This is a genomic window from Oleiphilus sp. HI0043, assembly GCF_001634935.1.
The window spans coordinates 1-92,194 of the sequence record NZ_LWEY01001533.1 but is presented as its reverse complement, the minus strand read 5'-3'; the positions used below and the strand labels follow the sequence as shown (position 1 = coordinate 92,194).

Genomic DNA, 92,194 nt, shown 5'->3' with positions numbered 1-92,194 from the left:
AAACCGAAAACCAAAACCTTTAACAAGCGAAGATAAATTACTGATTTTAATCACTTAATTTATCCTCTATCTCCTTCAAACTTCGCCGCTTTCGAAGCGGTTCGCCTTAAGGAGGTGCGCATTATATAGAGCTGATTCTTTAGGTCAACACCTTTATCAAACTTTCTTTACATTTTTATGTTAGCGAATGTAATTAAGACTTTTCAGTCACTTTATTGCGACCAAGTAACGCATTAAATGGCCCAGATAAAGTATATAAAGCAAAGACCCCAAGCAGTACTAGCGACGGCTCTAACGCAATGACCGCAAAAACCAGAACTATAATAAGCAAGGTAGTAAACGGAACCCTTCTTTTCATATCAAACTCTTTAAAGGAGTGATACTTAACATTACTCACCATCAACACCCCTGCACCCGCAACTATCACCATCGTTAACGCAGTTAACCAGCCCGACTGCTCGTAATGATGCGCCGCCCATACAAAGCCAGCCACAATTGCCGCCGCCGAAGGGCTTGGAAGCCCTATAAAGTAGCGCTTATCCACCTCATCAATTTGTGTATTAAAGCGCGCTAGACGCAACGCAGCACCCGCCACATAGATAAAGGTCGCAATCCACCCCAAATTACCCAAAGTATGCAAATTCATAGTAAACGCGACAAGAGCGGGTGCCACACCAAAAGCAACCATATCGACCAAACTATCGTACTCTGCACCAAAAGCGCTCTGCGTATTCGTCATACGCGCCACACGACCATCTAAGCCATCCAGAATCATTGATATAAAGATGGCAATTGCTGCATTATCAAAATGACCATTCATAGCAGCGACGATCGCATAGAATCCAGAAAACAACGAAGCTGTTGTAAACAGGTTCGGCAACAGATAGATCCCTCGCCCCAGCTTTGAACGATGAGCCGGCGACTCGCTCACCTCTTCCTTTTCTACATCACCCTGCTTTTCTGAATTCATATCACTCATCATCAACTCTCATCATTAAACATAAAAAAACGGCTCTCTGGAAAAACCAGAGAGCCGCCTTATCTTACCTGCAAAAACAACTAATGTTTAGTTTTTGCTCTTATCAACAATCTTGTTAATCCATGGCATCATCTTACGAAGCTCACCACCAACCTGCTCGATTGGGTGCGCAGCATTGTTACGACGGTACGCAGTCATTGAAGGATAGTTTGTTGCACCCTCTGAAATGAACATTTTCGCATACTCACCATTCTGAATACGCTTAAGCGCATTACGCATCGCTGCACGAGACTCTTCGTTAATAACTTCTGGGCCCGTTACATACTCGCCGTATTCAGCATTGTTTGAGATTGAGTAGTTCATATTGGCGATACCGCCTTCATACATAAGGTCTACGATCAACTTCAATTCATGCAAACATTCGAAGTAAGCCATTTCAGGCGCATAACCCGCTTCAGTAAGCGTTTCAAAACCCATCTTAACCAACTCAACAGCACCACCACAAAGAACAGCCTGCTCACCGAACAAGTCAGTTTCAGTTTCATCTTTGAAAGTTGTTTCGATAATGCCCGTACGACCACCACCTACACCTGAAGCGTAAGATAGCGCAACATCTTTAGCCTTACCCGTTGCATCCTGATAGATAGCGATTAAGTCTGGAATACCACCGCCCTTCACAAATTCTGAACGAACCGTGTGGCCCGGCGCTTTTGGAGCGATCATGATAACATCAAGATCGGCACGAGGCACAACCTGGTTATAATGAATAGCAAAACCATGAGCAAATGCTAGAGTAGCACCCTGCTTAATGTTTGGCTCAATTTCTTCTTTGTACAAAACAGACTGAAACTCATCTGGAGTCAAAATCATTACTACATCAGCACCAGAGACAGCCTCAGCAACCGGCTTAACAGTCAAACCATGCGCTTCCGCTTTCGCTACAGAAGAAGAATTTGCACGTAGACCAACCGTTACATCAACACCAGAATCTTTCAAGTTACAGGCATGAGCATGACCTTGCGAACCATAACCAATAATTGAAACTTTCTTACCTTTAATGATCGATAGATCACAATCTTTATCGTAATAAACCTGCATGACAATCCTCTACTTTTCTCTTGTCGAAATAAATCGACGCTTAATTAAAATTTTACTAAACAACACGCTATAGACTTAGCACTTTCTCGCCACGCGCAATACCTGAAACACCCGAACGAACCACCTCGAGCACACTTCCTTCAGCTATCGAAGCAATAAATGCATCCAACTTGTCGCTATTACCTGTGATCTGTACCGTATAGGCAGAACTAGTAACATCCACTATCTGACCACGAAAGATATCAACACAACGCTTAATCTCTGCTCTTTGAGAGCCCGCTGCCTTAATCTTAACCAACATCAACTCGCGCTCTATATGAGCACCTTCCGTCAGATCAACCAGCTTCACCACTTCAACCAACTTGTTTAGCTGCTTGGTAATCTGCTCAATGACCTTGTCGGAGCCTGAAGTTGTAACCGTTAAACGAGACAGCGTACCATCATCCGTCGGCGCAACAGTTAATGTCTCGATATTATAATTTCGCTGTGAAAACAGCCCTACAACACGCGACAGAGCTCCCGGCTCATTCTCTAACAAAACTGAAATTATTCGACGCATGGCTTAAGTCCTCTCCGTTTTGCTTAACCACATGTCATTCATAGATCCGCGCGCAATTTGCATCGGATAAACATGCTCTTTCGGATCAACATAAACGTTGATGAAAACCAAACGATCTTTCATCGCAAAAGCCTTCTCCATCGTCGTATCCAGCTCGCTAAGTTTAGTGACAGTCAAACCAACATGACCATATGATTCCACCAACTTAGTAAAATCTGGCAAGGACTCCATATACGAATGAGAGTGGCGCGATTCATAATTCATATCCTGCCACTGCTTAACCATCCCTAAAGCCTGATTGTTCAGTATTAAAACCTTCACCGGCAAGTCATATTGCTTACAGGTCGACAGTTCCTGAATATTCATCTGAATACTGCCTTCACCCGTTACGCAGACAACCTCCTCATTAGGATAATGAAGCTTTATCCCCATTGCCGCTGGCAAACCAAAACCCATCGTCCCTAAACCACCAGAGTTAATCCAACGATTTGGCTTATCAAATTTATAGTACTGAGCTGCAAACATCTGGTGCTGCCCGACGTCAGAACAAACGTAAGCATCACCTTTCGTCGCTCTATACATCGCCTCGATCGCTTGTTGCGGTTTAATGCTTTCCTCGGTCGAAGGGTCGTAGCGACCACCGTGACGAGCACGCCAGCCATCTATACTCTTCCACCAAGAAGCCAAAGCCTCTTGATCTGGCGTTTCCTCTGCATCCTCCAGAATCGCCAACATATCATTAAGCACTGATCCCACCGGCCCAACGATTGGCACATCAACCTTAACTGTTTTTGCAATATTTGCCGGATCAATATCGATATGAACAATTCTTGCCCCCGGGCAAAACTTGTCAGTGCCATTCGTCACTCGATCATCAAATCGAGCACCAACCGCTAAAACCAAGTCGGAATTATGCATTGCCTCATTGGCTTCGTAGGTACCATGCATCCCCAGCATTCCCAGAGAATGCTCACCAGTACCAGGATATGCACCCAAACCCATTAGCGTTGTGGTTACTGGATAATTCAAGCGCTCAACCAACTCTACCAACTGCTTGGATGCTTGCCCCAGAATAACACCACCACCCGCATAGATTACCGGACGCTTAGCTGCCAATAACATATCGACCGCTTTCTTAATCTGACCAGAATGCCCTCTTACCGGCGGCGTATAAGAACGCAACTTCACCTTTTTGGGGTAAACGTATTCAAAACGTTCATTTGGCGCCGTCATATCCTTAGGAATATCCACAACAACCGGCCCCGGACGACCCGACTGCGCAATATAGAAAGCCTTTTTCAAGACCTCTGGTATTTCTGAGGCATGCCTTACAGCCATATTATGCTTAACAACAGGACGAGATACGCCCATCATATCGGTTTCCTGAAAAGCATCTTCACCAATTAAGGTTGAAGGCACCTGCCCGCAAAGCACAACCATTGGAATAGAATCCATAAAGGCTGTAGCAATACCTGTAATTGTATTCGTCGCACCAGGTCCAGACGTAACGAGCACGACACCCGCCTTACCAGACGCTCGCGCGTAACCATCCGCCATATGAACAGCTGCCTGCTCATGACGAACCAAAATATGTTCAACTTTATCCTGTCTGAAAAGCGCATCATAAATATGCAGCGCTGCACCACCAGGATAACCGTATATGTACTCGACACCCTCGTCTTGTAAAAAACGAGCAATCATATCGGCGCCAGATAATAGCTCCACGATAATTACCTTCTGTTAAATAGTTTATGGAAGCTTAATCCGAGTTAACTCTCACTTCTTTTGGAAGTGCACTGGATGCAATCTAGCGTTACTTTGATGGTAAATTTGGCGTAGAGTTTCGCCATAAAGTCCAGCACTTTTATGTCATGCTAGACTCCTGTTTTACCACTGCCTCTTACATTTTCTATCAAGCAAAGTAAGAAGCTCAAATACGCTGGGGGATACTATTACCGTCAAACGATTAACGTTGAAAAACGACACTTGTAAAACCCTAGAAAAAGCAACCCGTAATTCTGACACTTAAATCATTAGAGTCAATATAATTTGCATTTTTTTGACCCAGTTTTGTATTTTTTCGGCTTTTCTCGTCCAAAAAACCGTCTATGGTTTATAGTTAGAATGTCAATTGACCAAAATTCTATGATCTGACAGGAAATCGAAACCATGACGCTCACACTGAACAGCGCATTATTCACAACCACTTTAAAGCTTTGCGCTTTTCTTTTAATTAGCTGTGCTACAACCATAGCAACTTCGGCTGAAGTCTATAAATGGGTCGATAGTAACGGCAACACTCACTATACGGACAAGAAACCAAACCATACCGAGTCGACCAGTATTCAAATTAAAACTAGCACTGCATCACAGCGCACCAGCGCACAAAACCAAGCAAAAGCTATCGATGAAAAAACAGCCAAAGAAATGCAAGTTCGACAAGGGATCGCTCAAGAAGAAGCTAGAAAAATTGAGATTGAAGAAAAATGTAAAGCAATCAGAGAAAACCTTAGAGTTATTGCTGAAACTAGCCGCATAACAGTTGTTGAAGAAGGCGTCACCCGCTTCCTAAGCCCTGAAGAGATCAACGAAAAGAAGGCAAACTTCCAAAAACAAATTGAAGACTACTGCCAATAATACAATACGGAGGACACCGAGCCTTTAGACCATACCAAAAGCTCGGTGCCTTACTACCTTTTTTCAAACACTATTTCATCTGCTTCAGCTCTCGCTACTATAGTGTCACCCGACACATAATCACCTGCCAACAAATTCTGAGCCAATGGATTCTCAACCCAACGCTGTATAGCTCGCTTTAGAGGCCTTGCCCCATAAACCGGATCAAACCCGGCTTCGGCCAACTTAGCCATAGCATCCGCCTCAAACTCCAAGGTAATATCCTGCTCTAACAAACGCTTACTTAAGCCTTTCAATTGAATCTGCGCTATACCCTGAATTTGCTGGGCTCCCAAAGCATGGAAGACCACCACTTCATCAATACGGTTGATAAACTCCGGCCTAAAATGAGCCGATACAGAATCCATGACAGCATTCTTTATCTGATCATAACCCGCGCCTTCCATTCCCATAGCCTGGATAACATCAGAACCCAAATTAGACGTCATGATAATAACCGTATTCCTGAAATCGACAGTACGACCTTGACCATCAGTTAAACGACCATCTTCCAATACCTGAAGCAAGATATTGAACACATCCGGGTGTGCCTTCTCCACCTCATCCAATAGCAATACCGAATAGGGTCTCCTGCGGACAGACTCTGTCAAATAGCCACCTTCTTCATAGCCTACATATCCAGGAGGAGCGCCAATTAGGCGAGCCACCGAATGCTTTTCCATAAATTCGGACATATCGATACGAACCATCGCATCTTCAGTATCGAAGAGGAAACTCGCCAAGGCTTTACAAAGTTCGGTTTTACCGACACCTGTTGGCCCCAAAAATAGAAAGGAGCCATTTGGACGATTAGGGTCAGCCAAACCCGCACGAGAACGACGTACTGCATCGGATACCGCTTGCACTGCTTCAGATTGACCAATTACCCGCTCATGCAGAGAACCTTCCATTCTCAACAACTTATCCTTTTCGCCCTCCAGCATTTTTGAGACCGGAATACCCGTCCACTTCGATACTGTTTCTGCTATCTCTTCTTCGGTCACTCGATTACGTAATAAGGTCATACCCATCATTTCAGCCTGGCTCGCCATATCCAACTGGCGCTCCAATTCGGGAATCTTCCCGTACTGCAATTCCGACATCAATGCCAAGTCACCCTCTCGACGAGCACTCTCCAATTCGACCCTAGCCTGCTCTAACTGACTCTTAACTTTCTGGGAACCATGCAGAGCTGCCTTTTCTGCCAACCAGACTTCTTCCAGATCTGAAAATTCCTTTTCAAGTTCAGAAATTTGCTCATTCAGCTCTACAAGGCTCTTTTTAGATGAAGAATCCTGCTCCTTCTTAAGCGCCTCCCGCTCGATTTTCATTTGAATCAAACGGCGCTCCAAGCGATCTAAAGCTTCTGGCTTTGAGTCCATCTCCATTCGAATTTGGCTTGCTGCCTCGTCAACCAAATCTATCGCCTTATCCGGTAATTGGCGATCAGCTATATAGCGATGAGAAAGCTTGGCTGCAGCGATAATTGCACTATTGGTAATTTCTACCCCATGATGGACTTCGTAACGCTCTTTCAAACCGCGCAGAATAGCAATGGTATCTTCAACAACCGGCTCCTCTACTAGAACTTTCTGGAAACGCCTTTCCAAGGCAGCATCTTTCTCTATATATTCACGATATTCATCAAGCGTAGTAGCGCCAACACAATGCAGCTCACCTCGAGAAAGTGCAGGCTTCAACATATTCCCCGCATCCATTGAGCCCTCTGCCTTACCAGCACCAACCATGGTATGAATTTCATCGATAAAGAGGATTATCTGCCCTTCTTGCTTACTCAGCTCATTAAGCACACCTTTCAAGCGCTCCTCAAATTCACCTCGAAACTTAGCCCCGGCAATCAATGCCCCCATATCCAAGGACAAGACTCTCTTATCTTTTAAGCCGTCAGGTACTTCACCGTTTACAATTCGTTGAGCTAAACCTTCGACAATAGCTGTTTTACCGACACCCGGCTCACCTATCAAAACGGGGTTATTCTTACGTCGACGTTGAAGAACCTGCACCGTGCGACGAATCTCATCATCACGACCAATAACCGGGTCCAGTTTTCCTTCTACGGCTCTAGCCGTCAAATCAACCGTAAATTTATCTAATGCCTCTCTATTTTCCTCAGCCCCTTGATCATTCACGCCATCACCTCCTCTCACCTGGTCAATCGCTTCTTCTAAAGCAGCTTTTTCTACCTTATAAGATTTCATCAAAGCGCCTAAAGCACCTTTATCACCAGTCGCAGCAAGTAAGACCATCTCACTTGAAATAAACTGATCGCCTTTTTTCTGCGCTAACTTATCAGCAATGTTCAGCATTCGCCCCAGGTCGTTGGACATATGCACATCACCGTCTGCACCTTCGACGGTCGGTAATTCATCAACCAGACGACCAAGCTCAGTTCTAAATTGTTTTACATCTACAGAAAGCTGTCTCAATAAGGCGGATACGCTGCCATTTTGGTCAATTAGAACCTGGATCAAATGCACCGGCTCTATAAACTGATGATCCTTTCCCAAGGCTATAGATTGCGCATCTGATATCGCAACCTGCAAACGGCTCGTCAAACGATCAATTCTCATAAGTTATCCCCCCGAAGGAATCAATAGTATCTAAGTTCAGTAAACTTCGTTATGACATAGATAAGGCTCGCCTGGACATTTTCAAGGCCCAACACATAAATTGCGCCAATTTATTGACACAAATCAATAAAAATACTCCCACTTCTACAGAAACTAACCGAGTGGTAATCAATTTTTTATGGTCAAGATCACACCAAACTCGTACAGTAATTGCAGAGCCTTTGCTTAACGATTAATATGGCCGGATTATATCGGCGTCCAATTTCACCAGCCGACCCACTACCTACTCACGCGAATACCCTTAGATGCCTAGCGACAACAACCCTGTTTTTATTGACTTCGAAGCTTCCAGCCTAGACCTCCTATCCAGCTACCCTATTGAAGTAGGTGTTTGCCTGGCTGATGGCAGCACCAGAAGCTGGCTGATCAAACCGCACGTATTATGGAAAGACTGGTCAGAAAAAGCCGCGCGAATACATGGAATCAGTAAAGACCAACTTCAACAAGAAGGCGCTGAGATTAGCCAGGTTGTTCGCGAACTTAATGATCTACTTAGTGGGGATGTATATTGCGATGCCTGGGCCTTCGATAGTTTTTGGCTTCATCGCCTATTTAAAGCGGCAAAATGCAAACCCAACTTCCATCTAGACTCCCTCTCATCAATTCTCGATGAAGAGCAAATCGATAGATGGCAGGACATCAGAGCTGGCGTTATAGATGAGCTACAGCTTGTTCGGCACCGCGCTGCAAATGATGCTTACATACTTCATAAAACCTGGCAGAAATTAGGAGCCCAGCTTAAATGAAATTATTAAGAAATACGCTCGCAGGCCTTTCTGCACTATCAGTACTCGCGGCCTGTACACCGACCTTCCAAACAACCGAGCAGCTATGCCAAGCCCATCTGCCAACAAGGCAGATAGTTCAAAACCAAAGCTACGAAGTACTCGCAAATGAAGAAAATAGCGAATACAAACTTTACCTTGAGGACTTCATTAATAGCTTTAAAGGCCTGCAATCTAAATCTATTGACGCTAGTGGTAACCCAATTTTATCTGACCTTTCAGCTGACGAGGAAGCCGTCCGCGACTTTATATTGCAACAGATCAGCGCAGATATGAACTACACACTAGATGACGAGGGAACCGTAGAATCAGCAAACAACCCCCTAGATTTTATGGAAAACCTTATTGCTGCCATCGACAGCGAAAAACTTGTTCAAACATTCGTCGAAGCTAAGGAGCAAATGTCCTCCGCAATCAGCAGCGATGACGGACACTGCACCTACAGCAATGATCAGATAGAGTTTCTCCGTGAAGATGACTCATTCAATATTCTAGATCAGTTTAGCGCCTCATTGGACCTGACTTACATCCCTTCAGCCTTTGTCGAAATAGATAATAAGGTTGATCAAACCGTTCTAATAGCTTTCGACCAAGATCCGACTGTGGAAACAGATGATGAAATTCAATTTGCCGCTCTAGACCGGATCGCGCCTGAAAATTTCAAAGAGTCCGGATTCAGTGAAGCGAAAGTAAGGCAGATCAAGGTAATCCATCAAGAACCACCCCAAATTCTTACTGTCGACGAAGACTACCTGGAGTCAAAATATGGCACTCTGGGGTACGCCCTATTAAATCAAACATGCCTCGATGATGATGAAGAAAATGTCGTCACATGCCCTGACGGCTCGATTACCAAAGAAATCGAGCACCCTGCTTGCTTCGACCTTATTGACGATGATGGTGACTCACTAACAGAGCACGATGAAGCCGACGAGCGAAATACTGTCATCTCCAACTCATTCACAATTGGCGATGGCAGTAATGATGCGCTGACAGACTTGCAGCGCTTAAAAGTAGAGGTAGACTACCCTAATGCAGAAATTCGCGTCTATGTATCGAAGTTCAGTACTGCCATCTACAAAGCTTTAGAAGATGATAGAGAAACAGAAATACCTCAGGGCGACGACAACCCCAACCCGACACGCGAGCAACTCATCTACAATCCAACGAGCTGTGAAAGTTACAATGTTTCGAAAGACCTTTTTGAGCTGCAAAGTGAAGAAGATCAGGAAAATAACGTCGCTGTCCCCGCTAACAGTTATGAAGACCCTGGCTATGAGTATATTGCCCAGACAGATGAAGATGGAGAGCCACTCTTAGACGAGGATGACAACGTCATTTACACATCGCCCACACCGCTGTTTATCTTTCAGGGAACGGCTATTCCTGAGCGACAGTAATTGTTTTTGTGAATCAGGGTAAGTTTTACACTTACCCTAAATCACCTTCGCTTTCAGCTTAGAGATTCTTGCGGGTCGATGCTGATCAATCATTGAAATAAGTTGCATATTTCGCTCAATAGAATCTCTCAATTGCTTAACTAAACCCAGGTCAGGAAACGCGCCCTCATTAGCTGCTACAATCTTTTTCTTCGTTTCTATTATTTCCCGCTCTAAACGCTGACGCTGATTATCAAGCGTGGTCAAACGTAATGTTCTCATAGTCAGAGTCTCTATATTCCCGAAAGAACTATCAGTATAGGCAGCTAAGGTTTAAGCAATATGAAGGACTTAACATTATCGGGTAAGCTTGCGTAATCGTTTGTTTCAATGAACAGAAGTGCTCGCATAGCTTTTCACTATGTAAGCGAGAGTATCATTGGTCGAGAAAACTGGGCACTTATGAAACAGTGACCGACAAATTTATTACTGCCTGCCTTACCTTTACAGCCTCTTCTGCTAGGCTTTCTTATATACAAATATGTCAAAACTGATGTTCTCAGGAGCCAAAGGTCATGCCTAAACCTGCCATTTCAAATGTTATGAATGAGTTTCTCGCGTTTCACGAGCTATTGGATGCGGCTTACTGGGAGGCGTCCTCACTCGAACACAAAGACATTATCTATGACATTATTAGCCAGTTTTCCCAGGAAATTGCCGAGCTTAATAAGCTCAGCATACAAGACCACCATTATCCCTATGAATTTATTACCGAAGGCATTCGACGTATCCCTCCGAAATTAACTAATTTGGAAGATCAGCTTCCTACCATTATCAAACGCACACAAACTATGGCTGATATGAGGGAAGCCTTATCCAATATAATCGCTATATTAGAGGGACAATCTGAAGTTTAGTGGCCTAGCTCAAGCGAACAATTACTTCGGCTTAAGCTCAACAATCTGGACTATCTGAGCCTGCTCGTCATCAGGGCCTGAGGGGATATGATTAACCCGCGTATCAAGCTCTGACATTTCAACTTGTGCTATTTGCTTCTCAGTAAAGTCGCAGGCGACACACTCTTTAAAGGTGCCTTCATCAGATGAATACGTCACTAACTTGTCCATCTCACCGCAACGAGGGCATACGGCACCTGCGATAAAGCGCTTGGTTATCTTCTGCGTCATACCTTGATTCCCGCCTGCTTAAGCAATGGCTCAACACTTGGCTTACGACCGCGGAAGCTGGTAAACATATCAATCGCTTCAATTGAACCACCTACTTCGAGCACTTTTTCTTTATAGTCTTTACCCGTTTGCACGTTAAAGACACCTTCTTCCTCAAAGCGGGAAAACGCATCTGCTGCTAAGACTTCTGCCCACTTATAACTGTAATAACCCGCCGAATAGCCACCAGCAAATATATGGCTAAAGGAGTGGCTAAAACGCGTATATTCTGGCGAATCAATTACCGCAACTCGCTCTCGAACAGACTCCAGCACTGCTTGCACATCGGTGTTATCTGCTTCTGAGTAATCTCTATGCAAGAGGAAGTCAAACAAGGCAAACTCAAGCTGGCGCATCATCATCATGCCACTTTGAAAGTGTTTCGCTGCTAGCATCTTATCCAACATATCCTTCGGCAGCGCTTCTCCTGTTTGGTAGTGACGACTGATCATAGCTATCGATTCTTCCTGCCAGCACCAGTTTTCCAAAAACTGACTTGGCAGTTCAACCACATCCCAAGGCACCCCAGAAATACCTGATACCCCAGCAACATCGACTTTGGTTAACATATGGTGCAAACCATGTCCGAACTCATGGAACAGTGTCGTCACTTCATTGTGAGTTAACAAGCTATCTGCCAGATTACCGCTCTCATCCGCAACAGGCGGTGTAAAGTTACACGCCAAGAAAGCTACCGGCATTTGCACAGAGCCATCGGCCAAACGTCTGCGTGCACGACAGTCTGCCATCCAGGCGCCACCACGTTTGTCTTTTCGGGCATAGATATCCAGATAGAAACCAGCTACTTCTTCACCCTCGCTATAAATGCTGTAATAGCGAGCATCTTGGTGGAAGGTTTTCACCTCAGGGCGCTCTTTGACTTCAATGCCAAACAGTTTCTGAACCACATCAAACATGCCTTGCAGAACCACTGGTGCTGGGAAGTATGGCTTTAACGCTTCTTGCGAAATATCAAAACGAGCCTGTCGAAGCTTTTCGGAATAATAGCCCACATCCCAGGGATTCAGTTCAGCCACACCGAACTCTTCTTTCATATAGGCTTTAAGCTCTTCTACTTCATTTTTTGCGTAATCAATAGCCTTGCCTGCAAGCTGCTCTAAAAACTCAATCACTTCATCTGGCGTGTCTGCCATTTTAGTCGCTAAGGAGCGCTCGGCATGATTGTCAAACGACAGCAACTTAGCAAGCGCCTGACGGCAACTGAGTATGCGTTGGATATTATTACTATTATCCCACTTACCCGCATCAGGTCCTTGGTCGGAAGCGCGAGTCAAATAAGCCTGATATAGCTGCTCACGGATATTGGCATCATCGCAGTAAGTCATAACCGGCAAATAACTAGGAATATCCAGGGTAATCAGATAACCCTTTTCATGTCCCTTGGCTTTTGCCTGGCTTTCGAGCAGTTGTAGTGCACTTTCTGGCAGACCTGCAAGTGAATCAACGTCTTCAAAATAGAGCGTCCAAGACTGTGTCGCATCCAAGACATTTTCCGAAAAGCTGTTGGTCAGCTCTGACATCTCCTTCTTCAATGCCGAGTAGGCTTCTTTTTCATCATCTTCCAACGCCACTCCCGACAACTTGAAGCCACGAAGAGTATGTTTGATTGACTGCTTTTGAGCTTGGCTCAGCCCAGCGTATTCATCGCTATCAGCCAAGGCCTGATAAGCTAAAAACAAGTCCTTATTCTGCCCCATTTCTGTACCGTATTCTGTCAATTTAGCGATAAGGCGCTTGTAGATTTCTCTCAACTCATCGGAATTTAGCACTGAGTTATAATGGGAAATAACCGACCAAACATTATTCAAGCGATCGTCAGCACTTTCTAAAGGATACGCAAAATCTTGCCAAGAATATTGTTTATCAGTTACAAGCTTTTCGACTAAAGCTCTGTTGTCTGCAAGCACCTTATCTAATGCGGGCTCAAAGTGCTCTAATGTAATCTGCTCAAACAGTGGCAGTGGCGAATCAGCTAACAATGGGTTCATTAATTTTAACTCTATCTATTTGGTATATTTTTAAGGCAAGCGAGCTAAGCAGCTTGGAACAATTTATTCTTTATGGGGGCATTGATGATTTTTTAAAGCCCTTAGTCTCACTATAGCAACTTGCTCGCATAGCGCTAGATACTGGTGAAGATCACTAATTTTCGGTATTCTCTGCCCTCAAGTTGAACCGAAAAAACACTTAGGTCGCAACGACGTCAATAACACCGCCAGATGTATCACAAGAGGATCAGCCTATGAGCTGCGTGAGAAACTATCTCGACTTTTCCCCCAAACTAGACTCATCAGTTTTCGTCGACCCAACAGCCATTGTTATTGGTGATGTTGAAATCGGAGCCGATAGCTCTATCTGGCCTTTAGTCGCGATTCGCGGTGATATGCACAAAATTCGAATTGGTGAACGCAGCAGTATTCAGGATGGCTCTGTGTTACACATCACACATGCTGGCCCCTATAATCCAGACGGTTTTCCACTCACCATTGGCTCTGACGTTACCGTTGGTCATAAAGCTCTGCTACACGGCTGCACAGTAAAAGATCGAGTATTAGTAGGCATGGGGGCGATTGTTATGGACGGCGCGGTGATAGAAGAAGAGGTCATTCTCGCTGCAGGTAGCGTTGTCCCGCCAGGCAAGGTTCTGGAGTCCGGCCATATGTATCGTGGCAGCCCAGCAAAAAAGATCCGCCCCATTAGTGACAAGGAAAAAACCTTTTTCAAGTACACTGCAAGCAATTACGTCAAACTGAAAAACCAGCATATGGATGACCTTTCAAAACAAGGTTTGGATACTCGTCCAGACTCTCTTAAGAATCAGGATAAGTAGATGGCAATTCAGTGGTTCCCGGGTCATATGCACAAGGCCCGCAAAGAAATTAAGAAAGTCATGTCTCAAATAGATGTGGTGATAGAAATACTGGACGCTCGGATTCCATTCAGCAGCTCCAACCCAATGATTCGCCAGCTTAAGGAAGATAAACCCTGCATTAAGATTCTCAACAAGTCTGATTTAGCTGATCCAGACGTAGTCAAAGCTTGGCAAGAACACTTCGAAAAAGATGCACAAGTTAAAACCTTGGCAATTAGTGCTAATACCCTTAGCAATAAAGGCGCTATCGCCAACTTATGTCGAAAACTCGCACCACATCGTCAAGATTCAGATAAGCCCATAAATGCCATGATTATGGGCATTCCCAATGTCGGTAAATCTACCCTGATTAATTCCATCGCCGGCCGAGCTATTGCAAAAGTTGGCAACGAACCTGCGGTGACAAAGCGCCAGCAAAAGATAAACCTTGATAACGGCATCGTTCTCTCGGACACCCCTGGCGTACTCTGGCCAAAACTCGAACCCGAAACCTGTGGTTATCGTTTAGCGGCAACAGGCGCGGTTAAAGACACCGCAATGGAATATGAATCCGTCGCTATTTTTGCCCTGGAGCATTTGGCAAACCATTACCCAGAAGCCTTGGCAACTCGCTTCAAGCTCGACTTCTCTACCTTTGATCTTCAGCAAGATAAGCTGGAGTTATTAAAACTTATCGGTAGTAAACGGGGCTGCCTAAGGGCGGGTGGTATTGTCGACTTATATCAAGCCGCAACTATTGTTCTAAATGAATTACGTTCAGGCAAGCTAGGCCAGATTTGCCTCGAGACTCCAGAAATGATGGAACGAGAACTTGCTGAGTTCCGCGCCATGATTGAAGCCAAGCGCCAGGCTGAAGAAGAGGCAAAGGAAAAACGTAATCAGGACGCTGATTAAAGATAATGTCAGAACTTAGCCTTGTTCAGTGTGCATTAATCGCTCTCACCTTTATTTGGAGTGGATTTGTGCGTTCAGGCTTAGGCTTTGGGGGAGCAGTACTATCACTGCCCTTCCTACTGTTAATTCACAATGACCCTTTGCTTTACCTGCCAATCATTTCGCTTCAGTTGCTATTCTTTTCGGGCTTAATATTTTTTGAAAATCACAAGATTCGCAAGAAATATGCACACCAGGGCGCACAAGACGAATCAGCTATTGATTGGCCCTATCTAAAGCGTGCGCTTCTAATTATGCTGATTCCTAAGATTATTGGCGTATTTGGGCTCATAACCTTGCCTGCTACCGTAATGGGTTTAATAATATTTTCTATCGTCGCGGTTTATTCCGTCACTTATATTTTTAACAAGCCCTTTAAGAGCCGTTTTAAGTCGCTGGATATCACTTTTTTAATGCTCGGTGGTTACGTCAGTGGTACCTCACTCATCGGGGCTCCTTTATTAACAGCTGTTTTCGCCTCACATGTTAAGAAGGAGCAGCTGCGAGACACCTTATTTGCCCTATGGTTTATTTTGGTGTCGATCAAAGTCGCAGCTTTTATTTATCTGAATGTCGACTTCCAGCTAACCCACCAACTATGGCTGCTACCCTGCGCGGCTCTTGGCCACCTGTTAGGTTTAAAGTTTCACCGAAAACTACAAGAAACCGACTCAGTCGTATTCTATCGCGTAATGGGTAGCGTCTTACTGCTCGTCAGTTTTATTGGTTTGTTGCGCGCTTTGCAATAAGCCACCGTATTGAAAGTGAGGACCAATGCAAACCTTTCTTAGAAGATTAGAAATACTCAACTATTTGAAGTCGCAGCACCTCGCCATCGGCACGGATGAAATTATTCAGCATTTGAGTGATGCAGGCTATCTGGATACTCAGGCCTCCAAAGCAAAAAGCCAGTTTAGACTCGTACAACGTGACTTGAAGTTCCTACTCGGTGACGAAATAGACGATAATGACTACCATAACGAGTTTGGCCTAAGCACTGAAAAAGGCCTGGGAAAGAGCCGGCTCTGGCGTCTCGACCCTTATTCTCTTATTGGCTACAGTTTTGAGAAAATGCCTGACTACATGGCATTGGCACTCTCCATAAGCCAAAAGCATCTGAAGCAAGTCTTACCTGTTGATACTCAGAATGTCCTTAAATCTATTTTTCAGGAAGCTCAAGACAAGCTTCTAAAACAAGAGAAGTCGATTTCCCCCAAGCATTATCAACGCCTGACTAGCGCCGTAGAATTTTTCCAACGCGGGCAACAGTTAAAGGCTGCCGATTTTGACCTGGAAATGCTAAACCGGATATACAGCGCTATCCTTCATCGCAAACGCCTGATACTAAGCTATCAAAGCCAAGGAAAACTCAAAGATTATGAGGTTCATCCTTTCGGCGTTGCGATTATGCTGCCGAAAATATATTTAGTCGCCAAGAAGGAAGGTGACATGCAAAAGGGCGATGAGGCTTTTCGAAGTTTCTTGATTCATAAGATAAGTGACTTAAGTGTTAGCAGTCACGCAAATGCGGTGCCTGAAGATTTCGAGCTAAAAAGCTATCTAGATCAAGGAAATATGGATGTCTTAATCGACTTTCAAGACGCTCAGACTTACACCCTGGAGCTGAGTATTACGACGGGAAAACACAGCAATTTAATACAAGACTTACACGACAACCCTATCAGTCACGATCAGGAGCTACATCACGCTCACGATGATGACTGGAGCTTAAGTGCTACAACTAAGCGCACGGTTCAACTCAGAAACTGGTTAATGTCATTAGGCCCTCAGGCCAAAGTGATATCGCCCGACATCATCAAACAGGACCTTATCGATAACATCGACTTGATACGGGCGAACTATATAAAGCGTCAACACTGACATTAAGTTTAAACGAGATAAGCATGAAACTATTGGCTCTAGCGTCAATACATACTTCCTCTATTAAACTGGCTCAACCAGTACCAAACGCATATCCTGACCTTCAAAAATCTCTTTTAAAGTGTCACGAACATTATGAATGTTGTCGCTTTTGATGCGGAAACGAAACTTAGTGCCTTTTTGAGTGAATGCGTTAATTCTGAACATATTAGATCTCCTGATGATATAGGTCAGCAGCATTTAATGTGTGCTGCTAAGTAAGTACAGGATCTATAATATGGAGCGGAGCGACATATTTTGTCGCTAAATAGGAGTTTTCTTTAATTTCCTTTATTTTTCTTAAGAAAATCTCGATGCCATTGCTCAAGACGCTCAGCAACCCCTAATAATACATAGTCGCTGCGTAGCGAAGAGAATACATCAAAGGCGTGTTGCGCCCCCGCGATCTCGGCAAACTCCACACTTTGCTTAGACACTTCATCTAGCCGACTGGCAAAGTATTGCGCTTCCCCTAGAGACGTCAGCGAATCTTTATCGCCATGAATGATGAGGAAAGGAGGTGCCGCTTCATTAATGTGATTGATCGGCGACATATGACGATATATCTCGGTATTTTCTTGTTTTGTCTGTTTGATAATATTCTTGCGCATGATGATATCCAGGCCAACCGTCAGTTGCAGATTCTGCTCATTCATCAAGTCGTAAATACCATAATAGGGAATACAACCTTGCACACTGGTATCTACATCTTCGAAGCCAGGTTGTAGACTTTCATCATTGGCGCTCAGACTGAGCAAAGAACATAAATGGCCACCGGCAGAGCCCCCTGTTGTTACGATGAAGTCAGGATTACCACCATACTCCTTAATATGCTCCTTCACCCAAGCCAAGGCTCTTTTGCAGTCGATTATATGCTCTGGCATGGTCGCCTTCGGACTTAGCCGATAGTCAATGGCTACGCAAATCCAACCCCGTTTAGCCATTTCCACCATAAGCGGAATACCTTGCTCCTTTTTGCTGCCATAACCATGAGTCCAGGCACCGCCGTGAATCTGAAATAGTACCGGCGCAAAATTGGCGGTCGTTCTTGCTCGGCGAATATCGAGCTTCAGATTCATACCATCAACTTTATGGTAAACGACGTCTTTAATATTTTGCACACCGGGATCTGTCCAACTGTAGAAGGGATAAAGCAGCCGAAAAGTATCAAGCTCTTCATGACGGCTCCAGGAGCTATTATCTTCCTTACGACGATGAGGAATAACGATCTGATCCATCAGACCTTTGGCTTTGTAACCAGAAAAATAGTGGTAACTTAGAAACAGCCAGGAAAGCACACATATCACTAATGACACGGCTGGAATAAAACTGTCGACCGCACCAAAAACAACAAAGAGGAAGACAACTATCAACTGAAATGCAATAACGTGCAAAGCCAGCTCTCCGGTCAGCCAGCCCAGCAAAAAGCTAAGAACTATCCATTTCGGATGAGAGTAATGGGGACGCAATACATTAACAGCCATTGCCAAACACAAGAGACTGAATACAAAGAATACAAACGTCGCCATATTTACCACCTCAACTTAGGGATAGCTTTGCCGCAAAATCACACTATAAAAGACTTTCGCTAAAGAAACGTAACGTACCTAGAAAAGCGGCACGCCAAACAATTGCATATGGTGCATCGCGACAGCACCATAGGCGATCACGCCGACACCTATAACAACAAATGTCATATAGGCTGGCTTAGGTTCCGGCTTGACCCATTCTGACCGTTTGTTCGCACGAATCATATCTATTACAGCATAGGCAAGAAAACCACCAAATAACAGAATTGAAGCCGCATCACCATTGATTAACAGGTGCCCCAAAGCCCACAATTTTACGCCAGCTAACATTGGGTGACGAACTCTACGTTTAATGTTGGAAGGGATATAGGCCGCAACAAGCAAAATAAATGCAGGCAGCATCAGAAGCTTGGTCAGGTGTGACAAAAACTGTGGTGGTTGCCAAATAGAAATAAACGGAGCATCGGCCTTACCCATAATAATCAGAGCAAAACCTGCTATAGAAATCACCGCAAATATGCCTTTGTAGGGCAGTTCTCCAAGTTTATCGATATATTTTTGTCGCAATTCGGGCAAGGTAGGTAAAAGATGAATACCGATAAAAATAATCAGTCCAATAAGTAGTGTGGTCACGAATCTGTCTCCCAGGGCGTTTATTCAGGTCATCATTTTGTTTGTATTATTTTCCAGTGCAGAGGATAAGAGATCATCACTATTAAATGCTAGCCCTATACTGATGAATTCAGCATCTAAAACACAGTTTGCCAAATATGGAAGTTAAAGCAGCGCCCTTTAAGGAAGCCTCAGATCGGCAACAATTACGGTTAAAACCTACATAGCCTTACATTAAATAACAAGACTTAACACACTAAAAATTATAGTTAACTATAATTCGCCGCGAGTTTTTAGCCCTATCAACCTGCTTCGGAGATCTGAATGATTCGTACCTTAACCAGCTCGTTAAGTGCTTCACATGTTTTTCTATGCACCACTATCGCTATCACTCTTTTTTCGCCCAATAGCTTCGCCAACCCGCTCATGAGCAAAGAACAGTACGCCGACTATAGCGTACGCTATCAATGCGCCGAGATACTGTTTCATAATGATCTACAAAAGAAAGAAGCTGAACTCATTAAAATTGAAGACCAGTACGGCTTAACCGACGATAACTTTGATGCCTTTGACGAACTCATCACCGAATACGAGCGTGACGACACTTTGCTCGATACTGTCCGAGAACGCATCACTAAAGAATGCTCAAGCTAACAAAAAGTAAGAGGGCTCTATTCAATGAGCCCTTTCCTGTCACAATTTCTAATGGTAGAAACTGTCTTTCCCAAGCACTGTATATTCCAAACATATTCCCTGAGTTACTATAAGACACCTAATCAGAGGAATACTAAATGACTAACGTAGCCGACTATTTATTACTTACCGCAGCGTTTTCCTTACTGCTGTCTCTTGCCTTGGCTTGGTTAGCCTCCTTTATCCTTTACGCTGATATAAAAGCACTTAAGCGTCTATTTCCTGCTAGCCACCAGCTTATCCGAGCGCATATTGATTACATCTTGATGTGCCTATTGCTGGTAGCCTGCTATTATTTGAATGAAAAGCTTAGCCTAGAACTACCCGGCTGGGTCATTTACACCACGTGCTTTGGAGCACTGTACAACCCTTTCGGCTTCATTGTGCTAGCTATAAAACCTCACATGGCTAAGCCTAAGTCGACTAGCGATAAAGCCCGCATTCTTCTAGGCTTCTTACCCGCGACAATTGGCTACGGTTACATTATGTGGCTTACCTTGATCACATTATTGTAAGCCCAGTAATCAAACCGCTTCTTCGAGATGGTAAGTCTGTGGTTATTAGCTATGCTAAGGGGTAGAAACAAGCTTATTCAGCTCCATTACAATACAAAGACCACAAATGAAAGCATTCTCAGCACACAACTGCCTGGTTATCTTACCGGCAACTCTTCTCTTTCCTTTAAGTTATTGGTTTGTAGGCGCTAGCACCGAAAACAGCTTACTAGCGTATATCTTGACTACCCTGATATGCTGCACATTGTCTTTGGTTTGGTATCAAAAAATAGTTATTTCACCCATAAACGCAGGAATCTCTGCATTAAAAGCGAACCTCGAAGAGAAGTTTTCTTACTCGACGCAATTAAATACCCAAAACATGTCTGGCGCGCCCAAAGAGTTATTTGAAATTTTGAATCAGCGCCTGAGCAATGCTGAGCAGGCTATACAGGGGATTCACCTTAGAGCCTCCCGCTTGCTCCCTATGAGCGCAGAATTAACCGAAACCTACAGTGCCATGAGCCAGAATACGATGATGCAATCTCATCACGGCGGCGTGTTGAGTGGAGCAATAAATAATATGGTCATGGCGACCGAAAACATCGAACATGACATTGGAGATATCAATAATCATATTCTCGAAATGAATAGCGAGCTCAATAGCTTTGGCGAGCACCTACATGCAACAACTTCCTCAATTGATACCATTGAAAAGCGCATATCTGAGTCGAATGAAGTATTAGATAAATTGCGTAACGATAGCGACCAGATCAACCAGATTATCACCGAGATCACCAGCATCGCAGAGCAAACTAACCTACTGGCACTCAACGCAGCAATCGAAGCAGCCCGTGCAGGCGAACAAGGTCGGGGTTTTGCCGTCGTTGCCGACGAAGTACGTTCACTGGCCGAGAGGACTCAAAGTTCAGCCGAACAGGTAAAAAGTATCGTCGATAGCATCCACACGAGCACACATGATGCCTCCAGTGTTATGCAGTCCAGCCAGAAAGACATTCAAATAACCGTTCGAAGTGCCCAATCCTCGAAAGAAGGCTTAAGTAAGACGGAGCGGGCTATCAAAGACATTATTTTATTGGCACAAAAGATCAAAGACGCCATGGCCTTACAGTGTGAAACAGAAGAAAAGTCAAAACGCTCTGCTGATGCGATCAGCAAATTGAATAGCGAAGCTTTGCAGCATAACTCCCTTCAGGCGATTACCAGCGAAGACCTTAAGAAGTTATCCGACAGCATCAGTGCTAATTTATCTTCAATTCATATCGACGAGGTTCTCAGCTCTACAGACCGTAGAACCAAAATCCGTCAAGAGAGAAAAGAAGTTAGCCAGTCAGATACAGATGAATCTGTTCTATTCTAAGGCCTAAGGCTTAGTCGTAGATACTAGGAATAGGCTGGCGCTTGTGTTGGGTGCTTTGATAAATCTTCATCAAGCGCTCTTCAGCCCATTCTTCGATTTCTTTTCCTTCCAAAAAATCATCGATTTGATCATAGCTGATACCCAATGCGTCTTCATCTTTCTTGCCCGGTTCGTTGGACTCAAGATCTGCAGTTGGGGCCTTGGATATAATAGCCTCTGGCGCGCCAAGAAAGCTTGCGCAAGCACGCACCTGACGCTTATTCAAACCAAACAAAGGGATCAAATCCACTGCACCATCACCGTATTTGGTGAAAAAGCCGGTTATATTTTCTGCAGAGTGATCCGTTCCCAATACCAAGCCACCCAAAATACCGGCGATATGATATTGGGCAACCATCCGCTCTCTCGCTTTGACGTTACCTTTTGAAAAGTCCAAACGTTGATCGGAAGCATGTAACTGGTCTACCGAGTCCAGTGCTGCAGTCACCTCTTGATGGATTGCATCGGAAGCTGACTTTACGTTTACCGCAACTGCGTGACTTGGTTGAATAAAGTCAATTGATAGCTGCGCATCATGCTCATCAGCCTGCTCGCCATAAGGTAGCCGTACTGCAACGAACTGGAAGCTATGAGGGTGAGCATTTTCCTGGTTAAGCTGATCAACGGCCATTTGCGCCAACTTTCCACAGGTGCAAGAGTCGATGCCACCACTAATGCCAAGCACCAAAGTTTTCAAACCTGAATCTTTCAATTTCCGCTTGATAAATGCAACACGCGTATTGATTTCCTGCTCAACATCTATCTCAGGCTTAACTTTCATTTCTTGCAATATTTGCTGACGTAGACTCATTCTCTTAACCAACCTTTCTATAAAAACAGTGCCCTTGTAAGAGCCTTTCAATTAAAGAAAATCCTTACTCAAATAAACCAAACGATATGACGCTCAATAGACTGCGGCTATGTTCAAGCTTATGCATCGCCACAAACTCGCCGCCATCATCAAAGCCTTTACCTTTTGGAAAGTTTTCTCTTAACACAGCCAAAGCATCATCTGCCTGTGAAGGAAGATCCAAATACCGATAAAGCGAAACCATCATAATTAAGGCCTCTTCGACACTTGGCGACGCGGGGTAATCTTTAACAACATAGGCCGCCCGGTTTGCCGCTGCCAGATAGGCTTGGCGTTTAATATAATATCGTGCAGCATGCAGTTCATAAGCCGCAAGACGATTTCTGATTTGTATCATTCTCTTTTGCGCATCTGCAGCATAGCTACTATCGGGGAAGCGAATTAACAGTTCAGAAAAATCTTTAAAGGCCAAACGCATATGCCCCGGGTCACGCGAGGTAATATCAACCGACGAAAAGTACTGACTGGAAACACCGATATCCAAATGATAGTTCGCTACTCCTCGTACATAATACGCGTAATCCACGCTCGGGCTTTGAGGGTGTAAACGAATAAAACGATCGGAAGCGAGAATCGCGCCTTCTAGATCTAGCCCACTATAACGCGCATAGATTAAATCTAACTGAGCTTGCTCAGCATATTGCCCAAAGGGGAAACGGGACTCCAACTCTTCTAGAGCGATCGTTGCTTGAGGAAAGTTCCTTAACTTGATCGCTCGTTTAGCATCATCATACAACTCTTGTTCTGTCGATTCTTTTTTCGGAGTGGAACTACAAGCAGAAAGAAACAGGACTGCTACCAGAGAAATCACGAGTGCAAAGTGTGAACGCATAATTGGATAAGACTTCTTGAGAATAATTGGAAAATGGTATTCGTTTTCTACACATTTTAATAAATGCTCACCAGAGATGCTCTCGGTGAGGTTATAATAGCCGACATTATTTCATATTTTACATTTTGCGTGTATGACAAATAATCAAACTTGAGGTTTCAACTCCCTTATAAGTCATAATTATTCAGTCTATCCCGTGATTTCTTTACATATCGAGACCTTATGAGCCAAATTATTGAAGCTGACTTTGTTGTTCCATTAGAACTATCTGGCATGCGTTTAGATCAGGTCATTGCTGATTTTATGCCTGAGTATTCTCGCTCACGCCTGCAACAATGGATTAAACAAGGCCATATTCGCGTAAACGAAGAAATCGCGCGGTCCAAAGACAAAGTCAAAATAAATGATCTCATTGAAGTGAAAGCCGAGCTTGAAAGTCAGGGAGAGTGGCTTGCTGAAGACATCCCGCTTGATATCGTTTATCAAGATGAAGACATTCTGATCATCAACAAACCAGCTGGAATGGTAGTTCACCCCGCCGCCGGTAACCACTCAGGCACTTTAGTTAACGCCTTGCTGCATCACTTTCCTGATATCAAAGCCGTTCCCAGGGCCGGTATCGTTCACCGCCTGGATAAAGACACGACCGGTTTAATGGTGGTCGCTAAAACACTAACAGCTCACGCCCATATTGTTGAACAACTTCAAAGTCGCGAAATGGGCAGAGAATACGAAGCTATCGCTGCAGGAGTCATGACGGGCGGCGGAACCATCAACGAGCCTATTGCACGCAGCCCTAAAAACCGCAAAAAGATGGCCGTCAACCAGTTCGGCAAACATGCGGTGACTCACTATCGCGTTTTAGAACGCTTTCTCGCTCACACTCACATACGCGTTAAATTAGAAACTGGACGAACCCATCAAATTCGCGTCCATATGGCACATATTAAACACCCGCTTATAGGGGACACCACCTATGCAGGAAGAATGAAACTTCCAGCCGGTGCAAGCGATGAAGTAAAAAATAAACTTAGGCAATTTGAACGACAAGCATTGCATGCTAAAAAATTAACCCTCATTCACCCTCAAACTGGTGAGGAGATGAGCTGGGAAGTCGATTTACCTGAAGATATGCAAAACTTACTAGCGGTGCTAAGCGAACAATGAGCCCTTGCGACTTACCTACAACATGGTTAAAACCTGAATGGCCCGTCGCGAGTCAAGTAGTCGCCTTTACTACGTCTCGCTTGGCTCCCGACACGATGCCAGATAGCAAGCTAAGCAGCTACCAAGACTTTAACTTGGCCCTACACGTCAACGATAATGAACAAACTGTACGACACAACAGGACAGTACTTGCGTCCCACTGCGCCTTAAATGCAGAGAATATTCATTGGCTGGAGCAGATACATAGTAATACTCTTGTTCAGGCCGAAAGCTCATCTATCAGCACTCAAGCAGACGCAAGTTATACTCGCAAGCAGCAAGAAGCCTGTGTCGTTATGACGGCCGACTGCCTTCCGGTACTGTTCTGCAACAAACAGGCAACGCAAGTCGCTGCCGCACATGCGGGTTGGCGAGGCTTAGCTTCTGGCATCCTAACTAAGACTGTAGAAAGCTTTGACTCACCCAATGAAGTAATTGCCTGGCTTGGCCCGGCAATCAGCCAAAAGGCATTTGAAGTTGGCGACGATGTCTATACAGCATTTTGTAACAAAGACCCCGAAGCCGCTCAAGCCTTTATCCCGGGAAAGGAACCAGGAAAATGGTTGGCAGATTTATACCTACTTGCCCGGATTGAGCTAAAAGCCATTGGAGTCAGCGCGATTTATGGCGGCACGCATTGCACCTTTCTTGAAAACCAACACTTCTATTCTTTTCGCCGTGATGGCCAAGTCTCGGGTCGTATGGCTTCTCTGATTTTCTTGCGCTAGAGTTTGGGTAAGGAATTAATCAGATTCTAAACGAATATTATCAATGTAAACCGTCAACTCCTGCTTCGGCTTATACATATAAAGCATCAGATCTACAACCTGTCCCATTTCCATTTTTCTGGTCTGTAAGCCATCACGAACCTTATCTAAGGGAATACTGTATTGATTCAGACCTTGAGCAATACGTACTCTAGTCTTGAAGCGATCATGATATTGATTCTGGTGTTTCATATCATGAATTCGCAGCACGGCATTTAGCGTCTCTGGTGCTTCAGAGTAGATCTCGAATTTTAGTCGATCATAATCCTGCCAGTCTCGATGCAAGTAGGCGAAACGCATTCCGGGATAGAGGGCATCTTTATTAAAGCGAAGCTTTCCAACCTGAGATTCATTAGCCCAGTCACCAGGTGCTTTGACAACTTCAAGCTCACTGCCATTTTTTGCTAACACAATTTGAGCCCAGCCAAAACTCTCGAAGTTCGCGATCACCGGAAATAAGCGATCAGCCTCCAGCTTCACATAACATCGATAAGCTGGGTAAAGCAGGCTTGCCAAAATCAAAAACAAAGCTATTCCCTGCATCATCATTTTCCGGCTTCTGCTAGTACTTCGAAATCGAGCGAGATACCACAGCAATGCAGCCAAACAACCAAAAACATCGTAAACAAAGTCTATTAAGCTACGCTCCCGGCCTACATAAGGCTGAACCAGCTCAACCAACAAACCAAACGAGAGGCAAAATAAAAGAAGGTAAATCAGCTCTTTTAAGGGCCGAAGCTGAGCAAAAAAAACCAGCAGCAGATAGGTCGCTAAACCGAAGACCAAAGCATGGCCAGAGTTGATCAAATGAGGATAAACCAAACCTTCAGAAGGCAACAAACTGAAGAACAATAAGCAAGCGAGTAGTAATACGCCACTTGGCAGTGCTTGCTTAATAGTCTGAAGGCTTATATCAAATAACATTTATTTTGCGCTAGAAAGCCCGGACACCAACTCAGAAACAAAACCTTGAATATACAAATCGACAATATCGACACCTACCTGCCAATACGCCTGACCCGGCTTACTCTTTAAAAATGTAATGTAGGCAGAGAGGTCCTCATCATTCAAATTACGATAGCTGTAATTTGCGCCCATCAACATAAATTCGGAAAACTGCTGACTTAGCATTGGTTCCATGCTCTGCCACTCCTGATTCATACGAGCTTCTAAAGCAGCTGCCTTATTTGGATTAATAACAGCAACCGCTTCCAAAACCGAAAAATACACGCCTTTCATTAGCTGAATAACAACCTTATCAGCATTCAGAGCTAAAGAAAGCTTCTCTAGCAATTGCGCTCTATCCTGCTTAACAGACTTGAAGCTTTGCTCCTGAAAATAGCGTTGCATCTTCTGCTGAGCTTCTGGTGTACTGGCCGCCCGTTCCTCTGTACTGATGCGTTGACCTAAGGGAGAAGCCAAGAACTTAATCGCATCAGACAAATCTTCAGCACGCTGATCCTGACTCAAATAAACCATTGCAATCTGTTCACCATCAACCTTTTTCGCTGCATGAGTCACGGCCGCACTGGTCTTTTCAAAACTGACGGAACTATTGACTGACAAACGTTTCATATCAAGCTGCTGCCCCATAGAATCAGGCAAAGAAGCAATCAACTCACTCAAGCCAGAGTCATGAAGAAACTGCTTCGCTTCCTCGATACTCAAACCTTTAGCCATCAGGGGTGCGGCGTGAGAAACAAATACAAGTAATAGGAAGGCTAAAGCCCTGTTTACCAATGCGTTCATGGAAAATTCCTTTGGAAAGCGCTGACCATTTGAAATCAGTAAATAATTTTCTGCCAAGAGCAGTTAATGCAAGAATATCATAGCCCCAGAGAAAGGGAGCAGGATTAACAAAGGGTAAGGCTTTGAGGGGGGGAGAGTATAAAGATATTGAACCTCATGCGTAGCGAGACGCATGAGGGAAAGCTATTTATCTAGCCAACAATTTCTAGCAACTCGATATCGAATACCAAAGCTTGGTATGGGCCGATATCGGCGCCAGCACCTGCTTCGCCATAAGCAAGGTGATATGGAATGTATAGCTTCCACTTAGAACCCACTTTCATTTGCTGAAGTGCTTCAGTCCAACCAGCAATCACGCCACCAACAGGAAATTGAGCTGGTTCGCCACGGTCATATGAGCTATCAAACTGCTTACCGTCGATCAAGGTACCACGATAGTGAGTGCTTACAACACTTTCAGCTGTTGGTATATCACCTTCACCGGCAGTGATTACTTCGTACTGAAGACCGGACTCTAGAACCGTCACTTCATCACGCTTAGCATTCTCTGCCAAGAAAGCTTCACCTTCACCCGCAAACTTCTTAGCTTGCTCTTGCTTCTCTGCTTCAACCTGAGTCTGAATCACTTGAAACGCCGCATTAATTTCTTCGCCAGGAATCTGTGGCCCCTTGCCAGAAAATGCGTCATTGATGCCAGCAATAGCAGCTTCTAATGACAGTCCGTTAAAGACGTTAGCTAATTGTTGGCCCATTTGAAGACCAACACCATATGATGCTTTCGCCTCATTTGTGGATAAATCTAAATCCGACATAGTGATTCCTGTAAATTCGTAAGATTAATAAGTTTTGATCAAAACAATGTTTGATTGCACAAAGATATAAGGACGTTTTTATCTAATAAAAGGGGGCAATTGAATTATTTTTGAACAGGCCACGCTTTATTTTAAATGCCGCCCACCATCGAGTTCTATACTTCGGCCTGTCATGTACTCACTTTGCAGCAAGTAGTGAATTGCGCGTAGGATTTCTTGAACGCCCCCTTCCCTCGCCATAACAGATTTGCTAAGCGCCTTTTCTTTATAGGCTTGTGTATCTTGCGCATTAAATATAATTAGCGCCGGCGCGATTGAATTAACAGTCACCTCTGGTGCTAGTTTTGCAGCATAAGACAAGACGAGATTCTCGGCAGCAGCCTTACTTGCCGCGTAAGCAATATGTTTTTTACTTCCGGTAGCTGCAACATAGTCGGTAATATGAATGATATCGGCAATGCCATCCGGGTAGGCCCTGAGCAAGGGCTCAAGTGCCAGATTCAAGTGATAAGGAATATTGACATGCACATTCATCATTTGTTGGATAGTGCTTAAATCATCTTCCCGATTTTTGCTATCGGGCAACCAATCAGAGGCATTATGGATAATTGCTCTTAACGATGTATGTTTTGCACTTACTGCATCAATCAACTGACTCACCTGCTCAGGGTATTGAAAGTCACACTGATATAACTCAGCTCCCATATCCTTCAGCTTCACCAATTCCGGGTAGCTAGTTCGATAGGTACCGATCACATGATACCCTTTGGCCAAACAATCAAGCGCCAGCGCCAAGCCAATGCGCCTGCCTACACCAGTGATCAAAACAGGTGACTTACTCATAAAACACTACTCCGGCTTCCTATATTCGAGACTGAGAGAAACTGAATCAGCAAAACGTAGCGCGTGAGGTTTATCAATTCGTACTTTCGCATAGCTCACCCAAGAGTGCTCACTGCAAAGACCCAACACGTCTGACACCAGTTTTTCCAATAATAGAAAGCGACCATCCTCAACATGCTTAATAATGCTTTTTGCAATGTGTTTATAGTTCAAGGCATCTTCAACACTATCTTCCAGGCACAGTTTATTTGCAGGATAATGTACTTCCACATTAATAATAATATCTTGTTGCTTTTCCTGTTCCTCAGGATTGAACCCAATATAAGTTCGAAGTCGCAAATTTGTAATATTGATAATCGCGTTATTAACAACCATTAAAAACAGCCTTATATTTCTTATTCCAACCCACCGAGCTTAGACCTAAATCGAAGCAGCGTAAATATCTGGGGATGATATAAACAGAATTTTCAATGCTAAGCTCAATACATCCAAATTGGTCAGATACTATTTTTGCGTCTAAGCTCCATTAAACAGCATAAATAAATTTTTATTCCTAGTAACGTGATTCCTGGTAACTTGCACACTAAGAAATGATTGAATACACACCACCCTCACAAGACAAGACTAAGTCTCTTATCGAAGTAAAGCTCCCTGCTGATTCATTAGAAATAGGCATGCATGTCACTCGTTTAGACAGACCCTGGACTGAAGTACCAGTACTGCTTCAAGGCTTAACTATCGAGACACCAGACCACATCGATTTACTCCGCGAACACTGTGTATTTGTTTATATTGAAATTGAAAAAGAGTTTTGGCTTGAATCAGGTAAAGGCACCGTTGAAGCCAAGGAAGAGAAACAATACCCCGGTTTTCGTGAAGAACTCGAAATCCACGATGAACTACCCAAAGCCAAACTAAGCTATGAAAAAACCAAAGACCATGTCGATGAAGTATTAACAAGCCTGAGCAATGGTGAATCATTTGATATGGATGCTTCGCGTAAAGCGATTCAATCTTGCGTCAGCAGCATTCTAAATAATGCTAACGCCCTACTATGGCTTACACAGGTAAAAGAACAGCACAAGTATACAGCAGAGCATTCGTTGCGCGTCGGTATATTAGCAATTGCCTTCGGGCGTTTCATTGGATTAAAAGAGCACGAGCTAGAAACCATCGGTCTGTGCGGCATGCTACATGATATTGGTAAAACTAAAATACCAGACGACATATTGAACAAACCAGGCCGTCTAACACGCATCGAATATGACATAATGAAACAGCACTCGGTGTATGGCAAAGAACTATTAGACGAACAACAAGGCGTCAACAAACTAATTAAGGATACAGCACACTTTCATCACGAACGTATCGACGGCAAGGGCTACCCAGAAAAACTAAGTGCAGCTTACCTCCATCAGTTTGTACGCATGGTATCAATTGTCGATGTTTATGATGCAATCACAAGTACCCGTTCATACAAAGACGGCTCACCAGCCTTTGATGCTTTAAAAATTCTCTACGCCGAACGAGACAAGCACTTCGACTCCGAGCTGGTTGAAGCGTTTATTCGTATGGTAGGCATTTACCCTCCGGGTACTTTGGTCGAAATGACCAACGGTGAAGTAGGCATCGTCGTATCAGCGAACGCTGACTCTCGTCTGCGCCCTAAAGTTGAACTGGTCATGACAGCCGATAAAAAATTCCGCTCTTCCTACGTAATTAATCTGATTAAAGACCCGATAGACAAGCATGGTAAACCCTATGCTATTAAGGAAGGCATTACGAATGGTACTCACGGTGTAGACGTAAAAGACTATATCTTGCAATAAATTCAGGCGCTTTAAGCAGCCCGAAAATTAGATGTAACGCACAATTTCAATTCCGGAATTACCGTCTATCATTACTATCGACCACTTGTCTCTTTGAGCTTGTTAGTTCTGCTCCTCAACTGTTTAATGACATTATGAAAAAACATATACCCCCAATTACAAATCCGCGTTCGCCGTTAAATAAACGGCTGATGGCGGGCTTTACGCTAGTCGAGTTGATGATTACCATCGTCGTCTTAGGCATCCTATTGGCAATGGGTGCACCAAGCATACAAGAGACGATTGATAAAGCTCGGCTTACATCTCAAACCAATGCCACTCTGGGCATGCTGGCCTACGCTCGTAGTGAAGGGGCTAAACGCCCTGGTACAACCATTACACTCTGCGCGAGCAATAGCATAAACACCGGCGCACCGGCATGTGACACCAACGACTGGGAAAATGGCTGGTTTATTATGTCTGACCTTAACGGCGATCAGGTGTTAGATAACATCAATGAAGATTTAAACGGCGATAATGTACTAGACCCTGGCGAAGACCTAAATGGCAACGGCGTTCTTGATAACGCCGTCGACGAAGTCTTACGAGTTGGCGAAAGGTTAACAGGTGATAACACTCTCCGAACGTTTGGCTTTCCTAATCAAGGCTTTGTTCAGTTTGATTCAAATGGTATCCCCGGTTCCTCAGGCACTTTTGTTTTGTGTGACGAGCGCGGTATCACTGAAGCCAAAGCAATTATTATTAGTGTGATCGGCCACGTCAGGTCAGCGGTAGACGAAGAAGAAACGCCCGATGATATCGTTAACAACCATGAAGGGGTGAATGTAATATGTCCAGCAAGCTAAGCCCCTATGCATCTTCAGCCCAACTATTGCAGCCTCTTTCTCCTAAGCATCAGGGTGGGTTCACTCTGATCGAGATTCTGGTTGCCATTGTTATTTTATCAATTGGTTTGCTGGGTGTTGCTAGCCTGCAAGTTCAGGGCTTACGTAATAACCAAAGTGCCTATCTTCGCTCGCAAGCCTCTCTACTTGTTTATGATATGGCAGACCGTATGAGAACAAACGCTGATGAAGCGATTGCCGGTGCTTATGACGGCTTCGATTCACTTGGCACAGTGCCATCAGACCCGGGCTGTATTAACAGCATCAATGGCTGCAGTGAAGCTAGATTGGCAGACAATGATTTGTTTGAATGGGCACAACGCCTCAATGGCACTGATGAGTCAGCCATTCTTTTACCCGATGCACGGGGCAGAATAATCCGGGGTGACAATAACCTGTTTACCATTGAAATCTCCTGGAATGAAACACAGTGGGATGACGAAACACAAAGCAATCAAGTCTCTAACCAAACCTTTTTGGTTAACCTAGTGTTGTAAGGGAGGAGCACATCATGAATCAATATCCAACAACATTACAGGCACATTCAGGCTTATCAACACTCAAGCGAATGTCTGGTCTCAGCTTAATCGAGCTAATGATTGGCCTAGTCATCAGTTCAATTCTAATGATTGGTGTTTCGAACATTTACTTCAACTCTCGTGAGTCAGATACATTTACCAACGAACTATCACGCATTCAGGAGACAGGTCGCCAAGCCATTGATTTCCTGGCTCGGGACATCCGCATGGCAGGCTATCAAGGGTGTATGGACCCAGCAACAGTTGCGGTCAATATCATTGCCAACACCCCCCCCACCGAAAACTTCTTTAAATCTGCTTTAATCGGCTTTGAGGTCGAAGATAACAATTGGGCAACAGACAACGATATCGATCCGCTTACTGGAGACATTATCCGAAATAATGGCGAATATTTTAGAAATGAAGATTTTGTCGACAATGCCTTGGTAGGTAGTGATGTCATTTCAATTCAGGGAGCCACCGTTGCTAATGCTCAGCTCGTAGGCAACATGACAGCCGCCAATGCAAACATTCAAATTTCTAATAATGATATGGGCTTTGTTCAAGACGACATTGTCGTGATTGCCAGCTGTCAAAACGCAGATATGTTTCGTATTACCAACAACCCTAATGCTGGTGCCAATGTTACGCTTGCTCATGCAATGGGTTCCAATAGCGATAACCGCTTGAGCCAACCTTATACAGATTCCGCTCAAATCATGAGATTTGAGTCAGTCGTCTACTTCGTTGCTGCGACGGGTAGAACCACAGACCGAGGTATACCGATCAACGCGCTATACCGAGCGACAGACACGATGAGTAATACGGCCAACCCTAATTTTACCGTAGAAGAACTTATTTCGGGTGTCGACAATATGCAGGTTCTTTATGGCGAGCGCCTAGTAAATGGCAACCTTCGTTATGTCACAGCCGATGAAGTTGACGACATGCAATTAGTCGAGAGCGTTCAACTCGGCCTGCTTATTAGCGGAAAACGAGAGGTGCTGCTCACTAATGATGAAGCCTCTTATCTATTGCCCGGCGAGACAATTCAATCCAGCACATCTGATGCAGAGGTTATCTATGACTCAGATCGACGTTTACGCCGTGAGTTCAGTACAACAATCAACTTACGTAATCGACGTACTACAATTTAGATCAGGTGGTATTTGAAGTATGAAAACCAGAACTCATCAAACCCTTAATAACATACCACGCCAGCAAGGTGCGGCACTCGTTATTAGTTTAATCATACTAATCGTTATGACGCTAGTCGGCGTATCTTCCATGAGCACATCACTGGTACAAGAAAAAATGGCTGCGAATGCTCAAAATACTAATATCACCTTTCAAGCTGCTGAAAGTTCAGTTGGTGGCCTGCTGCTAGATCTCACCAACAATCAGGATGCTCTTACCGATACGATGGGCGAGCCAGGCACTCGTGGAGAAATTACTAGCTATGATATTGAAGCCATTGATGTCAGCGCTGATTATCAGGTGACCTATTTAGGTGAAGTTATACTCAGCAGCGGCAGCTCATTAGATGCCGACGAAGGTTCTACAGACGTCAAAGCCCAACGTTTTGATGTCGCTGCAACAGGCAGGCTGGAATCAACGAATGCACAAACAGTACTTCGACAGGGTATTGAGTACTATTAAGTTATTACGAATAGAACGAATTACACGAGAAACCAATATTGATGACCCTCATCTGCAACGAGGCCATCAGGAGGCAACAATGAAAAAAACATATCGACTCACTTTATCTCTATTGATTGGCCTGCTCTTTAGTAGTTTGGCCTACAGCGATGCAAAGAATAATATTGGTGAAGATCGTGACCCGCCAACCCCCTTAGAGCATGTCACATTAGGTTATGAAACAGAATCTATTGAACTTAATCGGGGGCTGAATGGCAAAGTACATAGTATTGAAGCCCGCGAGTGCCCGACTTGCGCGCTAAATAAGTATAAAGTGACCGCTGCTAGCAAAGCCTATATCAGCTCACAAGCCGTACCCTTTGATGAGTTAACTAAATACAACGGAAAAAGCGGTGCAGTCAGTTACTATCCGGAAACAAACGAACTCCATCATCTTCGCTATTTCAATTTGGAGGCGACAAAATGAAAACCATCAGTTCTAAATTCAGCCACGGTATCGCCTCTTGCATCATCACCTTACTCTCTGCCAATTGTGCCCACGCAGATGATACCGAAATACTATTTGAATCCAGCGCTTCAAATGAACTAACGCCTAACGTGCTGTTTATTCTTGATAACTCAGGCAGTATGGCAAGTACAGTTAAGACTGAAACACCCTATGATAATAGTGTTAACTATACTCAAAAAGCCATAGACGATGGCAAGAGCGCGTACTCAGATACGTATATCTATGTCTACAACAGCTATTATAGATATAAAGGGCGAATTTTAAGTAGCCAGAACCATTGCCAAACGATGGTTGATAAGTTGGCAGCATCGGGCCAATACACATCGGCTAAAACAGCAGGCTTCAAGAAGAGCAGTAACTCCTGGAAAAGTTTGTTTGGCAACTCTAGTGGTGCGCAATGGGTCAGCGGGGGCTGGCAAAACTCGAATGTTATCGAGTGTAAAGACGACCGTGGCGAACACGGGAAAAACGGTACCACCGGCAACACTTATGCTCGCAACAATAATTCCATGTGGACGAGTAACAAATCAAAAGAAGTTAGTTGGGGAGGTTACAGAACATACGACTTCTTTTCAGCAAACTATCAAAACTGGTACAAGTACTACCGAGAGCCGGTTTCACAGTCTCGAATATCGATCATGAAGAACGTTATTACCAACCTCGTTAATAGTACCTCCGGTATCAATATTGGCTTAATGAGTTTCAATACTGACCAAGGCGGTAAACAAGGCGGGCGCGTAACAACTCCGATCGGCTACATCGAGGACAATCGTACCGCCTTTAACGCGGATTTAAAGAGCTTATCTCCTGATACATGGACTCCGCTTTCAGAAACCTTATTTGAAGCCTCTCGTTACTATTCAGGTGGCAGTGTATTCTTGGGCAGGGGCAGTGTCGCAGCGTCGAAAGACCCAAGCAGCTCTAGTAAATACAACAGTCCAATCTCTGATGAATGCCAACCCAATAACGTTGTCTTACTTACCGATGGTGAGCCTACCTATGACGCTTATAATTCAGGTTATAGTGACTCCAATGATACTGCATCACGCTCTGTAATACAGAAGACTGTTGGCTCATGTTCCGGCAACTGCCTAGATGAAATATCTCGTTATATGAACGAAAACGATATTAGCAACGAGTACGACGGCGAACAAACAGTGACGACCTATACGATTGGTTTTGAGCTGGACGATGATCTATTACGTCGTACCGCAGAAGGTACCGACTCACACGCCGGTGGTGGCGGTAAGTATTATACTGCCAACGATACCACCGAGTTAGAAAGTGCGATTAAGCAGATTTTCTCTAGCCTTAAGGATATTAGCACCTCCTTTGTTTCTCCTGGCGTCGCTGTGAACACCTTTAACCGCCTTAACCATCGTGATGAGTTATATTTCTCGGTATTCAAACCTGAAAGCGGCCCACGCTGGACAGGGAACTTGAAACGCTACCGGCTGGGTTCTGACGGTATTGTCTATGACCTAAAAGATCGCGCCGCGATTGATGAAGAAACAGGTTTTTTTAAAGGTCGTAGCAATACAGAAACCGACCCCGGTGCATGGAGCTGGTGGTCAAAAGAGATCGATGCAAACGATATTCAACTCGGGGGTGCAGCAGAAAACTTGCCCAATAACGAAGCCGACCGCAATATGTTCACTTATTTGGGCGGTTCCAAAAACCTAACAAGCGCTGAGAACAAAATATCTTCTGACAATACAGCCATAACCAAAGACATGCTAAATATCAGCTCAGCCACTGATGCAGAACGTCAACAGCTACTCAACTGGGTTCGCGACCTAGATGTATTTGACTCGGATGGTGATGGTAGTCAAACTGATACTCGCCACCGTTTAGCCGACCCTTTGCATTCATCTCCCGTTGTTGTCATTTACGGGGGTAGCGATGATGACCCTGATACGACTATATTTTTTGGCGATAACCAAGGCTTCCTTCATGCTATCAATGGTCGCTCGGGCACGAGCAGCACTTATGGTCAAGGTGAAGGGGAAGAATACTTTGCCTTTATGCCTGACGAGCTACTAAGCAACCAAGCAGAGCTGATGGAAAATTCTCAGTCTGTTTCTCATATCTATGGGCTAGATGGTTCGGTATCCGTTTGGTCACACGACAGCAATAACGACCTCGACCTTTACGATGCCGATGACTTTGTCTATGTGTACACGGGCATGCGTAGAGGCGGGAGTAATTATTATGCGCTTGACGCTTCTGATCGTAACTCTCCACAATTCCTATGGGAAATCAAAGGCGGCCCGGGTGGCACAAATGGCTACGAAGAATTAGGCCAGACTTGGTCTAAACCCGTGAAAACAAAAATTAAGATGGGCAATAATATTCGCGAAGTCTTAATTTTTGGCGGTGGCTACGACACCAATCAAGATACAAACACTACACGCTCTACTGACTCTATCGGCCGTGCAGTATATATCGTGGATGCAGAAACAGGCGATAAGATATGGAGTGCGACAGGCTCTAACTTCAGCGACATGCAATACAGTATTCCCTCTAATGTAAAAGCAATTGATGTGAATGGTGATAAAATTGCCGACCAAATTTATGTCGGAGATATGGGCGGTCAGCTCTGGCGCTTTGATATCGACAACGAAAACAGCAGTACGAATTCACTGACCGTAAATGGTGGCGTTATTGCACGCTTGTCTGGCACCGATACTGCAAACAATAGACGTTTTTACCACACACCCGATGTATCTATTCTTCGAAATGATGGTCAAGTCAACCTAGCGATTGTGATTGGTTCTGGCTGGCAGGCGCACCCTTTGGACACCAATGTGGTAGACCGTTTATATCTAATCAAGAGCTCTGATGTCTTTGAGCCACCAACGAATGAAGATGGCGCTATCACTTATACCACGCTCACTGAAGAAGATCTTTATGATGCAACTGAAAACCACCTAGGTGATGTTAGCGCACAAAATACAAAAGACGAACAAGAAGCCGCTTATAAAGAGTACTTTGGTTATGATGACGGTGAAGGTAATGTTGTTCCACCAAAAGAAGGCTGGTTTATACGCTTAACACGCTCTGGTGAAAAGGTCTTAGCGCCAACGCTAACGGTTGACGGCGATGTTTACTACACCACTTACGAACCCAAGCCCAATAAATCGGGCTGTACCTTTAACCCCGGTATTTCTCGTCTATTTCATGTAGCGTTATTAGATGCAACACCGGTCAAAAACTATGATGGCATTGGCTTGGATACAGAGTTGACGGTTCCCGATAGAGAAGTGAAAATTCTTGCCACGCAAATACCTGCACCACCTAAGAGGCTATGCATAGATAATAAATGTACTATATGTACAGGTTTGGAGAACTGTGAACCACCCGAAGGTGAACGACCTATTATTAAAACCTATTGGGTTCAAGAGGAGTAATGATGAATAATTACAGCTCAATATATAAGAGCCAACGTGGCTTCACTTTAGTGGAGCTACTAGTAGTCGTCGCTATTGTCGCAATCATTAGTGCTATCGCTATTCCGGCTTATCAAGACTATGTCATCGATGCCAGAAGAAGTGATGCGAAAACTGCGCTCGTTGCATTTGCCTCGGCAATGGATAAACACTCGACACAAACAAACTCCTATCTGGGGGCAGCACAAGGTGGTGATACAGGCTCCCCAGCTATTTTTTCAACAACGGCACCTCTAGGCAGCAGTGCAGTGTTCTACAACCTAAGCATCACCGCGGCGACAGGGAGCACTTATACCTTGCGTGCAACGCCTACTAACGCTCAATCAGGCGATGGCTTTTTAGAATATAACTCCCTAGGCCAAAAAAGCTGGGACGAGGATAATAGCGGCGCGATCGGTGCAAATGAGTTTGACTGGGATAAGAACTAAACGATAGATACGCCGTTCAATAAGGCCTATCAGCTTTCCGCTGACAGGCCTTTTTTAATTTCGCTTATTGACTCAATACAGACAGTCGCCTAGCAAAGTCCTCATATCGCTTCCGGTTAACACCTAAGTCTGAATACCCCACCCTACTCGCTGAACGAAAGTGAATTAGCTTCTGCTCATCATCCAGATAAACCTCCACATCGTCTTTGAAACGCATCAGCGGACTGGTAAAAACGGCATACAAATAGTGATCACTTTGCTGAAGAATTTTTGCCCCCGGCATAGCGTCTATGACATTTTGAACCTTCTGCATCTGCTGCTTTGCTTCTATATCGAAGGCAATCGATTTTACCTGCTTATCAGGCTTATCGGTTTGAGTTGATACGCTATTAGGCCGACTTCCCAAGGGCTTCAGCTCACCATTTTGAACACCTAATTTAGGTGCTGTATTGTTCTCAATTACTCGCATTGTGATGACTCCAGCCAGTATAAAAAATATCAGTAGATAAATAACTTTCTTCATTGTCTTATCCTCTAGTTATGCAAGTATATTGCGCACAATCTATTTATTCAAGCCACAAAAAAGGCCGCATTAATGCAGCCCTATTATTCACCTAATAGTCTAGGTAATTACTTACTCAACTTACGGTAAGTTGCCACAACACGGTCCAGATTTTCCAGAGAGGTATCACTATGGAAAGTATCACTTGTAGGTTTCTTGCCAGGGAAGAAGCCTAGGTAAATATCCAGCTTACTCGCATTTGCCAGTTTATCTAGCCACTCACCTTCAACAATTCCAATATTATTCTCAGCTATTCGCGTAAAAGGAATCAAGTCACCTCCGTCGATACGAATACCTAAATTCTTTGCTTCGCTGGCAATATCAGAAGAACTGTTAATGTGAATCTCATTTTCTTTAAAGGTTAGCCAAATTTGAGACATATAACCTTCTTTACCCATCTCCCAAGTTGGCGTGCTAATAACAAGCCCTTGAGTTAATGCTGTATCACCCTGCTTTAACACCCAAATATCATAGTTTGCAGGAAGGTCTTTCTCGCTAATTGCTAAGGGCTTAACAGAGCCTTTCTTTTGCACAACAGGCGCTTTAACAACATCTTTTTTAGCTTCCTCTACCTTCGCAGCTACTTTTTTAACCTCAGCTTTAGCTGGCTCTTTTTCTACTGCTACCTTCACACCCTTGTCTGCTACCGCTGTAACGGCCTTCTGCGTTACTTCTGCGACAACTTCCTTAACTGTAGGCTTCACCTCTTTGCTGACCGGCTGTTCAGTCTTAGCACCTGGTTCAACCACAGGAGCTTTAAGGCTTTTCATCATTTCATCAGCTTTAGCAGCATTTTCTTTCTCGTTCCTAGCTAGCTCCTCTTGGCTTGGCTGTACTTCCGCCACACTAAGCTCAGCCGAGCTATCAGACATCGCACTATTGTCCTTCTTATCAACTGAAGCACAGCCAGCAGCTAAACTGATGACTAAACCAGCTCCCACCAAAGATAGGCTGCGATTCAAGTTTGAAAGATTTGTTTTTGCTGCATTCAGCATTTGAAATGTATTGAGTTCGGGTTTCATTTTTTCTTCCTAAAACAAGCAACAGAGCGCCTTGCACTTTTCGTCATAACTACAACATTTGCCACTTATGCCACCATAAGCACCAATAATTTACTCAAGATCAGGAAAGGCTTTAATTCAGTGTAGACATAATTCTCGCTTTGCCAGCTTTACAAGCAAGGTATAAGGTTAAACAATGTCAAATACGCAGGTTTATCATTAATTTTGTCCACTGCGTCACACGAGTTACCCATACTACCTATTAAAACTATCTTTTTCACCTATTGGATAATTAAGGATTTCATCACATGCCCCTATTAGACTGTATTGAGCGACAAACTGCTGACACGGTATCAGCAAGTATTATTTGGCTGCACGGCCTCGGGGCAAATGGAAACGACTTTGTACCTATCGTCGAGGAATTAGCGCTACCGGAAGGCTTAGGTATACGCTTTATATTTCCAAATGCCTCGGAAATCCCCATCACGGTTAATGCTGGCTATATCATGCCCGCCTGGTATGACATTCTTGAACTGACTGAAGAGCGCGTGATAAACCACGAACAATTGCAAAGTTCGGTGAAGAATATCCAAACGCTGATCGATAGGGAAATCGAGCGAGGCATCAAGAGCGAACGAATCATTGTAATGGGCTTTTCGCAGGGTGGAGCCGTGGCCTACCATGCAGCCTTAACTTACCCCAGCCCCCTTGCAGCACTGGCAGGCTTGTCGACCTATTTTCCACAAGAAGATAGCTTTGATACCGCGCCCGCGAATAGCCAGCTGCCAGTATTAATCTGCCACGGCACTCATGACCCAATGGTCGTGGAAAGGCAAGGTAAAAAAGCGGCGGCGATTCTTGAAGCGCGAGGCCACACAGTGCAATATCTAAACTACCCGATGGAACACGAAGTTTGTCTAAGCGAGATACAAGACCTATCGCGTTTCTTTCAGGCTCATTTGATGTAATGCTGTTTTATAGGTTGAGCCCTAAATGAAAAATAAGAATAAAATACAAATCAGTTCTGCAATTATTTGGGGCGTCGAGCTTTCGCCCTTCGTATTAAAGATGCAAGCTTACCTGGAGTACTGTGGCATCCCTTATCGCCGCTTACCCGCGCATGGAAGCTATCTTGAAAATACTCAGACCTTATTACGCCTTGAGTATCAAAAACAGCATAAGCAGATAAGCCGCTATCCTGAAATGGATGCCGACTTAGATGAGTACCCTGCCGTTCCTTTCTTTACTGAAAACGGCAAAGATTTTCAATACGACAGCACAGCCATCGCACACTATCTTGACCAGAAGCCCCCCACTCAGGGAAATAGCCATAGACATCGCTTATTCCCGGAAGACCCTTGTTTGAATTTTATCGCCAGCTTAATCGACGAAGCCTTTGACGAGTTCGGCCTATACATGGTCCATCATATGCGCTGGGTAGGCTCCGCCAAGTCGAACATAATGGGTAAATTACTCGCAAAAGAATTTCGTCACGCTTTGCCGCCAGGCGGCCCCTTACTACTTTCCAGGCGCTTTCCTAAGCGACAGGTCGCACGCTGCCCTTACTTATTTAGTGTCGCGCCAAAGAGCTATCGAAGCGGTGTTTCAAAAGCTCTATCCCCCCCGTATAAAGAAGGTTTTCCTGAAACACATACCTTATTATTCGAAAGCTGGAAGCAATATCTAAAAGGCATGGAGGAAGTATTAACCCTGCAAAAATTCTTACTCGGTGATCAGTTTACCATTGCCGATGCCAGTGCCTACGGCCAACTCGCTATGAACCTGGTCGACCCAGAAACAAATAAGCTAATGCAAGAACTCGCTCCGCAGACACACGCCTGGCTTGAGATGATCTATAGCGGCAAACATCGCTTACAACAGAAAGAAGGGGAGCTTTATTTTTCAGGGGCACTTAAGCCCTTGCTCAACACCATCATGAGCACCTATGCATCGCTCATGGTTCAAAATAAGCAGGCATATCACCTGGCAAAAGCTCAGGGAGCAACAGAGTTCAACGAACTAGCCTTCAATCAGGGAAAAACACTTTATACAGGAAAGTTACGTGGCTACCCTTTTAAGTCAGTGGTAAAAACCTTTCAACTCAGAACCTGGCAGGAGCTTTGTGACAAATGGAAGCGTTTAGACCAAAGCGAACAAAATACCATTAAAGCACAGCTAGAACTTTGTGCTCTTTTCGAAACAGAGGATGCTGAATTGAAAGAGACAATTGTTTCGGCAGAGGCTTAAGGGCTATGATAGCTTCATATTTTTCTTCAATAAGGATTCTCAGTGACAGATCAGGCAATTACCCTACAAAACATTTCTGGAAAAACCATTCTGGTAGGCATCACCTATTTTGACCTGTCTGGAGAAGTGCTGGATCAAAAGCAGCTCGCTGGTACTGTTTGCAAAGTCACAGAAGAAGATGGCATCACCGTCCAGGACTTGAAACAAGAAAGTGAATTCACCATCCCTTCTTCACTTCGCCCCTGGTTTATTGCACCACCCGGTGACTATCACGACCCGATTAGTGGTAAGCAGGTACAAAACCCTGACTATCTCGTCACCTGGGATGTCTATAAAACCAAAGAAAGTACACCGGAAGGCGAACATGAATGGTGGGAATGGCGACCACAGCTCGCCAACCCTAGCGTCGGCCAAAAGTAATCAGTAATATTTACTTGAGGCCATCTAAAAGCGCCGAAAGAGTTTGATTGCCCTTTTTCTGCACAAGCTCTTTATCTTTTTGCTCGCCACCTTCCCACTGCAAGTCATCTTCGGGAATTTCATCTAAAAAGCGACTAGGAATGGTTTCTATTTTCTCGCCATATTGTTTTCGTGCTGCAGCATAAGTCAATGCTAAAGTCCGCTGGGCTCTTGTGATGCCCACATACATCAGGCGGCGCTCTTCTTCGATGTTATCTTCTTCAATGCTGTTTCTATGCGGCAATAATTCTTCTTCAAGCCCCATGATAAAAACATGTGGAAATTCAAGACCTTTCGAGGCATGAAGCGTAAGCATGTGCACCTTATCGCTATCATCCTCTTCTTCTTGTTGCTCCAGCATATCTCGAAGGATCAATTTGGAAACCGCTTCTTCTATACCAATTTCATCCGCTGTGCCTTTATCGGCGTCGATCATATTTTTTAACGAATCAACCAAGTACCAGATATTCTCCATACGTTTCTCAGCCGCTTTTGGCGTATTAGAGTTTTGGTACAGCCATTGATCATACTCAATATCGGTAAACAACTGCTTGATCACAGGTATCGGATCTTCCTGATAACAACGTTCCGTTGTTTTTCGTAACCAATCGCTAAAGCGCCTGACCCGATCCAGCGCCTTACCACTCAACACTTGTTCCAAACCAATTTCACCGACAGCCTGATTCAAACTAATATGTCGCTCAGTCGAATAATTTCCGAGTTTCTCCAAGGTTGAGGGGCCGATCTCTCTGCGTGGTACGTTGACTACCCGAAGAAATGCTGCGTCATCATCAGGGTTAGCAATGAGACGCAAGTAGGCCATGGCATCTTTGATTTCATTCTTGGCAAAGAAGGAGGTACCACCAGACAAGCGATAAGGCACCTGAAAAGCCTGCATCTTGATTTCCAGCAGACGCGCCTGGTGGTTACCACGATAAAGCACAGCGAAGTCTTTAAAAGGAATGTCCTTTTTCAACTTAAGATCAAGAATCTCTGCGGCAATTTGTTCTGCCTCTGCATCTTCATGGCGACAACGAATTACACGAATTCGCTCTCCGTCACCCAGCTGGCTCCATAGTGCTTTATCAAACATATGAGGGTTGTTGGCGATCAAGGTATTCGCCGCACGCAAGATCAAACTGGTAGAGCGATAATTCTGCTCCAGCTTAATCAGCTTCAGGCTTGGGAAGTCTTTTTCCAGACGCGCCAGGTTTTCTGGCCTTGCTCCACGCCAGGCATAGATAGACTGGTCATCGTCGCCTACGACTGTCAAAGCATGACGGTCACCCACGATTTGCTTCACCAGCTCGTACTGAGCCATATTAGTATCTTGGTACTCATCAACCAAGAGGTAGCGAATCTTCTGCCGCCACTTGCTTAATATATCCGGATGTTCAGCGAAAAGTTGTACGGGTAAAAGAATCAGATCATCGAAGTCGAGCGCATTATAGGCTTTGAGGTAGCGAGTATAGGTTTCATACACATGTGCCAGGGTGACATCGTCAGGCGTTTGAGCTTGCTGTGCGGCCTGAGCCGGAGTTAGCATGGCATTTTTCCAGTTTGAAATCGCCATCTGAAATTCATTGATTCGGTCGCTATTCTCTTCACCATCTTTCATCATCAGGTCGCGAATCAACGCTTTAGCATCTTCACTGTCGAAAATAGAAAACCCCGGTTTATAGCCAAGCGCCTTATGCTCGGTGCGAATGATATTCAAACCCAGGTTATGGAAAGTCGATACGGTTAAACCACGCGCATCAGGCCCCGAAACCAACTGCCCGACACGCTCTTTCATCTCGCGAGAAGCTTTATTGGTAAAGGTCACCGCAGCAATATGGCGCCCCGGAATACCACAGCTTTTAATCAGGTAGGCAATTTTTCGCGTGATTACACTGGTCTTGCCGCTGCCAGCGCCCGCTAGTACGAGTAAAGGACCACCAACATAATCTACGGCTTCTTGCTGTTTAGGGTTTAACTTATTCGCCACTACTTTCTCTTCTTTCTGTCTATCTCGATAAAAATAAATGGGCTCAGGGCCCGTGACTCTGAGCCCATTTATTTTTCTATTCCATCATTCTTTCACGTCAACTCATTGCTTTCCAGATACATTTTGTCGCTTTGTAGCACTTATTCTAAATAGATATAAATAATGAACACAGTCGTAGCGCCGCAACACTGCCTTTAGTTGTGAAATTGGAACAGATATTTTCGTTGTTTTGTTTCATTTTTTATTTACTGCAGGGGTTTAAATCGCCATGCTCGTCACCATTTAGTGCATTGCTATTTGTTGTTTTTAAGACTGATACCTCTTTACCGCTCGCAAGGATCTTTTACTTTCGCATGAACACCTTATCTACCCAGGCTTCCTCCGCTTCCACGACCACCAAAAAAATTGCAGCCCAAATTGCCAGCGAGCTTTCGGTCAGACCTCAACAAGTCGATGCAACCATTGAACTAATTGATGAAGGTTCAACGATCCCCTTTATTGCACGTTATCGAAAAGAAGTGACCGGCGCCCTAGATGACTCACAGCTCAGAAAGCTTGAAGAAAGGCTCCGTTACTTACGAGAGTTAGATGATAGGCGTAAAACTATTCTCAGCAGCATTGACGAACAAGGTAAACTCACTGATGCGCTTGCCTCGCAAATCGCTAATGTCGCCAGCAAGAACGAACTGGAAGACCTCTACCTTCCTTACAAACCCAAGCGCAGAACCAAGGGCCAGATTGCAATTGAAGCCGGTCTGGAACCCTTAGCGGATAGTTTGTTTAAGGACCCGACTCTAGACCCAGAGTCTGAAGCGAGTAAATTCATTAGCACTGATAAGGGCATTGATGACTCACAAGCCGCACTAGATGGCGCAAAGTACATTTTGATGGAACGCCTCAGCGAAGAAGCCAAGCTACTCGGCATACTCAAAACTTACCTCTGGGATCAGGGCGAGATTTTTAGTGCCGTTGTCGAATCTGAAAAAGCCAAGGGTGATAAGTTCCAGGACTATTTTGACTTCAGTGAAGCGATAGCAAAAATCCCATCACATCGTGCATTGGCACTATTTAGAGGCCGCAACGAAGGCGTGCTCAATATTAGCCTGCAGCCTCAGGGTTATGACGCAAGTGACCGTTTAACGATTCATCCCTGTGAAGCCAAAGTCGCCGCTTATTACAATATTGAGGACCAAGGCCGAGCAGCCGATAAGTGGCTAAAAGAAGTGGTTCGCTGGACATGGCGCGTTAAACTTAACAACCATATCGAGACTGAACTACTTGGCAAGCTAAGAGAACAAGCTGAAAAAGTTGCCATCGATGTTTTTGCAGAGAACCTAAAAGATCTGTTATTAGCAGCGCCAGCCGGTGCGAAAGCAACATTAGGCCTTGATCCAGGCCTGCGAACTGGCGTTAAAGTGGCGGTGATCGACCAAACAGGCAAATTACTGGATCACGCAACAATCTACCCTCACGCCCCCAGAAACCAGTGGGACGAATCTATCGAGATAATCGCCGCCCTCTGTAAAAAACACCACGTTGAGCTGCTCAGCATTGGCAATGGTACTGCCTCTCGTGAAACTGATAAGCTGGCTGCCGACGTAATGAAACGCTACCCCGCCTTGGCTTTAACCCGAATTATGGTCAGCGAGGCCGGCGCCTCGGTTTATTCTGCATCAGAATTAGCTGCAAATGAGTTCCCGGATCTGGACGTCACCATTAGAGGCGCCGTATCGATCGCGCGCCGTCTTCAAGATCCTCTGGCAGAGCTCGTAAAAATTGAACCTAAAGCCATTGGCGTTGGTCAATACCAGCATGATGTTAGCCAAGTACAGCTCAACCGCAGCCTGGGGGCAACCATCGAAGACTGTGTTAACGCTGTCGGTGTCGACGTCAATACGGCTTCTGCACCATTGCTGGCAAAGGTATCTGGTCTGAATGCCAGTATTGCCAGCAATATTGTGGCATTCCGTGATAGTAACGGACGCTTCAACTCTCGAAAAATACTCAAAGAAGTCCCACGCCTTGGACCAAAAGCATTCGAGCAATGCGCTGGATTCTTACGTATTCTTGATGGTGAAAACCCACTAGATGCATCCGCAGTCCATCCGGAATCTTATCCCACAGTGAAGGACATTGCTCAGAAGAGTCAGCAAGATATCGGACAACTTATAGGCAATGCCGGAACTTTAAAGAAGCTATCAGCTAACGACTTTGTTAGTGAAAGCTGCGGCCTGATCACTGTTCAAGATATTTTCAGCGAACTCGCCAAACCCGGTCGCGACCCGCGCCCTGAGTTTAAGTTTGCAGAATACAAAGAAGGCGTCGAGACAATCTCTGACCTGAAGCCGAACATGGTGCTCGAGGGAGCGGTAACGAACGTGACACACTTTGGAGCCTTCGTTGATATTGGTGTGCACCAAGATGGTCTCGTCCATATCTCGGCACTGGCGGACAAATTTGTTAAAGACCCTCGCGACGTTGTCAAAACAGGTGATATCGTAAAGGTGAAAGTCATGGAAGCTGATCCAAGACGAAAACGAATATCACTGAGTATGAGAATGGGCGACGAAGCACAAATGAACGATAAAGCTCAAAGCAGCCCAGAACATCAAAATAAGCACAGCAACGCCAAGCAGAATAGAAAACCCAAGCAAACCGAGGCACCAATGTCCGGCGCCATGGCCAATGCTTTTAGTAAGCTTAAATTGAAGTAAAATGATAATACTGCGGTCTTATTTCGAAACAACTCGCACCCACAATAGGATTAACACATGACAGCGCCCTCAAACACCAACAATAATGCTCATGCGGGCCTGTCTCCGAGCGACTTAACGATCCTGGCACAGCATATTAAAGAGCAGGGCTTACCGATTTCACGCGGCATAGAAAAAGAAGGTCTTCGGGCAGATAGCGAATTTTCGATCTCGCAGAGAAATCACCCTGAAGCCTTGGGCCATCCGCTGACTCACCCTTCCATTACCACTGATTACTCGGAAGCTTTATTAGAGCTAATTACACCGGTTGAAGACTCTAGAGAAGGCCTGCTAAAAACATTGCAAGATACGCATAAGTTTGTTGCTAGCAATATTGGCAATGAAGTTCTCTGGTCTGGCAGCATGCCCTGCAAGCTTGATGGCGAGCACAGCATTCGTATTGCTGAATATGGCGACTCCAACATTGGACGCTTGAAGTACGTCTACCGGGAAGGTCTAGGCCATCGATACGGCCGAACCATGCAAAGCATTGCGGGCCTGCACTTCAACTTCTCGATCAATGACTCCCTTTGGCTTAATCTAAAAGAAGCGCATGGCAATAAAGAGCAGTCACTACAAGACTTTAAGTCGGAGCAATATTTCGCTCTGATTCGAAACTTTCGTCGCTACTCTTGGCTACTCATGTATTTATTCGGTGCGTCGCCTTGCCTAGACCAGAGTTTTGTCGCTGGCCAAAATCACTGCCTCGAATCATTTGATGATAAGGGCACGCTGTATAAGCCTTATGCTACCTCGCTCAGAATGGGAGACCTCGGCTATCACAACAACGCCCAATCATCGCTAAATATCTGCTTTAACAGCCTGGAAAACTTCACCCATACACTTGGCGATGCCATTAACACTTCTTACCCGCCATACCAAGAGCTTGGGCTAAAGAAAGGTGACGCTTACCTTCAGATCAATACGAATATTCTGCAAATCGAGAACGAGTATTACAGCTCAATCCGACCAAAGCGCAGTGCACTGTCAGGCGAAACGCCACGGCATGCACTCAACGAACGCGGAGTCGAATATATCGAGGTACGCTGCCTGGATTTGAACCCATTTTTACCATTGGGAATTTCTGACAGACAGGTCGACTTTATGGATATATTCCTGAGCTTTTGCTTACTCCAGGACTCTCCGGTAATTGGCGATAAGGAATGTGAATATCTCGATAGTAACTTTGACCTGGTCGTCAATGAAGGTAGAAGACCAGGACTTGAACTCACCGACCAATCACAAAAGCGAACGCTAAGTAGCTGGGGGCTTGAGCTTCTAAAAGGCATGCAAGGTCTTGCCGAAGTACTAGACCAGGCAACGAGCGACCAACGTTATAAGTCGGCACTAAAGGAACAGCTAGCTAAACTCGATACACCAGATCTAACACCCTCCGCTCAAGTGTTGTCAGTCATGAAGAAAGAGTCTCTATCCTGGCTAGAGATCGCTGGAGAACTTTCAAAGAAGCATCAATTGGTACTCAGTGCTGAGCCAGCACAAAACCAATTCAGCCAGTTTGAAAAACAAGCGCAGGAGTCGTTTAAGCAAGCAGAAGAAATAAAGCGTAGTGATCGTATTTCTTTCGATAGATACCTAATGGACTATCAGGCGCAATAACTCTAGATTTTCTCACGACTCTTTCACAAAACTTGCTGCACATCTGTTCACCGATACGTTTTAGTATAAATTTTGTGCAGCGTTTTCCATGTCGTAAAACAAAACTGAAATTCCCCTCATTTTTGACCATCCTGTCATTGTTGCAGGTACGCTCCTGTGTTAATTTTGTTAACGCTTGAAACGGAGTATTTCTGTTGGTGTTCTTTTTGTATCTCGCTAACTCAGTCTTGATATCAAAAGCGTTCACTCACATTAATTGTTTCATCTTAAAATGATGACTTACACGCCAAATAAAATTATATAAATAAGGCATTTCACGCTTGTAGGAGAGCGTTCTGAGCATTAAGTTTATGTTCAGGCTTTGTGAATAAGTAAGGATTCTTAATGTGGATGGCGTTGCCAAACCACTTTGTTAGCCGAACGGGAAGCTATATTCTGCTCTACATCTCATGTGGCGTATTGAATATGGCTATCTCAATGATGCTTGTAAAAGTGCAAGGCAGCTTAATGAAAGGAGTGGCCAAATGGCCCAAGACTTTTCTTTATGCTGGGATATTGACTCACTAAACAAAGCTTATCGTCAGGGATATATGGCGGGAGTGATGGGAGCAGATATTCAGCAGTGCCCTTATTCTGGCGAAGTAGTGCAAGCTGCATGGGAAGCAGGCTGGGAAGACGGCGTCGAAAAATGCGAACTGGATAAGCCGAACGAAAGGGTTGGCAAAATCGCCTAAGCTCTCTACCCTACGGCCCCTTTCTTATTTTCGCTTTAGAAGTCGCTAAGCCTTATCTCTGAACAACAAAGCTGGTAAACAAGAGATCATCTATCTGCCCATCACCCGTTTCTTCTTCCAGAATCTGCTGCACAAGTTCTAACGCTTCAAGTCGAACCTTCTCCTGACCTGCTGAAGTACCGAGTGTTTCTTCAGTCTGACGACTTAAAAGCATCACGATCTGATGGCGAACCAAAGCATCATGATTCATAACTTCGTTTACCGCAGCGCCGCTCGATGTTCTGACTGAGACACCTGCCTTGAGAAACTTTAGCTTCTTTCCATTGTCACTACCAAAATTAGCGACAAACGGTGGCGTTAAGTCATGATATTGAATCGATACAGGCGCCCCCTCTTCACCCTCATCTTCTGCTGCTAAAGGCATCGCTACACACATCGATAGCATTAATAAAAAAAACGCTGGAACTTTTATACTCATTTGCACTCTGTCATCAATTGCTTAAAGAAGTAATTATAGGCTGGAAAAGTCAGCCTGCAACACCTTCACCGACATTCTTAACGCAAGACCAAAGCAATTATCATTGTTATCCTAATATGACATTACAAGCTCTTAAGAGAAAAACAAATTTGTTTACTCAGGCGGCTCACTAGTGAAGAATACATTTTTGACCGCGCTCTTTACCTCTTTTATAAGGTAAGCAAAGCGACTACAAGTTTACGAGCAACAAAGATCATGACATTCCCTTCTTCACAGCAACGCTTTCTATTTATTTTTATCGCTTGTGCGGCACTATTAGTCACTGCCACCTACATTGAGCCTTTTAGCAGCATGGACCCATGCCCAATGTGTATGATGCAACGAGTATTCTTTAGCGGCATTGGGCTCGTTGCGCTGATCGGTGCAATCCATAATGCAGGAAAGATCGCTTCGTCCATCTACGCATTCCTCGCAGCACTCTTATCTGTGGGTGGTGCCGCTGTTGCTATTCGACAATTGTGGCTACAAAGCTTACCCGAAGACCAGGTCCCCGCATGCGGCCCCGGCATCGATTATATGCTCGAAGTGTTTCCCTTATTGGAAGTAATCGAGATGGCCCTACGAGGCACAGGCGATTGCGCAAAAGTTCAGTGGACCTTCATGAGTCTATCAATCCCAGGCTGGAGCTTATTGGCGTTTATTTGCTTTGCAATAATCGGCTTGAGTATATTATTTAAGAAAGATAACAAATAAACTGTTGCGAGCATTAAACAAATTAGTTAGTTTCATGACTACACGCTATTTGTTACAGAAGTAAGCACAAAGCTTACCGAACAATACGCAAAACATTTTGTTTTTCATCTGCAAAAGTAAAATGATAATAAACAGGTAGCCAAGCAAGCTACAAACAACAATTACTTAAACGAAACGAGCTAGCTAAGTACCGACAAGGTACAACAAGTCTCGAAACGATAATGTAGTAGAAAGGGGTTAATGAATGCTCGAGAATTGCAAGAATGCTGCAGAGCGATGGGGTGGAGTAAACGACTTAATCGATAAATGGCTTAAGGAAAGGCAAGCGCTTATTGTCAGCCTGTGCGATCTATCTGTAAACCCAGGCAGCTCTCAAGAAAATAAAGCAGAGAAGTTCCAATCGTTTTGCCAGATATTGGTCGACTATGTTTCGGTCGGACACTTCGAAGTCTACGAGCAACTCGTTGCCGAGGCAGCAGAGTATGATGACGGTGGACTTGAGCTTGCAAAGAAAATCCTTCCTCGCATTGAAATGTCCACCGAACAATCTCTAGCGTTTAACGATCGCTTCGACGATATACATAAAGTCGACGATGGCATCGAAGGCCTTATTAAAGAGCTCGACTCCTTAGGAAAAACCCTTGAAGAGCGCTTTGAGCTTGAAGACACGCTGATTGAAGCACTTCACGCGGTGCACGCAGACACAACCGCTTAGTTCTAAATGAACTCCTGAGCGATAGCCAGAACTTCTTAATTCTGGCTATATTATGCGCTTCCCCTCCAGATCATATTTATTCTCTCTTTTTCCTCGTCTCTGACTATACTAAAGATGTAATGACGTCCTTTTAAAATCGAATCAAATCTATCAGGTCTATCGGTGTTTAAAAAACAAACTTCTACCCTTTTACTCAGTCTGGCACTTGCCGCATGCGCGGAAGGCCCCACTAGCAGTAAACAGCTTGCGACTCAAGGCTTACTAAGCGGCGAACTCAGCCCTAACGGATACCTTGCGGTCATCGGATCGGTTCATCATGGCGGGAGCTTTTGGAACACCAAAAAGAAAGAGCGCCTCTATGACTGGAATCATAAAAGCGGCGAATACTCATCCATCCGGGCCTCAGCGGTTTCCGGTGACGGTAAGAGAGCCGTAACCTGCCAAGAAAAAGACTTAGTGCTATGGGACGCTACGAATGGTAAGTCCCTACAGTTCTGGCAAGCAGCCGATCGAATCGAAGCGATTAGCTTAAACCAAGATGGGCGACGAGCATTGCTAGGCCTGAGAGATGGTACGGTCAATTACTTTGACCTTGATCGAGGTATGGCCATACACAGCTTTAAGCATAACGCACCAATACGGGCTACCGACCTCAGTGAAGACGGTGCAGTAGGTATTAGTGCCGGTGATGATAACATTGCAAAGATTTGGAACCTGAAAACAGGCAAAGAGCAATACGCCTTGAGCCTGAACAATCAGATCAAGACTGCTGCAATATCTGATTCTGGTAAGCTCGCCTTTACCACCTCACAACGCGAAGATGCTCTGGTTTGGGATACCAAAACCGGGAAAAGTAAATTCAAGTTTAAGAATCGATATATTAATTACACCAGCGCTGATTTTTCTGATGATGAGAAATACCTAACGCTTGGCACTTTCCAAGGCGTCATCAGTAAATTTAATATTAAAAAAGGAACTGAAGTGAAGACCTGGCAAGCAGAACCTCGCCAAGCTTATGGCGGCGCCAGCAGTAAAGCGATTATCGATGTCATCGATCAGAAGTCCAATGTTATTGCCTTGACCTCAGATGGAATGTTAGAAGTATTCAAATAGGAAGGTAGGGAACTAGAAAGCCGAGAAGCATATTGCTCCTCGGCAGAGACGAAGCTTATTTATATAAACCAGAAATATAGCTGGCAACTGCTTCAATTTCTTTGTCATTCAAACGAGCCGTTACTGAACGCATCATACGCGAATCACCATCGTTGCTACGCTCACCACTACGGAACTTCTTAAGCTGAGATGCGATGTAATCAGCATGCTGACCGGCAAGCGCTGGAAATGCAGCCAATGACACACCTTCACCTGCTGGGCCGTGACACGCTGCACACGCCGCAACCTTAGTTGCTGCATTACCCTGGCGGTACATGATCTCACCTTTTTCTACCAAGTCTTTCTTTGCTTGGCCAGGCGTAGTTGTTTGTGACGCAAAGTAAGCGGCAATGTTTTCGATATCCTGTGCAGAACGCGCATCAAGCAAGCCTGTCATTTCGATTACAGGACGCTTACCTTCTTTGATGTCATTCATTTGTTTAACCAAGTACTTCTCACCTTGGCCTGCCAGTTTAGGAAAGTTAGCAACAACACTATTTCCATCGGCACCGTGACAACCAGCACACGTAGCTGAAGCGGCCTTTCCTGCCTCAACGTCACCAGCGGCTGAAGCCCCCAAAGACCCTACCAAACCTGCAACGATCACTACACTTTTTAAAATCATTTTCATTTTAATTGCGCTCACTTTCATCTCTAAACATAAATCTAATATTGTCATTTTTACCCACATAACCAAGCAGCTCTGAAGGACAAAACAAGCTAATGAATTCTCTAATCTTCAAAACCTTAACAGTATGGCTGATCAAACTAAAACAACAAGCCGATCACCCTCACTCAGAAAATTATGGGCAAAAAATTTCAGGCTATTATACACTAAGCCCTTCCTGATAAAACCCTTACATTAAATAGTGGTTTTTATTCTGTGCTTTTTTCTGATTGAGTTAGTCATGAACCACCCAAATACGCCGAAGAATATCTCCTACAACAGCGCCCGTTTCAGCCAAAGCGGATCAAAACTCAAGAACTGCCCGCCAGACCAAGGCGTTGAAGTTGCCTTTGCCGGTCGCTCCAATGCAGGAAAATCTTCAGCCATCAACTCAATCACTAACAATAAGAAGCTTGCCCGAACCAGTAAGACTCCCGGCAGAACCCAACTGATTAACTTTTTTTCCCTTAGCACGCCCGGGGTTCGGCTAGTCGACCTGCCCGGCTATGGCTTTGCAAAGGTATCCCTGGACCTGAAAGCTGAATGGGGAAAGCACCTCGATGACTATCTACGCAACCGAGAAAGCCTTGCGGGCTTAGTGCTTATCATGGACATCCGCAAACCTCTTACCGAGTTCGACCAAATGCTACTCGACTGGTCCAGTGAATGTCAGCTACCGACATTAATCCTTCTAACTAAAAGCGACAAACTCAAGTTTGGCCCTGCAAAGCAAGTCATGTTTCAGGTTAAGAAGCAGTTAGAAGCACACCAATCTCTGGAAGATGTCATTTTGTTTTCGAGCCTGAAAAAGTCTGGCATAAAAGAAAGCCGCTTTGCTCTGGACAAGATTATCAATCAGCGCTTGCTAGATAATAGCCCTTCCCCTGAAGACAGCCAAGAAGATTAGACTTTTGGCGCGATCCCTTCAAAGCGATAGTTTTCCTGCAATTCCAGCGCTAAGGCCCGTTTGTCTTCATACAAATAAGGTATGACATAGTCGAGTATTTGATACACACCGTGCTGAATACTCTTCTGGTTCAGCGCCTGCGCTTCGTCCTCAGCACTTTGGATAGTTTTTAGGTAAGTCATCCAATTCGTCACAATCAACCAGGTATTTAAGGCTTTCGACTTTCGCTGCTGATCTTCCATTGGCTGATAGATTTCACTCTTCTCCATCGCATAAATAATGCTTTGGATACCACTCAAACAACGTAAAGTAAATCGTCGATAATCTTCACGCAGGCGCTCATCGCTGTCCAGCAAATGCTCTAGATCTCTATGCAAGAAACGATAAGCCCATAAACCGTTAAAGACCGCATCCAAATAGGTAATCAGATCATTTATATGTATCGCTCTGCCGCTCGGCACATTCAGATATGAATCTACAAGTAGCTCGTAGTTCTTAAAAATCTCGTAAATAATGTCGCTTTTATTTCTAAAGTGGTAATACAGGTTGCCGGGAGACATTCCAAGGTGAGCAGCAATATGGTTAGTCGATACGTTCCGCTCTCCACGCTCGTTAAACAACTCCAGCGCAGCCAATACAATTTTTTCTTTGGTTTTCATGTACTCACTAACCTCCCAATCATGTACATTTTCTTATGCAGCTCTTCAAGTCAGGCGTACTTGTACCTGATCAGCGCCACTATATATAGCTTTTAACAGGATGCAATCCTGGTCACCAAAATTAAAAAATGACTCGCAGTCATATTTTTGATCTCTAAGTGTTGACTTTTTAGAGTATATACTCTAAAAATATAAAGTATATTGTAAAAAGTAGATTATTTTCGTTTTTCTTCTATTTTTCGCCTAACACAAACAGATAGACATATTGTCGGAGCTCATCCCCATGGTTGCTGAAGTCATTCAAATAAGTGAAAGCAAAAAACAAATCCAACGCATGAATCAGATTTTTTCCGAGCAAAAAGCTGCTTTCCGTAAAAACCCAATGCCTTCTTATCAGGAAAGAGTCGCAAACCTTAAAAAACTTAGAAGCATGCTTCTTGATAATCAAGACGAGATTATCGAGACAATTTCCAGCGACTTTTCTAACCGCTCTGCTGATGAAACAAAACTTGCTGAGCTAATGACAACCATTCACGGCATCGACTACAACATCAAAAACCTGAAATCGTGGATGAGCAAAGATAAGAAAAAGATCTCTCCTTTATTTCAACCTGCGACAGGTTTTGTGCAATATCAACCGCTGGGGATTATTGGCATTATTTCGCCTTGGAACTATACCGTGTCTTTATCAATGGGCCCTCTTGTCGCTGCTTTGGCTGCAGGTAACAGATCCATGATCAAGATGTCAGAGTTTACACCGCAGACCTCTGCACTAATCGAGCAACTAATCTCCGACACCTTTCCTCAAGATCTGGTTGCGATTGTTCAGGGTGATGCAGAAGTCGCGACTGAGTTCTCTAGCATCCCATGGAACCATTTACTGTTTACCGGTTCAACGGCTGTTGGCCGCCATGTAATGAAAGCAGCGGCGGCTAACTTAACACCCGTCACGCTTGAGCTTGGCGGCAAATCTCCAACAATCATCTCTGACGATGTCAATATGGACGATGCAACACAGTCAATTGTTTTTGGTAAGGCTTTTAATGCTGGCCAAACCTGCATTGCACCTGACTACATTCTTTGTCCAGAGCACCGCCTGGAGCATTTCGTTGATCGATTCCAACACTTCTTTGCCAAGATGTACCCAACGCTGAAGCACAACACTGACTTCACCAGCGTAGTCGATGAACGACAGCTCGCACGCCTGCAATCTTACCTGGACGATGCAAAAAGCAAAGGCGCAACGATTATTGAGTGCAACCCGGCTGACGAAGATATGCAAACCGGTACACGTAAGATGCCTATCCACCTGGTGCTAAATGCCACTGATGATATGCTAGTGATGCAAGAAGAACTCTTTGGCCCAATCCTGCCAATCCTACCCACTAAGTCGCTAGACCAAGCTCTGGACTTCATTAATGATCGCCCTCAGCCCTTGGCGCTTTACTATTTTGGAATGGACAAAGACGAACAGCAATATGTACTAGAACAAGTTCGAGCTGGCGGCGTCTGCATTAACGACACAGTCTCTCACTTTGCTCAAGAAGACTTACATTTTGGCGGCGTTGGTGAATCAGGTATGGGCTCCTACCACGGCGAGCAAGGCTTCCTGACCTTCTCTCATGCAAAATCAGTATTCTGCAAGAATCATTTCAACAGTACCAAGTTTGCCTACCCTCCTTTTGGTACCTTGATTCATAAGGCCTTATTCTCTATTTTCTTACGATAAGCTAGCTCCTTATAGAGATAACCCTTCAAATGCGCTGGCTATCTTGCCAGCGCAGACTTCTTGTTTACAACAAGCTGACTAGCAACCCACCCGAAATTTGGTTACTATTCCGCCCCTTCTTTAGTTCTTGGTTGTCTATACTTCCAATACTGTAAAATTGACTTAGGCACTGCAATCGTATTCCGCAGCTTCAGGAGTAAGACCCCCTATGAATACTGTCGTTTATCCTGGCACTTTTGACCCAATTACTAACGGCCATACCAATCTTGTAGAGCGTGCTGCAAAGCTTTTTGATCGCATTATTATTGCTGTCGCAGCCAGCCCAAAAAAGAACCCTATGTTTCCACTTGAAAAACGGGTTGAACTGGCAAAGGACGTTTTGGCTCATCTCGATAATGTAGAAGTCATTGGCTTTGACTGCTTATTGGCCGAGTTTGTAAAAGAGCACAAGGTCAACGTTATTCTACGCGGTTTACGTGCTGTTTCAGACTTTGAATTCGAATTTCAACTAGCGGATATGAATCGGCGCTTGGTTCCTGAAGCAGAAAGCTTGTTTCTTACTCCTGACAACCACCTCTCTTATATCTCTTCCACTTTAATTAGGGAAATTGCCTCTTTGGGCGGTGATGTTTCAGAGTTTGTAGCGCCAGCCGTCATTAAGGCCTTAGAAGAGCGATAGCAGGATAGTATTTTGACCTTTAACCCCACTTTTATCAGATCATAGCAGAGGTATTTTTCATGGCATTAATGATCACAGATGACTGTATAAATTGCGACGTGTGCGAGCCTGAGTGTCCCAATGAAGCCATCGCACCCGGTGAAGATATATATATTATTGACCCGAGCAAATGCACCGAGTGTGTCGGCCATTACGACGAACCACAATGTGTCGAAGTATGCCCTGTAGACTGCATTCCCAAAGACCCTGATCACAAGGAAAGTGAAGCAGAATTAATGGATAAGTACGAAAAGTTAACAGGCTAATAGAACTTATAGCGCTAACTATCTAAGTTAATTAGTAATATTCGTATTAATATCACAATTAATCACATTCCTTTGGTAGGTACTTCAGATAGTTTTGGTCTACACTAAAACTATCTGGGCTCACCGGGGTTCGCATAACTTCTGTTCGATTTAGCATGACTACATGCACACCTCCCGAGCTCATAATCAAATTCGCGACGTAGGATAGACCATGGCCAAGAAAGATGAAGTGGAGCACGAGCCACTCACTGAAAAGCAACGAATTACTGCTCTGGAAGAGAGTGTCGGGACGAACAAAATAGTACTACTGGTTGTCGCACTCTTACTAATCGTGATTATTTCTGTTTCGATTACAGTAATAACGATCACCGTCTTCGGAGATGAAGAAGAAGAGTCCGTCAACCTTGAAGTCGTTGAAGAGCTACAGCTACAAATCTCGGAATTGACCAGCCAAAACGAAGCTCAAACTCAACAAATAAAGAGCCTTAAGAAAATATTACCCGTTATCCAGGATCAACTGGGCAATACAAGCAACCTTAAATTGCTTAACGTGGTGATGGAACAAGAAAAAGGTAATCAAGAATTTCTAGAAGCCTTACGTACCGGCATGTATGACCTGGCTCACATGCTACCTGGCTCACGTACCTGGCTCGAAGTTTACGGCGAAAAAGTTGATTTAGCCGAAGCTCATAGCAAAGACAGAGAAAAAGACCTCAAAAGGATTCTAATTCAAAGCGACTCTCAAGATGAAGAGGATCTTTGGTAGCTGCTCATTTAGAACTACCGCTTCTCATCTTTTTCTTGAGCAACATCTGGCCCCATAATGATTGCGATCCAGCGGGTCTCGTCACTGCTTTCAAAGGCAATTTTTAACAGCATGGTCAGTGGGACAGACAGTAACATCCCCACTGGCCCAAGCACCCAACCCCAAAATACCAAAGACAAGAAAACAATCAAAGTAGAAAGCCCTAAGCCCCGCCCCATATAGCGCGGCTCAATAACATTGCCCATCAAGGTATTAACAAATAAATAACCCGCTGCAACCAACAACATATGCAAAGGCCCTAATTGAATTAAGGCCAACAACATCACGGGTACTGCTGCGATAATGGAACCAATATTCGGTACAAAATTTAGAAGATAAGCAATTAAAGCCCACAACAAGGGATATTCAACCCCCAGAATAAGCAACCAGATATAGATTAACCCACCCGTTCCCAGGCTCACTACAACCTTGATACTCATATAACGATTAACATTCTCTAAAAATAATTCAATATGCTCCATCAAGGTACTGTCTTCGCCGAAAGCCTTATGAAGTTTTGCCGGCAATGAAACACCTTCAAAAAGCATAAAAATCACTGTTAACACAATCAGAAAGGAGTTCGATAAAACGCCACCCAGGTTCCCCAGAGTGCTTACCGCCAACTTAAAAATCGTTGACGGGTCAAACAATTGCATTAACTTTTCCTTTGGAATATCCAAGCCCCAGGAATTTAAGCCACTGATTAGTTCGCCCATCAATGCTTGCAGGCGTATCTGGTACTGGGGTAGGTCATTTGAGAAAGCAGTGAGTGAAGTGGTAATAATAGAGATAATCACCAACTGCACCAGGCTGATAAAAATAACCACCAGTATCAAGGACAGCCAGGCAGGCAAGCCTTTCCGTTGCATAAAGAGAAAGGGAGGCGCACAAATGATGGCAAAAAAACCGGAGAGTAGAAACGTCACCATCAATGACTCAGCAGCGCGTATACCTGCAACCACAATAACAAATGCCGCCAAAACAAACAGCGTACGTGCTGCCGATGAAAACCCAGAGATCTGATGCATTGCCAACTCCTTTAGCAGGATGTTCCCACGAGATCTAATTGTTAATTAGCAGGGCAAATCGCGATACCGTGATTGTGAATTTCGACCAAGCTACTATGCAGGCTCTTCACCGCCAAGTCATAGTCGTCTTCGTTGACAACAAACTGCATGTCAACTTGTCGCATAGATTGATGCATTGCTAAAACACTAATTTCCTGCTGTGCCAGCGCCTTGACCGTCACCGCCAACATACCAGGCACTTGCATATTACTGCCAATCGCCGAAACAATCGCAACTTTGCACTGGTCAATCTCGGCCTCAGGAAAACATTTTTCCAGAGCACCGTATATACGCTTTACTGTTTTCAGGTTTGTAGCAAGATAATGAGTAATGGTGTTCGCATTAATATCTTTAGAAACAACATGGCCTTTGAAGCGCCTGATCAGCTCAAGAATTTTCTGGTCATAAGTATCGACACTACCCGTCATCCCCTGATCGAACACTTCCAGTGCATAGATGCCCTTGCAACCTGCAATAATTTCGACACAAGGCTCGTCACTGACATAGTCTCCGGTGATAAGTGTACCAGGATGGTCAGGCTCAAAAGTATTCTTAACTCTTAAAGGAATACGGTTACTACGTAAACCCTTGGCCGCTTTAGGGTGAATAGCTTCCATTCCCAGGTTAGCTAACTGATCGGCAACATCATAGTTTGTCCGTCCGATAGGAATAGCATTTTCTTCACCAACCAAACGAGGATCAGCCGTGCTCAAGTGAAATTCTTTATGGATGATGGTTTCACGCGCTTCGGTCAATACAGCGATGCGGCTAAAGGTCATTTCACTATAGCCACGGTCAAAAGTAGACATCAAGCCTTCCTCGCTATGCGCATAACCCGTCGCGATAGGTATCTGACTTGCCAAATCCAAGCCTTGAAACGCTTCAACGATCCGCTCATCCAAAGAGGTATGCTGTGCCGCGCGCCAGCCAGTTAAATCAACAAAACAAGCATTGAAACCGTCACGTTCAAGAAGCTTTGCAGTGTTCCAAGCGCTATGAGCCTCACCGATACTCGCCAACATTTCCCGAACAGTCGCCAAATGTGCGGAAAGCTCAAAATGCCCGTGTTGACAAAGTCTTTGAAGATCAACAAGACACTGCTCTGCATCATCCAGACGCTCGCCAATAAAACTATTCGCCTGCTGCAAAAGCTCACCTTCACCAAATAAGCCTGCGTTTATGGCCTGCATATCAGCTTTCACTTGCTGCAGCGCCTGGTGCCAACTCTTGTCTTTCAAGCCGTTGGCAAATAACGCATAGATTCCTGGCTGGCTAGTCTTTTTGTGCTCTAACAAAGCGTCTGTCATGCCGCCATACGCTGAAACCACAAATACACGCTGATAGATCGTATCCTCTCTTGAGGGTTTGCTGATTATATTATCGCGAATAGCGACATAATCACTCATTGACGTTCCACCGATCTTTTCAACACTATGCGATTTCATAACACCCTTCTATCACCAACACGCTTTAGAGAACTAGCCTGTAAAAAACGCGCTATTTTACGCCATTAACGAAATTTGTCTATCTGCCTCATTTTTAGCCCTCACTGAAAGACTGCAAGCCATGTAATCTTTCCAAAACTTAAAGCTAGATTGGCGATATTCGTTTTTATTATCGATATAATGCAGAGCAATTATTTAAGCTAAGTGGCCTGCTAATAAAATGACCATTGAAAACGAAAACACCTCAACATCCGCACAGCCCGACAAACGCTCTGAGCACCGGACACCAATGAAGTGTAAACTTAAAGTGTCTCACCCCAGTATTGGCGATCAAATTGTCACTACCCGTGATATCTCCGATGGCGGTGTATTTCTTCTAACAGAGAATATTCCTATGCCACCGGTCGGCACCGTTGTCCAGGGCCAGGTCCAGGGCATGGGAGAAACAGCGCCTGTACTGAAAATGAAAATTGTCCGAATGGAACCTGCGGGTATTGGTCTGAAGTTTATCTCCTAGTATCAGTTGCCCCCTATTTAAACTTAGCCAAATTGAATTAATATCTGTGAAATCAAGGAACGTCTAATCATGAAAAACCACCTTCTTAGCTATTCTCTTATTGCCTGCAGTGCCTCTGCCAGCACCTTTGTCGCCGCTGAAGAGCCGTTTAAAAAAGCTTATACGCCTCCTTCACGCGGGTTCTTTCTTGAACAGGGTAAAGTAAACACTGGCGACCATATATCCATTGACCTGCACAGTGGTGCGAACGGTTTACAAAATGGCGGCAGTATTCGACTCGGGCTTTCCCAGGCTGAGCTTATTTTGAATAGTGGACTAGGCCTTAACACCGCCTCTACAGGGAACGACGTTAGCCTAAAATGGGGGCTCCCGCCTATTAGATCAGGTGATCAGCAAACGACAGATCAGTTTGCTTGGTCTTTGGTAACAGGCTTATCTGTCATTGATTTTGACAACAGCAATAACGATCAAACTAATTTAAAGCTAGGGGTCGCAGCCACGATTTCGGCCGATGCAGCAACATTCACACTCACACCATCTCTTATTTACAGCGATATTGCAGACAATAGTGATACATTCCTAGAATTAGGTTTGGGCGCTTATGCTGGTCTAATTGATACAGAAAGTGGCTTATTCTCGATTGGCGCTGAAGTTGTTATGTCAACGCAAGACGATAGCGATACAACGGCCTTAGTCGGTACCCGCTGGTCTTATAATGAACGAGTCAATATCGATATTATCCCAATGATATTCAGCAATAGCGATATCTTGGGCATACCCGGACTAGTTCGTTTGAATGTAGTGTTTTAATAATAAGAGTAAGAAGAAGAGATTCGAAAGAATACATTGTGTATTCTTTCGATAGTACTGACGATTAAGCTACTTTATTTTTTCGCTTCGATATCCAACAACTCGACATCGAATAGCAACGTTTCATTCGGCCCGATAGAACGGTTACCGTTTGGACCATATGCCAAGTCCGAAGGAATAAACAGCTGCCACTTTGAACCAGTAGGCATCAACTGAAGGGCTTCTGTCCATCCAGCAATCACACCATTAACCGGAAAACTTACTGGCTGACCACGATCAATCGAGCTATCAAAAACCGTACCGTTGATCAAAGAGCCGGTATAGTGAACTTTCACAACATCTGTCGGCCCAGGCTGCAGACCTTTACCTTCGGTCAAAACCTTATACTGAAGGCCGCTCTCTAGGGTAACAATACCTTCTTTGTTCTTGTTTTCAGCTAGGAATTCTTTCCCCGCTTTTTTGTTTTCTTCACCCGCTTTTTGAACTTCTTCTAGCTGCTTTTGCTGTAGGTCTCGCTGAAAGTCAGATAGAGTCTGCGCGACCTGCTCATCGGTAATAAGTTGAGGGTTGCCACTATAAGCATCTTTCAAACCTTGGACGAATACGTCGATTTGCAAATCAGGCATATCGTTAGTCATGCGCTTACCTAGAACCAAGCCAAAGCTATAGCTAACTTTTTGATCTTGAGTATCAAGAGACTTTAGAGGTTCAGCAGCATAGCTGAGAGTAGAAGCACCTATTAGAGCTAGGCCTAGAAGCGTTTTTTTCATGTTCATTTCCTGAAGAAGCCATTCTAAAAACGCTCACGTTACTTGTTTTTTGGTGAAATCTCTATGCTTGCAACATTAGCACTTGTTAATGGTGGTGACCACCAACACCATGAGCATGCCCGTGAGCCAACTCATCTTCTGTTGCTTCCCTGACGCTCTGAATTTCAATATCGAAACTCAAAACCTGCCCGGCCAAAGGGTGATTCGTGTCCACATCGACATTAAACTTTCCTGCCTTTAATACCACAACCTGCCTTGGACCTTCTTCGGTATTAATCGAAACCACCATACCAGGCTTCAACTTGGAATTTTGCTTTTTATCGCCCACTAGGTGCTTAATTGGTACGCGCTGAACAGCTTCTTCTTTACGCAGGCCATAGCCGTCTTGAGGTTCAACCGTCACAGTCAAAACATCTTCTGCCGACTGACCTTCCAGGCCTTTTTCCAAACCAGAAATAATATTTCCATGGCCATGCAAATAAGCAACCGGGTCTTCTCCATGAGAGGTCTCCAGCTCACTGCCTTGCTCATTCGATAGTCTATAATGAAAGGTTACCACTTTATCTTTGCTAATTTGCATCTGAAGTCTCGTTTATCAATAGTAAAAGACACATTATCCCGCGTTGGTAGAATAGTGTCTATGCGCTAATTTTTTACAAAAAATAGCCTCTATATTTATAGAAAGCTATTTAAAGGTCTACAATGGAAAAACCGTAAATGTATTTGTCAGGAAAGTAGTAATGAAAGGCAGCGTCAAAATACTTATTGCCTCCTTGGGGTGGCTCTGCGTCATCCTTGGCGTGATTGGTATTTTCTTGCCGATATTACCGACAACACCTTTCTTACTATTAGCTGCCTGGTTATTCACTCACTCATCGGAACGTTTTCACCGCTGGTTACACGAACACCCGAAGCTAGGCCCCATCATTTCAGTTTGGAAAAGCGGCGAAGGCCTGGACAAAAACATTCGAACCCGGATACTAATATGTATGTGGGGAAGCATGCTTTTATCCGCACTCATCATTGGCAAGTTATGGGCCGTCATTATGCTTAGCTGCATAGGTGCCGGCGTCACAACCTATATCTGTCGCCTGCCAATCAAGTCAGGCACGACAAGTTAACGTGCAGCTAGTTTTTCAAGAACTCTGTCAGCCGCAGCAGAAACCTGTGCAGGTGCCGTCCCGCCCAGGTGATTTCGTGCATTAACAGAGCCTTCAAGCGTCAGAACGTCAAATACATCTTCTTGAATCTGATCGCTAAACACCTGCAACTCTTCTAGTGTCATGTCTGAAAGGTCTTTTTCCTCAGCAACACCATATGCCACGGCTTTACCAACAATTTCATGCGCATCACGGAAAGCCACACCATTAACGACTAAATAATCAGCCAAGTCAGTCGCGGTTGAAAAGCCCCTACGTGCTGCTTCTCTCATATTTTCAGCCTTCACCTCAATCGCCGGAATCATATCAGCATAGGCCTTCAAACAACCTTTTAAGGTATCCAAGACATCAAATAATGGCTCTTTATCTTCCTGGTTATCTTTGTTGTATGCCAAAGGCTGAGACTTCATTAACATCAATAGAGAAATCATATGACCCGTTACCCGGCCCGACTTGCCTCGTACCAACTCTGGCACATCTGGATTCTTCTTCTGCGGCATGATAGACGAACCAGTACAGAAGCGGTCCGGCAAGTCGATAAAATCAAACTGAGCCGATGCCCACAAAATCAACTCTTCAGAAGCTCGCGATAAGTGAATCATAACCAAGCTGGCAAATGAACAAAACTCTATAGCAAAGTCACGATCACTGACTGAATCAAGAGAGTTCTCACTAGGTCGGTCAAAGCCTAATAACTCGGCCGTAATGCTACGATCAATAGGATAAGTCGTTCCCGCCAAAGCTGCTGCACCTAGCGGCATAATATTCACGCGCTTACGACAGTCCATCAAACGCTCATAGTCACGTTGAAGCATCTCGTTCCAAGCAAGAATATGATGACCAAAAGTGACTGGCTGAGCTGTTTGCAAATGAGTAAAGCCCGGCATTATTGTTGCAGCCTCACGCTTAGCAAGCCTTACCATGCCATCCTGAAGACGAGTAATTTCACTGGCAATCACATCGATTTCATCTCGTAGATACAAACGAATATCTGTCGCAACCTGGTCATTTCGAGATCGCCCTGTATGGAGTTTCTTGCCCGTGATACCAATTTTTTCTGTTAAGGCTGCCTCGACGTTCATATGTACATCTTCCAGTTTGACAGACCACTGGAATTTGCCACTCTCGATTTCTGCCTGAACCTCTTTCAAGCCCTGAATGATTTGCGTTTTCTCTTCTTCAGTCAGCACGCCAACTTTTGCCAGCATCGTCGCATGCGCAATAGAGCCCTGGATATCGTGGAAATACAAACGCTGATCAAACTCTACTGACGCAGTAAATTGTTCAACAAAAGCATCGGTAGGCTCGGTAAAGCGTCCTCCCCATGGCTTTTCTTTACTTGAATCACTCTGCGTATTTAGCTGGCCGTTATTGTCGTTTGCATTGCTCATGTTTGATTACCCATCTACACTGAAATTTGTGGAGTCAAAATTGCGGCGCGCATTGTAGCACAAAAGCGAATAATACGCCTTAGTCATCCCTTGTAAAGAAACCAGTCATTTATCATGCATAGAAACGCCAAGCAATCACAGCCAAACAAAAACAGCCATGCTGATGATTCTAAGCAAGCTTCAGGGAGTGAGCAGAACTCCAATTTTGTCATTCCTGACCTTTGTCGAATCAATGCCGTTCTGTTTCTGCTGATCCTAACCCAGTTTCTAGCGCTGGTTTTATGTCTGGTCTTGAGTTCAAACGAGTTAATCAGTTGGGATAAACTAGGCCTGCTATCTATTTACTGCCACTCACTCACGCTCAGCTTTGCAGCGGTAATCTGTACAACCCGAAAATTTCTATTTGGCAAAAGCCCGAAATTTATCAGCATTTACTTCTTATCTAGCAATGCCATCATCACGCTGTTTTTCAGTTGGCTAGGCATCAACTTCCTGCTGCCGGGCGTCATTACAAAACCGGAACTATTTCTATCAAAGAGTTTACTCATCAGCTCGATGCTCGCGAGCATCTTACTGCGTTATTTCTTCCTGCAACACCAATGGCGAGAACAGCGCCAAGCAGAACTTCGAGCGCGCATCCAAGCACTGCAGGCTAGAATTCGTCCTCACTTTCTGTTTAATAGCATGAACAGCATCGCCAGCCTGATCGCAATCGATCCACAAAAAGCCGAAGATGCAGTCATAGATCTATCAACCATTTTCAGGGCTACATTAAACAACCAAACTTCTCTGATTCCGGTTCGTGAAGAAATTGAGCTATGCCGACGATACTTGAATATTGAAGCCCTTAGATTAGGAAACAGGCTAAAGATTGAGTGGAAGCTCAACAACGCCAAGAAAAAGGTATTGATCCCCCCTTTAACCCTACAACCATTAGTAGAAAATGCGATTTATCATGGTATTCAACCGCTAACTGAAGGCGGCACTATTAGCATTGAAACCGAACTCAAAAGAGATCATTTATACATTTTGATCTCAAACCCTTTTGACCCAGAAAAACAGGCACGACACGGAAACCAAATCGCATTAGACAATATTAGCAGCAGGCTCCAGGCAATTTTCGGCTCAGGCGCTATATTAAAGACTAGCCAACTAAACAATATTTTTACCGTTACTTTACGTATTCCGGTTAACTAAGATATGACAGCAAACAGCCCTATTAGTGTATTTATCGTCGATGATGAGAGCTTGGCAAGAGAGCGCCTAAAGCGTTTAATTGAACGAAATTGTAACTATCAGGTTTGCGGTGAAGCTGAAAATGGTGAACAAGCCTTGGTACGGATTGAGGAGCTTAAGCCTGATATTGCGCTTCTGGATATCAGAATGCCAGGTATTGATGGCCTGGAAGTGGCCAGCGCTCTGGCAAAAAAGCCGCACCCTCCTGCCATGATCTTTTGCACCGCCTATGACGAGTATGCCATCGACGCCTTTAAAAAGCAGGCCATGGGTTACTTGTTAAAACCCGTTCGAGGCGAAGAGCTGGAAAGTGCTCTGGCTCAAGCAAAGCATGTTAATCAACTGCAGCTAAAATCTATCAAGGAGCAGGATAGTAACGAAGAAGCTCATTTTGTCGCACACAGTTGGCAAGGCCAGGAGTTACTTCCTTTCGACTCGATTTACTTTTTTAGATCCGAACAGAAGTACCTTACCGTTGTCCATGCAAACGGTGAAACCCTAAGTGACCAAACATTAAAGGAGTTGGAACAAGCTCACCCAGACAAGCTCCTGCGTGCCCATCGCAATACACTGGTCAATGCCAAACACATCTCAGCAATGCACAAGAGCTCCGATGGCCACTACTACATACATATACGCAATACCGACTTTCGCATTCTCGTCAGTCGTCGACACGTAAGCGAACTCAAGCAAAGAATAAGTGAACAATCCTTTCAAGCCTAAGACTGCAACTAAGCACCTTCTAGAATAAAAATGAGCTTCCACTCAACAACTTAGAGAACCTGTTCACACTTTATCCTCTCTCTTTACCTCAATAAATGAAGTTTTTCGAAATACCCTCTCGATCTAACCAAATGTTACACACCGCTACAGGGAGATCTCTTATCATTGAATAGGTAGTCTTCATCAAATGGAGTGGACGATTTGAACAACACACACACATCAACAATGACCAAGCGCGCTTTGTTCGTAATAGGCTTGTTATGTCTGTGTCTGTCATTTAATACTCTAGCTTTTGAAAACTCACGCAGCAATAGCGGTGATGATGATACTATCCTCATCGAGAGCTCATCTGACACTAAATTTTCCTATAGTACAGCGATCAAATCCTTCTCTAAGCACGTGCTTAAATTTGATATCGATTCTCTCTTAAGCGGGGGAAAGAATTGCACAGATTCCGTCATTCGCAATTTTAATGACCTTGCAGATAGAACAAAGTATCGACTAAATCTTAAACAAGATCGACTGGAAGTTAAATTAACACTTAACTTCTAACCTTCATATAGCCAAGTTTGACTCAAGTAAGCGCCCAAGAAATAAAAGTGATCTTCACTTGATTTGTATCTTTTCGACTTTATTTCCAGTTCCGTTATACTAAGTCGCCATAACAGGCTGTATCTAGCTCACTATTCTTTATTTGGTTTCACCACCAATACAAATAGCGACGCAATTCAATATATAGCACCCACTCCATTTGCCAATAGTGAACGACTCGAACATGTCTACATCAAGCCCAATCAAGACCCTCAATATTGCTTCTCGTGAAAGTGCTTTAGCGTTGTGGCAAAGCCGTTATATAAAGTCTCAACTTGAAGCTTTATACCCAGGCTTGGAAGTCAATATTAATGGCATGACAACCAAAGGGGATAAGATTCTAGACGTCCCCCTTGCTAAAATCGGTGGCAAAGGCTTATTTGTAAAAGAGCTTGAAGCATCAATGCTAGAAGGCATTTCAGATATCGCCGTCCACTCAATGAAAGATGTCCCTATGGAGTTCCCCGAAGGTCTTGAGCTAGCCGTTATTTGTGAGCGGGAAAACCCCTTCGATGCTTTCGTTAGTAATCAATACGACTCGATCGATCAACTTCCAGAAGGTGCAGTTGTTGGCACCTCAAGCCTACGCAGGCATAGCCAACTGGCCGCCTCTCGCCCAGACCTAGATATTCGCCCTTTAAGAGGCAATGTTAATACTCGTCTGGCAAAGCTCGATGCAGGCGAGTATGACGCCATTATTCTTGCAGCCTCTGGACTCAAAAGACTTGAATTCAATGAACGCATCAAAAGCGTCATATCGGCTGAGCAATCACTTCCAGCTGTTGGCCAAGGCGCTCTAGGCATTGAGTGCAGAAGCAAGGATGAGGATATTAAAAAATTATTGGCGCCCCTCATTCACCCAGAAAGCGAGTTCTGCGTAAAAGCTGAACGCGCAATGAATCACCGGCTCCATGGTGGCTGTCAGGTTCCAATCGCCGGATATGCAACCTTAGAAAGCGAGACACTGACACTCACCGGCTTAGTTGCCTCAGAAGATGGCGCAACCATCCTTAAAACAAGCTTAAGCGGCCCACAAGCTCAATGTGAAGAGCTGGGTGTTGCCGTAGCGGAAGCTCTGCTTGAAATGGGTGCAGGCCCTTTACTAGAAGCTGTCTATAACAAAGCTCAAGTTTAAGCCAATGACAAATAAACTCGTTACCGAGCAGGCTTTCAAGCGACTAGGCCTGCTCAGTTCAAGCAAGATTCTAATCTGCCGCCCCGAACCCTCCGCCACGGAATTATCAAAAGCTCTCGAAGCCTTAGGAGCCCAGTGCAAAAAACTGCCAATGCTAAAAATCGATGCGCTTGAGATTAGCGCGATCGAGCGACAGCACATCCTCGATTTAGACCAATACCAGCATGTAATTGTCGTCAGCCAACACGCAGCTGATCTAGGCCTTGAACAAATAGATCACTATTGGCCACAAGCACCTGTCGGACAAAAATGGTATGCCATTGGCCGCAAAACCGCTGAAGCCTTAAACTCGACAAGTCTGGATATCGTATCGCCAGGTCAAGACCTGAGCAGTGAAAAACTATTAGAGAACAAAGACCTCAAAACAGTTCAAGACGAAAAAATACTCATCCTCAAGGGTAAGCATGGTCGCCAGGCTTTACAAAGCCAACTTCTTGCTCGAGGTGCGCAAGTAGATAGCATATCGCTATACCAACGCTCGAAACCAGACTATGATCAAAGCATACTGCAACAAAGCATTGACGACTTTGCGCCAGACTTTATTATTACACTAAGCGGTGAAACACTGACTAACCTGCTTGCTCATTGCAGTGAACACAATATCGACTTATCTGACAGGTCTTTTATACTACCCAGTATCAGAGTGGCCAATATTGCATATGAACACGGATTGAAGAACACTTTGATCTCGGAAAACCTTATGCCGATGGACATTGTAAAGTGCATCAAAAAAGCCAGCTTGTAAGTGCCAACCAACAAAAAACAGGACAACACGTGACTGACGCAAACGAAACGCTACCTGCAGCAGATGTAAAGAAGCCAGCCCCTCAAGCTAAAAAGAAGAAAAACCTTTCTTGGCTGCTAATACTGGTCATTGCTCTAATAGCTGCGTTTTCGATCGCTAGCGCAATTTACTTCTGGCAAAACCTGTCGCAACAAAACACACTACTGTCGCACCTAGATTCACAAAATAAGAGCGCACAACAACGAGTTCAATACTTAGAGCAAAGCCTCGAGCGACGTTTGAAAAACCTAGAAGCAGACAAACAACAACAAAGTCAGATACTGACTCAGCTCGATAGGCAAAGTTTATATAACACCGAGAAGCTAACAGAAATGGGTGCCAGCAGTCGTGCTGACTGGCTACTTGCTGAGGCCGAGTATTTATTACATCTCGCCAACCAAAGACTTCTTCTTGAGCGCGACTTAAAAAATGCTGAGGCAGTCATGATATCTGCCGATAAAGTGCTGGCCGAAATCAATGACCCAGGCTTACTCCCAGTTCGTGCAGCACTCAATCAAGAGATTCTTAGCTTACAACAGCTTTCTCACCTCGACCGTGAAGGTATGTTTATGCAACTCTCGGCTATCATTTCTTCTTTAGACGGCTTAAAAGAAAGCGCTTATTTAGACACGAGCAAGCCAGAGCCAGAACAAACACCAAGCCAGCGTTCATCACAAACTTCAGATCTTCCCGCATGGAAGCAAGCATGGCTGGAAGTATGGGGCGAGCTAAAGAAAGCAGTATTGATCCGGCGTTTGGATCACCCTGTCGCGCCTCTTATGGCGCCTGAGCAAAATTATTATCTGAAGCAGAATCTAAGACTGATGCTCGAACAAGCAAACCTTGCCTTACTAGAGCAAAACCAGGCTATTTTTACTCACAGCTTAAAACAAGCAAGCATTTGGCTAGAGAACTACTTTGATACTCAGGACAAACAAACGAAAACTCTGATTTCTAAACTCAAAAGTATGCAAACACTTCAAATAAGCTACGAAACACCCGATATTTCAAAGTCATTACGCTTACTGAAGACAAAAATTGAAGCCATGTATCTTAACCATAGCTTAGGCAAACTTTCCAACCCGACACCTTCAAGCACAGATAACAGTACCAAGCAGGAGCCAACACCATGAAGCGTTTACTCGTGTTGATTATTGTCGGCATGGCTCTAGCGCTTGGTGTTTCAGCGATTGTCAGCCATGACCCCGGATATGTTCGAATATCTTATGGAAACTGGCTAATAGAAAGTAATCTGGTCATCGCCGCACTCGCTATCGCTATTTTGCTTACTTTATTGGTATGGCTACTAGGGCTGAAACGTAAACTGGTGCATTCAAGCAAGTCTGTATCTAAGTGGTTTGGCCGTTCCGCCGAGTCAAGAGCTACGATAAAAACCGAGAAAGGTCTAATTGCACTACTTGAAGGCAACTGGGGCGTAGCGAGCAAGCTATTATCTAAATCTGCTACCAAGTCCCATAAGCCCTTAATTAACTACTTAGCCGCCGCTCACGCTTCCAACGAGTTAGGGCAGGTTAAGGATGCTGAGCTAATGCTGAAGAAAGCCTATGACAGCACCGAGGACTCCGACTTTGCTGTGGGGATCGCTCAAGCACAAATCCAGTACCAACAAGGGCAATATGAACCTTGCTTAGCAACACTATTACGCCTGCATAAACAACAGGCGCATCACCCCTTCGTTCTAAAGCTCTTGAAGTCGGTATACTTAAAATTAGAAGATTGGCACAACCTGATAAAGCTCCTGCCCTCCTTGCAAAAAGATGCCAAACTCGGCACTGATGAAATCAAAGCCGTCGAGTCTCTCGCCTGGAATAATCTTTTTGTACAGAAAACCGACGAGCTAATTAACCGCGCTCAACAAGACGCTGCCGACGATATTCTCGCAGGTTTATGGCAGTGTGTACCAACACCATTACAATTCGACGCGCAGTTGCTTGAAACGTACGCACTACAGCTTATTCGCCTTAACAACGATCACGAGTGCGAAACCTTAATCCGAAAAGCCTTGGAAAAGAAATGGGACGACAGGCTGGTTCGCGTCTATGGAATGGTCGCCGCTCAAAACACTTCCGAGCAACTGATCCACGCCGAACAATGGCTAAAAAGCAGACCCAACAATGCCAGCTTATTGCTAGCACTTGGTAGGCTTTGCCTAAGAAATGGTTTATGGGGGAAAGCTCAAGAATACTTTGAAGCGAGCAACAAACTACACGAAAACAAGGAAAGTCTCGCGGAGCTATGTCGCCTGAATATACGCCTAAATGCGAAAAATAATGCCGACAAAGAAGTATTCGAAGGGCTTATCGAGAATCTTGAGCTGCCAAAATTGCCCCTACCTGAGTCTCGATAGCCACTGAGCTAGACAGTATTTCTGCTTGGCTCTAAAACCATCATGCTTGCGCCACTAATATTTAAGAACGTGGCGCATATTCCAGAACATCGGAGAAGAAGTCTTGTTCTTCTAATCCGGCTTCCAGCAAGGCGTCCATTGCAGAATGAACAAGCTTTGGCGAGCCACTAACAAAAACCTTACTATCCGCTAAATTTGAAAAGTCTGCTAATACCGCATCACTCAATTGATTGTGATGAGCGTTTGCATCTATGTTTTCAATGTCTGCGATAAGCGGGTGGAATTCAAAGTGATCATATTTCGATGCCCACTCCTCAGCCAACTCTGCCAAGTACATATCTTCTTCTTTTCTAACTCCCCAATATAAGGCAAGCGGAAGCGAATAATTCTGCGCCAGGAGATAGTCAATAATAGACTTCATTTGAGCAAAGCCGGTACCAGCAGCCATCAAGATTAGCGGCTTATCAGGCACTTTTGGCAAACAAGCCTTTCCAAACGGTAAAGAGATCGTGACACTGGCTCCACTCTCCAACGCGTCCTTACAGTAGTCCACAATTTCAACCGCTGAGTTCAAGTGCGGATCAGCCTGAATGTGGAGGGTGATTTCTCGCAAGCCAGGCGCTGAAGCGATAGAAAAATAACTACCAGCATCCTTACCCGGCATCTCAAGTGCCAAATACTGCCCGGCATAAAACTCCGGCAGCTTGCCCGCAGGTAACTGCAACTCAACTTTATAAACATGCCCTCTAATCACTTCGACAGCGATTACTCGGCAAACCGTTTTCTTCACAGGCAATTCTCCTGGCCCATAGATATTATCTATTGTAATTTTGCTTGAGTTCACTGGCCAAGTCTGGCACAGCAACAAGTCTTTCTGTAGTGGCCCCTGAACCAGCTCCCTTCGGGGGCCGAATTCAACTTCGCCAGAAACGAGCTTGGCCCGGCATATCTCACAAACCCCGTTGCGGCAACTGACGGGCAACTTCAAGGCATATCTGTCAGCAATTTCATATACTGACTCTCCCGCATCAAAAGCCAATTCGTATGTGCGAAGCTGGCCTTCAACCCGTGACTCTATTTCGAGCACGTTCACTTGGACTGATCACCACCAAAGATGCCCAAGTCGTCCCACCTTTCATCAACTCGAGACTTTATCTCGTCAGTCATGGTAATTGGTTCACCCCATTCCCGGTTTGTTTCACCCGGCCATTTATTGGTTGCATCAAGACCCATCTTGGAGCCTAAGCCCGATACTGGCGAAGCGAAGTCCAAATAGTCTATCGGTGTGTTTTCAACCAAGGTGATATCTCTTGCCGGATCCATACGTGTCGTAATTGCCCAAATCACATCTTCCCACTCTCGTGCGTTAACGTCATCATCCAAGACAATTACGAACTTGGTATACATAAACTGGCGAAGGAAGGACCACACGCCCATCATCACGCGTTTAGCATGCCCTGGGTATTGCTTCTTCATCGTTACAACGGCCAGGCGATATGAGCATCCTTCCGGCGGCAAATAAAAATCGACAATTTCAGGAAACTGCTTTCTTAGAATCGGTACAAAGACTTCATTCAAAGCTAAACCGAGAATCGCAGGCTCATCAGGCGGCCGACCAGTATAAGTACTGTGGTAAATCGCATTTTTTCGATGAGTAATACGCTCGACAGTAAATACCGGAAAGGTATCCACTTCATTGTAATAACCAGTATGATCACCGAAGGGTCCTTCGGGTGCGACTTCATCAGGGTAAATGAAGCCCTCCAATACTATCTCTGCACTCGCTGGCACTGATAGGTCACTCAAGCCCGCTTTAGTCACTTCAGTTTTACTATCACGTAACAAGCCAGCAAAGGCATATTCAGATAAGGTATCGGGCACGGGCGTTACTGCACCGAGTATTGTTGCTGGATCAGCACCTAAAGCCACCGCAACCGGGAAAGGTTTACCTGGGTGTTTTTGCTGCCACTCTCTGAAGTCTAGTGCGCCACCACGGTGAGATAGCCAGCGCATGATCAGCTTATTCTTTGCAATCAACTGCTGGCGATAAATCCCCAGATTCTGGCGAGACTTTTCAGGCCCTTTTGTAATCACCAAAGACCAGGTCACCAAAGGTCCTGCATCGCCTGGCCAGCAAGTCTGGATAGGAAGCTTATACAGATCCACCTGATCTTTTTCGATAAGCACTTCCTGACAGGCAGCCGAGCGGACCTCTTTGGGCCCCATCGCCATCACCTTTTTAAATATCGGTAGCTTTTGCCAGGCATCCTTAAAACCTTTAGGTGGTTCAGGTTCTTTAAGAAATGCCAAAAGTTTGCCCACTTCACGTAGTGCACTGACGTCTTCTTGCCCCATTCCTAAGGCAACGCGCCGCGTTGTACCAAAAAGATTTGCCAACACTGGCATATTGTAACCCTTTGGGTTTTCAAACAGTAAAGCAGGCCCTCCTGCACGTAAAGTACGATCACATATCTCGGTCATTTCCAGATAAGGATCGACTTCCTGAGCAATACGCTTCAACTCACCTTGCGCTTCAAGTTGTTTGATAAAACTTCGGAGGTCATCATATTTCATAACTGACACAACAATCTCAATTCAATTCATAAAAAAACCGGTATAAATACCGGTTTATATTCTAGCCTGACGATGTTTAATTCAGCTCAAAAGTTTTATTTAACAAAGCTTTTGAGCCATCAACAACAGCCTATCGCTTCTTCATCGACAAGAAGAACTCATCATTTGTTTTAGAGTCTTTCAGCTTATCGAGAATAAATTCTAATGCTGCTAAGTCGTCATCCATACTATGCAATAGTTTACGCAGTATCCAAACACGCTGAAGCTCATCTTCACTCATCAACAAGTCTTCTCGACGCGTTCCTGAACGGCGAATATTAATCGCAGGATATACTCGCTTCTCGGCACAACGACGATCAAGGTGTACTTCCATATTACCGGTACCCTTGAACTCTTCGTAAATAACCTCGTCCATTTTAGAGCCGGTATCAACAAGAGCTGTTGCAATAATTGTCAGGCTTCCACCTTCTTCAACATTTCGAGCAGCACCAAAGAAGCGCTTCGGACGTTCAAGTGCGTGTGCATCAACACCACCCGTTAAGACCTTACCCGACGATGGAATAATCGTATTATAGGCACGAGCCAAACGCGTAATAGAGTCAAGGATAATGACGACATCTTTCTTATGCTCAACCAAACGTTTTGCTTTCTCGATAACCATCTCGGCTACCTGAACGTGACGAGCTGGTGGCTCATCGAAGGTACTGGCTACAACCTCACCACGAACCGAACGCTGCATTTCCGTTACTTCTTCTGGACGCTCGTCAATCAACAATACCATGAGGTGACACTCAGGGTTGTTGCGCGCGACAGACTGAGCAATATTCTGCATCATCAAGGTCTTACCCGCTTTCGGCGGAGAAACAACCAAGCCACGCTGTCCTTTACCAATTGGAGCAACCAAATCAAGAATACGCGCTGACAAATCTTCTGTACTACCGTTACCGGCTTCCAGAATAAGACGATCATTTGGAAACAAAGGGGTCAGGTTTTCAAATAAAATCTTATTTTTCGAGTTCTCAGGTTTATCAAAGTTGATCTGACTAACTTTCAAAAGCGCGAAATATCTCTCGCCGTCTTTCGGCGGACGGATTTTCCCGGAAATCGTATCCCCGGTACGCAAATTGAAACGTCTAATTTGGCTAGGTGAAACGTAGATATCATCTGGTCCAGCCAGATATGAGCCTTCTGCTGATCGCAAAAATCCAAAGCCATCCTGAAGAATCTCTAAAACACCATCTCCATATATGTCTTCGCCACTTTTTGCATGGCGCTTCAATATAGAAAAGATAACTGTTTGTTTTCGAGATCGAGCAAGATTATCCAAGCCCATTTCGGCAGCAATTTCGAGTAATTCTGGAACGCTTTTTTTCTTAAGTTCGGTAAGATTCATATTATGTAAAAGTTCAAATAGATACAGCGCGAGGCCGTTAAAGGAAAGTTGTGATGAATTTAATTTTTTTGGCGGAGTGCCACCCCAAATCGGGGATATTGTCAATAAAGATAGCGCAGATTATACGCTATATCCAGAAATATACTATTTTTTTTACAATTATCGCGTTTTCGTACCTATAATTAAATAAACTACTTAAGAAACATATATTTATGAAGCCGACTCTTCAACCCTTCAAATCCCAAGGTTTTACTCTGATCGAACTGGTCATTGTTATCGTATTAATTGGAGCGCTTGCAAGCATCGCGTTACCTAGATTTAGTGACCTATCTGATGAAGCTGAACTAGCGCAGGTTAGGAGCATTGCTGGAAATTTGCAGGCAGGCGTTAAAACTGTCAAAGCAGTCTTCCAGGCAGCAGGCCATACCACTCGCACCCAAAACCTGACAAACTTTGGCAATGGCACGATTGACACCAACAATATCGGCTACCCAATTGGTGTTGATAAAGGCACAGGTAATGAGAATATAGGGCAAGGCAACAACGGCTGCATTGGTGTCTGGCAGGGCGTATTGGAAAACCCGCCCTCAGTTGTTGTTGGCAACAACAATGAAGCCTATCGAGCTTACCGCCACACCGGCAACAGAGTCTGCAGCTACGCTTATCGCCTTAACGGCGACACTGGCAATCGCAATAACAGCTCCTTGGTTATCAAGTACGACTCGCGCGACGGTAGTGTCGTAAGCTGCGGCACTCACGCAGATCTACCCGCTTGCTAACTCTTCCTTAAGCGCTTGATGATCATCAACGATTTATTTCTGTTTTAGCGATACACTGCACACGCTAAACTAATAACCCGTTTTTCATCGTCGATACTGACAGAGCTATTTATGTCGAACACAAATCAAAGCTGCTGCGATTCAGCCGTCAAACACACCCTTAATCCTTTAGATGATATCATTGAGCGCTTAAAAAAATTGGCAAACCCGATATCGGAGACAGAATCAGTTGCACTTATTGATGCACACGAAAGAGTGCTCGCTGAAGACTTAGTCTCTACACTTAATGTACCGCCCACAGATAACAGTGCCGTTGACGGCTACGCACTAAACCTTGATGACTTCTCTGAGGGTAAAGCCTTCTGTATCTCACAACGCATTCCTGCCGGGCACCAACCCGAGACACTTGAACGTGGCACTGCTGCGAGAATATTTACCGGCGCCTCGATACCAGCAGGAGCGAACTGCGTCATTATGCAAGAACAGGCGACAATCAATGAGCACAACAAGGAGGTAACCTTTTCCTCCCAGCCTAACGCTAAGCAAAATATTCGCCCTCGAGGTCAAGATGTTCAACAAGGCCAGGTTATTTTACAAAAGGGCCTAGTCCTTTCCCCTGCCCGCGTTGGCTTAATTGCTTCGATTGGTATTGCTAAGGTCAAAGTGTTTCGAAGACTAAAAGTCGCTATTTTTTCAACTGGAGACGAATTGGTAGAACCGGGCGATAAGCCCTCTTCTTCACAAATATTTAACTCCAACCGCTACCTACTTACCGGCATGCTCAAAAGCCTGAACGCAGATATAGTTGATCTTGGCCTCATCCCAGATCAACTCGAAGCAACGGTTAAAGCTTTAAACTCGGCGAGTGATAAAGCCGACATCATCATTAGCACTGGCGGCGCATCCGTTGGCGAAGAAGACTATGTACAAAGTGCAATCAAGTCATTGGGGAGCATTGATTTCTGGCGCGCAGCCATCAAGCCCGGTAAGCCTTTTATGTATGGACAAATTGGCGAAACACCAGTACTCGGTTTGCCCGGAAATCCAGGCGCAGTATTTGTTACCTTTTCGGTATTGGCTCGCCCTTTCTTACTCCATAAGCAAGGTATTAGCGACACTAAACCTCAAAGTTACTCTCTTGCCCTAGACTTCGATATTAAAAAGTCCGGCCCCAGAAGAGAATTTCTGAGAGTTCAGCGAAGCCAAGGCAATCGTCTGATTCGTCACCCGAACCAAAGCTCTGGTATGCTAAGCTCTGCAAGCTGGGCGGAGGGTTTCGCTGTGATTAAAGAACACACTCAACCAAAAGCAGGGGATTCTGTCGAGTTTATACCTTTCCCTAGCATTTTTTCTTTGCCGGTATAGCAAGCATTATTAAGTTACGAGACGACCTTATGAATATCCTTTTTTTTGCCAGCTTGCGAGAGCAGCTCGACTGCGATAGCGAACAATGGACCGAGATCGACGGCATCCAGACGACTGGCGATATCAAATCCAAGCTTCAGTCACGGGGCGAACCCTGGTTAAGCGCGCTTGCTAACGAACGGATCATTATTTCAGTCAATCAGGATATCGCCGATGCAAGTACTGCTGTTAAAGTAGGAGATGAAGTAGCATTTTATCCCCCGGTAACAGGCGGTTAGTATGAAAATATCTGTCAGCGTTCAGCAAGAAGATTTCTCAATAGAAAATGAGTACCAGACTCTACGGAACAACCACGCCCTAGCAACTGGCGCGATCTGCACGTTTTCAGGCTTGGTTCGGGAATTCGGAGATCGCCCTAATGTAAATGGCATGTTCCTGGAGCACTACCCTGGCATGACAGAGCAGTGCTTACAGAAAATCATTCAACAAGCAGCTGAACGTTGGCAGATACTTGAAGCGAGAGTCATTCACCGCGTTGGCCCTTTGCACTTGAGCGAACAAATTGTCTTCGTTGGCGTAAGCTCTGCACATAGAGCAGATGCTTTTGCGGCCTGTGAGTTTATTATGGACTACTTAAAGTCCGACGCGCCTTTCTGGAAAAAGGAAATCACCAAAGACGGTGCTGAATGGGTTGAAGCAAAAGAGAGCGACCTAGATAGAAAAAAACGCTGGTAAAATGTCTGACTTAAGCCACAATAATTTCGCCCTGGAACGACTCGACCCGCCTCGCTTTCCTCTCGCCAAGCAATTCTATAAACAAGCGAACTACCATTCCCACGTCGGTAAAGAAGACGAGGTTTACATCCTTAGAAATAACAACTCAAACAATAAAATCGTTGCGGCTGTTCGCCTGGTCAAGAGCGATCAATATCTGATTCTACGCAGCATGGTCGTGGTTCCATCCGAGCAGCGGCAAGGCATAGGAAGCAGGCTACTTACCGAACTAAAACCACACCTGACAAATCGCGAGTGCTGGTGCTTTCCTTTTGAGTGGCTTAAAGACTTTTATGCTCAAATTGGCTTTCAGCTTCAGAATATAGAACAGGCTCCTCCTTATATCGCTGAATCTCTTCGTCGCTATCTTCGACAAGGACGAAAACTCACCCTAATGAAGCACCCGCTTGCTTGATTTTCCCCAGATATCCTCCATAGTGTATCTTACAACGGTGTCTAAATCGGCTTCATGCCATGACCCAGTCTGTACAGAATAAGGAGCAAGTGACGTGCATTCCGTAAAAATAAAAGATTATATGAGCCCAAATGTTTTATCCTTCAAACCTGAAGACAGCGTTATTACGGCTTTAAGAACTCTGGTAAAAAAAGGCCGTTCGGGCGCACCGGTAATAGATAATGAAGGGAAGCTGGTTGGTATTCTTTCAGAATTGGATTGTTTGAAAGAAGCTCTAAATGACGGCTACTACCAATCAGTAGGTGATCGAGTCGCCGATCACATGACGACCGAGCTAGACATGGTTGAACAAGAAGATGATATCATTGTCTGCGCAGAGTTCTTCACTTCTGGCCGACGACGACTACCGGTTATGGACGGCGGCAAGCTTGTTGGCATTATTACTCGTCAAGACTTTGCTCGCGCACTGATCAACCGTATTGACCATCCTCACCACGGTGACAACTAGATCATGAACTACTAGACTGAGCCAGCCCTTCAGGGTTTGGCTCAGGCTGTATTAAACTAATCATTTCCCATCCAACTGAAGGCTTTGCATCTGTTCTGCCTAAAGGCACAACCTGCTTATCTGGACGAATCGCAAACAATAGCGTCAGCCGATTACCATGGAGCTGTAAATAGTCCTCATAGGTAAACTCTTCAGAGAGCTGCGTCGTTCTAATTGTCGCGCCTTTACTTACCAAGCTCGCTAACTTTGCAAAGGTCGCTCCCTCGTCAAACTGATTTCGTGTTCGCACATATTTTTCAGACGATTGATGACTAGCGCGCACATCCTGATCACCTTCAGGCAAACCAAGAACACTCCCAACACCCATTAAGTCCAGATAATGATAGGTCGATAAAGTATTCAACTGTTTATAGGGCGAGATAGCCAACATATGACCAACCCCGGTTAAATCCAGGTTATTTTCAGCATGCTCTGAAACGGGGTTACCATAATAGACTGGCAGATTGTCCATTCGCGCTGCCCTGACATTTTCCCAACTGGTATCTGTCAGAATAACGGTGACACCTTTGCCGATCATAGCCTTTGCCAAATTTCTCGCCACGGCGTTCGCACCAATAAATAGAAAGCCATTATCATCCGGCTCTTTAACCTTTAACAAGCCCGCCAAAGGGCTTGAGGTAATACTTTGGATAATGACAGTAACAACGATAACCAAAAACACCATCGGAACTAAGGCACCCGCATCGGCATGCCCTGCTTGCTCCAGTTTAAAAGCAAATAACGCTGACACCGCCGCAGCGACAATGCCTCTTGGCGCAACCCAGCCTAAAAAGGTTTTCTCCTGCCAGCTCAAGTCTGTTTTGACCGCGGCTAACCAAACCGAAAGAGGCCTGGCCACCAGCATTAGTATGAGAATTACCCACAGAGCATTCCAGCCCAAAGCAGTAGCCATACTCAGATCCATTCTTGCCGCAAGCAATATAAATAGTGCCGAGATCAGAAGAACACTGAGCGACTCTTTGAATTCGAGAATATCTTCAACCGGCACACCTTTCATGTTCGCCAGCCAGATCCCCATAATGGTCACTGTCAAAAGACCCGACTCGTGAACCAAAAAGTTAGAAAATGCGAAGATACCCAACATAAACGTCAGTGTTCCGGCATTTTGCAAGAACTGGGGTAACCAATGACTTCTTAATGCTCTCCCCAAGTAATAACCTGAAGAGCAGCCTAAGACCACCCCCAACACCAAGGTCGAACCAAAAGTCTGCAAGACATGCTCAAAGGCCAGGCTTTTGCTCATACCGCTGGATACAATAAATTCAAATACCAAAACAGCCAGTAGCGCTCCTATCGGATCGACTACGATTCCTTCCCACTTAAGAATATTGGTAATTCGGGCATTGGGTCGAACCGATCGTAATAACGGCATGATCACCGTAGGCCCACTAACCACCACAATTGCACCAAATAAGGTTGCGACCGGCCAAGACAGGTCAACTAGATAACGGCTGGCAATGGTTCCGATAGACCAAGTAACAACTACACCAGACATTAGAAGGTTGCGAACCATCTTGCCGTGTTCACGTAGCTCCTGAAATTTAAGAGTAAGGCTACCCTCAAACAGAATCACGGCAACGGCCAGCGATACAATCGGGAATAGCATTTCACCAAACAAGGCATCCGGCTCCAGAATACCTAAACCAGGCCCGATAAGAATTCCTGCAAGTAAGAGAAATAAAATTGCCGGCAAACGTAAACGCCAGGCAATCCATTGACAAATAAGGGAAATAACACCAATACTCGCCAGTAAAATAAGCTGCAGCTCAACCATAGAAACGGATTCTTTTCTTTGAAATCGGCCCACCCGCAACATACATCTATGGGGAAGCACTTTAACTCGTTACAACACCCTTTTAAGGGACGTCTTACAATTAAAGATCATTCTGCCAGGATTGCGAGTTTCTTTAGAATTTGAGATACCGCCATAAAGGCGAATGTTGCCGTTATGTGAGTTGCCGCACCAAAGCCCGAGGCACAATCCAGTTTTACCGGACCGCCTTCGGCTGGCTTTTCGTGACATACTGCGCCATCACTGTGTGCGTAAACTAATTGCTCAGTCGAATATACACAGTCAATCCGATATTTGCGTTTGGGGTTTCGGGAAAAGCCATGCATGCGACGAAGATTATTGCGTATCTTGGCAAGCAATGGGTCCTGGATAGTACGATTTAAGTCAGCAATTTGAATCTGACTCGGATCAACTTGGCCACCGGCGCCTCCCGAGCAGATCAACTTAATCTTATGTCGCGAACAATGAGCAATAATGGCAGTCTTTGCTTTGACACTATCGGTCGCATCAAAGACATAGTCAAAGCCTTTGTGCAGCAAAGTTTCTACATTTGCAGGCGTAATAAAGGTGTGGTTTGCATGTACTTTGATCTGCGGATTAATCTGCTGCATTCGAGCAGCCATAGCCTCCACCTTCATCGCCCCAACCGTGTCTTGCAATGCATGGATTTGCCTGTTGATATTCGAAACGCAAATATCATCCAGATCAAATAGGGTAACTTCACCAATACCCGATCGAGCTAAGGCTTCGGCGGCCCAGGAACCGACACCGCCAATACCAATCACGGCAATATGACTATGCTGAAAACGCTCTAGCGTTGGCAAACCATACAGGCGAGCAATACCGCCAAAGCGAAAGGCAATATCGTCATTCATAGAGCCATCAGCCTTATATCAGGAATCAGAAGCTTATAGCTCGCTAGACTTCAGCGCAGCATTTGATTTCAATACATCACTGTATGCTTGAGACTTAGCATGCTCCGACACGCGATCAAATATTGTCTCACCGCTTAGAGATAAAGCATTAATATTCCTGCCAGATTCAGCAAACATTGCAATAAAACGCTGAAAGAAATCAGGAGTCATATGTTGGTAGGCTTGAATTAGTACGTGATAATCCGGATCGCTACCATCCAAAGGCTTTAAAGATAAAAACCCCTGAATTCGCTCATCACTCCACTGCTCATCTTCGACTTTCGGTTGACTTGGTCCACTCACGCTACGACACCTTCTAAATATTTGTTACAGACTAAAAGGCCGCCATTATAGCGAGCTAGTGCCTTCCAAGAAAGATACATTTTAGAAGTCCCAGTCAGACTCCTCACAAACCGGGTCAAACACGCTTATTTCGACCCGTCGATTCTTGGCCCGGTTCTCTGCGGTGTCATTAGGTGCCAAAGGATTTGTTTCTGCTCTGCCCGCTGCACTAACGCGGTTAGCATCTACTTTATTATTAAAAATAAGTTGATGGACGACACTCACAGCCCGTGCTGCAGACAAATCCCAATTTGAACGATAGCGCGCCGAGTTAACCGGCAAATTATCGGTATAACCCGAGACCGTTATTTCACCCTCGCAAGTAGCAAGTACTTCTTCTATTTTTTCAAGAATCGGGAACATTGCATCTTTTAGCTCTTCACTCCCTGATGGAAAAGTAGTCGCCTCAGAGAAACGCACAACCACTTTGTTGGAGTCATAACTTACAGATAAAGCATTAGAAAGGATTTCAGATTCCAGACTATCAACCAAACTCTCTGTGAGCTTATCGATACTCGGGTCTATTTGTGCCGCCTCGCTCTCTTTCTCTTCAGGCTCTTCCAACATCTCTATATCGGAGTCGCCAAAGTCTTCGAACTCTTTCTCCAATTCAGACTGCTCGTCTGTCGTCGCGGGTGGTGGGGGAATAGCGGGCGCTTCAGCAAAAATAATTGCGCCTCCCGCCTTATTTTCACCGGTCAAAGCCTCGATGCCAAATGATGAAGCCATAGCTATCGCCATCACTTCATATTTCTGAAGATCCATCTTGGAAAAGCTGAGTAGCAGAATAAAAAAAGTCAGCAGCAAAGACATTAAGTCCGCAAAGGTGACAATCCAGCCGGACGAACCACTTGCCTTAGGTTTTGGCCTAGGAATCGCCCTCATCGTACTTACCCTTCTGCCTTAACAATTTCACGCTGGGCAGGCGGTAAATAGCTAACCAGGACTTCGGTAATAACGCGAGGGTTCTGACCTTTCAGAATATTTTGAACACTGGTAATAACCAATGACATATTACGATGCTCATCCATTGCTTTTAGGTTTAATTTATCAGCCAAGGGAATCGCCACCACTTGCGCGATAAAGGCACCGTAGAAGGTGGTCAACAATGCCACCGCCATCGCTGGGCCAACTGAACTGGGGTCCGCCATATTATTCAACATCTGAACCAGGCCGACCAAGGTGCCCAACATACCTAGCCCTGGCGCTGTTTCTGCCACACCACGAAAGACCTTTTCGGCAGTATCATATCGCTCAATAGACTGTTCTAGCTCTTGAATCAATAGCTCTTCGATAAACTCGGAAGGGTGGCCATCTATACACAAGGCTATCCCCTTTGCCAAAAACTCATCTTCAATTTCAGCATTTTCTAAGCCAAGAATCCCTTCTTTTCGAACAATACCCGAAAGTTCCCGAACCTTCTCAATCAACATAACCGGGTTTTCAGTACGTTCAAGAAAAACAGTTGAAAAGGCAAGTTTGAAAGAAGTGGCCACTGACGTCAGGCGATATTTAACCAGGGTTATGGCTATCGTACCCACGACAACAATAACGAGCCCCGGCACGTTAACGAAATCCATAATGCTGGATTCAATTAAAATCGCGCCAATGACGATGACAAAGCCAAAAATCAGACCTATGAGGGTCGCTAAATCCATAAAATCAAAACCTATGTGCCAAGATTTGGCCGCATTGTTGACAATTCATTGTAGTCACGCTGAATAAGCAATATTCAGGCCGTTTTATTCTTATTACCTATCGGCCACTTGCAAGCCTTACTTTATAGCAAGCGCTCAGCTTTCTTCCCTAATCCTAGCCATGACCTCAGAGGTTTCGGGCAAAATGCCTCGCCAAACACGAAAAGCTTCTGCCGCCTGCCCGACCAACATCCCGAGACCATCAATTGTCTGGGATGCCCCTGCCTCTTCAGCCCACCGATTAAAGACAGTCTGCTCTGAGCCGTACATCATGTCGTAGGCAACCGTCGCAGCACCGATAATCGATTTCGAAATTGGTGGCAAGGAACCCGATAAACTGGCCGAGGTACCATTAATCACCAAGTCAAAAGCTTCGTTCAAGGCTTCAAAGCTCGAACTTTCAATACTCCCCTGATCTTGAAACAAGTCTACCAAAGCATCCGCTTTACTAACGGTTCTATTGGCCACCACAACCTTGCTTGGCTTTTCTTCAAGTATAGGCTGCAATACGCCTCTTACAGCACCACCTGCCCCTAAAATCAGTATTTTTTTTCCACTTAGGCTAATTCCATGCCCCTGAATGTCGGACACTAAACCCAAACCATCTGTATTGTCACCGCAAAGCAAGCCTTGCTCATCAAGGTACAAAGTATTTACAGCACCAGCCTTTTCAGCACCAAGGCTACGCTTGTCACACATGTCCCAAGCTTGCTCTTTGAAAGGCACGGTAACGTTAAGGCCTTTTCCTTCTGTCTGAGCAAAAAAGCCTTTGACCACTGATGTAAAATCATCGACTGGCGCTTCAATTTTATCGTAAGTAAGTGCCTGCTTCGTCTGCGTAGCAAACATGCTATGAATCAATGGAGACTTACTATGAGAAACGGGGTTCCCAACAACGGCATATTTATCTGACATGTATTTTTCCTTACTCCCTGAAGACTATCAGATCCAGTCCTGATGCGGCAAAAAGCGCTCGGTCAGTTCAGCTTCTCTTGAACCTGCTTTAGTCTGATAGTTGTAATCCCAACTGACCAGCGGAGGCATCGACATAAGTATCGACTCAGTGCGCCCTCCAGACTGGAGGCCAAATAGCGTACCGCGATCAAATACTAGATTAAACTCAACATAACGGCCACGACGATGCAATTGGAACTGTCGCTCCCTTTCGCCATACTCGCTATCTTTGCGCCGTTCGATGATCGGGCGATACGCCTTCACATAGGAATTGCCCACGGCCTGCATAAATTCGAAGCTCTTTTCGAAGCCCCATTCATTCAAGTCATCAAAGAATAAGCCGCCAACTCCGCGCGCTTCGTCCCGATGTTTCAGGTAAAAGTACTCATCGCACCACTTTTTATACTTAGGGTAAACCTCTTCACCAAAAGGCGCACAAGCTTCCGCTGCAACTTGATGCCATTGCTGGCAATCTTCTACAAAACCATAGTAAGGCGTTAAATCATAACCACCACCGAACCACCAAATGGGTTCAGCACCGTCCTTTTCCGCAATAAAGAAGCGAACATTGGCATGAGAGGTCGGTACATAGGGGTTATGAGGGTGCATAACCAAAGACACACCCATCGCCTGAAAGCGACGACCTGCCAACTCAGGTCTGGCACTAGTTGCCGAAGGCGGCAATGAGTCCCCGTAAACATGAGAGAAGTTAACACCCCCTTTCTCGAAAACAGCCCCATCTTTAATCACTCGAGTTCGACCACCGCCACCTTGAGGGCGCTCCCAGGCATCCTCTACAAAGCGCGCCTGACCATCACTTTGCTCCAGCCCTTCACAAATACTATCTTGCAAACCGAGCAAATAAGCTTTGACCTGTTCTAACATGCACTCACTCCTAATATTTATTCTGTATGCGCTGAGTTTATCCAACGCTAGACCCGTAGCGACTCTCCGCTTACCAGGTCTCTAATTTCTGAAGGTTTATCGAAGCCGCCAAGGCGGCCAGGCAGAAGATAATCAACTCTCCCCCTAAAGTAGTCTCGTGCTTCACGTAGGTTCATTGCCGGATGCTTGCCAGAAGGATTAGCCGAAGTAGACACCAGAGGTGCTCCGACTCGTCGACTAAGCTCAACAATTAAAGGGTGCGTACTAAGACGCAAGGCAACGCTTGAAAACCGCCCCTTGATATATGAAGGCACTCTGTTGGCTTCATCTGGCACCAACCAAGTAGTCGGCCTCGTAACCGGCGCTAGAAACTTACGCTGAAGTGCCTCGGGCAAATCCTTAAGTAAAACGTCAAAATAACAAGCCTCTCCTGAAACCAAGATCAAGCCTTTTTCAACGGGTCTGGTTTTCAAGTCCAGGATCTTATAAACGGCTTGCTTGTTGTCTGGATGACAAGCCAAGCCCCAAACCGCCTCGGTCGGATGTGCAATCACTCCACCACCCTTGAGAATATTAGCAGCAAACTGAACCTGCCATTCAGATAAACGACTTAGCGACACCCAAACCTCTCTTCCTATCGACGCTATTTACACTTCAAAAAGCACTTTAGACAAGTGACCATAATTATTGGGCTGAGTTTACTGATTTCACACGCTGATAGCCACCTGGCACATTAGAAATTAAACCTTTTAGCTCCAAGCTCACCAGGTTTTGCAATAGCACGCCAGCTTCCAGTTGGCTCTCGCTAGCTAGAACGTCAAAGGAGGTACACTGAAAATCAATCAGAGGTAATAGCTTTCCTTCATCGGGCAAAAGTTCATGTGACAACTGAGTTTCAGCTGCATGACCCTCAGCCTTGCCCACTATAGCGCTTGTACTGCGCCCAATCGGACTCTCACGCTTTGAGTTATTGGCGGAAGACGCTACCGTCATACAAGAGTCCCGACAAGGAAAAGCTAGAATATCCTCGACACATGTCACCAGCTGCGCTCCCTGTTTAATCAGATCGTTGCATCCGGCAGCCACTTCACTATCAATAGGCCCTGGAATGACATATACCTCCCGATTCTGTTCTATCGCATAATTCGCAGTGATTAATGATCCGCTTTTCAGGCCAGCTTCAACAATCAATGAACCCTGAGAAAGCCCCGAAATCAAACGATTTCGTCGCGGAAAATTTGCAGGCACAGGCAGAGACCCTAAAGCCATTTCCGACACCAGCACTCCTCGATCCATAATTTGCTCTGCTAGTTTTTGATTTTGCCTTGGGTAAACAAGATCTAAGCCCGTCCCCAAAACCGCACAGGTAATGCCACTTGCTTCCAAGGCTCCTCGATGGGCCAAAGTATCAACCCCCAAAGCCAAACCACTAACGACATTCTGGCCCTGAAGGCTCAACTCATAGGCAAAAGAATAGGCATGCTGTTTCCCGGCCATACTTGGTTTTCTGCTACCCACAACGGCTAAGGCAGGCAACAATAAAGACTCCAGACAGCCTTTCAGATAGATCATAGGCGGCGGACAAAATACTTCCTTTAATAAAGACGGATAGCCTGCATCCTCAATACTTAATATATGCTGTCGCGCAGGTTCCGACCACTCCATCAACGTCTCGGTCGAACGTGGAAGCGCCTGGGATAATGCAGCTTCATTAATGTTGACCAGGGCTCGTGCCATCACTGGTTTAAGACCGCTTGAGCATAAAGCCTCGTAGTCAGCTTTCGTAAGCGCGTCAACGCTCCCAAAGTGAGAATAAAGGTGATAAAAAGTCTTCAGGCCCAAGCCTTTGACTGCAGAAAGTTGTGCGATGTATTCGCAACTTGAAGAAATAGCCATACGATCATCCTTAATCGATTTATTAGCAGAATGCCCTATTCCGGGCCTAGGTATACTTTGCCAAGCAATCGCCCAACAAAAAAGGCAGCTTAATCCTTAAGCTGCCTTCAGTTTACTTTAATCTTTACAGCCTCGCTAATTCAAGGCTCAGGTTCAAATCAAGGCGTACGAACCTCGTCCATCACAGCAAGTGGGCGTGTTGCTTTCAAAACCAAGCCGTAGCTCAATTTCTCAAAGACTCTAAACACCATTAACAAACCTGCACGCTGTGAAGGTAACTCAATCTTTTCTTTGGTGTAAGGATCACGAACCAAGCCGCCTCTCTTGTATACTGCGAGTACATTACCTTCCTTAATACCATCACGCTCGCCGCGGTTGATAACAACAACATTATACTGACCAATATTACCAACACCTGAAGCCACAGAAATCATCTTGCCTCGAATATCATGCTCTGGCTTACTTGGCACAAAATTAGAGTTAATCATTCTATCTTCAGTCGGCAACAAGCGGTCACCTTGGCGCAATTCTTCACTGCTACGAAGAATATTCAGCGTCACAACTTCTTTGTTTACTTGATCAACATCTGCAGTGGCAATCGCTTTCGCTTCAAGCCCCAATAATTCATTCGTTTCGGGGTCAATATAAGTCTCGCTAGAACGATATACGGCTACTTTCTCAGCACCCTTAACGTCACCTCGAGCGAAGACCGTATCACCAGTCCCGGTGATCAGGTGATTCTCACGACCGATAAGCACGTAAGGCGCCATTTCCATCTCTTCTTTTTCAACAATTCGGTTCTGAGACAAGAAACTGGCTATTGCATCAAGTGGAATCGTCGGAATCGCAGCAGAAATTGGCGTTGCCTTAATTTGAGGACTGAGCTTAACCACGCCATTTTGAGGGCCTGCCTTCAAGGTAGTAAGTCGCGGTTGGCCATTAATATATATCAGACCAATAATATCACCAGGATAGATAAGGTGAGGATTCGAGACCTGAGGGTTCGCATGCCAGATTTCTGGCCATAGCCAAGGCGACTTCAAAAAGCGCTCTGAGATATCCCACAAGGTATCACCCTTTACGACAACGTAACGATCCGGGTGGTTGTCAGCCAATTCAGGGGATGCCAAGACGGATTGAACCAGCGCCAGGCTTGTCAATATTACGGAGATGAGTAACTTTCGGATCATGTGCTGCCTACATAATAAATTTATGTCTAAGATATAAGTGTGCGAAAAAAAGGCACGGTATCTAGAAAACTATAGATCAAGATTTAACAATTTGTACTAATTTCCTTTTCTATAAGATAATAGTAGCAGTGATATCGTGACACGCACCACAATTTAATACTAGTACAGCGCTAATAAACCAGCCATAACAGGATCCACATGTCGATTTTAGAAATTTTAGAATATCCAGACCCTCGCCTTCGTACTCTGGCCAAACCGGTCGAAGAGTTTGATGACAATCTGCAAACCCTTATCGATGACATGTTTGAGACCATGTATGATGCTCCCGGCATTGGTCTGGCAGCAACACAGATAGATCGCCACCTCCAATTAATAGTGATGGACCTGTCAGAAGATAAGAGCGAACCACTGGTATTTATTAACCCTAAAGTCACTGTTTTAGAGGGTGAGCTAGAAAAAATGCAAGAAGGCTGCCTGTCCGTTCCTGGCTTTTATGAAGATATTAGCCGAATCGAACATGTGCTGATCGAAGCGCTAGACCGACAAGGCAAAGAGTTTAGCCTAGAAGCAGAGGGGCTACTAGCCGTTTGCATCCAACACGAAATGGATCACTTAAACGGTAAACTCTTTGTTGACTATTTAAGCGGTTTAAAACGTAATCGTATCAAAAAGAAACTAGAGAAGATTCATCGCAGTCAGGAACGCGCTTAAAACGCCTTTTATCATATCTGTGCGATTTTTATTTACCCAATTTAAAAAAGTGATTTCAGTTTGAAGATTATCTTTGCCGGTACACCGGAGTTTGCAGCCAAAAGCCTCCAAGCCATTATTGACCAAAACCATGAGGTCATCGCCGTCTACACTCAGCCAGACCGTCCGGCAGGGCGTGGCAAGAAGCTCGTAAAAAGCGAGGTAAAACAGGTAGCTGAAGCGCATGGCATTCCAGTATTCCAACCTGAAAAGCTGACAAACCCCGAGGCCCAGACGGAACTAGCAGCGCTCAAGGCAGACCTAATGATTGTAGCGGCTTATGGCCTGCTCCTACCTAAAGCAGTGTTGGACATGCCCACTTTCGGCTGTATCAATATCCACGCGTCTTTACTTCCACGCTGGCGTGGCGCTGCGCCGATTCAGCGTGCAATTCAGGAGGGTGACCGTGAAACGGGCATTACCATCATGCAAATGGACGTAGGCTTAGATACCGGCGACATGCTACTCAAACTCAAAACCGATATCACTGACCAGGATACTGGCGGTAGCCTTCATGACCGGCTCGCTGAACAAGGAGCCAGCGCGATTTTGCAATATCTCGAACAGCGTGAAACATTAGCGGCTGAACCTCAAGATAACGAACTGGCGAATTACGCACATAAACTGAGTAAACAAGAAGCTTGCATTAACTGGCAAGATAGCGCCCAACAGATCTGTCGCAATATCCGAGCGTTCAACCCTTGGCCGGTATCGTTTCTGGAGTTTCTTGATGCAAAAGGGAAAGTTCAGCGTGTCCGTATCTTTGAAGCATCAGAAGTCGAAACAAACGATGACCGAGTAGCCGGTACTATTCTGGAAAAAACCAAAAACGGCATCATTATCCAGTGTGGCCAAGGCGCTATCAGCATTCAGCAACTCCAACTTCCGGGGGCAAAAGCCATGGACGTTCAATCTTTCGTGAACGGCGGTAAAGCGCTATTAAATGCGGGAGAGCAGCTGAATGTCAATCATGACAACTAGGTCTGGCGGACGCAGTCGTCGCCAATCACGAGCTAGACGCTCCAAGCAAAATATCCGACTTCCTAAGCTACCTGCAATAGAAAGCTTAAGCAGCGTCAGAGCGCTTGCCAGCCATCTTTTACACAGTGTCGCTTATGAACAAAAGTCACTGACTGCACTCATGCCCATCGCTGCTGAACAGGTGGCAGATAAAGACGGCGCCCTTCTTCAGGAAATTGTCTATGGAGCCTGTCGCTGGTACGAGTATTTGGCAAATAACCATAATCAGTTTTTGGAAACACCGCTCCAGCACGAAGATAAACTGGTTGAAAGCATTCTAAAAGTAGGGGCTTACCAACTCCTATTCATGCGCACACCCGCCCACGCTGCAATTAATGAAACTGTGCAAGCCGCTGCCGAGCTGGGAATAGAGCACTTTAAGCCTTTGATCAATGCAGTGCTTCGAAAAATATCCGCC

General features: G+C 44.9%; 95 protein-coding genes. 53 read left to right on the top strand and 42 right to left on the bottom strand.

All coding sequences use genetic code 11. The features are described 5' to 3' along the window. Positions 1–193: 193 nt before the first annotated feature. The 4 genes from pssA to A3729_RS22845 all read right to left on the bottom strand — a co-directional run bounded on the left by pssA (position 194) and on the right by A3729_RS22845 (position 4,361). On the bottom strand, positions 194–979 hold the full coding sequence (gene pssA / locus A3729_RS22860; RefSeq protein ID WP_197470003.1) for a CDP-diacylglycerol--serine O-phosphatidyltransferase: 786 nt from the start codon (positions 977–979) through the stop codon (positions 194–196). A gap of 87 nt (positions 980–1,066) precedes the next feature. Next, positions 1,067–2,077 carry a ketol-acid reductoisomerase gene (ilvC, locus tag A3729_RS22855; protein WP_068510906.1) on the bottom strand — a complete coding sequence of 337 codons (1,011 nt, stop codon included), beginning with the start codon at positions 2,075–2,077 and terminating at the stop codon, positions 1,067–1,069. Between the two features lie 67 nt (positions 2,078–2,144). Then, entirely contained in the window at positions 2,145–2,636 is a 492-nt protein-coding gene (ilvN, locus tag A3729_RS22850) for an acetolactate synthase small subunit (RefSeq protein ID WP_068510904.1), read from the bottom strand. Positions 2,637–2,639: 3 nt separating this feature from the next. Next, a complete protein-coding gene (locus A3729_RS22845; protein WP_068510902.1) occupies positions 2,640–4,361 on the bottom strand; it encodes an acetolactate synthase 3 large subunit in 1,722 nt (573 codons plus the stop codon). A 444-nt stretch (positions 4,362–4,805) separates the two neighbouring features. On the opposite strand from A3729_RS22845, the gene A3729_RS22840 reads away from it, so the two are divergent. After that, positions 4,806–5,273: a DUF4124 domain-containing protein gene (locus A3729_RS22840; protein ID WP_082865037.1), complete on the top strand. Its 468-nt coding sequence runs from the start codon at positions 4,806–4,808 to the stop codon at positions 5,271–5,273. A 53-nt stretch (positions 5,274–5,326) separates the two neighbouring features. On the opposite strand, the gene clpB is transcribed toward A3729_RS22840, so the two are convergent. Continuing rightward, a complete protein-coding gene (gene clpB / locus A3729_RS22835; protein ID WP_068634314.1) occupies positions 5,327–7,903 on the bottom strand; it encodes an ATP-dependent chaperone ClpB in 2,577 nt (858 codons plus the stop codon). 305 nt (positions 7,904–8,208) lie between these two features. Between clpB and A3729_RS22830 the strand changes: the two genes are divergently transcribed. Both A3729_RS22830 and A3729_RS22825 read left to right on the top strand, forming a co-directional pair. Beyond that, positions 8,209–8,709 (top strand): exonuclease domain-containing protein, encoded by a 501-nt coding sequence (locus A3729_RS22830; RefSeq protein ID WP_068552795.1) that lies wholly within the window; start codon positions 8,209–8,211, stop codon positions 8,707–8,709. After that, a complete protein-coding gene (locus A3729_RS22825; RefSeq protein ID WP_068567863.1) occupies positions 8,706–10,148 on the top strand; it encodes a hypothetical protein in 1,443 nt (480 codons plus the stop codon). The genes A3729_RS22830 and A3729_RS22825 overlap by 4 nt, the downstream gene beginning before the upstream one ends. 36 nt (positions 10,149–10,184) lie before the next feature. Here A3729_RS22825 and A3729_RS22820 read toward each other — a convergent pair whose 3' ends face one another. Further along, positions 10,185–10,409 (bottom strand): hypothetical protein, encoded by a 225-nt coding sequence (locus tag A3729_RS22820; protein WP_068510894.1) that lies wholly within the window; start codon positions 10,407–10,409, stop codon positions 10,185–10,187. Between the two features lie 293 nt (positions 10,410–10,702). On the opposite strand from A3729_RS22820, the gene A3729_RS22815 reads away from it, so the two are divergent. Further along, positions 10,703–11,044 carry a hypothetical protein gene (locus A3729_RS22815; RefSeq protein WP_068510893.1) on the top strand — a complete coding sequence of 114 codons (342 nt, stop codon included), beginning with the start codon at positions 10,703–10,705 and terminating at the stop codon, positions 11,042–11,044. Between the two features lie 21 nt (positions 11,045–11,065). Here A3729_RS22815 and A3729_RS22810 read toward each other — a convergent pair whose 3' ends face one another. Together A3729_RS22810 and A3729_RS22805 are read right to left on the bottom strand one after the other, a co-directional pair. Further along, positions 11,066–11,314, bottom strand: coding sequence for a YheV family putative zinc ribbon protein (locus tag A3729_RS22810; protein WP_082865221.1), 249 nt, complete (start codon positions 11,312–11,314; stop codon positions 11,066–11,068). Then, positions 11,311–13,362: a M3 family metallopeptidase gene (locus tag A3729_RS22805; protein WP_068634313.1), complete on the bottom strand. Its 2,052-nt coding sequence runs from the start codon at positions 13,360–13,362 to the stop codon at positions 11,311–11,313. Before A3729_RS22805 ends, A3729_RS22810 begins: the two co-directional genes overlap by 4 nt. Positions 13,363–13,616: 254 nt before the next feature. Here A3729_RS22805 and A3729_RS22800 point away from each other — a divergent pair, with 254 nt between their 5' ends. From A3729_RS22800 to A3729_RS22785, 4 genes are read left to right on the top strand one after another with little or no spacing between them, the layout of a single operon-like run. Next, on the top strand, positions 13,617–14,204 hold the full coding sequence (locus A3729_RS22800) for a gamma carbonic anhydrase family protein (RefSeq protein ID WP_068553422.1): 588 nt from the start codon (positions 13,617–13,619) through the stop codon (positions 14,202–14,204). Further along, the gene (ylqF, locus tag A3729_RS22795; protein ID WP_068553421.1) at positions 14,205–15,140 is read left to right on the top strand and encodes a ribosome biogenesis GTPase YlqF; all 936 of its coding nucleotides are present in this window, start codon (positions 14,205–14,207) and stop codon (positions 15,138–15,140) included. It begins immediately after the preceding gene. A gap of 5 nt (positions 15,141–15,145) precedes the next feature. Beyond that, complete coding sequence (locus tag A3729_RS22790) at positions 15,146–15,928, top strand: TSUP family transporter (protein WP_068553420.1); 783 nt, start codon at positions 15,146–15,148, stop codon at positions 15,926–15,928. A gap of 25 nt (positions 15,929–15,953) precedes the next feature. Further along, positions 15,954–17,060 (top strand): YafY family protein, encoded by a 1,107-nt coding sequence (locus A3729_RS22785; RefSeq protein ID WP_068514624.1) that lies wholly within the window; start codon positions 15,954–15,956, stop codon positions 17,058–17,060. Positions 17,061–17,123: 63 nt separating this feature from the next. Here A3729_RS22785 and A3729_RS31830 read toward each other — a convergent pair whose 3' ends face one another. The 3 genes from A3729_RS31830 to A3729_RS22775 form a co-directional block, all read right to left on the bottom strand. Continuing rightward, complete coding sequence (locus tag A3729_RS31830; protein ID WP_156490390.1) at positions 17,124–17,267, bottom strand: hypothetical protein; 144 nt, start codon at positions 17,265–17,267, stop codon at positions 17,124–17,126. A 113-nt stretch (positions 17,268–17,380) separates the two neighbouring features. After that, positions 17,381–18,628, bottom strand: a complete 1,248-nt coding sequence (locus A3729_RS22780; RefSeq protein WP_068514622.1) for an alpha/beta hydrolase — start codon at positions 18,626–18,628, stop codon at positions 17,381–17,383. Positions 18,629–18,706: 78 nt separating this feature from the next. Next, positions 18,707–19,261 carry an NnrU family protein gene (locus tag A3729_RS22775; protein WP_068514618.1) on the bottom strand — a complete coding sequence of 185 codons (555 nt, stop codon included), beginning with the start codon at positions 19,259–19,261 and terminating at the stop codon, positions 18,707–18,709. Positions 19,262–19,564: 303 nt separating this feature from the next. On the opposite strand from A3729_RS22775, the gene A3729_RS22770 reads away from it, so the two are divergent. The 3 genes from A3729_RS22770 to A3729_RS22760 all read left to right on the top strand — a co-directional run bounded on the left by A3729_RS22770 (position 19,565) and on the right by A3729_RS22760 (position 21,808). Next, positions 19,565–19,894 (top strand): hypothetical protein, encoded by a 330-nt coding sequence (locus A3729_RS22770; RefSeq protein ID WP_068554002.1) that lies wholly within the window; start codon positions 19,565–19,567, stop codon positions 19,892–19,894. A gap of 137 nt (positions 19,895–20,031) precedes the next feature. Continuing rightward, complete coding sequence (locus A3729_RS22765) at positions 20,032–20,448, top strand: hypothetical protein (protein WP_068552917.1); 417 nt, start codon at positions 20,032–20,034, stop codon at positions 20,446–20,448. A 106-nt stretch (positions 20,449–20,554) separates the two neighbouring features. Continuing rightward, positions 20,555–21,808 carry a methyl-accepting chemotaxis protein gene (locus A3729_RS22760; RefSeq protein ID WP_068514611.1) on the top strand — a complete coding sequence of 418 codons (1,254 nt, stop codon included), beginning with the start codon at positions 20,555–20,557 and terminating at the stop codon, positions 21,806–21,808. 10 nt (positions 21,809–21,818) lie between these two features. Here A3729_RS22760 and nadE read toward each other — a convergent pair whose 3' ends face one another. Both nadE and A3729_RS22750 read right to left on the bottom strand, forming a co-directional pair. After that, positions 21,819–22,658, bottom strand: coding sequence for an ammonia-dependent NAD(+) synthetase (gene nadE / locus A3729_RS22755; protein ID WP_068513073.1), 840 nt, complete (start codon positions 22,656–22,658; stop codon positions 21,819–21,821). 64 nt (positions 22,659–22,722) lie between these two features. Next, entirely contained in the window at positions 22,723–23,550 is an 828-nt protein-coding gene (locus A3729_RS22750) for an outer membrane protein assembly factor BamD (RefSeq protein ID WP_068514606.1), read from the bottom strand. Between the two features lie 222 nt (positions 23,551–23,772). Here A3729_RS22750 and rluD point away from each other — a divergent pair, with 222 nt between their 5' ends. Together rluD and pgeF are read left to right on the top strand one after the other, a co-directional pair. Continuing rightward, positions 23,773–24,717, top strand: coding sequence for a 23S rRNA pseudouridine(1911/1915/1917) synthase RluD (gene rluD, locus A3729_RS22745; protein ID WP_068514603.1), 945 nt, complete (start codon positions 23,773–23,775; stop codon positions 24,715–24,717). Continuing rightward, complete coding sequence (gene pgeF / locus A3729_RS22740; RefSeq protein WP_068514602.1) at positions 24,714–25,484, top strand: peptidoglycan editing factor PgeF; 771 nt, start codon at positions 24,714–24,716, stop codon at positions 25,482–25,484. The genes rluD and pgeF overlap by 4 nt, the downstream gene beginning before the upstream one ends. A 15-nt stretch (positions 25,485–25,499) precedes the next feature. Here the strand turns inward: pgeF and A3729_RS22735 are convergent, their stop codons facing one another. The 5 genes from A3729_RS22735 to folX all read right to left on the bottom strand — a co-directional run bounded on the left by A3729_RS22735 (position 25,500) and on the right by folX (position 29,302). Then, a complete protein-coding gene (locus tag A3729_RS22735) occupies positions 25,500–26,447 on the bottom strand; it encodes a VanZ family protein (protein ID WP_068514599.1) in 948 nt (315 codons plus the stop codon). Further along, positions 26,448–27,272 (bottom strand): DUF2059 domain-containing protein, encoded by an 825-nt coding sequence (locus A3729_RS22730; RefSeq protein WP_068514595.1) that lies wholly within the window; start codon positions 27,270–27,272, stop codon positions 26,448–26,450. Between the two features lie 191 nt (positions 27,273–27,463). Then, complete coding sequence (locus A3729_RS22725) at positions 27,464–28,084, bottom strand: FKBP-type peptidyl-prolyl cis-trans isomerase (RefSeq protein WP_068514593.1); 621 nt, start codon at positions 28,082–28,084, stop codon at positions 27,464–27,466. Positions 28,085–28,210: 126 nt separating this feature from the next. Continuing rightward, a complete protein-coding gene (gene folM / locus A3729_RS22720) occupies positions 28,211–28,927 on the bottom strand; it encodes a dihydromonapterin reductase (protein WP_068514591.1) in 717 nt (238 codons plus the stop codon). Between the two features lie 6 nt (positions 28,928–28,933). Beyond that, positions 28,934–29,302: a dihydroneopterin triphosphate 2'-epimerase gene (gene folX, locus A3729_RS22715; protein WP_068514588.1), complete on the bottom strand. Its 369-nt coding sequence runs from the start codon at positions 29,300–29,302 to the stop codon at positions 28,934–28,936. A 215-nt stretch (positions 29,303–29,517) separates the two neighbouring features. Between folX and A3729_RS22710 the strand changes: the two genes are divergently transcribed. The 8 genes from A3729_RS22710 to A3729_RS22675 all read left to right on the top strand — a co-directional run bounded on the left by A3729_RS22710 (position 29,518) and on the right by A3729_RS22675 (position 38,202). After that, on the top strand, positions 29,518–30,756 hold the full coding sequence (locus A3729_RS22710) for an HD-GYP domain-containing protein (RefSeq protein WP_068634312.1): 1,239 nt from the start codon (positions 29,518–29,520) through the stop codon (positions 30,754–30,756). A gap of 134 nt (positions 30,757–30,890) precedes the next feature. After that, positions 30,891–31,601 carry a GspH/FimT family pseudopilin gene (locus tag A3729_RS22705; RefSeq protein WP_156494858.1) on the top strand — a complete coding sequence of 237 codons (711 nt, stop codon included), beginning with the start codon at positions 30,891–30,893 and terminating at the stop codon, positions 31,599–31,601. After that, positions 31,586–32,137: a type IV pilus modification protein PilV gene (gene pilV, locus A3729_RS22700; RefSeq protein WP_068634310.1), complete on the top strand. Its 552-nt coding sequence runs from the start codon at positions 31,586–31,588 to the stop codon at positions 32,135–32,137. The genes A3729_RS22705 and pilV overlap by 16 nt, the downstream gene beginning before the upstream one ends. Before the next feature lie 14 nt (positions 32,138–32,151). Then, positions 32,152–33,315 carry a PilW family protein gene (locus A3729_RS22695; protein WP_082880544.1) on the top strand — a complete coding sequence of 388 codons (1,164 nt, stop codon included), beginning with the start codon at positions 32,152–32,154 and terminating at the stop codon, positions 33,313–33,315. 19 nt (positions 33,316–33,334) lie between these two features. Next, the gene (locus A3729_RS22690; protein ID WP_068634309.1) at positions 33,335–33,817 is read left to right on the top strand and encodes a PilX N-terminal domain-containing pilus assembly protein; all 483 of its coding nucleotides are present in this window, start codon (positions 33,335–33,337) and stop codon (positions 33,815–33,817) included. Next, positions 33,777–34,283 (top strand): hypothetical protein, encoded by a 507-nt coding sequence (locus A3729_RS22685; RefSeq protein ID WP_197475992.1) that lies wholly within the window; start codon positions 33,777–33,779, stop codon positions 34,281–34,283. Before A3729_RS22690 ends, A3729_RS22685 begins: the two co-directional genes overlap by 41 nt. Continuing rightward, positions 34,280–37,735: a pilus assembly protein gene (locus tag A3729_RS22680; RefSeq protein WP_068634307.1), complete on the top strand. Its 3,456-nt coding sequence runs from the start codon at positions 34,280–34,282 to the stop codon at positions 37,733–37,735. Before A3729_RS22685 ends, A3729_RS22680 begins: the two co-directional genes overlap by 4 nt. Next, positions 37,735–38,202 carry a type IV pilin protein gene (locus A3729_RS22675; RefSeq protein ID WP_068634306.1) on the top strand — a complete coding sequence of 156 codons (468 nt, stop codon included), beginning with the start codon at positions 37,735–37,737 and terminating at the stop codon, positions 38,200–38,202. The genes A3729_RS22680 and A3729_RS22675 overlap by 1 nt, the downstream gene beginning before the upstream one ends. 64 nt (positions 38,203–38,266) lie before the next feature. Here A3729_RS22675 and A3729_RS22670 read toward each other — a convergent pair whose 3' ends face one another. Continuing rightward, entirely contained in the window at positions 38,267–38,725 is a 459-nt protein-coding gene (locus tag A3729_RS22670; protein ID WP_082865110.1) for a DUF1499 domain-containing protein, read from the bottom strand. 107 nt (positions 38,726–38,832) lie between these two features. After that, entirely contained in the window at positions 38,833–39,786 is a 954-nt protein-coding gene (locus A3729_RS22665; RefSeq protein WP_068506619.1) for a hypothetical protein, read from the bottom strand. 287 nt (positions 39,787–40,073) lie between these two features. Here A3729_RS22665 and A3729_RS22660 point away from each other — a divergent pair, with 287 nt between their 5' ends. The 3 genes from A3729_RS22660 to A3729_RS22650 are packed head-to-tail and all read left to right on the top strand — an operon-like array spanning position 40,074 to position 42,432. Further along, the gene (locus tag A3729_RS22660) at positions 40,074–40,733 is read left to right on the top strand and encodes an alpha/beta hydrolase (RefSeq protein ID WP_068513036.1); all 660 of its coding nucleotides are present in this window, start codon (positions 40,074–40,076) and stop codon (positions 40,731–40,733) included. 25 nt (positions 40,734–40,758) lie between these two features. Continuing rightward, complete coding sequence (locus tag A3729_RS22655) at positions 40,759–42,012, top strand: glutathione S-transferase family protein (RefSeq protein WP_068514564.1); 1,254 nt, start codon at positions 40,759–40,761, stop codon at positions 42,010–42,012. Between the two features lie 42 nt (positions 42,013–42,054). Continuing rightward, entirely contained in the window at positions 42,055–42,432 is a 378-nt protein-coding gene (locus A3729_RS22650; RefSeq protein WP_068514560.1) for a hypothetical protein, read from the top strand. Between the two features lie 10 nt (positions 42,433–42,442). On the opposite strand, the gene rep is transcribed toward A3729_RS22650, so the two are convergent. Further along, positions 42,443–44,458 (bottom strand): DNA helicase Rep, encoded by a 2,016-nt coding sequence (gene rep / locus A3729_RS22645; protein WP_068514558.1) that lies wholly within the window; start codon positions 44,456–44,458, stop codon positions 42,443–42,445. A gap of 353 nt (positions 44,459–44,811) precedes the next feature. Between rep and A3729_RS22640 the strand changes: the two genes are divergently transcribed. From A3729_RS22640 to rmf, 3 genes are all read left to right on the top strand, one after another. Next, the gene (locus tag A3729_RS22640; RefSeq protein WP_068514555.1) at positions 44,812–47,172 is read left to right on the top strand and encodes a Tex family protein; all 2,361 of its coding nucleotides are present in this window, start codon (positions 44,812–44,814) and stop codon (positions 47,170–47,172) included. Positions 47,173–47,229: 57 nt separating this feature from the next. Beyond that, positions 47,230–48,828 (top strand): glutamate--cysteine ligase, encoded by a 1,599-nt coding sequence (gene gshA / locus A3729_RS22635; protein WP_068514553.1) that lies wholly within the window; start codon positions 47,230–47,232, stop codon positions 48,826–48,828. 524 nt (positions 48,829–49,352) lie between these two features. Continuing rightward, positions 49,353–49,562 (top strand): ribosome modulation factor, encoded by a 210-nt coding sequence (gene rmf / locus A3729_RS22630; protein ID WP_068514633.1) that lies wholly within the window; start codon positions 49,353–49,355, stop codon positions 49,560–49,562. Between the two features lie 52 nt (positions 49,563–49,614). Here rmf and A3729_RS22625 read toward each other — a convergent pair whose 3' ends face one another. Beyond that, complete coding sequence (locus tag A3729_RS22625; RefSeq protein WP_068514550.1) at positions 49,615–50,040, bottom strand: flagellar basal body-associated FliL family protein; 426 nt, start codon at positions 50,038–50,040, stop codon at positions 49,615–49,617. Between the two features lie 255 nt (positions 50,041–50,295). Here A3729_RS22625 and A3729_RS22620 point away from each other — a divergent pair, with 255 nt between their 5' ends. From A3729_RS22620 to A3729_RS22610, 3 genes are all read left to right on the top strand, one after another. Beyond that, on the top strand, positions 50,296–50,793 hold the full coding sequence (locus tag A3729_RS22620; RefSeq protein ID WP_068511884.1) for a disulfide bond formation protein B: 498 nt from the start codon (positions 50,296–50,298) through the stop codon (positions 50,791–50,793). 244 nt (positions 50,794–51,037) lie between these two features. Then, positions 51,038–51,508 carry an Rsd/AlgQ family anti-sigma factor gene (locus A3729_RS22615; protein ID WP_068554126.1) on the top strand — a complete coding sequence of 157 codons (471 nt, stop codon included), beginning with the start codon at positions 51,038–51,040 and terminating at the stop codon, positions 51,506–51,508. A gap of 162 nt (positions 51,509–51,670) precedes the next feature. Further along, the gene (locus tag A3729_RS22610) at positions 51,671–52,621 is read left to right on the top strand and encodes a WD40 repeat domain-containing protein (RefSeq protein ID WP_082865345.1); all 951 of its coding nucleotides are present in this window, start codon (positions 51,671–51,673) and stop codon (positions 52,619–52,621) included. Between the two features lie 55 nt (positions 52,622–52,676). Here A3729_RS22610 and A3729_RS22605 read toward each other — a convergent pair whose 3' ends face one another. Further along, positions 52,677–53,306, bottom strand: coding sequence for a cytochrome c (locus A3729_RS22605; protein ID WP_368664592.1), 630 nt, complete (start codon positions 53,304–53,306; stop codon positions 52,677–52,679). Positions 53,307–53,568: 262 nt separating this feature from the next. On the opposite strand from A3729_RS22605, the gene yihA reads away from it, so the two are divergent. Continuing rightward, positions 53,569–54,234, top strand: a complete 666-nt coding sequence (yihA, locus tag A3729_RS22600; protein WP_068508187.1) for a ribosome biogenesis GTP-binding protein YihA/YsxC — start codon at positions 53,569–53,571, stop codon at positions 54,232–54,234. Here yihA and A3729_RS22595 read toward each other — a convergent pair. Further along, complete coding sequence (locus A3729_RS22595; RefSeq protein ID WP_068514544.1) at positions 54,231–54,893, bottom strand: TetR/AcrR family transcriptional regulator; 663 nt, start codon at positions 54,891–54,893, stop codon at positions 54,231–54,233. The two genes, yihA and A3729_RS22595, sit on opposite strands and share 4 nt — an antisense overlap. A gap of 265 nt (positions 54,894–55,158) precedes the next feature. Between A3729_RS22595 and A3729_RS22590 the strand changes: the two genes are divergently transcribed. The 4 genes from A3729_RS22590 (at position 55,159) to A3729_RS22575 (ending at position 58,372) form a co-directional block, all read left to right on the top strand. Next, the gene (locus tag A3729_RS22590; protein ID WP_369820153.1) at positions 55,159–56,622 is read left to right on the top strand and encodes a coniferyl aldehyde dehydrogenase; all 1,464 of its coding nucleotides are present in this window, start codon (positions 55,159–55,161) and stop codon (positions 56,620–56,622) included. Positions 56,623–56,830: 208 nt separating this feature from the next. After that, a complete protein-coding gene (coaD, locus tag A3729_RS22585) occupies positions 56,831–57,301 on the top strand; it encodes a pantetheine-phosphate adenylyltransferase (protein ID WP_068634304.1) in 471 nt (156 codons plus the stop codon). A gap of 59 nt (positions 57,302–57,360) precedes the next feature. After that, positions 57,361–57,606 carry a YfhL family 4Fe-4S dicluster ferredoxin gene (locus A3729_RS22580; protein ID WP_068514535.1) on the top strand — a complete coding sequence of 82 codons (246 nt, stop codon included), beginning with the start codon at positions 57,361–57,363 and terminating at the stop codon, positions 57,604–57,606. A gap of 211 nt (positions 57,607–57,817) precedes the next feature. Further along, positions 57,818–58,372 (top strand): hypothetical protein, encoded by a 555-nt coding sequence (locus A3729_RS22575; RefSeq protein ID WP_068514531.1) that lies wholly within the window; start codon positions 57,818–57,820, stop codon positions 58,370–58,372. Between the two features lie 14 nt (positions 58,373–58,386). Here A3729_RS22575 and A3729_RS22570 read toward each other — a convergent pair whose 3' ends face one another. Both A3729_RS22570 and A3729_RS22565 read right to left on the bottom strand, forming a co-directional pair. After that, positions 58,387–59,439, bottom strand: coding sequence for an AI-2E family transporter (locus A3729_RS22570; protein ID WP_068514528.1), 1,053 nt, complete (start codon positions 59,437–59,439; stop codon positions 58,387–58,389). Positions 59,440–59,480: 41 nt separating this feature from the next. Next, positions 59,481–60,923: an aspartate kinase gene (locus A3729_RS22565; protein ID WP_068514525.1), complete on the bottom strand. Its 1,443-nt coding sequence runs from the start codon at positions 60,921–60,923 to the stop codon at positions 59,481–59,483. Between the two features lie 220 nt (positions 60,924–61,143). Between A3729_RS22565 and A3729_RS22560 the strand changes: the two genes are divergently transcribed. Further along, positions 61,144–61,440: a PilZ domain-containing protein gene (locus A3729_RS22560; protein ID WP_068514521.1), complete on the top strand. Its 297-nt coding sequence runs from the start codon at positions 61,144–61,146 to the stop codon at positions 61,438–61,440. A 69-nt stretch (positions 61,441–61,509) separates the two neighbouring features. Then, complete coding sequence (locus tag A3729_RS22555) at positions 61,510–62,250, top strand: hypothetical protein (RefSeq protein ID WP_068514520.1); 741 nt, start codon at positions 61,510–61,512, stop codon at positions 62,248–62,250. Between the two features lie 74 nt (positions 62,251–62,324). On the opposite strand, the gene A3729_RS34275 is transcribed toward A3729_RS22555, so the two are convergent. Next, complete coding sequence (locus tag A3729_RS34275; RefSeq protein WP_068514517.1) at positions 62,325–63,020, bottom strand: FKBP-type peptidyl-prolyl cis-trans isomerase; 696 nt, start codon at positions 63,018–63,020, stop codon at positions 62,325–62,327. Between the two features lie 85 nt (positions 63,021–63,105). Beyond that, a complete protein-coding gene (locus tag A3729_RS22545; protein WP_068514515.1) occupies positions 63,106–63,600 on the bottom strand; it encodes a peptidylprolyl isomerase in 495 nt (164 codons plus the stop codon). A 160-nt stretch (positions 63,601–63,760) separates the two neighbouring features. On the opposite strand from A3729_RS22545, the gene A3729_RS22540 reads away from it, so the two are divergent. After that, positions 63,761–64,141 (top strand): YbaN family protein, encoded by a 381-nt coding sequence (locus A3729_RS22540; protein WP_068554137.1) that lies wholly within the window; start codon positions 63,761–63,763, stop codon positions 64,139–64,141. On the opposite strand, the gene argH is transcribed toward A3729_RS22540, so the two are convergent. Further along, entirely contained in the window at positions 64,138–65,571 is a 1,434-nt protein-coding gene (argH, locus tag A3729_RS22535; protein ID WP_068514510.1) for an argininosuccinate lyase, read from the bottom strand. The genes A3729_RS22540 and argH overlap by 4 nt on opposite strands. Before the next feature lie 114 nt (positions 65,572–65,685). Between argH and A3729_RS22530 the strand changes: the two genes are divergently transcribed. The 6 genes from A3729_RS22530 to A3729_RS22500 all read left to right on the top strand — a co-directional run bounded on the left by A3729_RS22530 (position 65,686) and on the right by A3729_RS22500 (position 72,468). After that, entirely contained in the window at positions 65,686–66,768 is a 1,083-nt protein-coding gene (locus tag A3729_RS22530) for a sensor histidine kinase (RefSeq protein WP_082865346.1), read from the top strand. Between the two features lie 3 nt (positions 66,769–66,771). Further along, positions 66,772–67,530 (top strand): LytTR family DNA-binding domain-containing protein, encoded by a 759-nt coding sequence (locus A3729_RS22525; RefSeq protein WP_068514509.1) that lies wholly within the window; start codon positions 66,772–66,774, stop codon positions 67,528–67,530. Positions 67,531–68,305: 775 nt separating this feature from the next. After that, the gene (gene hemC, locus A3729_RS22515; RefSeq protein ID WP_068634303.1) at positions 68,306–69,256 is read left to right on the top strand and encodes a hydroxymethylbilane synthase; all 951 of its coding nucleotides are present in this window, start codon (positions 68,306–68,308) and stop codon (positions 69,254–69,256) included. A 4-nt stretch (positions 69,257–69,260) separates the two neighbouring features. After that, positions 69,261–70,061: a uroporphyrinogen-III synthase gene (locus tag A3729_RS22510; RefSeq protein WP_068514507.1), complete on the top strand. Its 801-nt coding sequence runs from the start codon at positions 69,261–69,263 to the stop codon at positions 70,059–70,061. Positions 70,062–70,090: 29 nt separating this feature from the next. Further along, positions 70,091–71,233, top strand: coding sequence for a uroporphyrinogen-III C-methyltransferase (locus tag A3729_RS22505; protein ID WP_068750210.1), 1,143 nt, complete (start codon positions 70,091–70,093; stop codon positions 71,231–71,233). Next, positions 71,230–72,468, top strand: coding sequence for a heme biosynthesis protein HemY (locus A3729_RS22500; protein WP_068554147.1), 1,239 nt, complete (start codon positions 71,230–71,232; stop codon positions 72,466–72,468). The genes A3729_RS22505 and A3729_RS22500 overlap by 4 nt, the downstream gene beginning before the upstream one ends. A gap of 61 nt (positions 72,469–72,529) precedes the next feature. On the opposite strand, the gene A3729_RS22495 is transcribed toward A3729_RS22500, so the two are convergent. The 3 genes from A3729_RS22495 to rho form a co-directional block, all read right to left on the bottom strand. Further along, a complete protein-coding gene (locus A3729_RS22495) occupies positions 72,530–73,561 on the bottom strand; it encodes a 2Fe-2S iron-sulfur cluster-binding protein (protein ID WP_082865348.1) in 1,032 nt (343 codons plus the stop codon). Continuing rightward, complete coding sequence (gene ubiD / locus A3729_RS22490) at positions 73,558–75,042, bottom strand: 4-hydroxy-3-polyprenylbenzoate decarboxylase (RefSeq protein WP_068512779.1); 1,485 nt, start codon at positions 75,040–75,042, stop codon at positions 73,558–73,560. Before ubiD ends, A3729_RS22495 begins: the two co-directional genes overlap by 4 nt. A 130-nt stretch (positions 75,043–75,172) precedes the next feature. Then, positions 75,173–76,435: a transcription termination factor Rho gene (rho, locus tag A3729_RS22485; RefSeq protein WP_068512781.1), complete on the bottom strand. Its 1,263-nt coding sequence runs from the start codon at positions 76,433–76,435 to the stop codon at positions 75,173–75,175. 212 nt (positions 76,436–76,647) lie between these two features. On the opposite strand from rho, the gene A3729_RS22480 reads away from it, so the two are divergent. The 6 genes from A3729_RS22480 to A3729_RS22455 all read left to right on the top strand — a co-directional run bounded on the left by A3729_RS22480 (position 76,648) and on the right by A3729_RS22455 (position 80,276). Next, positions 76,648–77,214: a type II secretion system protein gene (locus tag A3729_RS22480; RefSeq protein ID WP_068512784.1), complete on the top strand. Its 567-nt coding sequence runs from the start codon at positions 76,648–76,650 to the stop codon at positions 77,212–77,214. Between the two features lie 111 nt (positions 77,215–77,325). Next, positions 77,326–78,579, top strand: a complete 1,254-nt coding sequence (gene glp, locus A3729_RS22475) for a gephyrin-like molybdotransferase Glp (protein WP_068512791.1) — start codon at positions 77,326–77,328, stop codon at positions 78,577–78,579. A gap of 29 nt (positions 78,580–78,608) precedes the next feature. After that, a complete protein-coding gene (locus A3729_RS22470) occupies positions 78,609–78,857 on the top strand; it encodes a MoaD/ThiS family protein (RefSeq protein ID WP_068512793.1) in 249 nt (82 codons plus the stop codon). 1 nt (position 78,858) lies between these two features. Further along, positions 78,859–79,314, top strand: a complete 456-nt coding sequence (gene moaE, locus A3729_RS22465; RefSeq protein ID WP_068512795.1) for a molybdopterin synthase catalytic subunit MoaE — start codon at positions 78,859–78,861, stop codon at positions 79,312–79,314. A 1-nt stretch (position 79,315) separates the two neighbouring features. Then, positions 79,316–79,768 carry a GNAT family N-acetyltransferase gene (locus tag A3729_RS22460; protein ID WP_068512804.1) on the top strand — a complete coding sequence of 151 codons (453 nt, stop codon included), beginning with the start codon at positions 79,316–79,318 and terminating at the stop codon, positions 79,766–79,768. Between the two features lie 94 nt (positions 79,769–79,862). Continuing rightward, on the top strand, positions 79,863–80,276 hold the full coding sequence (locus tag A3729_RS22455) for a CBS domain-containing protein (protein WP_082870359.1): 414 nt from the start codon (positions 79,863–79,865) through the stop codon (positions 80,274–80,276). A gap of 1 nt (position 80,277) precedes the next feature. Here A3729_RS22455 and A3729_RS22450 read toward each other — a convergent pair whose 3' ends face one another. The 10 genes from A3729_RS22450 to A3729_RS22405 all read right to left on the bottom strand — a co-directional run bounded on the left by A3729_RS22450 (position 80,278) and on the right by A3729_RS22405 (position 90,006). Continuing rightward, complete coding sequence (locus A3729_RS22450; protein WP_068512807.1) at positions 80,278–82,110, bottom strand: sodium:proton antiporter; 1,833 nt, start codon at positions 82,108–82,110, stop codon at positions 80,278–80,280. Positions 82,111–82,217: 107 nt separating this feature from the next. After that, positions 82,218–83,003: a tRNA cyclic N6-threonylcarbamoyladenosine(37) synthase TcdA gene (gene tcdA / locus A3729_RS22445; protein WP_068512811.1), complete on the bottom strand. Its 786-nt coding sequence runs from the start codon at positions 83,001–83,003 to the stop codon at positions 82,218–82,220. Between the two features lie 33 nt (positions 83,004–83,036). Continuing rightward, positions 83,037–83,345, bottom strand: a complete 309-nt coding sequence (locus A3729_RS22440) for a PA4642 family protein (RefSeq protein ID WP_068510133.1) — start codon at positions 83,343–83,345, stop codon at positions 83,037–83,039. Positions 83,346–83,426: 81 nt separating this feature from the next. Next, complete coding sequence (locus tag A3729_RS22435; RefSeq protein ID WP_068512812.1) at positions 83,427–84,269, bottom strand: OmpA family protein; 843 nt, start codon at positions 84,267–84,269, stop codon at positions 83,427–83,429. Positions 84,270–84,274: 5 nt separating this feature from the next. Continuing rightward, entirely contained in the window at positions 84,275–85,042 is a 768-nt protein-coding gene (locus A3729_RS22430; RefSeq protein WP_068553652.1) for a MotA/TolQ/ExbB proton channel family protein, read from the bottom strand. Between the two features lie 135 nt (positions 85,043–85,177). Continuing rightward, positions 85,178–85,996 (bottom strand): shikimate dehydrogenase, encoded by an 819-nt coding sequence (gene aroE, locus A3729_RS22425; RefSeq protein WP_068512817.1) that lies wholly within the window; start codon positions 85,994–85,996, stop codon positions 85,178–85,180. A gap of 27 nt (positions 85,997–86,023) precedes the next feature. Next, a complete protein-coding gene (gene hemF, locus A3729_RS22420) occupies positions 86,024–86,920 on the bottom strand; it encodes an oxygen-dependent coproporphyrinogen oxidase (RefSeq protein WP_068512821.1) in 897 nt (298 codons plus the stop codon). Positions 86,921–86,967: 47 nt separating this feature from the next. Continuing rightward, entirely contained in the window at positions 86,968–87,540 is a 573-nt protein-coding gene (locus tag A3729_RS22415) for an L-threonylcarbamoyladenylate synthase (protein WP_068512824.1), read from the bottom strand. Between the two features lie 64 nt (positions 87,541–87,604). Continuing rightward, a complete protein-coding gene (dprA, locus tag A3729_RS22410; RefSeq protein ID WP_068512827.1) occupies positions 87,605–88,816 on the bottom strand; it encodes a DNA-processing protein DprA in 1,212 nt (403 codons plus the stop codon). A gap of 158 nt (positions 88,817–88,974) precedes the next feature. Beyond that, positions 88,975–90,006, bottom strand: a complete 1,032-nt coding sequence (locus tag A3729_RS22405; RefSeq protein WP_231872321.1) for a LysM peptidoglycan-binding domain-containing protein — start codon at positions 90,004–90,006, stop codon at positions 88,975–88,977. Positions 90,007–90,204: 198 nt separating this feature from the next. Between A3729_RS22405 and def the strand changes: the two genes are divergently transcribed. The 3 genes from def to A3729_RS22390 form a co-directional block, all read left to right on the top strand. Continuing rightward, on the top strand, positions 90,205–90,717 hold the full coding sequence (def, locus tag A3729_RS22400; RefSeq protein WP_068508982.1) for a peptide deformylase: 513 nt from the start codon (positions 90,205–90,207) through the stop codon (positions 90,715–90,717). A 60-nt stretch (positions 90,718–90,777) separates the two neighbouring features. Beyond that, the gene (fmt, locus tag A3729_RS22395) at positions 90,778–91,737 is read left to right on the top strand and encodes a methionyl-tRNA formyltransferase (protein ID WP_068512830.1); all 960 of its coding nucleotides are present in this window, start codon (positions 90,778–90,780) and stop codon (positions 91,735–91,737) included. Continuing rightward, positions 91,718–92,194: transcription antitermination factor NusB (locus A3729_RS22390; RefSeq protein ID WP_304439744.1), on the top strand; the 477-nt coding region annotated here is incomplete at its 3' end. The genes fmt and A3729_RS22390, both read left to right, overlap by 20 nt.

Coding starts and splice junctions, on each gene's coding strand:
- pssA (WP_197470003.1), bottom strand. CDS start 979: ATGAGTGATATGAATTCAGAAAAGCAGGGTGATGTAGAAAAGGAAGAG.
- ilvC (WP_068510906.1), bottom strand. CDS start 2,077: ATGCAGGTTTATTACGATAAAGATTGTGATCTATCGATCATTAAAGGT.
- ilvN (WP_068510904.1), bottom strand. CDS start 2,636: ATGCGTCGAATAATTTCAGTTTTGTTAGAGAATGAGCCGGGAGCTCTG.
- A3729_RS22840 (WP_082865037.1), top strand. CDS start 4,806: ATGACGCTCACACTGAACAGCGCATTATTCACAACCACTTTAAAGCTT.
- clpB (WP_068634314.1), bottom strand. CDS start 7,903: ATGAGAATTGATCGTTTGACGAGCCGTTTGCAGGTTGCGATATCAGAT.
- A3729_RS22830 (WP_068552795.1), top strand. CDS start 8,209: ATGCCTAGCGACAACAACCCTGTTTTTATTGACTTCGAAGCTTCCAGC.
- A3729_RS22825 (WP_068567863.1), top strand. CDS start 8,706: ATGAAATTATTAAGAAATACGCTCGCAGGCCTTTCTGCACTATCAGTA.
- A3729_RS22820 (WP_068510894.1), bottom strand. CDS start 10,409: ATGAGAACATTACGTTTGACCACGCTTGATAATCAGCGTCAGCGTTTA.
- A3729_RS22815 (WP_068510893.1), top strand. CDS start 10,703: ATGCCTAAACCTGCCATTTCAAATGTTATGAATGAGTTTCTCGCGTTT.
- A3729_RS22810 (WP_082865221.1), bottom strand. CDS start 11,314: ATGACGCAGAAGATAACCAAGCGCTTTATCGCAGGTGCCGTATGCCCT.
- A3729_RS22805 (WP_068634313.1), bottom strand. CDS start 13,362: ATGAACCCATTGTTAGCTGATTCGCCACTGCCACTGTTTGAGCAGATT.
- A3729_RS22800 (WP_068553422.1), top strand. CDS start 13,617: ATGAGCTGCGTGAGAAACTATCTCGACTTTTCCCCCAAACTAGACTCA.
- ylqF (WP_068553421.1), top strand. CDS start 14,205: ATGGCAATTCAGTGGTTCCCGGGTCATATGCACAAGGCCCGCAAAGAA.
- A3729_RS22790 (WP_068553420.1), top strand. CDS start 15,146: ATGTCAGAACTTAGCCTTGTTCAGTGTGCATTAATCGCTCTCACCTTT.
- A3729_RS22785 (WP_068514624.1), top strand. CDS start 15,954: ATGCAAACCTTTCTTAGAAGATTAGAAATACTCAACTATTTGAAGTCG.
- A3729_RS31830 (WP_156490390.1), bottom strand. CDS start 17,267: ATGTTCAGAATTAACGCATTCACTCAAAAAGGCACTAAGTTTCGTTTC.
- A3729_RS22780 (WP_068514622.1), bottom strand. CDS start 18,628: ATGGCGACGTTTGTATTCTTTGTATTCAGTCTCTTGTGTTTGGCAATG.
- A3729_RS22770 (WP_068554002.1), top strand. CDS start 19,565: ATGATTCGTACCTTAACCAGCTCGTTAAGTGCTTCACATGTTTTTCTA.
- A3729_RS22765 (WP_068552917.1), top strand. CDS start 20,032: ATGACTAACGTAGCCGACTATTTATTACTTACCGCAGCGTTTTCCTTA.
- A3729_RS22760 (WP_068514611.1), top strand. CDS start 20,555: ATGAAAGCATTCTCAGCACACAACTGCCTGGTTATCTTACCGGCAACT.
- nadE (WP_068513073.1), bottom strand. CDS start 22,658: ATGAGTCTACGTCAGCAAATATTGCAAGAAATGAAAGTTAAGCCTGAG.
- A3729_RS22750 (WP_068514606.1), bottom strand. CDS start 23,550: ATGCGTTCACACTTTGCACTCGTGATTTCTCTGGTAGCAGTCCTGTTT.
- rluD (WP_068514603.1), top strand. CDS start 23,773: ATGAGCCAAATTATTGAAGCTGACTTTGTTGTTCCATTAGAACTATCT.
- pgeF (WP_068514602.1), top strand. CDS start 24,714: ATGAGCCCTTGCGACTTACCTACAACATGGTTAAAACCTGAATGGCCC.
- A3729_RS22735 (WP_068514599.1), bottom strand. CDS start 26,447: ATGTTATTTGATATAAGCCTTCAGACTATTAAGCAAGCACTGCCAAGT.
- A3729_RS22730 (WP_068514595.1), bottom strand. CDS start 27,272: ATGAACGCATTGGTAAACAGGGCTTTAGCCTTCCTATTACTTGTATTT.
- A3729_RS22725 (WP_068514593.1), bottom strand. CDS start 28,084: ATGTCGGATTTAGATTTATCCACAAATGAGGCGAAAGCATCATATGGT.
- folM (WP_068514591.1), bottom strand. CDS start 28,927: ATGAGTAAGTCACCTGTTTTGATCACTGGTGTAGGCAGGCGCATTGGC.
- folX (WP_068514588.1), bottom strand. CDS start 29,302: ATGGTTGTTAATAACGCGATTATCAATATTACAAATTTGCGACTTCGA.
- A3729_RS22710 (WP_068634312.1), top strand. CDS start 29,518: ATGATTGAATACACACCACCCTCACAAGACAAGACTAAGTCTCTTATC.
- A3729_RS22705 (WP_156494858.1), top strand. CDS start 30,891: ATGAAAAAACATATACCCCCAATTACAAATCCGCGTTCGCCGTTAAAT.
- pilV (WP_068634310.1), top strand. CDS start 31,586: ATGTCCAGCAAGCTAAGCCCCTATGCATCTTCAGCCCAACTATTGCAG.
- A3729_RS22695 (WP_082880544.1), top strand. CDS start 32,152: ATGAATCAATATCCAACAACATTACAGGCACATTCAGGCTTATCAACA.
- A3729_RS22690 (WP_068634309.1), top strand. CDS start 33,335: ATGAAAACCAGAACTCATCAAACCCTTAATAACATACCACGCCAGCAA.
- A3729_RS22685 (WP_197475992.1), top strand. CDS start 33,777: ATGCACAAACAGTACTTCGACAGGGTATTGAGTACTATTAAGTTATTA.
- A3729_RS22680 (WP_068634307.1), top strand. CDS start 34,280: ATGAAAACCATCAGTTCTAAATTCAGCCACGGTATCGCCTCTTGCATC.
- A3729_RS22675 (WP_068634306.1), top strand. CDS start 37,735: ATGATGAATAATTACAGCTCAATATATAAGAGCCAACGTGGCTTCACT.
- A3729_RS22670 (WP_082865110.1), bottom strand. CDS start 38,725: ATGAAGAAAGTTATTTATCTACTGATATTTTTTATACTGGCTGGAGTC.
- A3729_RS22665 (WP_068506619.1), bottom strand. CDS start 39,786: ATGAAACCCGAACTCAATACATTTCAAATGCTGAATGCAGCAAAAACA.
- A3729_RS22660 (WP_068513036.1), top strand. CDS start 40,074: ATGCCCCTATTAGACTGTATTGAGCGACAAACTGCTGACACGGTATCA.
- A3729_RS22655 (WP_068514564.1), top strand. CDS start 40,759: ATGAAAAATAAGAATAAAATACAAATCAGTTCTGCAATTATTTGGGGC.
- A3729_RS22640 (WP_068514555.1), top strand. CDS start 44,812: ATGAACACCTTATCTACCCAGGCTTCCTCCGCTTCCACGACCACCAAA.
- gshA (WP_068514553.1), top strand. CDS start 47,230: ATGACAGCGCCCTCAAACACCAACAATAATGCTCATGCGGGCCTGTCT.
- rmf (WP_068514633.1), top strand. CDS start 49,353: ATGGCCCAAGACTTTTCTTTATGCTGGGATATTGACTCACTAAACAAA.
- A3729_RS22625 (WP_068514550.1), bottom strand. CDS start 50,040: ATGAGTATAAAAGTTCCAGCGTTTTTTTTATTAATGCTATCGATGTGT.
- A3729_RS22620 (WP_068511884.1), top strand. CDS start 50,296: ATGACATTCCCTTCTTCACAGCAACGCTTTCTATTTATTTTTATCGCT.
- A3729_RS22615 (WP_068554126.1), top strand. CDS start 51,038: ATGCTCGAGAATTGCAAGAATGCTGCAGAGCGATGGGGTGGAGTAAAC.
- yihA (WP_068508187.1), top strand. CDS start 53,569: ATGAACCACCCAAATACGCCGAAGAATATCTCCTACAACAGCGCCCGT.
- A3729_RS22595 (WP_068514544.1), bottom strand. CDS start 54,893: ATGAAAACCAAAGAAAAAATTGTATTGGCTGCGCTGGAGTTGTTTAAC.
- coaD (WP_068634304.1), top strand. CDS start 56,831: ATGAATACTGTCGTTTATCCTGGCACTTTTGACCCAATTACTAACGGC.
- A3729_RS22580 (WP_068514535.1), top strand. CDS start 57,361: ATGGCATTAATGATCACAGATGACTGTATAAATTGCGACGTGTGCGAG.
- A3729_RS22575 (WP_068514531.1), top strand. CDS start 57,818: ATGGCCAAGAAAGATGAAGTGGAGCACGAGCCACTCACTGAAAAGCAA.
- A3729_RS22570 (WP_068514528.1), bottom strand. CDS start 59,439: ATGCATCAGATCTCTGGGTTTTCATCGGCAGCACGTACGCTGTTTGTT.
- A3729_RS22565 (WP_068514525.1), bottom strand. CDS start 60,923: ATGAAATCGCATAGTGTTGAAAAGATCGGTGGAACGTCAATGAGTGAT.
- A3729_RS22560 (WP_068514521.1), top strand. CDS start 61,144: ATGACCATTGAAAACGAAAACACCTCAACATCCGCACAGCCCGACAAA.
- A3729_RS22555 (WP_068514520.1), top strand. CDS start 61,510: ATGAAAAACCACCTTCTTAGCTATTCTCTTATTGCCTGCAGTGCCTCT.
- A3729_RS34275 (WP_068514517.1), bottom strand. CDS start 63,020: ATGAAAAAAACGCTTCTAGGCCTAGCTCTAATAGGTGCTTCTACTCTC.
- A3729_RS22545 (WP_068514515.1), bottom strand. CDS start 63,600: ATGCAAATTAGCAAAGATAAAGTGGTAACCTTTCATTATAGACTATCG.
- A3729_RS22540 (WP_068554137.1), top strand. CDS start 63,761: ATGAAAGGCAGCGTCAAAATACTTATTGCCTCCTTGGGGTGGCTCTGC.
- argH (WP_068514510.1), bottom strand. CDS start 65,571: ATGAGCAATGCAAACGACAATAACGGCCAGCTAAATACGCAGAGTGAT.
- A3729_RS22530 (WP_082865346.1), top strand. CDS start 65,686: ATGCATAGAAACGCCAAGCAATCACAGCCAAACAAAAACAGCCATGCT.
- A3729_RS22525 (WP_068514509.1), top strand. CDS start 66,772: ATGACAGCAAACAGCCCTATTAGTGTATTTATCGTCGATGATGAGAGC.
- hemC (WP_068634303.1), top strand. CDS start 68,306: ATGTCTACATCAAGCCCAATCAAGACCCTCAATATTGCTTCTCGTGAA.
- A3729_RS22510 (WP_068514507.1), top strand. CDS start 69,261: ATGACAAATAAACTCGTTACCGAGCAGGCTTTCAAGCGACTAGGCCTG.
- A3729_RS22500 (WP_068554147.1), top strand. CDS start 71,230: ATGAAGCGTTTACTCGTGTTGATTATTGTCGGCATGGCTCTAGCGCTT.
- ubiD (WP_068512779.1), bottom strand. CDS start 75,042: ATGAAATATGATGACCTCCGAAGTTTTATCAAACAACTTGAAGCGCAA.
- rho (WP_068512781.1), bottom strand. CDS start 76,435: ATGAATCTTACCGAACTTAAGAAAAAAAGCGTTCCAGAATTACTCGAA.
- A3729_RS22480 (WP_068512784.1), top strand. CDS start 76,648: ATGAAGCCGACTCTTCAACCCTTCAAATCCCAAGGTTTTACTCTGATC.
- glp (WP_068512791.1), top strand. CDS start 77,326: ATGTCGAACACAAATCAAAGCTGCTGCGATTCAGCCGTCAAACACACC.
- A3729_RS22470 (WP_068512793.1), top strand. CDS start 78,609: ATGAATATCCTTTTTTTTGCCAGCTTGCGAGAGCAGCTCGACTGCGAT.
- moaE (WP_068512795.1), top strand. CDS start 78,859: ATGAAAATATCTGTCAGCGTTCAGCAAGAAGATTTCTCAATAGAAAAT.
- A3729_RS22460 (WP_068512804.1), top strand. CDS start 79,316: ATGTCTGACTTAAGCCACAATAATTTCGCCCTGGAACGACTCGACCCG.
- A3729_RS22450 (WP_068512807.1), bottom strand. CDS start 82,110: ATGGTTGAGCTGCAGCTTATTTTACTGGCGAGTATTGGTGTTATTTCC.
- tcdA (WP_068512811.1), bottom strand. CDS start 83,003: ATGAATGACGATATTGCCTTTCGCTTTGGCGGTATTGCTCGCCTGTAT.
- A3729_RS22435 (WP_068512812.1), bottom strand. CDS start 84,269: ATGAGGGCGATTCCTAGGCCAAAACCTAAGGCAAGTGGTTCGTCCGGC.
- A3729_RS22430 (WP_068553652.1), bottom strand. CDS start 85,042: ATGGATTTAGCGACCCTCATAGGTCTGATTTTTGGCTTTGTCATCGTC.
- aroE (WP_068512817.1), bottom strand. CDS start 85,996: ATGTCAGATAAATATGCCGTTGTTGGGAACCCCGTTTCTCATAGTAAG.
- hemF (WP_068512821.1), bottom strand. CDS start 86,920: ATGTTAGAACAGGTCAAAGCTTATTTGCTCGGTTTGCAAGATAGTATT.
- dprA (WP_068512827.1), bottom strand. CDS start 88,816: ATGGCTATTTCTTCAAGTTGCGAATACATCGCACAACTTTCTGCAGTC.
- A3729_RS22405 (WP_231872321.1), bottom strand. CDS start 90,006: ATGATCCGAAAGTTACTCATCTCCGTAATATTGACAAGCCTGGCGCTG.
- def (WP_068508982.1), top strand. CDS start 90,205: ATGTCGATTTTAGAAATTTTAGAATATCCAGACCCTCGCCTTCGTACT.